The organism is Prescottella sp. GW823-FHT02E09, from assembly GCF_058797375.1.
This window is the reverse complement of record NZ_JBXAJP010000011.1, coordinates 55,320-169,443: the sequence shown is the minus strand read 5'-3', so window position 1 is coordinate 169,443 and position 114,124 is coordinate 55,320. Positions and strand designations below refer to the sequence as shown.

General features: G+C 67.6%; 104 protein-coding genes (2 of these 104 only partly in view). 36 read left to right on the top strand and 68 right to left on the bottom strand.

Annotation, left to right across the window (positions count from 1 at the left end; translation table 11 throughout):
- From AC1RIF_RS23775 to AC1RIF_RS23735, 9 genes are all read right to left on the bottom strand, one after another.
- A protein-coding gene (locus AC1RIF_RS23775) for an aldehyde dehydrogenase family protein (RefSeq protein WP_492603844.1) crosses the window boundary here: on the bottom strand, positions 1 to 815 show its 5' portion. Its footprint begins 598 nt before the window's first position; 815 of the gene's 1,413 nt are visible here — the first part of the coding sequence; the start codon lies at positions 813 to 815; the stop codon falls past the left edge of the window.
- Positions 816 to 839: 24 nt separating this feature from the next.
- Positions 840 to 1,967 (bottom strand): NDMA-dependent alcohol dehydrogenase, encoded by a 1,128-nt coding sequence (locus tag AC1RIF_RS23770; protein ID WP_492603843.1) that lies wholly within the window; start codon positions 1,965 to 1,967, stop codon positions 840 to 842.
- A gap of 31 nt (positions 1,968 to 1,998) precedes the next feature.
- Positions 1,999 to 3,762, bottom strand: a complete 1,764-nt coding sequence (locus tag AC1RIF_RS23765) for an alkyl/aryl-sulfatase (protein ID WP_492603842.1) — start codon at positions 3,760 to 3,762, stop codon at positions 1,999 to 2,001.
- A 175-nt stretch (positions 3,763 to 3,937) separates the two neighbouring features.
- Positions 3,938 to 5,281 (bottom strand): MFS transporter, encoded by a 1,344-nt coding sequence (locus tag AC1RIF_RS23760; protein WP_492603841.1) that lies wholly within the window; start codon positions 5,279 to 5,281, stop codon positions 3,938 to 3,940.
- Between the two features lie 190 nt (positions 5,282 to 5,471).
- Positions 5,472 to 6,230 (bottom strand): SDR family NAD(P)-dependent oxidoreductase, encoded by a 759-nt coding sequence (locus AC1RIF_RS23755; protein ID WP_492603840.1) that lies wholly within the window; start codon positions 6,228 to 6,230, stop codon positions 5,472 to 5,474.
- A 73-nt stretch (positions 6,231 to 6,303) separates the two neighbouring features.
- On the bottom strand, positions 6,304 to 7,530 hold the full coding sequence (locus tag AC1RIF_RS23750) for a DUF1214 domain-containing protein (RefSeq protein WP_492603839.1): 1,227 nt from the start codon (positions 7,528 to 7,530) through the stop codon (positions 6,304 to 6,306).
- A gap of 31 nt (positions 7,531 to 7,561) precedes the next feature.
- Positions 7,562 to 8,602, bottom strand: coding sequence for an NAD(P)-dependent alcohol dehydrogenase (locus AC1RIF_RS23745; protein WP_492603838.1), 1,041 nt, complete (start codon positions 8,600 to 8,602; stop codon positions 7,562 to 7,564).
- A gap of 74 nt (positions 8,603 to 8,676) precedes the next feature.
- Positions 8,677 to 10,317: a flavin-containing monooxygenase gene (locus AC1RIF_RS23740; RefSeq protein ID WP_492603837.1), complete on the bottom strand. Its 1,641-nt coding sequence runs from the start codon at positions 10,315 to 10,317 to the stop codon at positions 8,677 to 8,679.
- A 33-nt stretch (positions 10,318 to 10,350) separates the two neighbouring features.
- Complete coding sequence (locus AC1RIF_RS23735; protein ID WP_492603836.1) at positions 10,351 to 11,298, bottom strand: alpha/beta hydrolase; 948 nt, start codon at positions 11,296 to 11,298, stop codon at positions 10,351 to 10,353.
- Between the two features lie 1,084 nt (positions 11,299 to 12,382).
- On the opposite strand from AC1RIF_RS23735, the gene AC1RIF_RS23730 reads away from it, so the two are divergent.
- Complete coding sequence (locus AC1RIF_RS23730; protein ID WP_492603835.1) at positions 12,383 to 13,639, top strand: alkyl sulfatase dimerization domain-containing protein; 1,257 nt, start codon at positions 12,383 to 12,385, stop codon at positions 13,637 to 13,639.
- Positions 13,640 to 13,715: 76 nt separating this feature from the next.
- Here the strand turns inward: AC1RIF_RS23730 and AC1RIF_RS23725 are convergent, their stop codons facing one another.
- From AC1RIF_RS23725 to AC1RIF_RS23660, 14 genes are all read right to left on the bottom strand, one after another.
- Positions 13,716 to 14,117: a Zn-ribbon domain-containing OB-fold protein gene (locus tag AC1RIF_RS23725; RefSeq protein WP_492603834.1), complete on the bottom strand. Its 402-nt coding sequence runs from the start codon at positions 14,115 to 14,117 to the stop codon at positions 13,716 to 13,718.
- Between the two features lie 15 nt (positions 14,118 to 14,132).
- On the bottom strand, positions 14,133 to 15,329 hold the full coding sequence (locus AC1RIF_RS23720; RefSeq protein ID WP_492603860.1) for a thiolase family protein: 1,197 nt from the start codon (positions 15,327 to 15,329) through the stop codon (positions 14,133 to 14,135).
- A gap of 1 nt (position 15,330) precedes the next feature.
- A complete protein-coding gene (locus AC1RIF_RS23715) occupies positions 15,331 to 15,780 on the bottom strand; it encodes a MaoC/PaaZ C-terminal domain-containing protein (RefSeq protein ID WP_492603833.1) in 450 nt (149 codons plus the stop codon).
- Positions 15,781 to 15,794: 14 nt separating this feature from the next.
- Positions 15,795 to 16,334: an FAS1-like dehydratase domain-containing protein gene (locus AC1RIF_RS23710; protein WP_492603832.1), complete on the bottom strand. Its 540-nt coding sequence runs from the start codon at positions 16,332 to 16,334 to the stop codon at positions 15,795 to 15,797.
- Positions 16,315 to 17,589, bottom strand: a complete 1,275-nt coding sequence (locus tag AC1RIF_RS23705) for a CaiB/BaiF CoA transferase family protein (protein ID WP_492603831.1) — start codon at positions 17,587 to 17,589, stop codon at positions 16,315 to 16,317. The genes AC1RIF_RS23710 and AC1RIF_RS23705 overlap by 20 nt, the downstream gene beginning before the upstream one ends.
- Complete coding sequence (locus AC1RIF_RS23700; RefSeq protein ID WP_492603830.1) at positions 17,586 to 18,782, bottom strand: CaiB/BaiF CoA transferase family protein; 1,197 nt, start codon at positions 18,780 to 18,782, stop codon at positions 17,586 to 17,588. The genes AC1RIF_RS23705 and AC1RIF_RS23700 overlap by 4 nt, the downstream gene beginning before the upstream one ends.
- Positions 18,779 to 19,936, bottom strand: a complete 1,158-nt coding sequence (locus AC1RIF_RS23695; RefSeq protein ID WP_492603829.1) for an acyl-CoA dehydrogenase family protein — start codon at positions 19,934 to 19,936, stop codon at positions 18,779 to 18,781. Before AC1RIF_RS23695 ends, AC1RIF_RS23700 begins: the two co-directional genes overlap by 4 nt.
- The gene (locus AC1RIF_RS23690; RefSeq protein WP_492603828.1) at positions 19,933 to 21,171 is read right to left on the bottom strand and encodes an acyl-CoA dehydrogenase family protein; all 1,239 of its coding nucleotides are present in this window, start codon (positions 21,169 to 21,171) and stop codon (positions 19,933 to 19,935) included. Before AC1RIF_RS23690 ends, AC1RIF_RS23695 begins: the two co-directional genes overlap by 4 nt.
- A gap of 56 nt (positions 21,172 to 21,227) precedes the next feature.
- The gene (locus tag AC1RIF_RS23685; RefSeq protein ID WP_492603827.1) at positions 21,228 to 22,925 is read right to left on the bottom strand and encodes an AMP-binding protein; all 1,698 of its coding nucleotides are present in this window, start codon (positions 22,923 to 22,925) and stop codon (positions 21,228 to 21,230) included.
- A 135-nt stretch (positions 22,926 to 23,060) separates the two neighbouring features.
- Positions 23,061 to 23,513 carry a MaoC family dehydratase gene (locus AC1RIF_RS23680; RefSeq protein WP_492603826.1) on the bottom strand — a complete coding sequence of 151 codons (453 nt, stop codon included), beginning with the start codon at positions 23,511 to 23,513 and terminating at the stop codon, positions 23,061 to 23,063.
- A 29-nt stretch (positions 23,514 to 23,542) separates the two neighbouring features.
- Entirely contained in the window at positions 23,543 to 24,736 is a 1,194-nt protein-coding gene (locus AC1RIF_RS23675) for an acetyl-CoA acetyltransferase (protein WP_492603825.1), read from the bottom strand.
- Positions 24,733 to 26,163 (bottom strand): OB-fold domain-containing protein, encoded by a 1,431-nt coding sequence (locus AC1RIF_RS23670; RefSeq protein ID WP_492603824.1) that lies wholly within the window; start codon positions 26,161 to 26,163, stop codon positions 24,733 to 24,735. The genes AC1RIF_RS23675 and AC1RIF_RS23670 overlap by 4 nt, the downstream gene beginning before the upstream one ends.
- A complete protein-coding gene (locus AC1RIF_RS23665; protein WP_492603823.1) occupies positions 26,160 to 27,731 on the bottom strand; it encodes a long-chain-fatty-acid--CoA ligase in 1,572 nt (523 codons plus the stop codon). The genes AC1RIF_RS23670 and AC1RIF_RS23665 overlap by 4 nt, the downstream gene beginning before the upstream one ends.
- 6 nt (positions 27,732 to 27,737) lie before the next feature.
- Positions 27,738 to 28,622 carry an SDR family oxidoreductase gene (locus AC1RIF_RS23660; RefSeq protein ID WP_492603822.1) on the bottom strand — a complete coding sequence of 295 codons (885 nt, stop codon included), beginning with the start codon at positions 28,620 to 28,622 and terminating at the stop codon, positions 27,738 to 27,740.
- 339 nt (positions 28,623 to 28,961) lie between these two features.
- Here AC1RIF_RS23660 and AC1RIF_RS23655 point away from each other — a divergent pair, with 339 nt between their 5' ends.
- A complete protein-coding gene (locus AC1RIF_RS23655; protein ID WP_492603821.1) occupies positions 28,962 to 30,113 on the top strand; it encodes an acyl-CoA dehydrogenase family protein in 1,152 nt (383 codons plus the stop codon).
- A 104-nt stretch (positions 30,114 to 30,217) separates the two neighbouring features.
- Positions 30,218 to 31,144, top strand: a complete 927-nt coding sequence (locus AC1RIF_RS23650; protein ID WP_492603820.1) for a LysR family transcriptional regulator — start codon at positions 30,218 to 30,220, stop codon at positions 31,142 to 31,144.
- Positions 31,145 to 31,155: 11 nt separating this feature from the next.
- Here AC1RIF_RS23650 and AC1RIF_RS23645 read toward each other — a convergent pair whose 3' ends face one another.
- From AC1RIF_RS23645 to AC1RIF_RS23610, 8 genes are all read right to left on the bottom strand, one after another.
- Complete coding sequence (locus AC1RIF_RS23645) at positions 31,156 to 32,760, bottom strand: ABC transporter substrate-binding protein (RefSeq protein ID WP_492603819.1); 1,605 nt, start codon at positions 32,758 to 32,760, stop codon at positions 31,156 to 31,158.
- A gap of 81 nt (positions 32,761 to 32,841) precedes the next feature.
- Positions 32,842 to 33,825, bottom strand: a complete 984-nt coding sequence (locus tag AC1RIF_RS23640) for an ABC transporter ATP-binding protein (protein WP_492603818.1) — start codon at positions 33,823 to 33,825, stop codon at positions 32,842 to 32,844.
- A complete protein-coding gene (locus AC1RIF_RS23635) occupies positions 33,825 to 34,946 on the bottom strand; it encodes an ABC transporter ATP-binding protein (protein WP_492603817.1) in 1,122 nt (373 codons plus the stop codon). The genes AC1RIF_RS23640 and AC1RIF_RS23635 overlap by 1 nt, the downstream gene beginning before the upstream one ends.
- Before the next feature lie 49 nt (positions 34,947 to 34,995).
- Positions 34,996 to 36,126: an ABC transporter permease gene (locus tag AC1RIF_RS23630; protein WP_492603816.1), complete on the bottom strand. Its 1,131-nt coding sequence runs from the start codon at positions 36,124 to 36,126 to the stop codon at positions 34,996 to 34,998.
- Positions 36,119 to 37,072: an ABC transporter permease gene (locus tag AC1RIF_RS23625; RefSeq protein ID WP_492603815.1), complete on the bottom strand. Its 954-nt coding sequence runs from the start codon at positions 37,070 to 37,072 to the stop codon at positions 36,119 to 36,121. The genes AC1RIF_RS23630 and AC1RIF_RS23625 overlap by 8 nt, the downstream gene beginning before the upstream one ends.
- A gap of 129 nt (positions 37,073 to 37,201) precedes the next feature.
- Positions 37,202 to 39,157: an acetate--CoA ligase gene (acs, locus tag AC1RIF_RS23620; protein ID WP_492603814.1), complete on the bottom strand. Its 1,956-nt coding sequence runs from the start codon at positions 39,155 to 39,157 to the stop codon at positions 37,202 to 37,204.
- Positions 39,158 to 39,228: 71 nt separating this feature from the next.
- The gene (locus tag AC1RIF_RS23615; RefSeq protein WP_492603813.1) at positions 39,229 to 40,023 is read right to left on the bottom strand and encodes an enoyl-CoA hydratase/isomerase family protein; all 795 of its coding nucleotides are present in this window, start codon (positions 40,021 to 40,023) and stop codon (positions 39,229 to 39,231) included.
- A 54-nt stretch (positions 40,024 to 40,077) separates the two neighbouring features.
- Positions 40,078 to 41,457, bottom strand: coding sequence for an MFS transporter (locus tag AC1RIF_RS23610; RefSeq protein WP_492603812.1), 1,380 nt, complete (start codon positions 41,455 to 41,457; stop codon positions 40,078 to 40,080).
- A gap of 372 nt (positions 41,458 to 41,829) precedes the next feature.
- Here AC1RIF_RS23610 and AC1RIF_RS23605 point away from each other — a divergent pair, with 372 nt between their 5' ends.
- The 9 genes from AC1RIF_RS23605 (at position 41,830) to AC1RIF_RS23565 (ending at position 51,686) form a co-directional block, all read left to right on the top strand.
- Positions 41,830 to 42,996: an acyl-CoA dehydrogenase family protein gene (locus tag AC1RIF_RS23605; RefSeq protein ID WP_492603811.1), complete on the top strand. Its 1,167-nt coding sequence runs from the start codon at positions 41,830 to 41,832 to the stop codon at positions 42,994 to 42,996.
- 38 nt (positions 42,997 to 43,034) lie between these two features.
- Entirely contained in the window at positions 43,035 to 44,654 is a 1,620-nt protein-coding gene (locus AC1RIF_RS23600) for a carboxyl transferase domain-containing protein (RefSeq protein WP_492603810.1), read from the top strand.
- 14 nt (positions 44,655 to 44,668) lie between these two features.
- Entirely contained in the window at positions 44,669 to 46,705 is a 2,037-nt protein-coding gene (locus AC1RIF_RS23595) for an acetyl/propionyl/methylcrotonyl-CoA carboxylase subunit alpha (protein WP_492603859.1), read from the top strand.
- 41 nt (positions 46,706 to 46,746) lie between these two features.
- Complete coding sequence (locus tag AC1RIF_RS23590) at positions 46,747 to 47,652, top strand: hydroxymethylglutaryl-CoA lyase (protein WP_492603809.1); 906 nt, start codon at positions 46,747 to 46,749, stop codon at positions 47,650 to 47,652.
- A complete protein-coding gene (locus AC1RIF_RS23585) occupies positions 47,649 to 48,416 on the top strand; it encodes a CoA transferase subunit A (RefSeq protein WP_492603808.1) in 768 nt (255 codons plus the stop codon). The genes AC1RIF_RS23590 and AC1RIF_RS23585 overlap by 4 nt, the downstream gene beginning before the upstream one ends.
- Positions 48,416 to 49,072, top strand: coding sequence for a 3-oxoacid CoA-transferase subunit B (locus AC1RIF_RS23580; protein WP_492603807.1), 657 nt, complete (start codon positions 48,416 to 48,418; stop codon positions 49,070 to 49,072). Before AC1RIF_RS23585 ends, AC1RIF_RS23580 begins: the two co-directional genes overlap by 1 nt.
- Positions 49,069 to 49,842 (top strand): enoyl-CoA hydratase-related protein, encoded by a 774-nt coding sequence (locus AC1RIF_RS23575; protein WP_492603806.1) that lies wholly within the window; start codon positions 49,069 to 49,071, stop codon positions 49,840 to 49,842. The genes AC1RIF_RS23580 and AC1RIF_RS23575 overlap by 4 nt, the downstream gene beginning before the upstream one ends.
- Positions 49,843 to 49,926: 84 nt before the next feature.
- Positions 49,927 to 50,748 (top strand): TIGR03084 family metal-binding protein, encoded by an 822-nt coding sequence (locus tag AC1RIF_RS23570; RefSeq protein WP_492603805.1) that lies wholly within the window; start codon positions 49,927 to 49,929, stop codon positions 50,746 to 50,748.
- Complete coding sequence (locus AC1RIF_RS23565) at positions 50,745 to 51,686, top strand: acyl-CoA thioesterase (protein ID WP_492603804.1); 942 nt, start codon at positions 50,745 to 50,747, stop codon at positions 51,684 to 51,686. The genes AC1RIF_RS23570 and AC1RIF_RS23565 overlap by 4 nt, the downstream gene beginning before the upstream one ends.
- Before the next feature lie 54 nt (positions 51,687 to 51,740).
- Here AC1RIF_RS23565 and AC1RIF_RS23560 read toward each other — a convergent pair whose 3' ends face one another.
- On the bottom strand, positions 51,741 to 52,712 hold the full coding sequence (locus AC1RIF_RS23560; protein ID WP_492603803.1) for a 2-hydroxyacid dehydrogenase: 972 nt from the start codon (positions 52,710 to 52,712) through the stop codon (positions 51,741 to 51,743).
- 6 nt (positions 52,713 to 52,718) lie between these two features.
- Positions 52,719 to 53,480 (bottom strand): SDR family NAD(P)-dependent oxidoreductase, encoded by a 762-nt coding sequence (locus AC1RIF_RS23555; protein ID WP_492603802.1) that lies wholly within the window; start codon positions 53,478 to 53,480, stop codon positions 52,719 to 52,721.
- A 186-nt stretch (positions 53,481 to 53,666) separates the two neighbouring features.
- Between AC1RIF_RS23555 and AC1RIF_RS23550 the strand changes: the two genes are divergently transcribed.
- Positions 53,667 to 54,446, top strand: a complete 780-nt coding sequence (locus tag AC1RIF_RS23550) for an SDR family oxidoreductase (RefSeq protein WP_492603801.1) — start codon at positions 53,667 to 53,669, stop codon at positions 54,444 to 54,446.
- Between the two features lie 118 nt (positions 54,447 to 54,564).
- Here AC1RIF_RS23550 and AC1RIF_RS23545 read toward each other — a convergent pair whose 3' ends face one another.
- From AC1RIF_RS23545 to casI, 8 genes are all read right to left on the bottom strand, one after another.
- A complete protein-coding gene (locus tag AC1RIF_RS23545; RefSeq protein ID WP_492603800.1) occupies positions 54,565 to 55,380 on the bottom strand; it encodes a MaoC/PaaZ C-terminal domain-containing protein in 816 nt (271 codons plus the stop codon).
- Between the two features lie 25 nt (positions 55,381 to 55,405).
- Positions 55,406 to 56,584, bottom strand: a complete 1,179-nt coding sequence (locus AC1RIF_RS23540) for a lipid-transfer protein (protein WP_492603799.1) — start codon at positions 56,582 to 56,584, stop codon at positions 55,406 to 55,408.
- A complete protein-coding gene (locus AC1RIF_RS23535) occupies positions 56,584 to 57,027 on the bottom strand; it encodes a MaoC family dehydratase (RefSeq protein WP_492603798.1) in 444 nt (147 codons plus the stop codon). Before AC1RIF_RS23535 ends, AC1RIF_RS23540 begins: the two co-directional genes overlap by 1 nt.
- Complete coding sequence (locus AC1RIF_RS23530) at positions 57,024 to 58,136, bottom strand: acyl-CoA dehydrogenase family protein (protein ID WP_492603797.1); 1,113 nt, start codon at positions 58,134 to 58,136, stop codon at positions 57,024 to 57,026. The genes AC1RIF_RS23535 and AC1RIF_RS23530 overlap by 4 nt, the downstream gene beginning before the upstream one ends.
- Entirely contained in the window at positions 58,136 to 59,146 is a 1,011-nt protein-coding gene (locus AC1RIF_RS23525) for a bifunctional MaoC family dehydratase N-terminal/OB-fold nucleic acid binding domain-containing protein (RefSeq protein ID WP_492603796.1), read from the bottom strand. The genes AC1RIF_RS23530 and AC1RIF_RS23525 overlap by 1 nt, the downstream gene beginning before the upstream one ends.
- Complete coding sequence (locus AC1RIF_RS23520; protein ID WP_492603795.1) at positions 59,143 to 60,309, bottom strand: acyl-CoA dehydrogenase family protein; 1,167 nt, start codon at positions 60,307 to 60,309, stop codon at positions 59,143 to 59,145. Before AC1RIF_RS23520 ends, AC1RIF_RS23525 begins: the two co-directional genes overlap by 4 nt.
- Positions 60,310 to 60,542: 233 nt before the next feature.
- The gene (locus tag AC1RIF_RS23515) at positions 60,543 to 61,388 is read right to left on the bottom strand and encodes an SDR family oxidoreductase (protein ID WP_492603794.1); all 846 of its coding nucleotides are present in this window, start codon (positions 61,386 to 61,388) and stop codon (positions 60,543 to 60,545) included.
- Entirely contained in the window at positions 61,388 to 63,052 is a 1,665-nt protein-coding gene (casI, locus tag AC1RIF_RS23510; protein WP_492603793.1) for a steroid-22-oyl-CoA synthetase, read from the bottom strand. The genes AC1RIF_RS23515 and casI overlap by 1 nt, the downstream gene beginning before the upstream one ends.
- Before the next feature lie 317 nt (positions 63,053 to 63,369).
- Between casI and casG the strand changes: the two genes are divergently transcribed.
- From casG to AC1RIF_RS23480, 6 genes are all read left to right on the top strand, one after another.
- Entirely contained in the window at positions 63,370 to 65,034 is a 1,665-nt protein-coding gene (gene casG, locus AC1RIF_RS23505; protein ID WP_492603792.1) for a steroid-24-oyl-CoA synthetase, read from the top strand.
- Positions 65,034 to 65,516: a nuclear transport factor 2 family protein gene (locus tag AC1RIF_RS23500; RefSeq protein ID WP_492603791.1), complete on the top strand. Its 483-nt coding sequence runs from the start codon at positions 65,034 to 65,036 to the stop codon at positions 65,514 to 65,516. Before casG ends, AC1RIF_RS23500 begins: the two co-directional genes overlap by 1 nt.
- Before the next feature lie 39 nt (positions 65,517 to 65,555).
- Positions 65,556 to 65,924 (top strand): EthD domain-containing protein, encoded by a 369-nt coding sequence (locus AC1RIF_RS23495; protein ID WP_492603790.1) that lies wholly within the window; start codon positions 65,556 to 65,558, stop codon positions 65,922 to 65,924.
- A gap of 18 nt (positions 65,925 to 65,942) precedes the next feature.
- Complete coding sequence (locus AC1RIF_RS23490) at positions 65,943 to 66,866, top strand: TIGR03619 family F420-dependent LLM class oxidoreductase (RefSeq protein ID WP_492603789.1); 924 nt, start codon at positions 65,943 to 65,945, stop codon at positions 66,864 to 66,866.
- Positions 66,863 to 67,387 (top strand): nuclear transport factor 2 family protein, encoded by a 525-nt coding sequence (locus AC1RIF_RS23485; RefSeq protein ID WP_492603788.1) that lies wholly within the window; start codon positions 66,863 to 66,865, stop codon positions 67,385 to 67,387. The genes AC1RIF_RS23490 and AC1RIF_RS23485 overlap by 4 nt, the downstream gene beginning before the upstream one ends.
- Before the next feature lie 73 nt (positions 67,388 to 67,460).
- Positions 67,461 to 68,156: a helix-turn-helix domain-containing protein gene (locus AC1RIF_RS23480; protein WP_492603787.1), complete on the top strand. Its 696-nt coding sequence runs from the start codon at positions 67,461 to 67,463 to the stop codon at positions 68,154 to 68,156.
- On the opposite strand, the gene AC1RIF_RS23475 is transcribed toward AC1RIF_RS23480, so the two are convergent.
- Positions 68,093 to 68,482 carry a VOC family protein gene (locus AC1RIF_RS23475; RefSeq protein ID WP_492603786.1) on the bottom strand — a complete coding sequence of 130 codons (390 nt, stop codon included), beginning with the start codon at positions 68,480 to 68,482 and terminating at the stop codon, positions 68,093 to 68,095. The two genes, AC1RIF_RS23480 and AC1RIF_RS23475, sit on opposite strands and share 64 nt — an antisense overlap.
- Positions 68,483 to 68,542: 60 nt before the next feature.
- Positions 68,543 to 69,460: a mechanosensitive ion channel family protein gene (locus tag AC1RIF_RS23470; RefSeq protein WP_492603785.1), complete on the bottom strand. Its 918-nt coding sequence runs from the start codon at positions 69,458 to 69,460 to the stop codon at positions 68,543 to 68,545.
- Positions 69,461 to 69,624: 164 nt separating this feature from the next.
- Here AC1RIF_RS23470 and AC1RIF_RS23465 point away from each other — a divergent pair, with 164 nt between their 5' ends.
- Positions 69,625 to 69,951 carry a hypothetical protein gene (locus tag AC1RIF_RS23465; protein WP_492603784.1) on the top strand — a complete coding sequence of 109 codons (327 nt, stop codon included), beginning with the start codon at positions 69,625 to 69,627 and terminating at the stop codon, positions 69,949 to 69,951.
- Positions 69,952 to 69,975: 24 nt separating this feature from the next.
- On the opposite strand, the gene AC1RIF_RS23460 is transcribed toward AC1RIF_RS23465, so the two are convergent.
- From AC1RIF_RS23460 to AC1RIF_RS23430, 7 genes are all read right to left on the bottom strand, one after another.
- On the bottom strand, positions 69,976 to 70,764 hold the full coding sequence (locus AC1RIF_RS23460) for an SDR family NAD(P)-dependent oxidoreductase (protein ID WP_492603783.1): 789 nt from the start codon (positions 70,762 to 70,764) through the stop codon (positions 69,976 to 69,978).
- 111 nt (positions 70,765 to 70,875) lie between these two features.
- Complete coding sequence (locus AC1RIF_RS23455) at positions 70,876 to 71,526, bottom strand: PaaI family thioesterase (RefSeq protein WP_492603782.1); 651 nt, start codon at positions 71,524 to 71,526, stop codon at positions 70,876 to 70,878.
- Positions 71,523 to 72,395, bottom strand: coding sequence for a MaoC/PaaZ C-terminal domain-containing protein (locus AC1RIF_RS23450; RefSeq protein ID WP_492603781.1), 873 nt, complete (start codon positions 72,393 to 72,395; stop codon positions 71,523 to 71,525). Before AC1RIF_RS23450 ends, AC1RIF_RS23455 begins: the two co-directional genes overlap by 4 nt.
- A gap of 3 nt (positions 72,396 to 72,398) precedes the next feature.
- The gene (locus tag AC1RIF_RS23445; protein WP_492603780.1) at positions 72,399 to 73,604 is read right to left on the bottom strand and encodes a lipid-transfer protein; all 1,206 of its coding nucleotides are present in this window, start codon (positions 73,602 to 73,604) and stop codon (positions 72,399 to 72,401) included.
- Between the two features lie 11 nt (positions 73,605 to 73,615).
- Positions 73,616 to 75,802, bottom strand: a complete 2,187-nt coding sequence (locus tag AC1RIF_RS23440; RefSeq protein WP_492603779.1) for an acyl-CoA dehydrogenase family protein — start codon at positions 75,800 to 75,802, stop codon at positions 73,616 to 73,618.
- A 102-nt stretch (positions 75,803 to 75,904) separates the two neighbouring features.
- Positions 75,905 to 77,068, bottom strand: a complete 1,164-nt coding sequence (locus tag AC1RIF_RS23435) for a steroid 3-ketoacyl-CoA thiolase (RefSeq protein ID WP_492603778.1) — start codon at positions 77,066 to 77,068, stop codon at positions 75,905 to 75,907.
- A gap of 324 nt (positions 77,069 to 77,392) precedes the next feature.
- A complete protein-coding gene (locus AC1RIF_RS23430) occupies positions 77,393 to 78,022 on the bottom strand; it encodes a TetR/AcrR family transcriptional regulator (protein WP_492603777.1) in 630 nt (209 codons plus the stop codon).
- A gap of 171 nt (positions 78,023 to 78,193) precedes the next feature.
- Here AC1RIF_RS23430 and AC1RIF_RS23425 point away from each other — a divergent pair, with 171 nt between their 5' ends.
- Positions 78,194 to 79,729 carry an FAD-dependent oxidoreductase gene (locus AC1RIF_RS23425; protein WP_492603776.1) on the top strand — a complete coding sequence of 512 codons (1,536 nt, stop codon included), beginning with the start codon at positions 78,194 to 78,196 and terminating at the stop codon, positions 79,727 to 79,729.
- A gap of 30 nt (positions 79,730 to 79,759) precedes the next feature.
- Here the strand turns inward: AC1RIF_RS23425 and hsaA are convergent, their stop codons facing one another.
- Positions 79,760 to 80,926: a 3-hydroxy-9,10-secoandrosta-1,3,5(10)-triene-9,17-dione monooxygenase oxygenase subunit gene (gene hsaA / locus AC1RIF_RS23420; protein ID WP_492603775.1), complete on the bottom strand. Its 1,167-nt coding sequence runs from the start codon at positions 80,924 to 80,926 to the stop codon at positions 79,760 to 79,762.
- A 306-nt stretch (positions 80,927 to 81,232) separates the two neighbouring features.
- On the opposite strand from hsaA, the gene AC1RIF_RS23415 reads away from it, so the two are divergent.
- From AC1RIF_RS23415 to AC1RIF_RS23395, 5 genes are all read left to right on the top strand, one after another.
- Complete coding sequence (locus tag AC1RIF_RS23415) at positions 81,233 to 82,393, top strand: 3-ketosteroid-9-alpha-monooxygenase, oxygenase component (protein ID WP_492603774.1); 1,161 nt, start codon at positions 81,233 to 81,235, stop codon at positions 82,391 to 82,393.
- On the top strand, positions 82,374 to 82,637 hold the full coding sequence (locus AC1RIF_RS23410) for a hypothetical protein (RefSeq protein WP_492603773.1): 264 nt from the start codon (positions 82,374 to 82,376) through the stop codon (positions 82,635 to 82,637). Before AC1RIF_RS23415 ends, AC1RIF_RS23410 begins: the two co-directional genes overlap by 20 nt.
- A gap of 46 nt (positions 82,638 to 82,683) precedes the next feature.
- Entirely contained in the window at positions 82,684 to 83,475 is a 792-nt protein-coding gene (locus AC1RIF_RS23405; RefSeq protein WP_492603772.1) for an SDR family NAD(P)-dependent oxidoreductase, read from the top strand.
- 93 nt (positions 83,476 to 83,568) lie between these two features.
- Positions 83,569 to 84,462, top strand: a complete 894-nt coding sequence (locus tag AC1RIF_RS23400) for a nuclear transport factor 2 family protein (RefSeq protein WP_492603771.1) — start codon at positions 83,569 to 83,571, stop codon at positions 84,460 to 84,462.
- A 78-nt stretch (positions 84,463 to 84,540) separates the two neighbouring features.
- Positions 84,541 to 85,242, top strand: a complete 702-nt coding sequence (locus AC1RIF_RS23395; protein WP_492603770.1) for a hypothetical protein — start codon at positions 84,541 to 84,543, stop codon at positions 85,240 to 85,242.
- A gap of 5 nt (positions 85,243 to 85,247) precedes the next feature.
- Here the strand turns inward: AC1RIF_RS23395 and AC1RIF_RS23390 are convergent, their stop codons facing one another.
- Positions 85,248 to 86,075, bottom strand: coding sequence for a DUF72 domain-containing protein (locus tag AC1RIF_RS23390; protein WP_492603769.1), 828 nt, complete (start codon positions 86,073 to 86,075; stop codon positions 85,248 to 85,250).
- A gap of 122 nt (positions 86,076 to 86,197) precedes the next feature.
- Here AC1RIF_RS23390 and AC1RIF_RS23385 point away from each other — a divergent pair, with 122 nt between their 5' ends.
- The gene (locus AC1RIF_RS23385) at positions 86,198 to 87,406 is read left to right on the top strand and encodes an alpha/beta hydrolase (RefSeq protein ID WP_492603768.1); all 1,209 of its coding nucleotides are present in this window, start codon (positions 86,198 to 86,200) and stop codon (positions 87,404 to 87,406) included.
- Between the two features lie 75 nt (positions 87,407 to 87,481).
- On the opposite strand, the gene bphC is transcribed toward AC1RIF_RS23385, so the two are convergent.
- The 4 genes from bphC to AC1RIF_RS23365 all read right to left on the bottom strand — a co-directional run bounded on the left by bphC (position 87,482) and on the right by AC1RIF_RS23365 (position 92,615).
- Positions 87,482 to 88,387 (bottom strand): biphenyl-2,3-diol 1,2-dioxygenase, encoded by a 906-nt coding sequence (gene bphC / locus AC1RIF_RS23380; RefSeq protein ID WP_492603767.1) that lies wholly within the window; start codon positions 88,385 to 88,387, stop codon positions 87,482 to 87,484.
- Positions 88,388 to 88,423: 36 nt separating this feature from the next.
- On the bottom strand, positions 88,424 to 89,596 hold the full coding sequence (locus tag AC1RIF_RS23375; protein ID WP_492603766.1) for an acyl-CoA dehydrogenase family protein: 1,173 nt from the start codon (positions 89,594 to 89,596) through the stop codon (positions 88,424 to 88,426).
- A 441-nt stretch (positions 89,597 to 90,037) separates the two neighbouring features.
- On the bottom strand, positions 90,038 to 91,738 hold the full coding sequence (locus AC1RIF_RS23370; protein ID WP_492603765.1) for an FAD-binding protein: 1,701 nt from the start codon (positions 91,736 to 91,738) through the stop codon (positions 90,038 to 90,040).
- 10 nt (positions 91,739 to 91,748) lie between these two features.
- Positions 91,749 to 92,615, bottom strand: coding sequence for an alpha/beta fold hydrolase (locus AC1RIF_RS23365; protein WP_492603764.1), 867 nt, complete (start codon positions 92,613 to 92,615; stop codon positions 91,749 to 91,751).
- Positions 92,616 to 92,863: 248 nt separating this feature from the next.
- Here AC1RIF_RS23365 and AC1RIF_RS23360 point away from each other — a divergent pair, with 248 nt between their 5' ends.
- Positions 92,864 to 93,415 carry a flavin reductase family protein gene (locus AC1RIF_RS23360; protein WP_492603763.1) on the top strand — a complete coding sequence of 184 codons (552 nt, stop codon included), beginning with the start codon at positions 92,864 to 92,866 and terminating at the stop codon, positions 93,413 to 93,415.
- 98 nt (positions 93,416 to 93,513) lie between these two features.
- Here the strand turns inward: AC1RIF_RS23360 and AC1RIF_RS23355 are convergent, their stop codons facing one another.
- A complete protein-coding gene (locus AC1RIF_RS23355; RefSeq protein WP_492603762.1) occupies positions 93,514 to 94,407 on the bottom strand; it encodes an IclR family transcriptional regulator in 894 nt (297 codons plus the stop codon).
- Positions 94,408 to 94,691: 284 nt separating this feature from the next.
- Here AC1RIF_RS23355 and AC1RIF_RS23350 point away from each other — a divergent pair, with 284 nt between their 5' ends.
- Both AC1RIF_RS23350 and AC1RIF_RS23345 read left to right on the top strand, forming a co-directional pair.
- Positions 94,692 to 95,573: a TIGR03619 family F420-dependent LLM class oxidoreductase gene (locus AC1RIF_RS23350; RefSeq protein WP_492603761.1), complete on the top strand. Its 882-nt coding sequence runs from the start codon at positions 94,692 to 94,694 to the stop codon at positions 95,571 to 95,573.
- Positions 95,574 to 95,634: 61 nt separating this feature from the next.
- Positions 95,635 to 96,120: a nuclear transport factor 2 family protein gene (locus AC1RIF_RS23345; RefSeq protein WP_492603760.1), complete on the top strand. Its 486-nt coding sequence runs from the start codon at positions 95,635 to 95,637 to the stop codon at positions 96,118 to 96,120.
- A gap of 65 nt (positions 96,121 to 96,185) precedes the next feature.
- On the opposite strand, the gene AC1RIF_RS23340 is transcribed toward AC1RIF_RS23345, so the two are convergent.
- Positions 96,186 to 97,802 carry an acyl-CoA synthetase gene (locus AC1RIF_RS23340; protein ID WP_492603759.1) on the bottom strand — a complete coding sequence of 539 codons (1,617 nt, stop codon included), beginning with the start codon at positions 97,800 to 97,802 and terminating at the stop codon, positions 96,186 to 96,188.
- A 283-nt stretch (positions 97,803 to 98,085) separates the two neighbouring features.
- On the opposite strand from AC1RIF_RS23340, the gene AC1RIF_RS23335 reads away from it, so the two are divergent.
- From AC1RIF_RS23335 to AC1RIF_RS23320, 4 genes are all read left to right on the top strand, one after another.
- Positions 98,086 to 99,027 carry a 3-oxoacyl-ACP reductase gene (locus AC1RIF_RS23335; RefSeq protein WP_492603758.1) on the top strand — a complete coding sequence of 314 codons (942 nt, stop codon included), beginning with the start codon at positions 98,086 to 98,088 and terminating at the stop codon, positions 99,025 to 99,027.
- Positions 99,028 to 99,045: 18 nt separating this feature from the next.
- Positions 99,046 to 99,798, top strand: a complete 753-nt coding sequence (locus tag AC1RIF_RS23330; protein ID WP_492603757.1) for an SDR family NAD(P)-dependent oxidoreductase — start codon at positions 99,046 to 99,048, stop codon at positions 99,796 to 99,798.
- Between the two features lie 144 nt (positions 99,799 to 99,942).
- The gene (locus AC1RIF_RS23325; protein WP_492603756.1) at positions 99,943 to 101,598 is read left to right on the top strand and encodes a GMC family oxidoreductase N-terminal domain-containing protein; all 1,656 of its coding nucleotides are present in this window, start codon (positions 99,943 to 99,945) and stop codon (positions 101,596 to 101,598) included.
- Between the two features lie 200 nt (positions 101,599 to 101,798).
- Entirely contained in the window at positions 101,799 to 102,581 is a 783-nt protein-coding gene (locus tag AC1RIF_RS23320) for a VOC family protein (protein ID WP_492603755.1), read from the top strand.
- Between the two features lie 6 nt (positions 102,582 to 102,587).
- Here AC1RIF_RS23320 and AC1RIF_RS23315 read toward each other — a convergent pair whose 3' ends face one another.
- Positions 102,588 to 103,478 (bottom strand): amidohydrolase family protein, encoded by an 891-nt coding sequence (locus AC1RIF_RS23315; protein WP_492603754.1) that lies wholly within the window; start codon positions 103,476 to 103,478, stop codon positions 102,588 to 102,590.
- Between the two features lie 192 nt (positions 103,479 to 103,670).
- Here AC1RIF_RS23315 and AC1RIF_RS23310 point away from each other — a divergent pair, with 192 nt between their 5' ends.
- Positions 103,671 to 104,810: an NADH:flavin oxidoreductase gene (locus AC1RIF_RS23310; RefSeq protein WP_492603753.1), complete on the top strand. Its 1,140-nt coding sequence runs from the start codon at positions 103,671 to 103,673 to the stop codon at positions 104,808 to 104,810.
- 49 nt (positions 104,811 to 104,859) lie between these two features.
- Here AC1RIF_RS23310 and AC1RIF_RS23305 read toward each other — a convergent pair whose 3' ends face one another.
- From AC1RIF_RS23305 to AC1RIF_RS23280, 6 genes are all read right to left on the bottom strand, one after another.
- Positions 104,860 to 105,600 carry a CLIPPER-2 domain-containing protein gene (locus AC1RIF_RS23305; RefSeq protein ID WP_492603752.1) on the bottom strand — a complete coding sequence of 247 codons (741 nt, stop codon included), beginning with the start codon at positions 105,598 to 105,600 and terminating at the stop codon, positions 104,860 to 104,862.
- A gap of 172 nt (positions 105,601 to 105,772) precedes the next feature.
- On the bottom strand, positions 105,773 to 106,528 hold the full coding sequence (locus AC1RIF_RS23300) for an iron ABC transporter ATP-binding protein (RefSeq protein WP_492603751.1): 756 nt from the start codon (positions 106,526 to 106,528) through the stop codon (positions 105,773 to 105,775).
- A complete protein-coding gene (locus tag AC1RIF_RS23295; RefSeq protein ID WP_492603750.1) occupies positions 106,525 to 107,526 on the bottom strand; it encodes an iron chelate uptake ABC transporter family permease subunit in 1,002 nt (333 codons plus the stop codon). Before AC1RIF_RS23295 ends, AC1RIF_RS23300 begins: the two co-directional genes overlap by 4 nt.
- On the bottom strand, positions 107,523 to 108,554 hold the full coding sequence (locus AC1RIF_RS23290; RefSeq protein ID WP_492603749.1) for an ABC transporter permease: 1,032 nt from the start codon (positions 108,552 to 108,554) through the stop codon (positions 107,523 to 107,525). Before AC1RIF_RS23290 ends, AC1RIF_RS23295 begins: the two co-directional genes overlap by 4 nt.
- A 23-nt stretch (positions 108,555 to 108,577) precedes the next feature.
- A complete protein-coding gene (locus AC1RIF_RS23285; protein WP_492603748.1) occupies positions 108,578 to 109,525 on the bottom strand; it encodes a siderophore ABC transporter substrate-binding protein in 948 nt (315 codons plus the stop codon).
- A 143-nt stretch (positions 109,526 to 109,668) separates the two neighbouring features.
- Positions 109,669 to 110,214: a ribonuclease H family protein gene (locus AC1RIF_RS23280; RefSeq protein ID WP_492603747.1), complete on the bottom strand. Its 546-nt coding sequence runs from the start codon at positions 110,212 to 110,214 to the stop codon at positions 109,669 to 109,671.
- Between the two features lie 73 nt (positions 110,215 to 110,287).
- On the opposite strand from AC1RIF_RS23280, the gene AC1RIF_RS23275 reads away from it, so the two are divergent.
- Positions 110,288 to 111,220: a DNA-3-methyladenine glycosylase family protein gene (locus AC1RIF_RS23275; RefSeq protein ID WP_492603746.1), complete on the top strand. Its 933-nt coding sequence runs from the start codon at positions 110,288 to 110,290 to the stop codon at positions 111,218 to 111,220.
- A 3-nt stretch (positions 111,221 to 111,223) separates the two neighbouring features.
- Here AC1RIF_RS23275 and AC1RIF_RS23270 read toward each other — a convergent pair whose 3' ends face one another.
- The 3 genes in view from AC1RIF_RS23270 to AC1RIF_RS23260 are tightly spaced (each overlapping or abutting the next) and all read right to left on the bottom strand, a layout consistent with a single transcriptional unit that may run on beyond the window.
- Entirely contained in the window at positions 111,224 to 112,021 is a 798-nt protein-coding gene (locus AC1RIF_RS23270) for an SDR family NAD(P)-dependent oxidoreductase (RefSeq protein WP_492603745.1), read from the bottom strand.
- The gene (locus tag AC1RIF_RS23265; protein WP_492603744.1) at positions 112,014 to 113,060 is read right to left on the bottom strand and encodes a 2,3-butanediol dehydrogenase; all 1,047 of its coding nucleotides are present in this window, start codon (positions 113,058 to 113,060) and stop codon (positions 112,014 to 112,016) included. The genes AC1RIF_RS23270 and AC1RIF_RS23265 overlap by 8 nt, the downstream gene beginning before the upstream one ends.
- On the bottom strand, positions 113,057 to 114,124 hold the 3' portion of the coding sequence (locus tag AC1RIF_RS23260; RefSeq protein WP_492603743.1) for an LLM class flavin-dependent oxidoreductase. 99 nt of this gene lie beyond the right edge of the window; only the last 1,068 of its 1,167 coding nucleotides appear in the window; its start codon lies beyond the right edge, outside the window; its stop codon occupies positions 113,057 to 113,059. Before AC1RIF_RS23260 ends, AC1RIF_RS23265 begins: the two co-directional genes overlap by 4 nt.

Below are 114,124 nucleotides of genomic sequence, written 5' to 3'. Positions count from 1 at the left end.
ATCGAACCGAACACCGCGGCCGGCATGAGGGCAGCCAGGTCGGCGTCGGGCAACACCACGGTCGGGCTCTTACCGCCCAATTCCAGGGAGACCTTCTTGACGGTGTCCGCGGCCACCTTGGCGACCTCCTTACCGGCCCTGGTCGAGCCGGTGAACGAGACCGCATCGACATCCCGGTGTGCGGCGATGGCCTGTCCCACCACCGGACCCGTGCCGCTGACAAGATTGAACACCCCGGGCGGAAAGCCGGCCGCATCGATCACATCCGCCAACAGCCAAGCGTCGAGCGGCGCCACCTCGGAGGGCTTGACGACTACGGTGTTGCCGGCAGCAAGCGCGTACGCGACCTTGGCAGCGATCTGGTGCATCGGGTAGTTCCACGGCGTGATGGCCCCGACGACGCCGATGGGCTCGCGCACGATCACGGAGTTCCCCTCGGACCGCTCGAACTCGAATGCCTCGACGACCTCCGCGGCGTGCGCAAAACTGTTGATCGGCACGGCCGTCTGAACTGCGTCGGCGAACCACGTGGGTGCACCCATTTCTCGGGTGATCAGGGACCCGAGTTCCGCGCGCCGCGCCGTGAGCCCCGCCGCGACCGCTCGGAGCAGTCTCGCCCGTTCGGCGACCGGGGTGTGCCACCAAGATTCGAACGCGCCACGCGCAGCGGCGACGGCGGCATCGACGTCGGCCTCGACACCATCGGGCACGGAAGCGATCACCTCCTCCGTGGCAGGGTCGGTCACGTCGATCGTCCCGGAACCGCGTGACGGGATCCACGATCCGTCGATGTAGATCAGCTCGTAGTCGCGCACGTTGTCTCTCCTCGTTCTCGTCGTTCAGTGGTCGGCGTCGCCGAAGGTGATGACGCCGCGCAGGTTCCTGCCTTCGAGCATGTCGGTGTACGCCTGGTTGATTTCTTCCAATCGGTAAGTGCTGGTGACGAGTTCATCCAGCTTCAACGCGCCGCTGCGGTAGAGGTTGAGCAGTCGGGGGATCTGCTCCCGCGGACCGACCCCACCGAAGATGGCGCCCTGCACACGTTTCTGCTGCAGCGTCAGTTCGTACAGGTTCATCGAGACGTCGTTGTCCATGGCGTTACCGAGGCCGACGACCACCACCTGACCACCCTTGCCGGTGACGGAGAGAGCCGGTCGGATCATGTCACCGTCGACGTGTCCCGCCGTCACGATCGTCACATTGGCCAGACGACCCCAGGTCAGATCGCGGATCGGCTCGAGCGCCTCCTCGAGCGAGGCGAAGACGTGTGTGGCGCCGAACTCCACTGCCTTCTCGCGTTTGAATTCGACTGGATCGATCGCGATCACGAATCGAGCCCCGGCGTGTGCCGCCCCCTGAACCGAGTTGATGCCGATACCGCCGACGCCGACGACCACGACGGTGTCGCCGGGGCGGGTGTCGCCGATCGACGTGGCCGATCCCCAGCCGGTGGAGACCCCACACCCCAGCAGTGCGGCCTTGTCCAACGGAATATCCTTCTCGATCTTGATCACCGACGCCTGGCTGACCGTCACGTAGGGCGCGAACGTGCCGAGCAGGCACATCGGGACGACAGGCTCGCCGTCGAGAGTGACACGATGCGTGCCGTCGGCAATGGCTTTGCCCGCCAGCAGCCCTGCACCCTTGTCGCACAGGTTCTGCAGACCCTGCGAGCACGGAGGACAGGTGCCGCAGGCCGGGATGAACGCGAGCACCACGTGATCGCCCACCTCGACATCGCTGACGCCCGGACCGACCTTGGTCACCACGCCCGCGCCCTCGTGCCCACCCAGGAGAGGCCACAGGGCCACCGGCGTTCCGCCGGTACGGAGATGGTGGTCCGAGTGGCACAGCCCCGAGGCGGCCAACTTCACCTGAACCTCACCCGCAACCGGATCACCGAGTTCGATCTCCTCGATGGTCCAGTCCTCGTCGACGCCACGGAGAACGGCAGCCTTCACCTTCATCTGAACACTCCAATCGTTGGGAATCTATGAATCAAGGGGTGACTACGGCGAATCCGGTGTCGAACTGATCGCAGTTGTCGAGCAGCTCGGACAACGCCGCTACACCTCCAACATCGGCGTCCACCGCACCTGATTCGATCGCCGATCGAGCATCGAGGCTTCCCAATGCCAGTCGTGCCAACACAATGCGGTCGAGCGAGATCTCGGGCACAGCCTCCGTCGACACCTCGACGCTGGAGCTGAGCACCCCGTGCCGGACCCGCACCGCACGACGTGCTCCGCTCTCACGCACATTCACGACGAAGTGCAGATCGAGTTCCGCGGCCGCGGGGCCGTTGAGCCGGATCGCCAGATAGTCCAACAGCATGTCGACGGTCATGGCGGCAGCGACATCGGACGTGACCGTACTCGGGCGCCGCCGGAAGATGCCGTCACGCAATTCCTTTGCACCGGTGAGGTAGAAGTTCCGCCACGGCCCGGATTCCGACTGGTAGCCGAGCTGTTCGAGTGCATCGGCCTGCAACTCTCTCGCAGCCCGATTCTCCGGCTCGGCGAACACCACGTGATCGACCACCTGGGCAACCCATCGGTAGTCGCCGGCCTGGAACGAGTCTCGGGCCCTTGCCAAGATCTGGTCCGCACCGCCCATGAACTCTACGTACCGACGCGCCGCCTGCTCGGGCTCGTGCGGGTTCAAGTGGGCCGGATTCCCGTCGAACCAACCGAGGTACTTCTGGTAGACCGCCTTGACGTTGTGGCTGAGAGTGCCGTAGTACCCGCGGTTGGCCCAGAACGACGACAGGGCCTGCGGCAGTTCGATACGCTCGGCGATCTCGACAGCGGTGCAGCCGTGCGAGGCCATGCGCAGCGTCTCGTCGTGGATGTACCGGTACAGGTCACGCTGACGTTCGAGGAACTCACGGACGTTCCCCTGTCCCCAGACCGGCCAATGATGACTGATGAACATCACGTCGGTCTCTCCACCGAACTGCTCCAATGCCTCCCCGAGATAGCGACTCCAGGTCCGAGCATCTCGAATCTCCGCCCCCCGCAACGTGTACAGGTTGTGCATGGTGTGAGAGGCATTCTCGGCCATGCACAATGCCCGCATGTCCGGGAAGTGGAAGTTCATCTCCGCCGGCGCCTCTGCCTCCGGGGTGTACTGGAAGACGACGCGAACGCCATCGATCACCAGCTCGGTGCCGGTCTCCGAAATCAACTCGGTCGGCTCGATCAGCGTGACGGTACCGTTCGGCACCGCAGGACCGAGACCCACCCCGACCTGCCCCCGCGGGGCCGCCGGCAGCGCTGCCCCGTACATATAGGTGCTCCGGCGGTTCATCGCGGTGCCCGCGTACACGTTCTCACTGATGGCGTGCTCGAGGAAACCGACCGGAGCAATGACTCGAACCTGCCCCGACTGCACCTGTTCCTCGGTGACGACGCCCTTCACACCACCGAAGTGATCGCCGTGGCTGTGGGTGTAGATCACCGCGCGCACCGGCCTGTCACCGATATGGCGGCGTACCAGACTCATTCCGGCGGCGGCAGACTCAACGGTCATCAGTGGATCGATGACGAGATATCCGGTGTCGGACTCGACCACCGTCATGTTGGCCAGATCGAAGCCGCGAATCTGGTGGATGCGGTCGACAACCTTGAAGAGACCGTGCCGACGGGTGAGCCGACTCTGGCGCCACAGCGCCGGGTGCACGGTGTCAGGAGCATCCGCATCGAGGAACCCGAAACGTTCGAGGTCCCAGACCGTACGCCCGTCCGAACCAGTGATCACCATAGGATCGAGAGTGGCCACGAATCCGCGATCGGCGTCATCGAAGTCTCGGCGATCATCGAGGTCGATCTGCTCGCACACAGCGCGGTGCGCCGCAGCGGTCCTGAGCGACGCCGGCTTCGGCTTGGTGGAATCCACAGAGTCCAACCGCCTTCCTGTCTACATTGATACTCGGAATCTATTGGTTGACAACCTGATTGGAATCGTCGACCGGAGATGGCGTCGACTGCCGACCTGACCGGCCGGCCGACGACGAATCCCGATCCGGGTTGATCAACAGTGCGCTGGCAACCGCACCGACGATCATGACGATCCCCAGGACGACGAAACCCTGGCGGTAGCCGGCCTCGGTCGTGGCGGCGTCACTGACGATGGAGCCGAGGACGACAGGTGCAATGGCACCAGCCAGGCTGTAGACGGCCACGACGAAGCCGAGGACCGCACCCCGCTGTCGCGGTGGTACGACGTCGGATACCGCCGACATGACGACACCGGCGCCGGCCGTCGCGAACGAGGCGCCCACCACGATCAGGAGGAGGTTCGCGATACCGCGGTCGAGCAGAGCGAACCCGATCGTGCTCAGACCCGCGCACGCCAGCATGGTCGCCGGCAGCACACCGCGAGACAGCCGGTTGGGTACTCCGCGCTTGGTCATCAGCCGGGACGCTATCCCCGCGGCGACCACCAGAACAGCAGCGACCGCGTAGGGCAAGGCGACCAGCGTACCGATCGACTCCTTGTCGTACCCCAGTCCCGAACGGAAGTAGAGCGGGAGCCAGCTGACCTTGATGGAGGCAGCGCAGTAGGCGCTGAACATGAACAGCATGACGCCCAGGATCGTCCGGTTCCGCAGGAGGGCGCCCCACGGAATCTTCGCGGTGCCACCCACTGCATTCGCCGCCGGAGCGCCCTCGTCGCCTTCGCTACCCCAGAACAGCCACAACGGCACCCACAGCAAGCCGACCACCGCCATTGCCGCGAACGCCGCATGCCACGACTGGTTCACGATGACGAAGGTGAGCAGCGGCGCCGCGATCACCGGACCGATCCCCGCGCCGGCGGTGACCACGGAGGCGGGGATCGTGCGACGTTCCGCCGCGAACCACGTGTGCACAACCGCCATGGCCATCGCCATCGCCGGGCCTTCGACGAAGCCGAGGAACATCCTGGACGCGATCAGGACAGCGTAGCTCTCACTCCAGATCATCGGCATCAGGCTCAGGGCCCACAACACGGCGACACTCGACAGCAGATACTTCGCCTTCACCCGGCCGATCAGGAATCCGCCGACGATGGCGCCCACCGCGAAGCACCAGAAGAAACTGCTCTGAACGATACCGAACTGCCGCTCGTCGATCCCGAGGTCCCGCATCAGGTCCGCGCCCGCGAGCCCGACGATCACTTTGTCGGCGAAATTGATGATCAGAAACGCGGAGAGAAGCGCGACAACCGTCCAGGCCCGACCCGGCGAATATCGCCCTGTAGCAACAACACTCGACTCGTTTGACACGGTAACGCTCATCGAATCTCCTTGACTCGGGCCGCGACGATCCCACCGTTGTCGGGCACTGGATACCTGAAATCCTCACCTGCTCGAATACTTTCGATGCCGTATCGTCCCGCAGGTCTCGAAATACACTATTGACCAAGAGCTTTCACGAACAGCCCGCGCCGGAGACTCGCGATCACGAGCCGTCCGGCGCTCGGCCGGATCATCGTGCCGTGTAGCCGCCGTCGACGAGGTGGTAGCTGCCGTGCACGAAGGAAGCTCGATCGGAGAGGAGGAACGCCGTCATCTCGGCCACTTCTTCTGCAGTACCGAGCCTTCCGACCGGATGCAATGCGGAGTACTGCGCACGTACAGATTCCCTGATCATCGGAGTTTCGATGAAACCCGGGCCGATCGCGTTGATGCGCACGTTCTTCTCGGCGTAGTCGAGCGCGGCCGCCTTGGTGAGACCGACGACGCCATGCTTGGCCGCGACGTACGCAGGCGAGGAGGCGATGCCTACGCTCCCGAGCATCGAGGCGATGTTGACGACCGCACCCCCACCCGAGGCAGCGATCGCCGGCAACTCACCGCGCAGCGAGTAGAAGACGCCCCCGAGGTTGGTCTCGACTACGGTCCGCCAGGTCTCGATGCTCATCTCGTCGACGGGGGCGACAGTGCCGGAGATCCCCGCATTGTTGACCGCCAGGTGCAGCGCACCGAACGTCTCGACAGCGAACGTGACGGCGTCCTGGACGGATTCGGGGTCGGCGACATCGAGTCTGACACCGGCCGCCTGGGCACCTGACGCCCGCAGCTCCGACGCCACCCCGTGGGCGCCGTCGTCATTGATATCGGCGATGACGACGGACGCACCCCCGGCGGAGAGCCGCCGCGCAATGGCGAGCCCGATTCCCGATGCACCACCGGTGACCAACGCGACACGGCCGGCGAACTCCTCGCCGTAGACGACAGCTGACATATCTTCGTTCCTTACTCGTCGAAGTTCGGTACCCCGCGGCCGCACGGCTGGCAGGGGCTGAGGGGCCTGTCGGTCAGACCAAGGGAACGAGCGGGGGCGGGCAGTACTGCGCGTCCAGCATTCCCGTCCTGGGCCCGTAGAGGCGGTAGGTGAGGTTGTATCTCGCCCCACGAGGGGTCGGCAACCAGTTCTCCTGCGGATGCCCCTCCGGTGGATCCGGTGCGAAAACTAGAGTGAGCGAACCATCTTCGTTGTGCACGACCGGCGACCTGTTGCTCAGCACATGACGGTCGATCGCATTCGGGACCAGCAGATGCTCCTGCGCATCGACGACGGTGATGGACCAGAAGTAGTCGACGCTCGCACCCGGTAGCTGGTCCGCCGGGTAGGTGTGCGTGTAGGCGAGGCTGCCGTCGATGCCGACGGCAGAGATCCCGAGGTACTCGCCTTGGTTGTTGGCCCAGATCCCGGTCAGGTTCACTGCGGTACGCCTGCGATAGTTGCTGCCGTAGTTGCCGATGGCATCGTGGCGGGTCCACCCGTTCTCGACCCGGCCGGTCTTGTTCAGCCGCGGTAGCAGCCCCGGGCGTGCCCGGTTCGCCACGACGTCCTCGACACGATCCCGACCGGCCGGGCCCGACGCGACAAGTTCCGCGACATCGGCAAGCAGGGCCCGGACCTCCTCCATACCCGGGTTGCGGTCGTCATCGGCGGCCAGGATCTCCGCCGCGTAGTCGAACACCTCCGCACCGGGCAGCTCCTTGTTCGTGAAGTGCGGCACCTCGACGAGGGTCGGGGCGGCGGACCGGCCGAACGGCGTCAGCCGGAACCGATGCTGCAATCGCACCGCCTCGTCGCCGTCCTCCCCGATCTCGATCCGGGCCAGGACGCGGGTCACTCCGGTCGGCAGGTCCACACGGAGGGCGTCGGGCGGCAGCGGAGGCTCGGTGCCCGCGAGGCAGAGCGCGAACCGGCCGCTCGGGTGATCAGGATAGGTGCGCTCGTTGATGTTGAGGACGGTCTCGCCCCAGCCGTCGAGCATGTGCCAGGTGTAGTACCGTCCCTCGATCCTCGGGATCTCCAGCAGCACAGAGCTTTCCTCGTCGACGGCGATCCACGCCTCCGAGTAGACGATGTCCAGACACGGGTTGACCCAGGCCACGCCCCCGCGGCTGCGGTGGACCAGCCGGTTCCACTCGAAACCTTCCTTGCCGAAGTCGAGTTGCTGCTGACGCAGTACCAGCAACCGCCCCAGCACGTACGTGTAGGCCTCACAGATGTCGCGGTCCGACGGATCCATCCGGTTTTCCTCTCTTCCCTGGGTACGATCCTCAGTTGTTCGGCAGAACCACAGCGCGGCCGGTGATCTCGCCGGCATGCAGTCGTTCGTAGGCCAGTGGCGCCTCGTCCAGACCGAACGTCTCGGTGTGGACGGTCAGAGCCCCGGTTCGCGCGAGCGCGAGGACCTCCGCCAGCTCCGTACGGCTACCCCAGTACGGGGTGGTGACCGACATGCCGTACGGCACCCGGCCCATGACGGAAGTGACACCGCCACCACCGATCCCGACGAGGAGGATCTCGGACTCCACGGCGGCCATCCCGACTGCCGCCTCACAGGTGGCGGCGACACCGACGAAGTCGAACACCGCATCGGCTCCGCGGCCGCCCGTGAGCTCGCGGACGCGCTCGGCGGACTTCCCGTCCGAGAGCAGCGCATCGTGGGCGCCCAACTCCCGGGCGAGAGCCAGCTTGTCCTCGGTGACGTCGAGGGCGATCACCCGGGCACCAGTGAGGGCGCGCAGCAATTGGACGGCCAGGTGACCGAGGCCACCGGTCCCGATCACGACCGCCGTCGAACCCGGCACCAGCTTCGGCAGGGCCCGCTGGACGGCGTGATACGGGGTCAGCCCGGCATCGGTCAGCGGTACGGCGGCAACCGGGTCGAGGGTGCCGATGGGAACCAGGTGCCGCACGTCGTCGACCAGCATGTACTCGGCGATCGCCCCCGGCGAGCCCAGGCCCGGAGGGTGGATGCCACACCGGCGGGCATTCGGGCAGTAGTTCTCCCGACCGGCGGCACACGCCGGACACTGTCCGCACCCCCAGGGTCCGTAGACGGCGACGGCGTCGTCGATCCGTACGCCCGTCACGCCGGCACCCAGCGCCGCCACCGTCCCCACCCCCTCGTGTCCGAGGGTGAGCGGCAACGGGAACGGCAGGCGCTCGGCCGGCATCGCCATCAGACCCAGATCCGAGTGGCAGATCCCGGCGGCGGTCACCCGGAGTAGCACCTGTCCCGGACCGGGTTCGGGATCCGGGACCTCCACAACTTCCGGCTTCGAACCGACCTGGCGATACTGCAGAGCCCTCATGTGCCCCTCCCTCTGCCGGCCGTGTGCGACCGAACCTTGTTGGTGATAAAGATGGTTCGTTGTGGATCTCGGGGTCAGACGGCGGTGCCGACCCGGTCCCGTGCAACCTTCCGGAACGAGCGGTAGCCGTCAGCCGCGGCATTGACGGCCTCGGCCCGGTACGGCTCGAGACCGCCGGCGAAGATCATCAACACGCGAGGCTTGCCGGGCACGTTCGCGCCGAGGTACCAGGAGTCGGCGCGGGCGTACAGCGAGTTCTCACCGAATCGCGCAACCATGTCGAGCCATTCGTCCTCAGCCGCCGTCGTCGGCTCGATCTGCGCGATCGCATTGTCCTCGAGGTGACGGATGCAGTCCGTGATCCACTCCACGTCGTGCTCGATGGTCACGTACATGTTGGTCAGCACACCGGGGGATGTCGGTCCGGCCACCATGAACAGGTTCGGGAACCCCTCCGTCATGAGACCGAGCAGAGCACGCGGACCCGCCGCCCACTTCTCCCGCAACTCTCGGCCGCCACGACCGCGGACGTCGATCTGGGACACGGCCCCGGTGACGGCGTCGAAGCCGGTGGCGAAGACGATGGCGTCGAACTCGTGGTCGCCGTCGGTCGTACGGATACCGGTCTCCGTCATCTCGACGATCGGCGTCCGGCGCAGGTTCACCAGGTTCACGTTGTCCCGGTTGAAGGTCTCGTAGTAGCCGTCGCCGAGGCACGGGCGCTTGCCGCCGTACGGGTAGCCGCTCGGGCAGAGATCCTCCGCCACGATCGGGTCGGTGACGATCTCCCGGATCTTCTCCCGGACGAACTCCCCGGCGATCTCGTTCGCCTCGGTATCGGTCCGCAAGTCGTTGAAGGACTGCAGGACACCACCGAGCACACCGGAGTTCCACGCCGCTTCGAAGCGTTCCCGCCGCTGACCGGGCAGCACCTCGTGGGCGGACTCCGCCGCCTCGATCGGAAGGAAGCCCGCACGCGAACGCCTTTGGGCGGAGCGCCAAGCCGGGTAGCTCGCCTTCGCCTCGGCAACCTCGGCCTCCCGAAGTGGACGGTTCCACGCCGGCGTGACGAAGTTGGCAGTCCGTTGGAAGACGGTGAGCTTTAGCGCCTGCCGCGCGATGAGAGGGATCGCCTGGATCCCGGTCGAACCGGTACCGATCACGGCAACCCGCTTGCCGGAGAAGTCGACACCTTCACGCGGCCAGCGCGCCGTATGCCAGGTCTCCCCGGCGAAGTCGTCGATACCCGCAACCTCGGGCCGCTTGAACTTCGTCAGCGAGCCGGTCGCCATCACGACATAGGTGGCGGTGATCGTCTCGCCGGCGTCCGTCTCCACGGACCAGAGTTCAGCCTCCTCGTCGTAGTGCGCCGAGGTCACCCAGGTCTCGAACGTGTAGTGCTTGCGCAGGTCGAAACGGTCGGCGACGTGGTTGAGGTACCGGAGGATCTCGGGCTGAGTCGCCAGCTTCTCGGACCAGGTCCACTCCTGGTCGAGCTCGGGGGAGAAGGAGTACGAGTACGAGATGCTCGGGACGTCGCAGCGGGCACCTGGGTACCGGTTCCAGAACCACGTCCCGCCGACGTCGGCCCCTCCTTCGATTCCTCGCACGGACAGACCGAGTTCACGTACCCGGTAGGTCTGGTACATGCCCGCGATGCCGCCGCCGACGATGACGACGTCGACATGGTTCGTTCCCGGATTCGAGCTGTTCATGATGTCCTCACTGATGAGTTGTCGGATGGTGGATCAGTGCTGCAGAACGGCGTCGGTGCGCCAGTTCACGATCTGCTCGCTGATCCAGGAAGTGGCCTCGATGGCTCCGGGAAGTACTCCGTACATGGTGAAGAAGCCGTGCATCTGGCCGTCGAATCGGCGATGTGTCACCGGCACCCCCGCGGCCCGCAAAGCCGCTACGTACGCCTCGCCCTCGTCCCTGAGCACGTCGTGCTCGGCCGTGAGCGCAATCGTCGGCGGCTGGCCTGACAGATCATCGGCACGCAGCGGCGCAAGACCGGGCTGCCGACGGGCGTCCGTGTCGGGGGCATAGTGGTCCCAGAACCATTTCATCGTGTTCCGCTGAAGCGAGAGCTGGTTCGACGGATCCAGGTAGCTGGCCCGATCGAAGTCTGCATCGGTGACCGGGTAGATCAACACCTGGAGTGCTATGTCGGGGCCGCCTGCGGCGTGTGCACGCTGAGCGAGCACCGCCGTGAGGTTTCCGCCCGCACTGTCGCCGGCGACGATCAGCGGCACGCTGCGTCCGGCAAGCCTGTCGACACTCTCGTGTGCCCAGGTCAGGGCCGCCCAGCAATCCTCGGTGGCGGCAGGGTGCGGCGCCTCGGGTGCGAGCCGGTAATCGACCAACACCACAACGGACTTCGTCTGCACCGCCAGGAAACGCGCAGTGGCATCGAAGATGTCGAGGGTGCCGAGCACCCATCCCCCACCGTGCAGGTAGACGATCACCGACTCCACCTCACCGTGCGGCACGATCACACGGACGTCGAACTCGGTCCCGTCCGCGGACCGAACGCGTTCGTCCGTCGATGTCAGGACCGCGGGGCCCGGCTGGAACCTACTGTGCGAGAGCGCGAGCTGCGCCCTGGCCGCATCGGGCTCGAGCTCGTGGATGGGCGGCGCACCGAGCTCGATCATCTGACCGACAAGTGCTGCGGTTGCTGCGTCGAGTGCCATTCTTCTACACCTCGGGAGTCGGAAGTGGTGCACAGCCGTGCCGGCCTGCACAGGAGAGTGGAGCCTGCCTCCCCCAGGTCGCGCGAGACCCGGGGGAGCCAGGCATACCCCGTGTGAGCGGGGCGCGGAGGCCCGGCGAGGGTGCCGAGGTAGCTCCGCGGAGAGCAGGGAACTTCCACGCGGACGGCGGCGTTCCGCACGCCCGCTTCTTGCGAAAGATGTTGCAGTCGTTCAGGTCACGGAGACGCGGTGCGTGCGACATTCAGGATTCATGACGCCTCCCGACCGGATCGACCACCTTCCGTGATGCAGCCCACACTTTCACACAACACATTGTCGAGTCAACCGTTGAAATCGCAGCCCGCCTCCGAAGGCGTCGAGGCGTCCCGCTCCACATCGATGAGCACCAATCGCGTTGCACACGTAGGATTTCGATCCGGGCAACCGGCGCGGTCACAGCCCGGCCTTTACATCTGGATCGGCAAGGTCCAACATGGTTCCCGCGAGCCTGGACCGACTTACGGGACCGAGAGTCCCGCGCACATCCCGACCACACCCGACGCCCTCCGGTACTCGTCGGTGCGGTTCACGATCTCCGTCCGCCCCGTCCAGAGCGAGCACGGACCGACCCGACGATGCGGACGCACCCACCACCGTTCGGACAGAACCTGCATGTCGACACCGGCGCGCGTCGGGAACCACGGAAGGAGTTCAGCGATGACAGACATCGTGGAACAGCGCCGGATCACGGCCGACGTTTCGCCAACGAGGACACCTCGAGACTCCCGGACTCGGCCCTGACCAGCTACAATAGGCGCATCGTCGGCCCGCTCGACCACGGACAACGCGACCCGCGCACCGATGTTCCGCGCCTGCACGCGTGGCACAGGCCGGCATGCTCGACCTCGACTCCTCAGTGGCCCCGAAGACACTCCCCGGACGACGTCGATCAGGGGTTCGTAGACATGCCCGCCGACGAGAACATCCGCGGGGTCATCGTGCACGAGCACTGACCGCGCGCCACGCACGGCGGCGAAAGTGACCGCCCACTCCCCTCGTAACCACTACATCGATGGAGACCCCAATGACCCGGAACCCTATGGACCAGATGTACGACGACGCCGAGCGATCGCCCGAGGAAGCCGGATTCTTCTGGACCGGCGGTCCGGTCGAGGTTGCCGACCGGACCTGGCACACCTCGTTCGTCTCGGGTGTCACGGCGTTCGAGACCGATGCGGGCCTACTCCTCGTCGACTGCGGGACCTCCAGGCACGGCAGTGACCTCGCGGCGTCCCTGCGACAGGTGACCCCGGCGGCCGTACACACCGCGATCTACACGCACGGCCACCTCGACCACGCGTACGGCCTGCCGGCCTTCCTGCTTCCAGGCCAGGCCGAGCCCCGGGTGATCGGACACGCTGCCCTGCCCCTCCGCTCCGAGCGCTACCTGCGTACTCGGGGCTACAACGAGGCCATCAACGCACGCCAAGCCGTCGGCGACGTGGACAAGCCCCGTATCCAGTTCGGCCTCCCACCGATCCCGCCCAACGTCCTGTACGAGGATCAGCTCACGATCGAGGTGGGTGAGCTCACCTTCGAGCTGCATCACGCTCTCGGTGAGACGGACGACCACACCTGGATATGGAACCCCGAACGCGAGGTCCTGTGCACCGGCGACCTCATCATCTGGGCCGTCCCCAATGCCGGCAATCCGCAGAAGGTACAACGCTATCCGTGGGCCTGGGCGGCGGCGCTGCGCGAGATGGCCGCCAAGAACCCGCGCACGCTGTGCCCCGGCCACGGCTCCGCCATCGTCGACGACCCCGCAACCATTCAGCGGGTCCTCCTGGAAACCGCCGACTTCCTGGACACGATCGTGGAACAGACACTCGAGGCGCTCAACGACGGCGCCCCGCCGCATATCGACATCGTCGAACGCATTGCGGTGCCGACGTCCGACTCCCCCTGGCTACGAACCATCTACGACGAGGGCGAGTTCATCGTCCGCAACGTCATCCGCTTCTTCGGCGGGTGGTACTCGGGGCGGCCCAGTGAACTGAAGCCTGCCTCGCGTCACGAGTTGGCCTCGGTGGTCAGTGAACTGGCGGGCGGCGTCGACACACTGCTCTCACGCGCCGAAGCAGCAGTGGCAGAGGATGACCTGAAGATCGCCTGCCATCTCGCCGACTGGGCTGTCGAGACCGATCCCGCGGACCCCTCGGTCCAATCCCGCGCCGCAGCAATCTACGAGGCCCGGGCGGCCGCCGAGCACAGCCTGATGACGATCAACACCTTCCGGGCAGCCGCACGCTACGCCGAGCGAGGCCGGCCCTTCGTCTGAGCGAGCTCTGCGCCGCCGGGCGCAATGCGACCGTGGCCCCCTCGTCATCGACGAGGGGGCCACGGTCCTCCGGCCGTCAGGCCGGCCGATAGTGCAAGAGGGTGATGTCCGTGCCCTCGACGTCGACGAACTCCGGGCACACTGCCATCCCGATCCGTACCTCGGCGGGCGTCACCCCGACCAGTTCGGTCGCCAGCCGGGGGCCCTCACGAAACTCGACGACGGCGGGAATGCGCGGCTCCGGCCCGTCGAATGCCGGGCCTACCGGGACTCGGGCGACCGTGAAGCTGTACACCGTCGCTTCTCCGCTGATCTCCCGCCATTCCAGGTCGTCCGCCAGGGTCCGGGGTGCCACGACCCGCGGGTAGAAGACCCACTGGTCACCCGAAGGCGAGTACTGGATGCGGATCTTCCTCTCCCGTAGTCCATCCCAGAACGGCTTCGTCAGATGTGTCGGTTCGGGAATCGGCTTGTTCATGGTGGTCCTCCCTGGTCAGTCGCCGCGCAGAACCAGCGCGACCTGCTCGCTCATGATTCCGCCGTTACCGGTGACGAAGGCGCGGTTGCAGTCGGCAACCTGGTTCTGCCCCGAGCGCCCCTGAATCTGGCGGACCGCGTCGCACACGTGCGACATACCGCCGGCCCGGCCCGGTTGCCCGAAGGACAGCTGTCCGCCGTGGGTGTTGGTCGGGAAGTCCCCACGGAACGTCAGATCGTGAGAGTTCACGAACTCGGCACCCCGACCCTTCTCGCAGAAGCCCGCGTCCTCGAGCGTCATCAGCACGGTGATGGTGTAGCAGTCGTACAGCGAGACCATGTCCATCTCGCTCGGTCCGACGCCGGCCATGTCGAAGGCCCGTCGCGACGCCGCCGCGATCGCGGTATCGACCATGCTGTCGGCATAGACCGGGGACTTGAACGCCACCCGCTCCCCGAAACCGTCCAGCCATACCGGACGGTGCCGTCCCGTCCGTGCGACAGCCGGATTCGCCACCACCACCGCCGCGCCGCCCTGGCAGGACATGACGATGTCGAGCAGACGCAGAGGGTCCGCGATGACAGGACTGGCCAGCACGTCCTCGATGGTCAGCGGTTTGCCGTGGAAGACCGCCTGCGGGTTGGCGCACGCGTTGGTGCGCTGATCGACGGCGATCTTCGCCAACGCCGTCGGGTCACTGCCGAACTCCGCGTCGTATCGTTGCGCGATCATCGCGTAGGGGATGTTCTGGGCAAAGTTCCCGTAGGGGATCTCGAACTCGGCCTGCGGGGAACCGTACAGCGCGCTCGACGCTCCGAACGGCTCCATCACCAGAGGCGGCGTGATCGCCGACTTCGGTCCGACGCTGCCGGGAATCGTCACCAGTACGACGTCCGCGATCCCCAGTTCCACCGCAGCCGCTGCTCGCCAGACGGCTGCAGCAGCGGATGCACCACCGAGATCGACGAACTCGCCGAAGTTGACCGGGATACCGAGGTACTCGGACACCGTCGCCGGCGCGAACTTGAACGTCTCGTCCACTCCGGTCGTCACGATGCCGTCGACCAGGTCCGGCGAGATGCCGGCGTCCCGGAGCGCCGCCAGCGACAGCTCCGCCCACTGTTCGACGGTGAACCGGGCAGGACGGGTCGTTCGTCGCTCCGGCTTGAGTTCCGCCATGCCGATGATCGCGGCCTCACCACGAAGTCCCATGTCAGCGCTCACTTCCCGTGCTCCGGCGGGGCAACATCACGGTCGCGGTGCCGGGCATCAGCACCTTCCCGTCACCGTTCTCCTCACGGACCTCCAGTTCGACCAACCCCGCCCCCTCCTCGACGCGGAGATCGGTCACCGTTCCGGTGAAGACGAGTTCCTGGTCCGGGAACGCCATGGCCCGGTTCTGCAGTGCGATTCGGAGCAGACGTCCGTCCGGACCCGCCCAGTCGGTGAGGGTGCGGGTCATCAACGCGGCCTGCAACGGCCCGTGCACGAGGATGTCGGGATAGCCCTCCTGCTCGGTCGCCCAGTCCTTGTCGTAGTGGATACGGTGTGCGTTGTTCGTGGCCGCCCCGAACAGGAACATCTGGCTGCGGTCGACGCTGGTCCGGACAGCCGGCAGGGCGTCACCCAACTCGACGTCCTCGAAGTGGATCTGTTCCGTCATGGTTCCGCTCCCTCCTACCGGGCGATCATCGAGCTGACACAACGTCCGACGATCCGGCCGTGCTGGTTCCGATCCACCGTCTCCCAGCTGACCAGGACGAAAGGACCACTGCGCCCGGTCTTCTCCTCGATACCGGTAATGCCACGTGTGGAGGTGATGACGTCACCCGGATGCACGCAGCCGTAGTACCACCGCTCGTCACCGCCGCCCATCCGACGCGGAGGCAGCACCAGTTCCTCGGGCAATGGGCCGGCCGCCACCTGTCCGCGTCGGGTGCCGTCCGCGCGCAGCCCGTCCAGGCGGGTGATCTCATTGGTCACCATCGGCAGGTACTGCGGCGGCATGAGGACGTCGCAGTGGCCGTGACGTCGAGCGAAGTCGGCGTCGAAGTAGAGTGGGTTGAGATCCCCCACCGACGCCGCCCAACGCTGGAAGTCCTTCTGCTGCACCGCAGCGGTGACGACACTCGAGTACATGTACACGCCGGGTGTGTCGTTGTCGGGAGCGGAATGAGCCGGCGCGGAACACCGCTGGTCAGACAAGCTGGTCGACACCGATCAGTCCTCTCTCCACGAGGGCGTCGTAGTCCTCGGCGCTGTAGCCGAGGACCTTCTTGTAGACGTACTCGTTGTCTTCGCCGAAACCAGGCACCGGTCGACCCCAGACGATGTCGAAACCCTCGGCCTTCCAGGGATGTCCGGGATAGGGGTACGGGCCGACAGCGGGATGATCACGAGTCTGGAACCAGTCCCGTTCGTGCAGATGGGGATCGGCCAGTAGTCGCTGCTCGGTCAGCACCTCACCCGCGGGGATCCCGGCCGCCTGCAACCTGGCCACCAAGTCTTCGGCCTCGTGGTCGGCGGTGAACTCCGCCAGCCCGCCCAGCAACGCGTCGGCGTGCTGGGAGCGCCGTTCCGCCGTCCGACCGTCGGCCAACCAGTCGGCATCGCCCACGACAGACTCGAGTGCTGCCCAGTCGGCATCGTTGCGGATCGAGATCGCCACCCAGACATCGTCCTTCGCCGTGGGGAACACCTCCTGGAGAACCAGCCGATCGCGGTTCCCCATGGGCGCGGGGACCCGCTCGTTCATCTGATAGTCCAGGAGGTACTCGCCGACCTCCTGCATCACGTTCTCCGCCTGAGCGAACTCCACCAGCTGGCCGTGGCCGGTGCTCTCGCGCTGCCACAGCGCGGCCATCACAGCGAATGCCGCGCCGGCCGGAGATGCCTCGTCCATGTGGTAGTTCTCGCCCGCGATGGTCGGATCACCGTCGAGGTACCCGTCCATCGCCTGGATCCCCACCAGTGCATTGAAGTTCGGACCGTAGCCGCGATAGTCGCTCATCGGCCCGTCCAGGCCGAGTGCCGGCATCCGGACTACGATCAGACGTGGATTGACCGCACGTAGCGTGTCGTAGTCGATTCCGAGCTTCGCCAGCACACCCTTGGTGTTGTTCTCGATGAAGACGTCACTCACCTCGATGAGGCGGAGGAAGGCCGCGTACCCCTCCTCCTCGCCCAATGACATCGTCACACTCAGCTTGTTGCGCGCGTGCCAGTTGAAGATAGGGCTCCGGTCGTAGGGCCGGTCACCGGGATCCTTCTCGGGATAGCTGTCGGCCGCGTACTCCCGTCCGGCCACCCGCATGCTGCCGGAGTGCACCGACACACCACGGCTGCTGCGACGCGGGTCCTCGACGCGAATCACCTCGGCGCCCAGGTCTCCGAGTAGCGTCGTCGCGCCGGGACCGGACCACACCACAGTCATGTCGACGATACGAATACCGCCGAGAGGCGTGTTCGTCATGTCGTGCTCCTTGCCACTTGTGCCAGTTCCCGCAGTACTGCGCCGCTGTGCTCGCCCAGCAAGGGCGCCGCCTTCTCCAGAGCCCACCCGGAATCCATCCGCCACGGGGCGCCGGCGTACTCGAGCGTCCCGGCCACGGGGTGCGACGCGGATACGAAGTAGTCGCGCGCGCGGAAGTGCTCGCTGCGCAGGACCTCGCCGACGTCGAGAAAGGCTGTCAGCGGAATCCGCTCCGACTGACCGAGTTCCATGATCTCGAACTTGGAGCGTGCCGCGAACCATCCCTCGACATGCGCACGGAAGTCCGACATCTCCTCGTCCGTGAAACTGAACCGGCCGCGGAATCGGCCGCGGAAGGTCTCGTCACCGTCCGCGGTCATGTCCACCAGCCGATCCCAGAAGGCCTGGTTCGCCACGTACAGCATCACGTGGCCGTCCTTGCAGGCGAACGATCCGGTGAAGGTTGCGGCACCGCGGTGCGGGCTGCGGACTCCGCGAGGAGCGTTCATCCCCGAGTACGCGTAGGTGAGCAGATACGACGCCCGTCGATCGGCGCCGGTGAGCAGAACCTCCATACCCGCGAGATCGATCACCGACCCCGAACCGGTGCGCCGTGCGGCCAGCAGCCCGGCCATCGACGCCTCCGCCGCCATGCGGCCGATCGTGTAGTGCTCCAGGTTCCCCGGCTTGCGGTGGGGCGCACGGTCGGCCGCACCGGTCGCGTGCAGCGGGCCTCCGGCAGCCTGCAACACCAGGCCGGTGGCCTCACGATCGCGATACGGCCCGGTCTGACCGAAAGCCGAGATCCGGACGATCACCGCGCGCGGGTTGGCGGCGCGCAGGTCCTCGGGACCGATGCCGTGCCGCTCGAGGGTGCCGGGACGGAACGACTCCACGATCAGATCGGACTGCGCCGCAAGGGCCAACAGGCTCGCGCGGCCCTCGACGGTGGTGAAGTCGAGTTCGACCGAACGCTTGTTGGTGTTCAGATGCAGGAAGAGCGCGCTGGCTTCGCGATCGGGGACATCGCCCGGGAAGGGGCCGACGTGACGGGTCAGCGACCCCTCCCCCGGCTTCTCGACCTTGACGACGTCCGCACCGAAGTCCGCGAAGATCTTGGTGCAGAACTCGCCGGACACCCAACGGGTCAGGTCGAGCACCCGGAGCCCGCCGAACACCCTCGACCCCGTCATGATTCCGCCTCGTCCGAGACCAGACCGAGCACTCGCTCGAGTCGCTCGAGCTGTAGGTCGGCCGCGCCGCCGAGCAGCTCGAGGGACTTGGCGCGTTCGGACCACAGGTGCAGATCGGTCTCGCGCATGTAGCCCATCCCACCGAACAACTGGTGTGCCGTGAGCGTTGCGAGCTTGTACGCCTCGTTGGCGTGGTACTTCGCGATCGTCACCTCGCGCTCCGCCGGACGGCCCTCGGCCACCATCCACACCGCCTGGTGGGCAGCCAACCGAGCCGCGTCGATCGCGATCCGCACGTTCGCGACGTGGTGCTGCACCGCCTGGAAGGTGGCCAACGGCCGATCGAACTGCTCGCGCACGGTGACATAGTCGACGGTCTGGTCGAGCACGGACAACGCCCCACCGACCATCTCCATGCACTGCACAGCCGTCAACGCATCGACGACGGAACCCAGGATCCCGTCCGCCGAGACCGGGTCGCCCAGATCGGCCACGAGATCCTCGTCGGTGAGGTCGACGTGGTCGAACTGCACTCGGCACTGGATGTCGCGACTGAAGGTCAGATGCCGCTGGTCGCTCCAGCCGTCCTCACCCGGCGCCACGACGAAGACGAGATACCGCTCGGGCCCGTCGTCGGGGTGGGTCCGTGCGGAGACCAACACCGCGTCGACGACATCCGCATTGGGAACGTAGTCGACGGTACCGCTCAGCGACCAGCCGACGGTGCTCCGACTGGCAACTATCGACGGCCGCACGTCGCCGGCATCGGAGGGGTTGGACAGGGCGATGCTCGCCCGCACTGCTCCGGACGCCACGCCGGGAATCCACCGTCGTCGCTGAGCATCGTTCCCGAGACCCGCGAGAGCCACCCCGAAGGCCAGTGTGCTCTGCACGACGGTCGGGCACAGGACGCGACCGGCCTCCTGGAACAGCAGGCCCAGCTCGAAGAGACCCGCACCCTGACCGCCGAGGTCCTCGTCGAACGGGAGCCCCAGGAATCCGGTGTCGGCAAGTGCCGTCCAGAGACTGTCGGGATCCATAGCCGAGTCCTCGACCTGCAGACGCCGCACCAGACTCGGCGGGCACTCCTTCTCGAACAGCAGGCGCGCGGACTGCTGCAACTCGGACTGGATCTCGGTCATTGCGATCTTCATGCGCTCTTTCCCTTCTGAGCCTGCGCGACAGCGGATCCGGCGGCCCGGCGACCGTAGGCGGTGAGCCCGTGTCCCCGCTGCGCGATCACGTCGCGGAGCACCTCGTTGGTTCCACCGGCGAATCGGAAGCGCGCCGACGAGCGGTACAGCCACTCCATCGCGCCTCGCATCGGCGCATCTGGGTCGTGACGATCGAGTTGTCCTGCGGCACCGAGGATCTGCATCCCGTAGTCGGCGATCTTCTGCCGGAACTCGCTCGTGTAGATCTTCGCGGCTGTCACCGTGATCGTGGGAATCGCACCGTCTTCCATCTTCGATGCGGACTCGAGCGCGAAGAGCCGTGCCACCTCCACGCCGGCATCCAACTCGGCAAGCTTTCGACGCACGGAAGCCTTGTCCGCCGGGCGGCGGCCGTTCGCGTCCGGCGTGGTGCAGTAGCTGATCAGCCGGTCGACCTCCCGCCGGAGCTCTCCGTCGTAGGTGATGTAGCCGCGTTCGAGGTCCAGTGCGCCGGTGATGTACTGCCAGCCCTTGTTCACCTCACCGATGAGGTTGGTGCGCGGGACGCGCACGTCGGTGAAGAAGGCCTCGTTCGTCTGGGATCCGCGCCAGGTCAGGATCGGCCGGATCTCGATACCCGGGGTGTCGATCGGGACCATGATGACTGAGATACCACGATGCTTCGGCGCATCGGGATCCGTACGCACACAGAGCCACTCGTGTGTGGCGTGGTGAGCATGACTGTTCCAGATCTTCGATCCGTTGATGACCCATTCATCACCGTCGAGGACCGCACGGGTGCGCAGACTCGCCAGGTCGGTGCCGGCATTCGGCTCGGAATACCCCACTGCGGTCGTGATCTCACCCCGAGCGATCCCCGGGAGGAACTCGGCCTTGTTCTGCGGCGTGCCGTGCTTCATGATCATCGGCGCTACCGAGGACACCGTGAGGTCCGGTCCGGGGATGCCCGCGAAGTCCAGTTCGGTGAGCAGGATCTGCTGATCGATCGCGCCGCGCCCCAACCCCCCGTACTCGGTGGGCCACGTGACCCCGAACCAGCCCTTCTCGCTCAGCCGGTTCCAGAACGCCCGCATGTGGACGCCGGGCCCCTCGGGAGAATCGGGGCCGCCTGTCCGCCACAGCTCCTCGCGCAGGTCCTCGGAGATATTCTCCGCGAGGAACTCTCGCACCTCTTCCTGCCAACGCAACTGGGGTTCGCTCAGTTGGAAGTCCATTGTTCTCTTACCTCGTTCCCAGCTAGAAGATCTCGACCGTGGTCGAGAGACGCATGTCAGATTCGGGCACTGCGCGGTTCCACATCGGCGGTGAAGAGCTCACGCAGGCGGAACTTCTGGATCTTCCCGGACGCCGTTGTCGGGAAGGCGTCGACGAACCGTACGTGGGCCGGTATCCGGTAGTCCGCGATCTGCCCGCGCAGTCGTGTACGCAGGTCGTCGGCCCCCATCTCCACGCCCGGCACGAGCTGGACGTAGGCGACGACCTCTTCCCCGTAATAGTCGTGGGGCACACCGATCACACTGACGTCCGACACTCCAGGGACGTGTTCGCGGATGGCGTCCTCGACGCCGGCCGGAGCGATGTTCTGGCCGCCGCGGATGATCAGGTCCTTGACTCGACCGGTGACCTCCAGGTATCCGTCGGGGGTGACGACTCCCAGGTCGCCACTCACCAGCCAGCCGTTCTCGTCGATCGTCTGTCCGGTCGCGACGGGGTCGCCCTCGTAGCCCGCCATGACGCCCCAGCCTCGGAACCGGATCTCCCCCTGCTCTCCCACCGAGACTCGGCGAGACGTACCGGGCTCGACCACCTCTACCTCGGCGCCCGGCAACGGCCGACCGACCGTGACCAACGCGCGGACCAGAGGATCGCGCGGAGTGGTCTGCAGGACGGTGCCCGTCGTCTCCGTCATGCCGTAGATGTTGGAGATCACCACGCCGTAGGCATCCACCCAGTGTCGCGCGGTGAGTTCGGGCACGACGGCGCCGCCGGTGATGACCGCGCGCAGGGCGCCGAAGTCGAGACCGTCTGCCTCCGCCCGCTCGGCGACCGCGATCATCATCGTCGGTACCGCGTGGATCACGGTGGCCCGCTCGTCGGCGATCGCCGCGGCCATCGACGACGGGCTGAAGCGCGGGAGGGCCAGGTGCGTTCCCACCTTGGCCAAGCTGACCGCGACGGCGATGGTGCCGCCGACGTGGAAGAACGGCATGGCGTGCAGGTATCGGCAGCCGCCCTCCAACCCAGCGCCGTCGGCGGTGTACCGTCCGATGTTCGCGAAAGCGCTGCTACGCAGCCGAACACCCTTGGGGCGACCGGTCGTACCGGAAGTGAACTGGATCTGGACGACGTCGTCCGGCCGCACCTGTGCGCGGGCGCGTGCGTAGGTTTCCTCGTCGATCCGATCGGCGCCGGCTGTCCACCCGGCCCAGTCCACGTCGTGGCCGGTTTCCGGGTTCAGCGGGACACGACGACGCAGCTCGGGCAACTCCTCGGCGGCCGCGTTCAGGACGGCCCACAGATCGTTGCCGCGGTCACGGTTCATGCAGAAGCACACCTCCGCATGCGATCGACGGAGAATGTCACCGACCTCGTTCGGCGTGTAGGCCGGATTGACCGGTACGAGCGCGGCTCCGATGCGTGAACACGCCAGTTGGAGCGCGACGAACTCCGGACGGTTCGGGGCGAAGATGGATACGACGCTGCCACGCCCGATGCCGTCCGCGAGCAACGCACGCGCCACCCGATCGACCTGCGCGGACAGTTGCGCATAGGTCCACCTCCGGGCGGGACCGTCCTCCCCGAGGAAGACCAGCGCCTCGCGATCCGGCGATGCGGCGGTCGCCTGCTCGAGCAGTTGGTCCAGGCGCAGATCGAGCCTCACCTCGAGAGTGGACTCACGGCCCACCAGATGCGCTTCGCCTGTGCCGCGCTGCCCGGTCACGTCGTCCATCACGTTCCTCTCGCCCATCGTCCCGAACCTCCGGATTGCTCTCTGTCGTCCGCACTGCCGGCATCTCGCCGCTCCGGAACCATACTGACCGTACGTACGGTGGTTGCCATCGTCAATGCGTGACACCCAGAAATGTGTCGCATCGACCTCTCGTCAGAAGTAGTAGCGGGCCACGGATTCGGCCACACACACGGGCCGATCCGATCCGTCCCGTTCGACGACCACCGACCAGCACACCTGGACGCCGTCCGCCACGGAGGCCACGTCCCCGACCGAGACGACCGCGCGGACCCGGGACCCGACCGGGACCGGCGCCGGGAACCGCACCTTTCCGAGTCCGTAGTTGACGCCCATCCGAATCCCCTCCACGCGCACGGCCGATCGCATCAGCGCCGGCAACAGGGACAGAGTGAGGTATCCGTGTGCGATCGTGGTTCCGAACGGGCCGGCCACGGCCCGCTCGGGATCGACGTGGATCCACTGATGGTCCTCGGTCGCCTCCGCGAACAGGTCGATCCGGTCCTGCTCGACGGTCAGCCAGTCGCCGATCCCGACCTGCCGGCCGACTTCCGACGTCAGATCGTCTGCACTCGTGAATATCCGCATGTCTCAGCTCCTTTCGAAAGGATCGGCGATCAGCCGAGTTCGGGACCGACGATGGAGACGAAGGAGACACACTCACCCGGCATACCGCCGAGATTGTGGGTCATGCCGTAGCCGCGTCCCCCGACGGCGATCTGACGAGCCTCCGGAGCTTGCTCACGCAGCTGCAGCCAGCACTCGAACAGCATCCGCAGACCCGACGCCCCGATCGGGTGGCCGAAGCTCTTGAGCCCGCCGTCCGGGTTCACGGGCAGATCGCCGGTCAGATCGAAAGCACCTTCGAGTACGTCCTTCCAGCCCTGGCCGCGCGCGGAGAATCCCATGTCCTCCATGAGCACCAGCTCCGTCGGCGTGAAGCAGTCGTGCACCTCTGCCATTGCCAGTTCCGCGCGAGGGTCGGTCACCTCGGCCTGCCGGTAGGCGTCCTGGGCGGACCGCACACACTCCTCGAAGGTCGTGTAGTCGTAGTCCGGGTCCAGCGAACCCCGGCCCGGCCCGGCGACGAAGGACAGCGCCTTCACGAACAACGGCTTGTCCGTGTACTTGTAGGCATCCTCGGCGCGCACGATGATCGCCGCGGCAGCGCCGTCGCTCACTCCCGAGCAGTCGTAGATGCCCAGCTGACCCGCGATCTTGGGCGACGCCGCGATGGTTTCGAGCGAGACCTCCCGCTGGAAGGCCGCGCGCGGGTTCCGCGCACCGTTGTAGTGATTCTTCCATGCGATACGGTTCATCACCTCGCCGAGTTCCGTCTCGGTGACCCCGTACTTCTCGCAGTACGCGGGCGCCAGGAGACTGAACCGGGCCGGTGCGCCCATCATGCTGGCCGTGCCGTCGTGCGCGGGCGCGTTTCGGACCAGGCCCGAGTATCCGGAGTCCTTGAGCTTCTCGACACCGACCGCCGCCGCCACGTCATAAGCTCCCGAAGCCACTGCGTAGCAAGCATTCCGGAATGCCTCGGATCCGGTTGCGCAGAAGTTCTCGACGCGAGTCACCGGCCGATAGTCGGTCCGCAGGGCGGTGGCCAGTGTCATGCCGGAGACACCGGACCCCATGGTCCCCAGCCAGTAGGCGTCGACCGCCGACTTCTCGATACCGGCCGAGTCGAAGGCCTCGCTCGTGGCATCGACCAGCAGATCCGCCGTGGACTTGTCCCAGTGCTCCCCGAACGGGGTGCAGGCCATCCCGACGATCGCGACCTTGTCCTTGATTCCGTGCGAGCTCATACGTCGCTCTCCTGTCCGACGGAGAGGGCGGGTCGGCCCTTCCAGAAGTAGTTGTGAACCCCGTCGACCGTGTAGAGACGACGGAAGGTCATCTCGACACGGGTACCCACCCGCACCTCCGACGGATCCACGTCGGTCAGTTCCGAGGCGAATCGACCGCCACCGTCGAAGTCGACGATCGCGGCGATGATCGGCGGCGACATCGAATATCCCAGCCGGTCGACGGTGTACGTGGCGACGGTCGCCGTTGCGCCGCTGAGCACCTCGTCGGACATCCGATCCTGGAGTCCGCAGTCGAAGCAGACCCGCTGCGGCGGCAGATGCCGTCGGCCGCACTCGCAGCGTGATCCGGTGAACCCGAACTTCCAGGCCTCGCCGCGGTACGACGGCGGGCCGGCAGGTCGGTCGGGCAGCGGTCGGCGCGGCGGCTCCTGCGTCAGATACCCACGCCAGGTGAGGAATCGAGCGTACGGGAGGTCGGCGCGCGAACGCTCCTGCTGGACACTCAGAGGACGCGCGGACCGGGCCGCGGGCAGCCGGTCGGTGGCGCGGAACAGCAGCACGTCAGCTCCGTCCGCCAGAACCACTACGGCGATGACAGCGCCGGGTTCGGCGACATCCAACGCGGCCGCAAGGCCGACGCCGGACTGTGCGGTGCCGCTGTTGCCGATCTCCCCGTCGAGTGAGATCACCTGCTCGGAACGAATCTTGGCCGCCCGGATGAACGTCCGGACGGCGCGGGCGTTGAGGCCCGCGACAACGACATGGTCGAGCGACTCCACCGACAGGCTCGCCTCTTCGAGCGCCCGGGTGAACGCCTGCTTCGCGAGCGGGACATAGGTCGTCTCGCCGAAACGCTCCTCCCACACCTGCGATCGCCCGTCACCGGGAGCACGCCATCGGTCGAGGAACTCGTCGGAAATTGATGCACCGCCTACATGTTCGGCGATCAGTGGACCGACCGTATCCGGCCCGAGGACCAGCGCGGCCGCTGCGTCGCCGCCGTCACGCTCCTCGTCGGAGCCCGGGAGACCGGTCCGGATGTCCGACAGCAGCGCCAGTGAAGCTCCGTCGCCGCGAAGGCCCGCGTGTACTGCCCCTGTGCCGGAACGGACGGCGCCGACCATGTCGGCGGCCAGCAGGTCGTGCCCGAGGGACAGCGCGGCCGCGATTGCCGTGGCGTTCGTCTTGTCCTGGTACGCGGGAGCGGCGGTCGCGAAGAACACCGACTCGATCCGATTCGGCAGGCCGTACAGGGCGATCCGGCCCGCCTCGACCGCCATCGAGGTGGTGTCCTCGTCGTACGACGCGACGCTACGGGTGCCGCGTCCACGCGAGCCACCGAGCGCTGCAGCGATTTCCGATCGCTGCAGGCGCCAGTACGGCAGGTAGGCGCCGTACGCCAGGATGCCGCGAGTTGTGGTCATGAATGCTCCTCGGTGCTGTGCGCCACCACCCGAGTCGTGTAGGAATCCCGGAGGGCACGCTTGAGAATCTTGCCGACCGACGAGATCGGCAGGGTGTCAACGAAATCGACAGTCCGCGGCGCCTTGTATCGGGCGATGTGGGTGCACACGAACTCACGCAGTTCTTCGGCCGTCAGGCTGGCTCCCGGCTCGAGTACGACCACGGCATGTACCCGCTCGCCCCAGTCTTCGTCGGGCAGACCGATGACAGCGCAACCGGCCACCGCATCGTGGAGGTAGATCACCCGCTCCACCTCGGCGCTGTAGACGTTCTCGGCGCCGGAGACGATCATGTCCTTGAGCCGGTCCACGAGGTACAGGTAGCCGTGCTGGTCCAGGTAGCCGGCGTCTCCCGTGTGGAGCCATCCGCCGCGCAGTGTGTGTGCGGTCAACTCGGGCTGGTTCCAGTAGCCGAGCATGACGTTGTCACCGCGCACCACTACTTCACCGACCTCACCGACCGGCATGTCCCGATCGTCGGTGTCGAAGATCCGGACCTCGTTCTGCGGGCCCGGTCGACCCACTGAACGCAGGCGCCCCGGGTGCTCGGGATCGCGGTGGTCCTCCTCGCGCAGGACGGTGATGGCCGGCCCGGACTCCGTCATGCCGAGCGACCCCCGCACCTTCAGGCCGGGGAGGTTGACGAGCAGGCGCTCCAGCACGGACGGGGGCATCGGTGCGCCGCCGTAGTTGATGGAGCGCAGGCTGGAGATGTCCTTGCCGGTCGCCTCCACATGGTCGAGGAGACGCTGGATCATGGTGGGAACCAACGATGCCGCCGTCACCCGTTCCGACTCGAGCACGTCCGTGAGGCGTTCGACGTCGAAGTCACCCATCACGATGTGCGTCGACCCGAACATCACGCTGTTGGTCACACCGGAGTACCCGGCGATGTGGAACATCGGGGGCACGTGAAGATAGCGCTCGGGCAGGTTGGCGTATCCCGTGGACGCGGCGGTGCCGATAGCGGCCGAGAGCAACTGACGGCTGCCGATCATGACGCCCTTCGGCCGGCCCGTCGTGCCGCCGGTGTAGATCAGGGCGACGACGTCGGCCGGATCCATCCGAATGTCGGGAACGGGTCTGCCGTTCCACAGCAGTTCCTCGTACTCGACATCCGCCCCGTGGTCGGTCGACTCCGGACCGATCACGACGACCGTCTCCAGCGTGGCGCACCGAGCGCGGAGTTCGAGCGCCGCCGGCAGCCGCGGTGCGTCGACGACGAGCACGGACGCTCCCGAGTCGTCGATCTGGTACGCCATCTCCTCCGTGCTCCACCGGTTGTTGACCGGGGTCAGCACGGCACCCATCCACGGGCAGGCGAGTGTGAGTTCCACGTACTCGGCACAATTCGCGGCCAGGACCGCGACCCGGTCGCCCGCGCACGCTCCGCGAGCGAGCAGCCCACCGGCCAGTCGCGCCACCCGATCGGCCAGATCTGCGAAGGTCCAGGAACGGTCGCCGTCGATCAACGCGACGGTATCCGGGTTCTGCTGCAGCGACCGGTGAAGCCCTCTCGTGATCGCCATGTCAGATCACACCGTTGCCGCGAAGTAGGCAGCGCCCTGCGGCAGTCCGGCCATCGCCACGCCCAACTCGTCCGGCGTCCACCTGCCGTCCTTCTCGAAGGACTTCTCGTCCGACCACCCGGAGTGCCACGTCACCTTGCCGCCGAACACCGTGAAGACCTGGCCCGAGACCGCGCAGTCGGCTTGTCCGAGCCAGGCGACCACCGGAGAGACGTTCTCGGGCGCGAACCGGTCGAAGCCCTCGTCGACCACCAGCTTGTCCTTGAGGCCCGGTGTCGCCAGCGTCATCCGGGTGCGTGCCACCGGCGCGACCGCGTTGACGCGGACGCCGTAGCGTTCGAGCTCGCGCGCCGCAACCTGGGTCATCGTCGCGATGCCGGCCTTGGCCGCGGCGTAGTTCAGCTGCCCCGGGTTGCCCTTGAGCCCGGAGGTCGAGGACGTGTTGATGACCGCGGCACGGGGCATCTCACCGCTCTTGGCCTGCTTCCGCCAATAGTCGGCAGCGTGGCGCAGCGGGGCGAAGTGACCCTTGAGGTGCACGTCGATGACCGAGTCCCACTCGTCTTCGGACATGTTGACGAGCATTCGGTCCCGGATGATGCCGGCGTTGTTGACCAGGATGTCGAGTTCACCGAAGGTGTCGACCGCCAGTTCGACCATCTCGCGTGCCGATTCCCAGTCGCTGGCGCTGCCGTGATGGGCCACCGCGGATCCGCCACGGTCGTGGATGAGGTCGACAACCTCCTGGGCAGCAGACGTCGCCCCCGAGGGGTCGGCGAGGTCGTTGACGACAACCTTCGCCCCCAACTCTGCAAAGAGCAGCGCATGCGCGCGACCAATTCCTCGACCGGCGCCGGTAATTACGGCAACTCGGCCAGTGAGCACTGACATTCGGACCCCTTTTCGAGAAGCGGAGAATATTCGACGGGAACAACACGACCGGCCGGGGGGTGTAATTGCATTTCGCCCCCCAATTCCAATTCACATCGAACTGGAGTCCGATCGCGGCCACGACGCGCCATCAGTCCGGCGGGCCGTGCAACCACGCCGAATCCAGACGATGCGCTCCCGATCGAGGCTATTGCGCCGATGATCATAAGTAAACACCCAACCTCCCTTTGGGAACCATAGGTACTGCCTATTTCCTTGCTGCCATCCCGCCGGCTTGACGAACCATTATTCGGGACCCTAAATTTCTGCCAAATACCATTCGATGACCCGGAGGACATCTTGAAACGCACCCTGTACAACGATGACCACAATGAATTCAGGAAGATGTTTCGAGGCTTTCTGGAGACGCACGTCACCCCCTATCACCTCGAATGGGAGAAGGCGGGCTACGCCCCGAACACGCTCTACAAGCAGCTGGCCGAACTGGACATCACCGGCTTCGACATCCCGGAAGAGTACGGCGGTGTCGGTCCCGTCGACTACCGCTACCACGCGGTGATCAGCGAGGAGATCGCCCTGGCCGGTGTCCACCTCGGCAACTACACGGTCTCCTCCGGCGTCGTCCTGCCCTACCTGCTCGCACTTGCGAACGACGAGCAACGACGCCGGTGGCTGCCGGGGGTCGCCTCGGGCGACACACTGCTGGCGGTCGCCATGTCCGAGCCCGGCACCGGATCCGACCTGGCCGGCGTGAGCACCCGCGCCGTCCGCGACGGCGATCACTACGTCCTCAACGGCGCCAAGACCTTCATCACCGGCGGCTCCCAGGCCGGTCTGATCGTGGTGGTGGCGCGGACCTCTCCCGCACCCGAGGACGACCGGCGTGCCGGACTGACGTTGTTGGTCGTGGATACCTCCAGCGAGGGCTTCGCGGTCGGCCGTCGGCTCGAGAAGATCGGCAGTCACAGCAGCGACTCGTGCGAACTGTCCTTCACCGACGTTCGCGTTCCCGTGGAGAACGTCCTCGGCGAGGAGGGACGCGCCTTCAGCTACCTCGGCCAGAACCTGCCGCGTGAGCGCCTCTCGATCGCCGTCAACAACTACGCCTCGGCGGCGGCCGCGATCGAGTTCACCAAGGCGTATGTCAAGGAACGCAATGTGTTCGGACAGCCCGTCGCGAAGTTCCAGAACACCAAGTTCGTCCTCGCCGACTGCGCGACCGAGGTGACGGCAGCCGAGTCGATGGTGGACCGGGCGATGGTTCTCGAGAGCACCGGGGAGCTGACGGCCGCGGACGCGGCCGAGGTCAAACTCTTCTGCACCGAGGTTGCGGGTCGGGTAATCGACAAGTGCCTGCAGCTGCACGGCGGATACGGCTACATCCTCGAATACCCGATCGCACGGCTGTATGCGGACATCCGCGTGTCCCGCATCGTCGGTGGCACCTCGGAGGTCATGAAGACCATCATCGCCAAGTCGATCGGACTGTAGGGCTACCTGGGGGAGAGGGCCGGCTCCGGCGAACCCTCTCCCCCGGTCACGTTGGTACCGTTGATGCAACGGCACATCCGCAATGCACAGTTCGGGAGCACGGCATGGAACGACGGCACCTCGCATACTTCATCGCCGTCGTCGAGGCCGGCAGCATCACCGAGGCCGCGCGGCGGCTGCATCTGAGCCAGCCCTCGGTCTCCGAGGCGATCAAGGAACTCGAACGCGAGTTGCGCACACCATTGTTCCAACGCGGCCGGACGGTCACCCTGACCGCAGGCGGTCAGGCGGTGCTCGGTCCGGCCCGGCGCGCGATGCGCTCGTTCGAAGCAGTGAAAGACGCCGTCCGGCAAGTGAACCAGCTCACGCGCGGGGTGCTGGACATTGCCATTGCTCCACAGCTGGGGGTCGATCCCGCCGTCCCACTCGTCTCCCGGTTCCGGGCGCGATACCCCGGCGTGCTGGTACGCATGCACGACGCCGACGCCGACATCAAGGGATTCGAGGTCCTCCGCCGGGCCGAGGCCCAGCTGTTGATCCACGAGTACCCCGGCGAGTTCCCCAAGCACGTGGCGATCCCGTTGCCGCCGTCCGCCGTCGTCGTGGTGTTCCCCCCGACCGCGAAGGACCTTCCGGACGGCCCGATTCCACTGGAGGATCTGGTCCGGTTCACCTTCGTGCTGGGGCTGAATCAGAACTCGACCGTGCGGACCCGGTTCGTCTCGGAGCTGGCCGCACGCGGGCTGCCCAGCCTTCGCCTGGCAGTCGAGACGACGCACCGCGATGCGATCCTGCCCCTCGTCCGGGCCGGTGTGGGCGCCACGATGGTGCCCGCCTCGGCAGCCGCGGCGGCCGCCGAATCAGGATGTGTAGTAAGACCTCTCGACTTCGACTTTCCACGAACCTGTTCGATCTTCCATCGCCAGGGCACCCTCTCCCCCGCGGCGAGCGCCTTCGTCGAGATGATCCTCGAGGACCACCTCGAAGGCCCGACTGTCCCCGCCGGAACACCGCCCGGCGGGGACGACTGAGAACCGTTCCGCTACTTCGAGATCCACACCTCGTCGAGCAAGGCGAGACCACCCACCCCTGCCATCACACCGTGCACGTTCTCCGTCCACGGCACGAAGTGCGAGCCCGAGGCCCACACCAGGAAGGGAACGGTCTCGTTGATCTGTGCCTGCAGTTCCTGGAACGCCTCCCGCTTCGCCTCGTCCGTCGTCGCCGACTGGGCCTTCGCGAGCGTCGCGTCCACCTCCGCGCTGGCGAAGCCACCGACGTTCTCACTGCTGGTACTCGACAGTGCCGAGTACAACCGGCCGAGCGGGGCAGCATCCGGGAGCCCGTAGCCGCCGGCACTCACGTCGAAGTCATGGGTGACGAACAGCGTCTTCGCCAGGTCGGTCACGCTGGCGAGGAACTTGATGTCGACCGTGAACCCGACCCCCTGCAGCATCGACTGCGACGCCAACGCGATCTCGCTGGTACCGGGAATCTGCGGCACCACGAACGTGAGCTTGCCGTCGAAGCCGTCGGCCTTGGCCTCCTCGACCAGCTTCTTGGCGCCCTCCGGGTCGTAGCCGATTCCCTTCACGTCGCCGCTCCACTCGGACCACGGCTGGAACAGGTCCGATCCCGCGCTGTTGAATCCCTGCCTCGCACGCTGATTGATCACCTCGGGATCGATCGCCATCGCCATCGCCTTGCGCACCCGCACATCCGAAGCCGGCCGGCCCTCACGCACATTGATCTGACCGGCGTCGATGACGCTCACCGGCTCGAAGTATCCGGGGAACATGCCCTTCGCCACGTCGATCGTGTCCGAGTTGCGCAGGTATGTCATCTGGATCCCGCCGGCCCTGAGCGCGTCGATACGGGCTTGCTCGCCCTTGATGTCGACGAACTTGAGCTTGTCGATGTGGGGCTTACCACCCCAGTAGTCGGCGCGCGGACTCATCACGACCTCCACGCCGGGGCTGAACGCCTCGAGGGTATAGGCCCCGGCGCCGATCGGAGTGAATCGTTCACCCGCATAGGAACTCTCGGCCGCGATCATCCCGTGACCGGCGGCCAACGCGGCAGGGAACTCGTTCCAGGGCCGATTGAGCTGGTAGACAACAGTCAACGGGCCTGCGGCGGTGACGCTGTCGACCGTGTCGAGGAACAGGACGCTGCGGTCACCGCCCCCCTCGTTGAACCGCCGGGTGCCGTCGACCACGGCCTGCGCGTCGTAGGGAGTGCCGTCGCTGAAGGTGACGCCGGGACGAAGCTGCAACGTCCACGTCAGATGATCCTCACTCTCGGCCAACGACTCGGCGAGCTGCGGCACATAGGTGTCCGTCGCGGCGTCGTAGCGGACCAGGACGTCGTAGAGGGCAGCCATCTCGATACCGCCGAGCCAGGCCGCGGGCTTGCCTTTGACCGGGTCCAGAGTGCTGACCGGCGAGTAGGAGCCGTAGGTGAAGACCCCGCCGTTCACCGGCTCCCCGGCGGCGGGCTGATCACCGATGACACCCGCACCGGTGGTTCCCGCCGGGGCCGCCCCACCCGAACCGGCTGCGCCGCCGGCGCAGCCGGCCAACAGCAGGCCGGTCGCGACAACTGCGGCCACTCTCACCCCGACTCTCGAGGTAATGGTTGACGACATCGATTCCTCCTTGATGGTGTACGGGGGATCGGACAGCTTCCGCTGTCCGCCTTGACTTCTCACCGATCCGTCGGTGTACGACTACGCGTGGTGACAGGCCACGTGGTGTCCGGCACCGACCTCACGAAGCAGTGGCTCCTCCTGCTCGCACCGCTCGGTCGCGAGCGGGCAGCGAGTGCGAAACCGGCAGCCCGACGGCGGGTTCAGCGGGGACGGCAGGTCGCCCTCGACGGACGCGATGCCGTCGTCGTCGCGTGCACGGTCGGGATCCGGGATCGAGGCCAGAAGCAGCCGCGTATACGGGTGCACCGCGGTGTGCTGGACCTCGCCGGTGGGGACGACCTCACAGATCTTGCCGAGGTACATCACCATCATCCGGTCGCTGATGTTCTTGACCACCGCCATGTTGTGGGCGATGAAGATCATCGTGAACTCGAATTCGTTCTTCGTCTTCTCGAGCAGGTTGAGGATCTGCGCCTGCACGGAGACGTCGAGGCTGGAGACCGGTTCGTCACAGATCAGCAGCCGCGGTTCGAGCATCAGCGCCCGAGCGATACACACGCGCTGACACTGGCCGCCGGACAGCTCGCCGGACGTTCGTTCCCACACCATGTCCGGGTCCAGCCCGACGGCCGTGAGCATTTCGCGACCACGCTCGTCGAGCTTCTTCCGGTCGCGCTCACCCCAGATGCGCAGCCCCTCCGTGACCAGGTGGCGGACTTTGCGGCGCGGGTTCAGCGAGGAGATCGGGTCCTGCATGATCATCTGCATCTGCGAGCGGATCTTGCGTAACTCGGACTGGGACAGTCCGGCCAAGTCGACGTCACCGAGCATCACGTCACCGGCGGTGGGCCGGGGAAGTTGCATGACGGCTCGACCGGCGGTCGACTTGCCGCAGCCGGACTCACCGACGATGCCCAGTGTCTCACCCGGCAACAGATCGAAGCTGATGCCCGAGACCGCGTGCACGGTCTGCTTGCCAGCCGGAAATTCGACCACGAGGTTCTCGACGGTGAGGACGCGCTTCTCGCCCACGCGCAGATGCGCGGTGCCGCTGCCTGCCATTACACGGTCTCCAGCTTCGACTCGCGTCCGGCCGCGGTGCGTCCGGTCTTCCGGTTCACCGCCAGTGCCGCATCACCCTCGGCGGTACCGACGGGGAAGTGGCAGGCAGTCTCGTGCGGGTGCCGCGCCCCCGAGGTGTCCTCGGTGGCTACCAGTTCCGGCGCCGCGGTCAGGCACAGCGGCTGCGCGTATCGGCAGCGGGTGGCGAACGAGCAGCCCGCGACCGGCCTCGTCATGTCGGGCAGGCCGCCCTCGATGGACTCGAGGACGGTGTGGGGTTCGTCCTCGATGCGCGGGATCGCCGCCAGCAACGCCTCCGTGTAGGGGTGACGGGGCGACGCGAACAGCTCACGGGTGGGGGCGGTCTCGACGATGCGCCCGGCGTACATCACGGCAACGCGGTCGGTCTGCCCGGCGACGACACCGAGGTCGTGGCTGACGAGGATGCCGGCCATGCCTGTCTGCTTGCGGAGGGAGTCCAACAGCTCGAGGACCTGCTTCTGCACCGTCACGTCCAGTGCGGTGGTCGGCTCGTCGGCGATGGTCAGCAGAGGATCGCAGGCCAGGGCCATCGCTATGACCACCCGCTGGCGCATGCCACCGGAGAGCTCGTGCGGATACTGGTCCACACGCCGCGCCGGCTCGGGGATGCGCACCTTCCGCAGCATCTCGACCGCCCGTTCCCGCGCCTGCTTCTTGTCGTACCCCAGGTGGGCACGGATCGACTCGGTCAGGTGGGTGCCGATGTGCTTGAACGGGTTCAGCGCGGTCATCGGGTCCTGGAACACCATGGCGATGTCGTCGCCCCAGATCTGCTGCTGGTCCTTGCGGGTGAGCGCCTGCATGTCCCGTCCCATGAAACGGATCTCGCCGGTGACCGTGGCGGTCCCACCGGTGGATATCAGACCCATGATGGTTTGCCCCAGAACAGATTTACCCGATCCCGACTCGCCGACCAGGCCGAGGGTCTCGCCCGCATCGAGGGTCAGCGAGACACCGTCGACCGCACGGAGCTGCCCGCGCCGGGTACGGAACCGGGTGGTGACGTTCTCGACCGTCAGCAGCGGTGCACCGGCGTCGGGCCTCGTCACCTGCGCTGCAGTCCTGCCGTGATTTCTCATCGGATGCTCCCTGTGGCGGTGAGGGTCTGGGATGAATGCCGGCGCGCGGTCACAGCTCGACCTGACGCGCGCCACCTGTAGCCTTCTGCGCCTTCTCACCGACGATGTTGAACGAGAAGACGGTGAGGAACAGGAAGAGTCCGGGGACGAGGACGATGAACGGATGCTTCTCGAACACCCCGGCCTGGCCCTCGGCGATCATGTTGCCCCACGTGGGATTCGGTGGCTGGATGCCCAGCCCCAGGAAGCTCAGCGAGGCCTCCGCGACGATCAGCACGGAGATCATCACCATGCCGAGCGATGCCAGCGGCAGCGCGACGTTGGGCGCCAGTTCGCGGAGCATGACACGCCACCGGGTGGCGCCCATGGCTCTGGCCGCGAGTACGAATTCCCGTTGCGAGAACGACAGCGTGTTCGCCCGCGCGATTCGGATCATGCTCGGTATCGCCAGCACCGCCAGTGCCAACGAGATGTTGCGCAGATTCGGCTCGAGCACAGACGCCAGCGCGATCAACAGGATCAGTGCGGGCACCGCGAGCAGCGAGTTGGTGAGGATGCCGATGACGGCATCGACCTTGCCGCCGAAGTAGCCGGCGAGGATACCGATCGCACCGCCGACGATGATGCCGATCAGCACCGCCCCGATCGCCACCACCAAGGAGGAGCGCGCGCCGTAGACGGAGCGGGCCAGTAGGTCGAGGCCGAAGTTGTTGGTACCCAAGGGGTGCTCGGAGAACAGCGACGGCGGGGCGTAGCCCTTGGCGGACAGGGTCGCCGCCGTGTCCCGGTGCTCCTTCAGCGGCAGGACCGGCGCGATGACCGCGGCGACGACGATCGTCGTCAGCCAGACGCAGGACAGCACGAAGGTCAGGTCGAAGTCCGGGCCGATGCGGGCCAGGCCGATACGACGTCCGCCCATGTAGATGCCGACGAGGCCGACCAGGGCGACGACGATGCGCAGCGGCATCGCGACCGGTCCGGCACCGAGCGCCACCCCGAGGGCGATGACGCCGATCACCAGCAGTATGCCGCCGGTCCGGTAGAGGGCGGCGCGCTCGCTTCCGGTCACGGGCGGGATCTCTACGGGTAAGGGGTCCGCGGCAATGACCTCGACATCCTCGGCGATGCCGGGCAGAGCCACATCGTCCGTCCGGGGGTTGCGCATGGGGGTGTCAGACACGGGCACGTCGGCTCCTCGGGTCGAGGTATCCATAGGAGAGGTCGATGATGCCGTTGGCCACGACGTAGATGACCGCGATCACCAGCACGGCGCCCTGCACCATGGGCATGTCGCCCTGCTGGGCGGCGGTCACGATCATCGAGCCCATGCCGGGCAGCGAGAACAGCGTCTCGACGATGACGGTGGAGCCGATCATCGAACCGAGCACGACACCCAGCATGGTGATCAGCGAGAACGAGGACGGCCGCAGCGCGTCGCTCAGCAGCAGGCGCAGGTTCGAGGTGCCCTTCGCCTTGGACACCAGGATGAAGTTCTCCTGCAGCGTCGTGATCAGGTCGCTCCGCAGGATCCGCAGGAACATGGCCATCTCGAGGAGACTGATCGTCACCGCCGGCAGGATCGCGTGATACAGGTTCTCGCCCAACCCTTCCGAGACCCGCACCCACTGCGAGCGTGGGAACCAGCCCAGGTAGTTGACGAACAACATGATGAGCAGCAGGCCGGAAAGGAAGCTGGGAATGGACAGCACGCCGAAGGTGCAGGCACTGATGACCCGGTCGATGAGGCCGCCCCGGTGACGGGCCGACCACATGGCCAGCGGGATCGAAACGACCAGGGCTATGACCAGACCCATGACCGCGAGCTGGACGCTGACGGGCAGAGCCGCGCCGACCCGATCCATGACCTCACCCTGCGGAGGAAGCAACGACCTGCCCAAATCCCCCTGCAGTGCATTCGACAGCCAGTGCCAGTAGCGGGTGAGGAACGGGTCGTCCAGGCCCATCTCCTGCCTCGCCTGTGCGTACTCCTCGGGTGTCCGGCCGTCGCCCAGCATCGCCACCGACGGATCGCCGGGGATGAGCGAGACCAACCCGAAGGTACCGAGACTGACGACGAACAGCACGACGGCCAGTTCGACGATCTTGCTGAGAACGGCCTTTGTCATCTCTGCCGCCGCCTCCTGCCTGCATCCATCCGTGATCCTCGTTTCGAAGTGACGGCCCACTGGTGGGCGGCCGTGGTTGTGAGGTGACGATCCGGTTCCCGGATGTCGACGAGCAGCAGTGCCTGGGCTTCAGCCCCGCGAGATCGCCTCCAGCACCTTGGGATCGACCAAGGTGGAGGTGTCGCCGAGTTCACGTCCGTCTGCCAGGTCTCGGAGCAGGCGGCGCATGATCTTGCCCGAGCGTGTCTTCGGCAACTCCGCCACGACGCGGATCTCGCGCGGTCGCGCGATCGGACTCAGGCTGCGGGCAACCTGGGCCTTGAGCTCCGAGACGAGGTCCGTGCCGGATCCTTTCGCCCCGGCGGGGTCGAGACCCTCACGCAGGATCACGAAGGCCACGATCGACTGGCCGGTCACCTTGTCGTCCACCCCGACCACCGCAGCCTCGGCAACCGAGTCATGTTCGACCAGAGCAGATTCGACCTCCGACGTGGAGATCCTGTGCCCGGAGACGTTCATGACGTCGTCCATCCGACCGAGGATCCAGACGGCACCGTCCTCGTCGTACTTGGCACCGTCACCGGCGAAGTACCACCCCTGCTCCGCGAATCGGTCCCAGTAGGTCTTGCGGTACCGCTCCATGTCGCCCCAGACACCCCGCAGCATCGCGGGCCACGGCTGGTCCAGCACCAGCGATCCGGACTCCCCGTACGCGACCTCGACGCCGGCCTCGTCGACGACCCGTGCCGAGATACCCGGCAACGGAGCCATCGCCGAACCCGGCTTGGCAACCGTGACACCGGGCAGTGGGGCGATCATCATGGCGCCTGTCTCCGTCTGCCACCAGGTGTCCACGATCGGGCAGCGGCCACCACCGATCGCATCGTGGAACCACCGCCAGGCCTCCGGGTTGATCGGCTCACCGGCGGTGCCCAGTAGCCGCAGACTGGACAGATCGTGGGCATCGGGAATCTGCCTGCCCCACTTCATGAATGTGCGCACCAGCGTTGGCGCCGTGTAGTAGAGCGTGACACCGTACCGTTCGATCGTCTCGAAGTGTCGATGCTGGCTGGGTGTGTCCGGAGTGCCCTCGTAGAGCACCTGGGTGACACCGTTGGACAGAGGCCCGTAGACGACGTAGCTGTGCCCGGTGACCCAGCCGATGTCCGCCGTACACCAGTACACGTCCTGGCCCGGCTTGTGGTCGAAGACGACATGGTGGGTGTACGACGCCTGAGTCAGGTACCCGCCCGACGTGTGGACGATGCCCTTGGGCGCACCGGTCGTGCCCGAGGTGTAGAGCACGAACAGCGGATGCTCGGAATCGAAGGCCTGGCAGGTGTGCCGGGGATCCGCGGACGCGACCGCCTCGTGCCACCACAGGTCGCGACCCTCGTACCACTCGATATCGGACTCGGTGCGCCGCACCGTCAACACGGTGTGGACCGAGTCCACGGCACCGTCGGCGAGTGCCTCGTCGACGACCGACTTCAGGGGCACCGGTTCCCCGCGCCGCCACTGCCCGTCCGCGGTGACGACCACCTTCGCCTGCGCGTCGCGCAGCCGGGTCCGCACCGCTGCCGCCGAGAAGCCCGCGAACACGACGAGATGCGTGAGTCCCAGCCGGGCACAGGCGAGCATGGTGACGACGGTCTCCGGGATCATCGGCAGGTAGATCGCCACCCGGTCACCGGCCTCCAGACCCAGGGCGGTGAGGGCGTTCGCGGTCCGGCTCACCTCTTCGAGAAGATCCGCGTAGGTGAGGTCTCGGGTGTCCCCTGGTTCGCCGACCCAGTGGATCGCCACCCGGTCACCGTTGCCGGCCTCGACATGGCGGTCGACACAGTTCCAGGCGACGTTCAGGCGCCCGCCGACGAACCATCGTGCGACCGGCGCATCCGACCAGTCCAGCACCTCGTCCCATTCGGACTCCCAGTCGAGGCGCCGGGCCTGCTCCGCCCAGAATCCGAGCCGATCCGCCTCGGCTGCCGTGTACAGCTCCGGGCCGGCATTGGCCGCGGAAACGAATTCGGCTGGTGGGGAGAAAGTCTCCTGCAGGGCGGAACCATCGTGTGTTGCAGTCACGTGACATGTCCTTCGCTCCCCCGGTCGCGGCGATGCGACCGGGGACAGATGGTGGTGGGTACCGGGGCCGCTCAGCGTCCGGTGAACTTCGCGGGGCGCTTGGCCAGGAAGGACTCGACCGCCTCGGCGTGGTCCTCGCTCATGAACGTCAGCAGCTCGTACCCGGTCGACGCGTCGAAGGCGACGCCGAGCGACTGCTTCACCAGCTTGTTCACCGCCATCTTGGTGAACTGGACCGCCATCGGCGCGCCGGCCGCCACTCGTCGGGCGAAGGCCAGAGCCGTGTCCTCGAGCTGGTCGTCGGGCACGACGTGATTGACCAGACCGATGCGCTCGGCCTCGGTCGCGGTCAGGGTGTCACCCGTCATCAGGTACTCCTTGGCCCGCGCCGGACCCACCGCCATCGGCCACGCCACGGCGCCACCGTCTCCCGCGACGATTCCCGCCTTGACGTGCGGGTCGGCAATCTTCGCGGACTCCGCCACGAAGATCACGTCGCTGTACAGCGCAATGCTGGTGCCCAGGCCCATCGCGTATCCGTGAACCGCCGTGACGATCGGGAGCTCGACGTCGAGCATGTCCCAGATCAGCTGCTTGGCATCGCGATTGAGGTCCGCCAGTGCGCGCGGGTTACGCAGGGTCTTGAACCAGTCGTAGTCACCACCGGCCGAGAAGGCCCGCCCGCGCCCGCTCAGGAGGACGGCTCGGGCCTGCTTCTCCTGCTTGAGCATCCGGAACAGCTTGGTCAGATCGTCGTGCATGGTGCCGTCGATGGCATTCATCTCACTGCCCGGATGGTCGAGAACGACGCGCAGCACGTCCCCGTCCCGCGTGATGTCGATGCAGGTGAAATCGCTGGACTCCACGTGAACTCTCCTTCGTTGAACATTTTGACCGTACGAACGGTCAGTTCTACTCTGTCAAGGGCGGTCTGTCGACGAGGCAGTCCCCGCAACAGCCATCAGCTTCTGCTTGTCCCGCGCCGGGTCGATGATGAGGATTCCGATGATCGACGCCACCACCGCGAGGGCACCGAAGACCTGGAAGGACAGCGCGTACCCCGCACTCGGAGTGGCGGCCGCATCGACGATCTTTCCGGTCAAGTAGGGGCCGACCGCCCCGCCGACCGAACTCAGCGAAACGAACACGCCGAGCACTCCCGCCATCTGCTTGGTCGGGCCCAGACCGCCCACGACGACATTCATCAGCGCACTCACGGGAGTGCCCATCGCATATCCGAGCGAGACCACCGCAACGGCCACGGCAGGAACCGCGATGTAGGGCAGACCGATGAGGACGAGTCCACCGGCCAGGAATCCCACCAACGGCATGATCACTCTCGACCGCCGCAGCGGCACACCCTTGACGACAAGCCGATCGCTGTACCACGTCATCCCGATCACGAACACGACGCTGACGATGGCCGGGATCGAGAACATCGAGCCGGCCTGCATCCTGCTGTAACCGAGGCCCACCTCGAAGTAGGACGGAAGCCACGTCAACACGACCGAAACCAGCGCGAACATGACGATCACGACAAAGGAGCAGCCGATAAAGGTGCGCGAGAGGAAGATCTGCCGCCAGGGCACCCGAACCTCGGCACCGACGGAATCACTCGCATCAGCCACCTCGGCATCGTCGCGCGAACGCTTCCCGGCGTGCCGCGCAGCAAGATAGGGGCCCTCCGACCACACCGACAGCCACAGCACCGCCCACAGGGCGCCCACGACAGCCAGCACGATCATGGTCGAACGCCATCCGAACTCGATCGCGATGAAGGTCAGCGCCGGCGCGATCAGGATCTTCGCAATCGCCGAAGACGTCGACAGCAATGCGGCGGGGAACCCACGCCGCTCCGGCGGATGCCACGAGTACATGGCCGTGTGCAGCAAGGCCGAGTTCGGCCCCTCCGCCAACCCGAGAAGCAAGCGACTCCCCAGCAGCACTGCGAAGGTCGCCACCAAGACGAGCGGCAACATCGCGACCGACCAGAGCAGGACCAGTAGAACCATTGCCCACCGCAGCCCGACGTAGCGATGCAGCGCACCCGACAGCAGACCGCCGAGAGCCATCATCACGAAGAAGGCACTGCCCGCGAAGCCGATCTGGGCCGACGTCAGCCCCATCTCCTCCGCGAGCGGCTGCGCGAGGATGCCCAGGACGGCCTTGTCCGCGTAGTTGATGATGTACATCAGCACCAAGACGCTGGACAGTCCCCACACTTTCCGTTTAGTCGGGCCACGCGGGTCGTCCCGTGGGGTGACGTCCGCAGTGCGGACGGGTGAGTCGTTCAGGACCATCTGCTCTCCAAAAGGTGAATCGGCAGCCGCTGCGCCATTCCGGATCGACGGAAACCACAGGATCGATACCGTCTCGGTGGACAGCTGCACCGGTACTACATTGCACTGCAAAAACGCTGTTATAAAAGGTATTTCGGGGGGTGGACCCGAGACGCCTCGCTTGTGCGACAGCAACTCGGAGCGATACTTCCGCCACCACGTCAACGGAACGCTGGGCGGGGACGATCTCCACCACACGGACATCCTGTGTGATGCGCGCCATACTAACCGCCCGTACGGCCAGTGCGCAATGCGGCCCACGCCGGCGCGAGCGGACGAAAGCGGGCACTGTAAACCTTGCTGACCGTACGGATGGTCAGTTACAGTCGAGGCATGCTGCTGGATCTTGACGAGAACCGACGAGACTTCCGTGATTCCGTGCGCGCATGGGTCGACAAGAACTACCCCCCGGACGTCGCGCGAGACCTCGAGAAGCGCGACTACGAGTACCCACACGAACTATGGGAAGCCATGGCGGAAGCGGGATTTCATGCGATGGGTATCGACGAGCAGTACGGCGGACAAGGCGGCGACGCCGTCGACACCGCCGTGCTGGCACGCGAGCTGGCCCGCAGCCTGGCGGGCCTGACCTGGGTGTGGGGTGTGCCCTCGTTCGCCGGCGCCAAGGCAATCGGGTTTGCCGGCTCCGAGGAGCAGAAGCAGGAGTACCTGCCGAAGCTGGCCGCAGGCGAGGCCAAGTTCTCGATCGCCGTCACCGAGCCGAGCGGCGGTACCGACTTGGTCGGCGCGATGAAGACCCGCGCCACCAAGGTTGACGGAGGCTGGCTGATCTCCGGGCAGAAGATGTGGTCGACCGGAGCGAAGGAAGCAGACTACCTACTGCTGCTTGCGAAGTCGGGCGAGCAGGATGGACCGCGCAAGCGCCCGCTCACGACCCTGTTCCTGGTACCGACCAAGTCGGAGGGACTCGAATCCCGCTACATCCCGAAGATCGCCATGCGCGCGATGGGTTCCTGTGAGGTGTTTCTCGACGACGTGTTCGTCCCGGATGCGAACGTCCTCGGCGAACCGCACAAGGGGTTCAAGGCGCTGACAGGGTCGTTGAACAACGAGCGCGTCATGGCCGGAGCCGTGGCGCTGGGGATGATCGACGGAGTCCTCGAGGAGGCCCTCGTCCACGTCAAGAACCGGGTCGCGTTCGGCAAGGTGATCGGCGGGCACCAGATCATCCAGCACTACATCGCGGACATCGCGCTCAGTCAGAAGCAGGCAGAGCTCATGGTGTTCGACGCTGCATGGCGCGAGGTATCCGGCACCGACTACCTCCGCGAGGCCAACATGGTGAAGGTCGTCACCTCGGAATACGCGTCGGCCGCCGCAGACAAGGGCATGCAGATCCTGGGTGGGCTCGGGCTCGCTCAGGAGACTCACGCCCAGCGCTTCTGGCGAGATTCGCGCCAGTTCCGCATCGCTCCCATCTCCAACGAGATGGCGCGCAACACCCTCGCGGAGTCCTACGGGCTCCCCCGCTCGTTCTGAGTCGACACCCGACCTACCACCAAGGAGACCGCGACGCCATGGCATCACTGGCCCCACCGATCGGTACCCCCGTAGACCGCGCGAGCGACGCCGTCGCCGACACCGTCGGGTATCACGCCCAACTGGTCAAGGAGTTGCGCACCGAGCTCGAACGCACCTCCCGTGGCGGGTCGGAGTCGGCGCGCGCGCGACACACCGGGCGCGGCAAGCTGCTCCCGCGTGACCGAGTCGCGGCTCTTCTCGATCCGGGCTCCGCCTTCCTGGAGCTGTCACCGTTGGCCGCGAAGGGCATGTACGGCGACCAAGCTCCCGGAGCCGGCGTCATCACCGGGATCGGCCGGGTCGCCGGCCGGGAGTGCGTCATCGTCGCCAACGACCCGACGGTCAAGGGCGGCACCTACTACCCGATGACGGTGAAGAAGCACCTTCGCGCGCAGGAAGTGGCGCTCGAGAACGGGTTGCCCTGCCTGTATCTGGTGGACTCCGGCGGTGGGTTCCTCCCGCTCCAGGACGAGGTGTTCCCGGACCGCGAACACTTCGGCCGCATCTTCTACAACCAGGCACGGATGTCGGCCAGAGGTATCCCACAGATCGCGGCGGTGCTGGGTTCCTGCACTGCCGGCGGCGCATACGTGCCGGCGATGAGCGACGAGGTGGTGATCGTCAAGGAACAGGGCACCATCTTCCTCGGCGGCCCCCCGCTCGTGAAAGCCGCGACCGGTGAGGTCGTCTCCGCAGAGGATCTCGGTGGCGGCTGGCTCCACACTCACAAGTCCGGTGTCGCAGACCATCTCGCGGACAACGACGCGCACGCCCTGCAGATCGTCCGGTCGATCGTCTCGACCTTCGCCACCCCGGCGGAGCCGGTGTGGACCGTGGCCGAATCGGAGGAGCCGGCCTTCGACCCGGCGGAGCTGCACGCCATCGTTCCGGGCGACACCCGTACGCCCTACGACGTGCACGAGGTGATCGCCAGGATCGTCGACGGCAGCCGATTCCACGAATTCAAACAGAACTACGGCCAGACGCTGGTCACAGGTTTCGCCCGGATCCACGGGCACCCCGTCGGTATCGTGGCGAACAACGGCATCCTCTTCGCCGAGTCGGCGGTGAAGGGTGCCCACTTCATCGAACTCTGTGACCAGCGCGAGATCCCGATCCTGTTTCTGCAGAACATCTCCGGGTTCATGGTCGGTCGCGAGTACGAGGCCGGCGGTATCGCCAAGCATGGAGCCAAGCTCGTCACCGCCGTGGCCTGCGCGCGGGTTCCCAAGTTCACCGTCGTCATCGGCGGCTCCTACGGGGCCGGGAACTACGGCATGTGCGGTAGGGCCTACTCGCCTCGATTCCTGTGGATGTGGCCGAACGCCCGGATCTCGGTGATGGGCGGTGAGCAGGCCGCATCGGTCCTGTCCACCGTGCGCAAGGATCAGGCCGAGGCGACCGGGACCGAATGGACCGATGAGCAGGACCGAGCGCTCCGCCGACCGATCCTCGATCAGTTCGAGGAACAGGGCAGTCCCTACTACTCGACGGCGCGAATCTGGGATGACGGGGTGATCGATCCCGCCGACACCCGCACGGTACTGGGCCTGGCCCTGTCCGCGACCAGTCGCGCCCCACTCGAGCCCGTTCGCTACGGCGTCTTCCGGATGTGACGGGCACCGGAATCATGGCCATCACGAGCAACTCGGAGACTGCGTTGACAGAGAACACGTTCGACACGCTGCTGGTCGCCAACCGCGGTGAGATCGCGGTTCGGATCATGCGCACCGCAAGGAATCTCGGTCTGCGGACCGTAGCCGTGTACAGCGACGCGGATGCAGACGCCCGCCATGTGCACGAAGCCGACATCGCGGTGAACATCGGCCCGTCGGCGGCAGCACAGAGCTACCTTTCGATCGAGAAGATCCTCGACGCGGCACGGCGCACCGGCGCGACCGCGATCCATCCGGGTTACGGCTTCCTCGCCGAGAACGCGACCTTCGCCCGCGCGTGCGCCGAAGCCGGCATCACGTTCGTCGGACCACCTGCCGCTGCGGTGGACACGATGGGTGACAAGATCCGCGCGAAGCAGACCGTCGTCGCTGCCGGGGTTCCGGTCACCCCGGGACTCGCAGAACCGAACCTGACCGACGAACAACTGATTGCCTCGGCGGAGGATATCGGGTACCCGGTCCTGATCAAGCCGTCTGCGGGCGGTGGCGGCAAGGGCATGCATCGCGTCGACGACCCCGCCGACATCGCCCGAGCTGTCGCGGCGGCCCGGCGCGAGGCGAAGTCGTCCTTCGGCGACGACACCCTGTTCATCGAACGTTTCGTCACGAACCCTCGGCACATCGAGATCCAGGTGCTCGCTGACACTCACGGAAACGTGGTCCATCTCGGTGAACGCGAGTGCAGCCTGCAACGCCGCCACCAGAAGATCATCGAGGAGGCGCCCTCGGTCCTGCTGACCCCGCAGATCCGCGAGAGGATGGGGCAGGCAGCCGTCGAGGCGGCCCGCGCGGTCGGCTACACCGGGGCCGGCACGGTCGAGTTCATCGTCTCCGCCGACGACCCGGACGAGTTCTTCTTCATGGAGATGAACACCCGTCTGCAGGTGGAGCATCCGGTCACGGAAATGGTCACCGGTGTCGACCTGGTCGAGCAGCAACTTCGCGTGGCCGCGGGGCTCGCGCTCGATCTCCCCGACCTTCGCCACCACGGGCATTCGGTCGAAGCCCGTATCTACGCGGAAGATCCTGCGCGCGGCTTCCTGCCCACCGGCGGAGAAGTACTCGCGCTTCGCGAACCCTCCGGCGACCACGTGCGGGTCGATACCGGGCTGCGGGTCGGCGACGAGATCGGCAGCTCGTACGACCCCATGCTGGCGAAGGTGATCACCTGGGGACGCGACCGCGAGGAGGCCCTGCGCCGATTGGACCGCGCACTGGCCGACTTCACGGTGCTCGGTGTGGGAACGAACGTCCCCTTCCTGCGGGCGCTGCTCGCGGACAGTGACGTGCGCGCGGGCACGCTCGACACCGGTTTGGTGGAGCGCCGCGGCGAGCTTCTCACTCAGGTGCCGGACGACGACGGCGAAGCGGCCTTGCTCGCGGCGGGAGTGCTCGCCACCCGTACCGCGATGGCCGACGGAACCGACCCGTTCGCTCATCTCGGGCACTGGAGTGTCCAGCGAGATCACTGGAGCACCTGGACGTTCCGGTTCGATGCGCGCAATACTCAGGTGCGAGTGACGCCCGGCGCGTCCGGCGACTACCGCGTCGTCGTCGACGACGGAGCCGAGCGCTGCGTCAGGATCTCGCCCAGCGACGGTGGCACGCTGCTCCTGACGGTCGACGGTCTGACCCGCAGGCTCGACTACGTGGAAGATGCTGCGGTCCAATGGTTTGCCGCTGGCGGGCAGAGCTGGAAGATCGAGCGGATCCTGGTCGATCTGCCCCGCTCGGCCGCCGATACCGATGGCGGCTCCGGATCGCTGCGGTCCCCGATGCCCGGCACCGTGGTGTCCGTCGCCGTCGCGGTGGGCGACACCGTCGCCAAGGGTGACCCGGTTGTCATCGTCGAAGCGATGAAGATGGAGCACGCGCTCACGGCTCCGTTCGACGGAATCGTCGCCGAGCTGACGGCGTGCGCCGGGGACACCGTCGCCATCGACGCATTGCTCGCGATCGTCGAGGCCCGAGTCGAGGTGGCGGCAGAATGATGGACTACGGAAGGCACTCTGCTGCAGGGCTTCCCGATTCAGTGCAAATCTACGAGGTGGGGCCGCGAGACGGGCTCCAGAACGAGCCGCAGCGGGTTCCGACCGAGACGAAGACCGAGTTCATCACCCGGCTCGCGGCATCGGGTCTGCGGACGATCGAGGCGACCAGCTTCGTGCACCCGAAATGGGTGCCACAGCTTGCCGATGCCGGTGAGGTGATCGACTCACTGGCCGACCTGGACGGAGTCCGGCTGCCGGTCCTGGTGCCCAACGTGTCCGGGCTGCGGCGCGCACTCGACCACGGTGTCACCGACGTCGCGGTGTTCGTCTCCGCGACGGAGACCTTCTCCGAGAAGAACCTCAACTGCAGCGTCGACGAATCGCTGGAGAAGATGGCCGAGGTGATCTCGGGCGCGAAAACCGATTCCGGTGAGTCGATCTCGGTACGTGGATACGTTTCGATGTGCTTCGGCGACCCGTGGGAAGGCGAGACCGACGTCGATGCCGTCGTCCGCGTCGGGTCGCGGCTCCTCGCACTCGGCTGCTACGAACTGAGCCTCGGCGACACGATCGGGGTCGCCACCCCCGGGCACGTGCAGCGGTTGATCGACGCCTTCGACCGCGCCGGTCATTCGCCCGACACCCTGGCCGTCCATTTTCACGACACCTACGGACAGGCCCTCGCCAACACACTTGCCGCCATGCAGGCCGGAGTTACCACCGTCGACTCCTCTGCGGGTGGGCTCGGGGGTTGCCCGTACGCCAAAAGCGCCACGGGCAACCTCGCCACCGAAGACCTGGTGTGGCAGCTACACGGGCTCGGCATCGACACGGGCGTCGACCTCGGCGCCCTGGTCGACACCAGCAACTGGATGGCCGAGCAGCTCGGCCGCCCCAGCGCCTCGCGCGTCGTGCGCGCCCTGACCACTACCGGAGGACAGCGATGATCGAACTGACCGATGCGACCTCGGCCGTGGCCGACATTCCGGACGGCGCGACGATCGCGGTCGGCGGGTTCGGAGTCTGTGGGATTCCGAACGTCCTGCTGGGTCACCTGCACGAGGCCGGGGCGAAGGACCTGACCATCGTGTCGAACAACTGCGGTGTTCCCGGATGGGGGCTGGGCCCCTTGCTGGACGATCACCGGATTGCCGTGATGCGCAGTTCCTACGTCGGAGAGAACGACGAGTTCGCCCGCCAGTTCTTGGCAGGAGAGCTCACCGTCGAACTGATGCCGCAGGGCACCCTCGCCGAGCGCCTGCGCGCCGGCGGCATGGGAATTCCCGCATTCTTCACCCCCGCGGGCGTCGGCACTCAGGTCTCCGACGGCGGTATGCCGTGGCGCTACAACGCCGACGGCACTGTCCACACGGCTTCGCCGGCAAAGGAGATCCGCGCGTTCGGGGAGCGGAACTACGTCCTGGAGGAATCCATCACCACGGATTTCTCGCTGGTTCACGCGTACCGGGCCGACCGGTACGGCAACCTGGTGTTCAACAAGGCGGCTCGCAACTTCAATCCGTTGTGCGCCATGGCCGGTCGGGTCTGCATCGCCGAGGTCGAGGAACTTGTCGACGAGATCGAACCCGACGAGATCCACCTCCCCGGAGTCTTCGTGGACCGCCTCGTGGTGGTCGGGACCGACGCACCCAAGCACATCGAGAAGGTCACGACGGCGCCCGCCGCGGCGGCTGTGGAGGGAGTCAACTGATGGCGTGGACACGAAACGAGATGGCCGCCCGTGCGGCACGTGAGATCTCACCGCGCTCGTACGTGAACCTGGGTATCGGGCTGCCGACGTTGATACCCGACCACGTCGATCCGGCGGACGGGGTGTTCTTCCAATCCGAGAACGGCATCCTCGGGGTCGGTGCCTACCCCGAGCCCGACGCGGTCGACCCCGACCTCATCAACGCGGGCAAGGAGACCGTCACCACCCGGAACGGGGCGAGCTTCTTCGACTCGTCCTTCGCCTTCGGAATGATCCGGGGCGGACGCATCGATGTCGCGGTGCTGGGTGGCATGGAGGTCTCCGCGACCGGCGACCTCGCCAACTGGTGTGTGCCGGGGAAGATGATCAAGGGCATGGGCGGCGCCATGGACCTCGTCCACGGCGCACGGCGCGTGCTCGTACTGATGGAGCAGACCACCAGGGACGGATCGTCCCGACTGCGCGAGGCCTGCAGTCTGCCTCTGACCGGCGTCGGTGTCGTCGACCGGATCGTCACCGATCTCGGCATCTACGACGTCACCGCCGACGGCTTCGAACTAGTCGAACTCGCCCCCGGTGTCACCGTCGAGCAGGCCACTGCCGCGACCGCGGCTCCGCTGTCCGTTTCCTCCGCTCTCGCCGAGGAAGTCGCATGACCGAACAGCCTGTCCTGTTCACCGTCGACGGTGGCGTCGCCACCATCACGATGAACTCCGCACGCAACCGCAATGCCCTGACCTCGACGATGCGGACGGCACTACGCGAGGCCTTCGACGCCGCCGTCACGCACCCGGATGCCCGGACGATCCTGTTCACTCACACCGGTCCGGTGTTCTGTGCGGGAATGGACCTCGGCGAGGCAGCCGGTGATCCGCGACCGGGTCTCGAGGACTTCGCCGATCTGCTTGCGCGGGTGGAGAACTGCCCACTACCGGTGGTCGCACGCCTGGCCGGCCCGGCCCGGGCCGGGGGCCTCGGGTTCGTCGCCGCCGCGGACATCGCCGTCTGTGTCGACAGCGCCACCTTTGCGTTCAGCGAGGTCCGGCTCGGGGTGGTACCGGCGATGATCTCCCGTATCGTCCTCGATCGCACAACCGCCCGGGCCGGCCTCGAACTGATGTTGACCGGCCGAAGCTTCGATGCGGCGCACGCCCGGGCGATCGGCCTGATCAACGACGCAGTTCCCGCCGGGGAGCTCGACGCGGTGGTGCGCGGGTACCTCGACGCGCTCACGCTGGGTGAACCCGGAGCGCTCGCGGCTACGAAGGCGCTGGTCACCCGGGCACGGCGGGAGGGTGTCTCGGACGCCGAACTGGTCGAGCTGTCCCAGCACTTCTTCACGAGTCCGCAGGCGAAGGAAGGCATCAGCGCCTTCGCGCAGAAACGGCCACCGTCGTGGGTCTCCGCCATCGCCGCCGGCGGGTAGTGCGCCACCGACCATGACAGAAGGCGGCAGGCCCTCCCCGGGTCGGCCGCCTGCATGCTCCCGAACGAAAGGACAGGTCCGAAAATGCCTATCTCCATGGAAGCTCTCGCAGACGATCTGGCCGCAGAATCGGCAGTCGTCCGTCAGTTGATCGCCGACATCAGCGAGACCGATTGGCAGAGAGAAACTCCCGCTGTGGGCTGGACCGTCGTCGACCAGGTTTCACACCTGGCGCACTACGACGAAGCGTCCGTCCTGTCGGCGACCGATCCGGATTCCTTCGGCATTCTGCGTGAGGAGGTCATTGCCAGTGGAGACATCGATCCCGACCGAATTGCGCTCCGCTACCGCGACCTGCCGGGCGCGGCGTTGTTGCCGTGGTACGACCAGGCTCGCCAGGAGCTCATCTCGACGTTCCGGAAGGTGGATCCGTCCGTTCGAGTTCCATGGTTCGGCCCCTCGATGAGTGCCGCATCCCTCTTCACTGCCCGCTTCATGGAGACCTGGGCGCACGGACAGGACCTCGCGGATACCTTCGGTGTGGTGCTCGAACCCACCGACCGGCTGCGCCACGTCGCCCATATCGGTGTGGGTGCAAGGCCGTTCAGCTTCGGCGCGCACGAGCGCCCGCTTCCGTCCGAACCTGTTCGGGTGGAACTGACGGCACCGAGCGGCGCCGTCTGGACCTGGGGACCCGAGGACGCACCCGACCACGTCCGGGGAAGTGCCCTGGACTTCTGCCTCGCAGTGACCCAGCGTCGGCACATCGACGACCTCGCGCTCGAAACGGTGGGAGCCGGGGCTGCGGAGTGGATGTCGATTGCGCAGGCGTTCGCAGGCGAGCCGGGGAGCGGACGGGCACCGAGTAGGTCCGCTGCCGACTCCTCCCCTACGGTCGGACCGTGACCGATCTCGACACGACGACCGAACGACGACGACAGGAGTCCATGGTGATCGCGGAATCCGATGTGCAGAACCCGGCACCGCATCACGGCGAGCCCGACACTCCGGAATGGTTGTCACTGGATTCGCTGGGGGACAACCGCTTCCGTGGGTTCGCCCACAAAGGTGGGGCGCATCGCGCGTTCGGCGGCAGCGTCGCGGCCCAGGCTCTCGTCGCGGCCGGTCACACGGTATCGACCACCGTGCATTCGCTGCACGGCTACTTCCTTCGTCCCGTGGACCACCGTCGGGAGATCGAGTACGTCGTGGACACGCTTCGCGACGGGGCCACGTACTCCACGAGGCGGGTGGACGCACTCCAGGAGGGACGCCCGGTCTTCACCCTGACTGCGTCGTTCAAGTCCCCGACGGTCGGCTTCGAACGTCAGGAGTCGATGCCGGCCGCACCACCGCCCGAGGAACTGCCCGATCCGTACGACGCCTGGCAACGCGAGGACCCGGAGACGTTCGACGCCTGTCGATGGCGCAGGACGGCGTCCATGCGCTTCGTTCCCACAGATTCCGACCGCGCACCCGACGGCGTGAACGCGCAGAAGATCTGGTTCAAGGTGAGCGATCCGATCCCCGACAGCCCGCTGCTGCAGGCGGGTGCGCTGACCTACTGCTCCGATCTGGCTCTCGGCAGCATCGCGGGCCTCGACGTCGAGCGGCATCCCGCACTGCGTCGAAATCCACTGCGGGTTCAGATGGCTTCCCTCGACCATGCGATGTGGTTCCACCGTCCGTTCCGCGCCGACGAATGGCTGCTCTTCTGCGCCCACAGCCGGACCGCCAGTGACGGGCGCGCCCTGGCCGTGGGGGATTTCTGGTCTCGCGCCGGCGAACTCATCGCTACCGCGACGCAGGAAGTGCTGATGGTGCCGGTCCCGGAAGCGACGTGACGTCGACACACGGCGACTGATCGACGGCTGTCGGCGCTCGTCCGATCAGCTCGATCACGACCCGACGGTCCACAGCGGCGCCGCGCCGCGACACACCCGCGCCACGTTCTGCCCCACCATCTCGAACATCCGGCGCCGCGCCGTGGAACTGCCGCCGGCGATGTGCGGGCTGAGCAGCACACCGTCCAGTTCGCGCAGCGGGCTGTCCGTCTCGAGGGGTTCGTGCGCGAACACGTCGAGTGCCGCTCCCGTGACCGTGCCAGATCGGATCGCCGCGGCCAATGCGATCTCGTCCACCACGGGTCCGCGGGCAACGTTGACCACCAACGCTTCCGGTGGCAGCAGCGCCAGTTCGCGCGCGGAGATCAGTCCGCGGGTCTGCGGGGTGAGTGGGACCGCCACCACCAGCACGTCCGCATCCGCGAGCAGGTCGTCCAGCGACCGGTAAGACAGCGTCGACCCCGGGGCCGGCCGCCGCGAGTGATACGCGACCTCGCATCCGAATGCCTGGAACAAGGCGGCGCAGCGACGGTTGATGTCACCGAACCCGACGAGACCCACCCGGCGCTCGCCGAGATCGCGGCAATCCCGCTGCAGGATCGACGCCTGTGGCCAACCACCGGAACGCATCTCGGCGTCCGCCCACCCGAGGGACCGGCACAGGCTCGCCGTCGCGGCCACCGCCCACTCCGCGACCGACGCCGCGTTGCCGCCCGGGGTGTTGGCCACCGGGACGCCGGCGGCCGCCCACGCGTCGAGGTCGATCCGGCCGATCCCGACACCGGGCTGCTGGACGAGCCGCAGTCGCCCGCCCACCGCCGCCTCCGCAGCGCCCAGCGGCAGGCGTCCGGTCCAGTCCGCGACCACGACGTCGATCGTCGGGAGCAGTGCGCGCAGGCCGTCCGGCGTGCGGTCGTCGAGTCGCAGCACCGTCGCCGCGTCAGCGACCGCGACGCGCACGGCCGCGTGGATTCCCGGGTCCTCCGTGAGGACCAGGATCCGGTCGAGTGCCGTGCGCGCCGTCATGATCGGTCAGCCCCAGCGGGACTGTCCGCCGTCGAGCGGAATGGTGGCGCCCGTGAGGTAGCCGGCGTCGTCGCCGACGAGGAACACCACGGCGCGGCCGATGTCGCTCTCGGCGTCTCCGATGCGACGCAGCGGGATACCGGCCTTGAACGCCTCGGCCTCCTCGGGGAACCGCTCGATCCAGCCCTCGAGCGCCGGTGACATCGCGTGCGGCGCGATGGAGTTGACGCGGATGCCGTCGATGCCCCACTCGCAGGCTGCGGCGCGGGTCAGAGAACGCATGCCCTCCTTGATCGACCCGTAGGCACCGTAGTTGCTCGCGTCCCAGCGCACGGCCGCCGACGTCACGAGGTTGACGATCGATCCGCCGCCGCGCTTCTTCATCGACGGGTAGCACGCGCGCATCAGGCGCAGCGTCGCCAGCGGACCGGTCGCGAACGACCGCTCGAAGTCCTCGTCCTTGACCGACAGCAGTGGGCCGGGACCGCAGTCGTTGGCGTTGTTGACGAGGATGTCGACGCCACCGAAGAACCCGATGGTCTGCTCGACGGCGGCCTCGATGTCGGCCGCATCGCTCACGTCGCACCGGACAGGTAACGCCTTGCCGCCGTAGGCCTCGATCTGCTCGACCGTCGTGACCAGCTTGGACTCGGTGCGCCCCGCAACCGCGATCGACACACCCTCCTTGGCCAGCGCGTGCGCGATGCCCTGGCCGATGCCCTGCCCGGCGCCCGTGATGAGTGCGACCTTGCCGTCAAGCTTGCCCATGTGTACCTGCTCTCGGTATGTCGTGAGAAACGCGGAGACCTGGTGCTACAACCCTCCAGTCGGATATTCTTAACCAAGCATTTGCTTGTCCGCAGCGTTTTCGCGAAATTCGCGACGAAAGCATCTGGGCACCAAAGTTCCTCGTGGTGTGCGGGCGCTGCTTCACCACACAGAAAGGCAGTTCGCGTGAGCTTCCCCAACCCTGTCGACTTCACCGGCCGGTCCGTGGTCGTCACCGGCGGCACCAAGGGCATCGGCTACGTCATCGCCGAGCACTTCCTCGCCGCCGGCGCCGACGTGCTCGTGTGTGCCCGCAACGAGCCGGAGAGCCTGCCCTCGGTCGAGGGTCGCACCGCGGCATTCCGTGCGGTCGACGTGCGCGATCCCGCCGACGCGACCGCACTGATCGAAGACGCCGTGGCCCGTTTCGGACGCCTGGACGTGCTGGTCAACAACGCCGGCGGCTCCCCCGACGCCGACGCCGCCACCGTGTCGCCGCGCTTCGTCGAGAAGATCGTGGCACTGAACCTGCTGGCGCCGTACTACATGGCCCAGGCCGCGAATCTCGCAATGCGCGAACAGGAGACGGGCGGCGCGATCGTGAACATCGGCAGCGTCTCGGCGCATCAGCCGCAGCCCGGTACCGCGGCTTACACCGCAGCCAAGGCGGGCCTCCTCGGCCTGACCAAGGCGCTCGCGCTCGAATGGGCACCCAAGGTGCGCGTCAACCACATCACCACCGGCCTGATCCGCACCGAAGCCGCGGCTTCGGTGTACGGCGAGGACGGCGGCGCAGCCGTGACCCGCACCCTGCCGATGGAGCGCATGGCGGTGCCGTCGGACATCGCGAAGGCGTGCCTGTTCCTGGGCAGCGACCTGTCGTCGTACGTCAACGGCGCCGATCTGGCCGTCCACGGCGGCGGCGAGTACCCGGCCCGCTACATGGCGACCCGCGACAACTCCTGAGATGAAGACAGCTGCGGGAGCGTGACCGAAGTCGAACGCTCCCGCAGCTGAAGTCCTTTTGGCCGAATGTCACACGCGTTCAGTCTGACTGAACGCATGTGGCATTCGGTCGGTGCGGTTACTCGGTGAAGACCGCGTAGCCGCCGGAGATCGCGGCCTTGCCCTCGCGGACGAGTTCGAACGACAACCCGGACGCGTCGCCCCACGCCTGCAGCTCCGCGGTGTCACCGGGGAACATCGGCGCGGCGAAGCGGCCCTGCAGCTCGACCAGGTCGGCCGGGTGCACGCCGAGTTCCTTCGCGAGCGGCAGCGTCGACGCGGCGAGCGTGCACAGGCCGTGCATGATCGGGCGCGGCTGCCCGATGCCCGCGGCGGCCACCGGATCGATGTGGATGTGATGACGGTCGCCGGTGAGGCGGTACAGCGCGGCCACATTGAACGCGGTCTCGAGCTGCGCCGTCACGTTGGCCTCGCCCTCGGGTGCCGGCGGCTTGGACGGGCCGCGCTCGCCACCGAATCCGCCTGCGCCCGGGGCGAACAGGGACCAGGTCGCGACGAAGTACTCGCACTCGACCTTGACCTCGAACACCGCGGCGGCGCCCTTGTCCCAGACCTCGCCGACGCTGGCCTTCAGCGTGACCTCACCGCTGCGGGGCAGCGGCGCGAGCACCTTCAGCTCCTGCGAGCCGTGCAGCGCGGTCGTCATGTCGAAGGCACCGCGCTGTCCCAGCTCGTCGGGGGCCCACTGAGCCAGGGTCAGCGCGAACGTCGGCAGAACCCGCAGCCGGTCCTCCATCACGAGGTCCAGATCGGTGGCCTTCGCACCCACGGCGAGCGCGTACAGGATCGCGTCGCGCTCGTCGTAGCTCACCGTGCGGGTGCCGAGGTCGACCCCACGCCACGCGCCGGCCGGCTTCTGCTCCACTGCCGTCATTCTTCGGTCCTTCCAGGTAATTCGGTCAGGCGACGCCGAGAATCAGGCCGGACGTGGGAACCGCGGTTCCCGCCGTGACGAGCATGTTCTCGACGTTCTCGGGCTGGTTGGTGGACGTGCCCCGCAGCACCCGGACCGCCTCGGCGATGCCGTTGACGCCGTGCAGGTACGCCTCACCGACCTGGCCGCCGTGCGTGTTGCTCGGCAGCCGTCCACCGATCTCCAGATTGCCCTCGCGGATGAAGTCCTTGGCCTCGCCGGGTCGGCAGAAACCGAGTTCCTCGAGCTGCGGGAGCACCAGAGGGGTGAAGTGGTCGTAGAGGATCGCCGCATCGATGTCGTCCGGCGTCAGACCGGCCTGCGCGTACAGCTGGCGGCCGACCAGACCCATCTCCGGGATACCGGTGATGTCGGGACGGTAGTAGCTCGCCATCATGTGCTGGTCCTTGCCCGAACCCTGCGCGGCACCCTTGATGATCGCGGGCTTCTGACGCAGATCCTTGGCGCGCTCGGCAGAGACGATGACGAGGGCCTGGCCGCCGTCGGTCTCCTGGCAGCAGTCGAGCAGGTGCAGCGGTTCGGCGATCCACCGGGAGTTCTGGTGGTCCTCGAGCGTGATGGGCTTGCCGTAGAACCACGCCTTCGGGTTGTTCGCGGCATGCTTGCGCGCCACGACAGCAACCCGACCGAAATCCTCACTCGTGGCACCGTACTGGTACATGTACCGGCGAGCGAACATCGCGACCCACTGGGCGGGAGTCGCCAGTCCCTGCGGGGTCAACCATGCGTAGGCTGCGCGGTCGGCGGTGCTGTCCATCGGGCGGTCGTGCTGGCCCGCGCCGAAGCGCATCCCGGAGCGTTCGTTGAACGCTCGGTAGACCACCACGACGTCGGCGATGCCGGTCGCGACGGCCATCGCGGCCTGCTGCACCGACGCGCACGCCGCGCCGCCGCCGTAGCCGATCCGGGAGAAGAACTTCAGTTCCCCGAGCCCGCAGTTGCGGGCGACGAGGATCTCGCCGTTGGTCTCCATCGTGAAGGTCGTCAGACCGTCGACCTCGGACGGATCGATTCCCGCATCCGCGAGGGCCGCGGTGACGGCCTCACACGCGAGCTGCAACTCCGAGCGGCCGGACTTCTTCGAGAACTCGGTGGCACCGATACCGACGATCGCGGCGGCACCCGAGAGCGGGCTGACAGCCATCAGGCGTCCTTCCCTTCGCTGACCGGGAACGACACCGTGACGGTGCCGGACAGGTGGTTGCCCAGGCTGTTCGCACCGACGACCTTCACCTCGACCAGGCCGTTCTCCTTCGAGACCACCTCGCCGGTCATCGTCATGGTGTCGCCGGGGTAGTTGGGGGCACCGAGGCGGATCTTCACGCGGCGCACCGTCGCGAAGGGCCCGGCCCAGTCCGTCACGAAACGTCCCGCCAGGCCGTTGCTGGTGAGGATGTTCATGAACACGTCCTTGGAGCCGCGCTCACGCGCGAGCTCGGGATCGTGGTGCACGTCCTGGAAGTCGCGCGTCGCGATCGCGGTCGACACGATCAGCGTGCGGGTCAGCGGGATCGCCAGCTCCGGCAGCACCTCGCCGACCGAGATGTCGTCGTAGCTGCGGCCCGTGACCGTGACGGTGGCGGTCATGCGACCACCTCGACACCGGCGGCGAGCTGTGCACCCAGACGTGCGAGGTCCGAGGCGGAACCACCGAGGGTGGCGCCGATCTGCTTGCCCCACAGCAGATGCCGGTGCACGGGGTAGTCGGTGTCGACACCCATGCCGCCGTGGACGTGCGTGGTGCGGTGCACGACGCGCTGGCCACCGTCGGTGGCCCACCACTTGGCGACGAGCACCGACGTGCCCAGCTCCTGGTCCTCGGCGAGCAGCCACGCGGCCTGCCACAGCGTCACGCGCATGGCCTCGAGGTCGATGTAGCAGTCCGCCAGCTGGTGGTTGACGGCCTGGAACGTCGCGAGCGGACGTCCGAACTGGTGGCGGCCGTTGAGGTAGGTGACGGCCTGCCGCACGGCACCGGAGCCGACGCCGAGCTGGATCGCGGCCAGTGCGAGCTCGACACGATCGAGTAGCCACTGCGCGGTGGTGCCGTCGGCGGGACCGAGCAGCTCCGCCGGGGCGGCCTCGAGCGTTACGTTGCCGCAGATCTCCCAGTTGGTCGAATGGGTCTGCTCCACCGTGACACCGGCGGCCGTCAGGTCGACGACGAACAGCGCCGCACCGGACGGCGTGGTGGCCGAGACGATCGCGCGGTCCGCGACGTGGGTGATCGGGACGACGGCCTTGGCGCCGGTGAGCGTCCACTGGCCGCCGGCCTCGGTGGCGGTGGTCTGCGGGTCGCCCGCAGCGTACGGGCCGAACTCCTCGAGACCGATGGTCAGGAAGCTGGAGCCCTCGGCGACACCCGGGACCAGCGCGGTGCGCTGCTCGTCCGTGCCGAACGTGGCGACCGCGAGAGCCGCGAGGGTCGACTGCCAGATCGGCACGGGCGCGACGTGGCGGCCCTGCTGCTCGAGCAGCACGTACAGCTCGGACAGGCCCATACCGCCGCCGCCGAGATCCTCGGGCAGCGCGATACCGAGCAGACCCGTGTTCGCGAGTTCGCGCCACAGATCGCGGTCGATGCGCTCGTCGCTCAGTTCGACCTGCTTGGCGCGGTCGATGTCGGCCTTGCTGGTGAAGACCTCGTCGGCGAGGTTGCGAATTGCCTCTTGCTCTTCGCTGAAGTTGAAGTCCATCAGGAGTCCTCCCGTGCGGCCGGCCGGAACGCGGGCAGCGTCAGGTCCGGGTCGGCGTCGATCCAGTCCAGTTCCACCGGCATGCCGATCTCGACGTCGTCCGGCGCGATGCCGGTCATGTTCGCGATCAGTCGGGTTCCCTCTTCGAGTTCGATGGTCGCCACGATGAGCGGATACTCGAACCCCGGGATCTGCGGATGGTGGTTGACAACAAAGCTGTAGACGATGCCGCGGCCCGAGGCGTCGACGGTGTCCCAGTCCAGCGATTGGCAGACACCGCACATCGGTCCGGTGGGGTGACGCAACGTGCCGCAGGAGGCGCAACGCTGGATCACCAGGCGATGCTCCTTGGCGGCGTCGAACCAGAAGGCGTTGTCGACGTTGAGCGCCGGACGCGGCCGCAGGCCGGGGATCGCCCCCGAGGACTCCCCTGCCTTCTCTGCCTTCTCTGCCTTCTCTGCCTTCTCTGCCGGCTTCTCGGCGGCCTTCTCGCTGCCCTTCGGCTTGAAGCGCAGCGTGCGCCAGCGCTGGGTCGCGACGACGTCGTCGTCACCGTTGCAATAGGTCTTGAGGGTCGTGACGAAGTGCCCGACACCGAGGCCGGTCTTCTTCTCCTCGGAGATCGACTCGATCACCTCGGTGAGCGAAACCCGGTCGCCGGGACGCAGTTCCGTGAAGAACTCGAAGTCCGAGTCGGTCGCGACGACGGACGTGAAGCCCGCGTCGTCGAGCGTGGCGATCAGGTCGGTCCACACCTGCGACGGATCGTTGTTCGCCATCTTGTCGTTGAACGTGCGCATGGTCCACACCTGCGCCATGAGCGCGGGCGCGACCGCACCGTCCCGACCGGTCGCCCGGGCGGCCTCGTCGTCGAGGTAGACGGGGCTGGTATCGCCCATCGTCTCGACCCAGTGCCGGATCATCGGGGTGTTGACCTCGTCCGGACCCCACGTCGTGGGCGTCAGGACCTGCCCCTCGAATGCCTGGAGCTTGGTGAGGAATTCGCTCACTTGACCCTCTTTTCACGCACGAGGCCGAGGCCCATCGTGCCGACCATGTCGCGCAGCACCTCGTTGACGCCGCCGCCGAACGTGTTGACCATGCCCTGGCGGGAGATCTGCTCGATCTGACCGGCCAGCAGCGCGCCTGGCGACTCGGGGCGGATACGGCCCGCGGCGCCGAGGATGCCGAGCAGCGTGCGGTACACGTCGATGTGGGTCTCGGTGCCGTACGCCTTGGTTGCTCCGGCGTCCGCGCCGGACAGCGTGTCCGCCGCGACGGCCGCCGTCATCTTCCAGTTGAGCAGGCGCATCGCCTCGAGCTTGGCATGCGTGCGCGCGAACTCCTGCTGCACCCACGGGATCTCGATGGCGCCGTTCTCCTTGGCCCAGTCCAGAACCTGGTGCCACAGGCCGTACGTGCGGCCACCGATCGCGGCCAGGCCGATGCGCTCGTGGTTGAGCTGGGCGGCGATGAGCTGCCAGCCGCCGTTGACCTCACCGATGACGTCCTTGCGCGGCACGCGGATGCCGCTGTAATACGTCGAGGTGACCATGAGGCCGCCGACGGTGTTGATCGGCGACCACGAGAAGCCGGGGTCGTCGGTGGGCACGACGAGAATCGAGATGCCCTTGTGCTTGGGGGCCTCCGGATCGGTCCGGCACGCCAGCCACACGTAGTCGGCGGTGTTCGCACCGGAGGTGAAGATCTTGTTGCCGTCGACCACGAACTCCTCGCCGTCGAGGACGGCGCGGGTCTTGAGCGAGGCGAGGTCGGTTCCGGCCTCGGGCTCGGTGTAGCCGATCGCGAAGACGATGTCGCCCGCGAGGATGCCCGGCAGGAAGCGTTCCTTCTGCTCCTCGGTGCCGTACTTCATCAGCGTCGGGCCGACAGTGTTGACCGTGACGAAGGGGAAGGGCAGCCCGGCACGCTGCACCTCGTCGAAGAACACGAACTGCTCCTCGATGGAACGCCCCTGGCCGCCGTACTCCTCGGGCCAGCCGATGCCGAGCCAGCCGTCCTGGCCGAGCAGCTTGACGACCTCGCGGAAGTGCTCGCCGCCCACACCCTGCTCACCAGCCGTGCGACGCTTCTCCGCAGGCAGCAGGTTCGCGAAGTACTCGCGCAGCTCCTTGCGGAGCGCGAGCTGTTCGGGGGATTCCCTCAAATCCATCGTTTACTCTCCCTAACAAAGAACGACTCACAATTTGACGTCGGTGCCAAAGCAGACAGCCGCCACAGGTGGCGACTGTCTGCCTTCGTCGGTCCGGACGCTAGCCAGCACACCGGGCCGCCGGGGCGGACGTCTCGCCCAGCGGGAATCACTGGTGCGCGATTCCGATCAGACCAGTCCCCGCCGCTCACGGCAAGCCTCCGCGGCGCCGGGAGCCGTGTCGGATCTACTGCTCAGAGCGCGGCCGGATCGGTCGGATCGGCGGCGAGCTTGGGCGCCCAGACCACCCGACCGAGGAAGCGGTCCGCGTCCGGAGCGGTGGCGAGCCACACGGCCGCCGCGGCGGGCACGGTCGCCGGCACCGAGTCGAACCCGGCGTCCTCGATCTTGTCGGTGCCGCCGCGTGCCTTGCCGGACTCGGTCACGACGAACCCGGGGCTGAGGTTGAAGGCGCGGATGCCACGGACCCGGTACTCGGCGTTGACCGCGCCGGCGAGGCGACCGAACGCCGCCTTGGACGCGGCGTACGCCACGCCCCAACCGCCCTCGCCGGGCGCGGCCGGCGGATCGGTGGTCGCCGATCCGGACACGAGATTGACGATCACGCCGTCACCGCCCTCGACCATCGACGGCAGCACCCGTTGGATCAGCGTCAACTGGTGCAGGTAGTTGCCCCGCACCATGACCTCGGCATCGTCGAGACGAAGGTCGAGGATGCGCTCCATGTGACCGGCCGTCTGGGCGTACGCGTTGTTGACGAGGACGTCGACACGGCCCCACTCGCGCAGGACGTCGTCGGCGGCGCCGACGACCGAGTCCCGGTCGAGCAGATCCATCCGGATCGGCATCGCCCGCACACCGCACGACTCGATCTCCGCGGCCGTGGTCTCGAGGCTGCCCGGCACGGCGATCAGCGACTCGCCCTCCGCACGGGTGCGGGGCGTCACCGCACCCTCGCCTTCACGAACCGTGCGCGCGGTGATCGCGACGTCGAACCCCTTGCGCGCGAACGCGAGCGCGATCTCGCGTCCGATCCCGCGGCTCGCGCCCGTGACGAGGGCGACCTTGCGCGCCGTCATCAGACGCCCAGGAAACGCCGGCGACCGAAGGAGACGAACTCGGCCTCGAGCGCCGCCTTGTCGTCCTCGGTCATCTGCGTGTAGACGGGCTCACCACGGCCCACCCAGCGGTACACCGGTTCGTCGGTGCGCCACAGTTCGGCCTGCAGTTCACGCTTGAGCACCTTGTTGGACCCGGTGATCGGCAGGTTCGTGGACACACGCACGAACCGTGGGGTCGCCTTGGTTCCCAGATCATCCTGGGCAGCAAGGTATTCCGCGAACTTGACGGCGTCGAACGTCTCGAGGGAATCGACCTCGATCGCGGCCATCACCTGGTCGCCGGACCGCGAATCCGGGATCGCGTAGACCCCGGTCGCGATGACATCGGGGTGGCGGCGCAGGACACGTTCGATCATGAGAGCGGAGGTGTTCTCACCGTCGACGCGGATCCAGTCGCCCTTGCGGCCCGCGAAGTAGATGAAGCCGGCCTCGTCGACGTAGCCGAGATCGCCGGTCCAGTACCAGCCGTACTTGATCCGGTCGGCGTCGGCGGCGTCGTTCTTGTAGTAGCCCTCGAACGCGCGCGCACCCTCCTTGTTGATCATCTCGCCGATGGCCTCGTCCGGGTTCAGCACCCGGCCGTGCTCGTCGAGGATCGCGCGGACACACTCCTCGCGCGTCTCGGGGTTCACGATCGCGATGCCGGCGTGCGCGGGACGACCGAGGGCGGCCTCGGGGGCCTCCGGGTCGAGCTTGACCGAGCCGGCGCCCTCCGAGGAGCCGTAGCCCTCGAACAGTTCTGCACCGAAGCGGCGAACGAACTCGACCTTGTCCTCGGGCGACGCCTCGGTGCCGAAGCCGCGCTCGAGCTTGTTGTCCTTGTCGTCGGGCCGCTCGGGCGTCGCCATCAGGTAGGCCAACGCCTTGCCGACGTACGTGAAGAAGGTGGCACCGAAGAACTTCACGTCGGGCAGGAAGCCCGACGCCGAGAACTTGCGGGCCTCGGGCAGGCAGACGGTGGCGCCGTTCGCGAGCGCCGGAGCCCACAGCGCCATCAGCGCGTTGCCGTGGAAGAGCGGCATCGGGCAGTAGTCGACGTCGTCGCGGTGGTGACCGTACTTGGCGGTGTTCGCGTACGCGAGGCGCGACAGCCGGCCCTGGCTGCACTTGACGCCCTTCGACATGCCGGTGGTGCCGGAAGTGAACAGCAGCAGGAAGAGGCTGAACTCGTCGATGCCGTCGGCCATCGCCGGCTCGACGCGGTGGGCGTCGATCCGCTCCCGGTAGTCGGGGGCGTCGACGAGGACGAACCGGTCCTCGGCCAGACCGAGGTCGAGGCTCTTCAGCTTCTCCATGCCCGCGGCGTCGGTCACGATCATCTGGCAGTCGACGTAGCGGATCTCGGCCTCGAGTTCCGCCGAGCCGCGGGTGGGGTTGATGCCGACGACCGTGCCACCGGCGAGGGCAGCGCCACCGAGCCAGAACAGGAACTCCGGAACGTTCTCGAGCAGGATGCCGATGTGGAACGGCCCGTCGACACGGAGCGAGCGGGCGAGCTCACCGCACGCAGCGCTCTCGCGGACGACCTCGTCCCACGTCCAGTCCTGCTCGCGGGTACGGAGACCGAGGTGCTCGTCGCCGACGCGATCGAGCAGCATCTCGGCAATCGTGGTGCGTTCCAACTCATTCACTCCTGTCGCAGCGCCGGTAGGCGCGTTACTACTGACTGCGGGCTGGGTAGGCGGGTCAGCCGTCCGTGGACCGGCCGGGAACCGGACCTCCCGGTTCGATCCTCCACGTCCTTTCGCGAAAAGTAGCCCCGGGTTGTCGCGCAGATCACCGTCAGTCTCGCTGAGTGGTAACTCCCCCCGCCGAACCTTCCCGACGTGAGAAATTGCCGTGAGAAACCCGTCACACCCCATGTCCCGAGCCTGGCGCCTGGGCGTTCACACGAAGACAGTGACAGGAACGACACTGTGACACGGACGAAAGGTCACTCATGACTGCCCCCGCAGATCCGCAACTGCACCTGGACCAGGTCATGTCTCGCCTGATCGGTCCCGGCGGACCGTTCGAGATCGCCGAAGAAGAGGTACTCGGCACCCGGATGCCGGTCATGAAGAACCGCAGCAAGGCCGTGGGCGACCTGCTCGCCGACTCGCTCCGGTGGGGCGACCGTGACTACATCGTCACCGAGGACCGGCGAGTCTCGTACACCCAGCACGCCGCCGACGCGTATGCGCTGGCAGCGGCCCTGAGCGAACGCTACGGCGTCACGAAGGGCGACCGCGTCGCGATCCTCGCCGCCAACACCCCGGAGTGGGTGACCACCTTCTGGGCGACCCAGGCTCTCGGCGCCATCACGGTCGGCCTCAACGGCTGGTGGGTCCCGCGCGAGATCGAGTACGGCCTGCAGCACAGCACGCCGAAGGTCGTGGTCGTCGACGCCAAGCGTGGCGCCGCCCTCGCGGGGATCGACACGTCCGGTGTCACCATCCTGACGATGGAGGAGGACCTCCCGCGTCTGTTCGGCGAATTCGCCGACGCCGACCGCCCACAGGTCGAGGTCGACGAGGACGATCCGGCGGTCATCCTCTACACGTCCGGCACCAGTGGGCGTCCCAAGGGCGCGCTGCACTCGCATCGCAACCTGCTCGCGGTCGTCGACTACCACCGCTTCAGCGACTCGATCATGGCCGCGTTCACGGGCAAACCCAGCGACCCGGACGCGCCCAGCGACCTGCGCTACCTGCTCACCTCGCCGCTGTTCCACATCGCGAGCCTCCACAACCTCGTGGTCCCGCGCCTCGCGACCGGCAGTGCCGTCGTCATGAACCAGGGCTCGTTCGACGTCGACCGGATCCTCGGCCTCATCGAGCGGGAGCGGGTGACGAACTGGGGCGCCGTACCGACGATGGCATCCCGGCTCCTCGAGCACGGCAACCTGGGAAAGTACGACCTGTCGTCGCTGACCTCGTTCTCGCTCGCATCGGCGCCGTCGTCGATCGCGTTCAAAGACCGTCTGCGCGAGCAAGTTCCGTTCGCCCGCAACGCCCTCGTCGACAGCTACGGGCTGACCGAATGCAGCACCGCGATCGCGGTCGCGAGCTCGGCCGAACTCGAGGAGTACCCAGGCACGCTGGGTCGGCCGATCATCACGGTCAGCATGGAGATCCGCGACCCGTTCGGCGAGTGGCTCCCCGACGGCCTCGAGGGCGAAGTGTGCGTCCGGAGCCCCTTCGTGATGCTCGGCTACTGGAACGACCCCGACGCGACAGCTGCCTCGATCACCTCCGATCGCTGGCTGCGGACCGGCGACTACGGCGTCGTCGAGAACGGCCGACTGCGGCTCACCGGACGTCGCTCGGACCTGATCCTGCGCGGTGGCGAGAACGTGTACCCCACCGAGATCGAGCAGACGCTCGACGAGCACCCGGCCGTCCAGGAGTGCGCCGTCGTCGGCAGCCCCCATCCCGATCTGGGCCAAGAGGTCTCGGCCGTGGTCGTGGTCGCCGAGGGCCACACGGTCACCGAGGAGGAACTGCGCGAGTTCGCGTCCGAGCGCCTGTCGTACTTCAAGGTGCCGACGAAGTGGCGCATCACCACGGACCTGTTGCCACGCAACGCGACCGGCAAGATGATCCGTCGCGAGATCCACGTCTGATGACCGCCTGGACCGTCGAACGTCTCGGCGCCGTCGAGTCGATCCGCGACCTCGCTCACCTCTACACGCACCTCATCGACGAGGCGCGACTGGAGGAGGTCGCGGATCTCTTCGAGCACGCGGTGTACGGGCAGTGCGACGGCAACGGGACGCCGGTGGGGCCGGTGCGTGACTCCGACCCCGCCGGCGTGCTAGACGCGTGCCGCAGCTTCATCCGGATGCACGGCACCCCGCCGCGGCCGCGCACCAAGCACGCCGTCACCAACCTGCGGGTCACCGTGGCCGACGACGGCCGCACGGCCACGTCGCTGTCGTACTTCACGGTGCTGCAGGCGACGGAAGCGCTACCTCTGCAGCCGATCCTCGCCGGCCGCTACTTCGACGCGTTCGCCGTCCGCGACGGCGAGTGGGTCTTCACGCAGCGACTCACGTGCATCGACCTGGTCGGGGATCTCAGCGAGCACGCTCGGCGCACTCTGTGAGAATTCGCCCCTTCGGTCGATCTTGATGAGGAAGAATCCATGTTCAAAGCTGTAGCGCTGCTCGCCCGCAAGTCCGAACTGACCCGCGAGCAGTTCGTCGCGCACTACGAGACCGTCCACGTCCCACTGATCCTGCGGTCGTTCCCGCAGATCGAGGAGTACCGCCGCAACTTCGTCGACCTCACCGACAGCGTGCGGGCTCCGGGCGTGGCCGACCCGATCTTCGACGTCATCACCGAGATGTGGTTCGAGGACCGGGCAGGGTACGACGCCATGCTCGCCGCGCACGCCGATCCCGCGATCGGCGGCCCGGTGACGCAGGACGCGAACCTGTTCCTCGACATGTCCAAGACCCTTCAGATCGTGGTCGACGAGTACGTAACGACTAGCGGGCTGCCGAACGCGTAGCCGCAGAACAGGAGCACCATGCAGGTCGGTCTGAACATCCTCGGAGCCGAGAACCTCTATGCCGGACGGATCCGCCCGGTGCTCGACGTGGCCTCCGCCGCGGATCGCGCGGGAGTCGACATGATCTCCACCGGCGATCACATCGGCTTCAACGCGGCCGCGCACGCGGAACGCGTTCGTACGCACGGCTTCCCGTTCCCGATCGAACACGACTGGTACGAGCCGCTGTCGCTGCTGTCGTCGGTCGCCGCCGTCACCGAACGGGCGCTGCTCAACGTGTCGGTGCTGATCGCGACGGTGCGGCCGCCGGTGCTGCTGGCCAAGCAGATCGCCACCCTCGACCGGCTGTCCGAGGGCCGCGCCGCGATCGGGATGGGCGTCGGCTGGCAGGAGGCCGAGTACACGGCCACCAACATGCCGTTCGACGCCCGCTTCGGTCGCATGGAGGACACCGTCCGCGCGTGCCGTGAGCTGTGGACGCAGGCCCCGGCCACCTTCCAGGGCCGCGAATTCTCCTTCGAGGACTTCCACGCCCGGCCCCTGCCCGTGCAGGACCGGGTGCCGGTGATCTTCGGGTTCGGCCCGAGTCAGCGCAACTTCGACCGCATCGCCCGCGTCGCCGACGGCTGGACCGTCAATCCCGCCGACATGCAGACCTTCTCGGAAAGCGTCGCCCTGCTGCACAGCACCTTCGAGGCACACGGCCGCGACCCGCAGTCCGCCGTCGTCCAGGTGTCGGTCGGCCCGGAACGTCGCGACGACGGCAGCGTCGACCTCGACGCCACCGCCGACAAGGCCCTGTCCTGGCACGCCGCCGGTGCGACCTTCGCCGTGTTCCGACCTGCAACTTTCTGCGCAGCGGGAGAAGAGGTTCCGCAGCTGATCGAGTGGGCGGTAGGACTGAAGGCCAAGACCGGAACCGCTCAGGAGGCAGCACGATGACGACGGTGGACAGAGATACGGCAATCGCCGAACTGCTCGACAAGCAGGCCATCTACGAGGTGGTCATGCGCTACTGCCGCGGCATCGACCGCCTCGACTTCGACCTGGTGCGCGACACGTACCACCCGGGCGCGATCGACCACCACACCGGATTCGACGGAGGCGTCGACGATTTCATCACGTGGGTCGAGCCGAAGCTGCGCGCGATCGGTGGCACCATGCACCACATCGGCAACCACCTCGTGGAACTGCACGGCGACTACGCGATCAGCGAGGCCTACTCGACCGCGGCGCACTGGGGCGGCGGCGAGGGCATCGGCATGGTGAATTTCACCAGCGGCTGTCGCTACGTGGACCTGATGGAACGCCGCGACGGCAAGTGGGGCATCACCGAGCGCTGGGCGGTCCGCGAATGGACCCGCTCCGACGCCGGCCGCCTGACGCTGCCGGAGAGCGACGGACCGCGCGGCCGCCGCGACGGCTCCGATCCACTCGACGCCCTGCGAACCCGGCTGGGCTGAGCCTGTCGGCACCGCGTGCTGTACTGGGGCCGTGTACAGCGAGCACACATCGCGAACGGTCCCAGGGGCGGTCGTGTGGCACAGCGTCCGCACCACCGACGGCACGGTGCTGCCGGACGGCTGCATGGACCTGGTGTGGCGGGACGGCGACGTGCTGGTCGCGGGACCCGACACGCAACCGTTCGCGGTGACCGCGTCGCCGGTGCCCGGTGTCGGGCTGCGCTTTCCGCCCGGCGTGCTCCCCCACCTGCTCGGCGTGCCGGCCGCGCACCTGCGCGACCGTCGGGTCCCGCTGGCCGACGTGATCGGACGCGACCGCTCGACGAGGTTGCGTGGGCTCGACCCGGCCGAGGCGTCGAACGCGTTCGAGTCGTTCGGCCGGGCACGGCTGGTGGAGGTGGGGCCGCCGGACCCGGTGGTGACGACGACCGCACGCCTGCTCGCGTCCGGCAGATCCGTCGCCGACGTCGCGGACACGATCGGCCTGTCCGCCCGTGCGCTACACCGGCTCGGAACCCGCAGCTTCGGCTACGGACCCAAAACGCTCGCCGGGATCCTCCGGCTGCAGCGGGCTCGCGATCTCGCCGGGCACGGAATCCCGTCCGCCGACGTCGCCGCCCGGTGCGGCTACGTGGACCAGGCACACCTGATCCGGGAGTCCCGGCGGATCACCGGTCGTTCGTTCGGCGGGCTGACGGGCGCGGGTCAGCCCGGCAGCGACGCGAACAGGTCCACGCCGTTGCCGTCCGGGTCCTTCACCGTCGCGTAGCGCTGCCCCCAGGGGGCGTCGAAGGGTTCGACCTCGCCGTGTCCGACCTCCGCGAGTCGCGCCCACACCACGTCCACGTCCGTGGGGCCGTCGCATTCGAACGCGAGCGACACCCGGGAATCACCCGTGGGCGGTGTGAACGGTCCGCCGAACGACTCGACCACCTCGACGGTGTCCCACATCAGCCGGACGCCGCCGGCGACCGCTTCGACGTGCGGCTGCGATTCGGCGTCGGCGGGGATGTCGAGACCGAGCAGTCGGTAGAAGCGCAGCGACGCCGCGAGATCCGTGGTCACCAGTCCGATGGCGTTCAACTGAGGAGTCATGGTGGCCACGCTAGCCGCCCACGCACGTCGGTCGATTGGATCTTTCGGACAGCCGGACGCTCAGTTCGCAGCGGAAGCCCGCATCGAGGACAGCAGTGCCACCGGGGCCGCGATGTCGTGCTCGTCGAAGGCCGTGAGGATCGCCTGGGTGATGTGCCGCTGCACCGCCCACTGCAGCCCCGGCTTGACCCGCGCTGTCAGACGCAGCATCACCGCCTCCGCAGTCACGCCGTTGACGCCCAGCATCTGTGGCGGTTCCAGCACCGCGTCGGCGATCGCATCGTCCTCGACTGCCTCCGTCGCCGCGGTCAGGGCGATCTCGGTCGCCCGGGGCACGGCGGCGCTGTGCGCGATCGGGAGGTCGACGACCGCGACCGCGTGACCTTGGCTCATGTTGCCGACCCGCGCGATCTCACCGTTGCGGCAGTACCACAGTGTGCCGCTCAGATCGCGGATCGTGGTCACCCGCAGGCCCACCGTCTCGACGGTGCCCACGGCATCGCCGACGTCGATGATGTCGCCCACCCCGTACTGGTCCTCGAGCAGCATGAACATGCCGGTGAGGAAGTCCCGCACCAGGTTCTGCGCGCCGAAGCCGATCGCGACACCGACCACGCCTGCCGACGCGACGAGCGGGGCGACGTTGACGCTGAACACCGTGAGTATCTGCAGCACACACCACGTGAGCGTCACGATCGACACCCCGGATTTCAGCACCGACCCGATCGTGCGAGCGCGTTGCGCGCGCCGCTGAGCCGCCACGGTGTCCCGGGCGCCGACGGGAAGTCGCTCCTTGAGCGGTCTGAGCAGCCGCGGTTCCCGTCCGGGTCGGTCCCGCGTGGCCCGATCGATGAAGCGGTGCAGCACGAAACGCAGGACGAGGGCGACCACGATGTAGACCACGATCTCGATGGGCCGCTCGATCAACCACGTCTGCGCACTGTCGGACAGTTCGATTGCAGTGGGTTCGTACGTCATCCCCTCCGACCCTACGGACGCCGGCCGGTTCCGGCACGGCGCCGCAGCGCCGACCGCCCGGCATTCGCCCGGGGCGCGCGGAAAGGTGAATCCGTCCGTTCCGGCCACGACGGGTCCTCGTGTCGTGTTTGATACCTCCCGGACCCACGGAAGGGAGCTCGACCATGGTGGTCAACAACTCGACGACCCGCCGCTCGCGGCTGCGGCCGGTGCTGGGCGCCGCCGTGACGGCTGCGGCCGCAACAGCACTGGTGGCGTTCGCGCCGGGCACCGCCACGGCGGATCCCCTGCCGGCGACCGGTTCGCTCGGCAGCGTGAACATCGACATCCCCGGCGCGATCGCCTCGTTCTTCCAGCCGCTCGTCAACGGAAGCCTCGGCAACACCTCCGGCAGCCTGGGCAGCGTCGGTCAGTCCGGCAGCCTCGGCAGCACCTCGACCGGCAGCTTCGGCAGCTCCTTCGGCAGCGTGATCGACTCCCCGCTCAGCTGAGCGGGGTCGGCGCGGGTTCCCTCGTCAGTCCACCTGCGGCGCCCATTGGACGCCGTTGATGTGACCGCCGCCGTCGACGAACAGCGTGTTTCCGGTGACATAGCGTGAGTCGTCGCTCGCGAGGAACGTGGCGACCGGCCCGATGTCGTCGAGGGGATCGCCGATGCGGCCCATCGGGTTGGCAGACGCCATCGACGCGGCCATCTGCGGATTGGCCTCCGCCACCCGGCGATACGCCTCGCTCTGTGCGCCCGGGCAGATCACGTTGCAGCACACCTGCTTCGGCGCCCATTCCCGGGCAGCGGTGCGGGTGAGGCTGCGCAGCGCCTCCTTGGCGGCGTTGTAGTGCACCGAGTACATGTGTGCGTTCACGCCGTTGAGGCTGGCCAGGTTGATGACCCGGCCGGTGCCGTGCTTCTCGAGCTCGGGCAGGGCGCGCTGCATCGCCCAGAACGCGGCCATGACCGCCATGTCGAAGCCGCCACGCAACTGCTCGTCCGTCATGTTCTCGAACCTCGCGAAACCCGTACTGCGCCAAGCGTTGTTCACCAAGATGTCGAGACGGCCGAACTGCGCGACGGCGCCGTCGACCATCGCATGCACCTGGTCCTTGTCGGTGATGTCGGTGCGCTGGAACTCGGCCTTGACGCCCCACTCCTCGCGGAGCCACTGCGCAGCCGACTCACCCGCGGCCTCGTCGATCTCCGCGACCAGCACGTTCGCACCCTCGCGGGCGAACGCACCCGCGATGCCGCGGCCGATACCCATTCCCGCGCCGGTGACGATCGCGGTCCTACCTTCGAGCTTTCCCACAACGCGCTCCCCTCATGTAGAGAGCTGAAGGGTCCCTTCACACGCTCGCGGCGTACGAAGGGACCCTTCAGCTGATGGCAACTGCCTCGAACTACCTTGGTCTACCTTGGTCTACCTCGGACGTGGGACCGACGCGTCGATGAACAGTCCCTGTACCGACACGCAGACGTCGCCGGCGGCGTTCTTGATGTCGCCGACCGTGTGGATCTTGCGGCCCTCCACCGACTCCTGCCTGCCCGTGATGGTGAGTTCCTCGAACAGCGGTGTCGGGCGGTGGTAGCGCACGTTGAGCTGTGCGGTCATACCGGCCTGGCCGCCCCACGCGTTCGCGACACCTAGCACGTGATCGAGGAGCAGCGCCGAGACGCCGCCGTGCACGCACCCGGGCGGGCCCTGGTACGGCAGGTTCAGCGTCACGACGCCCTGCACCGAGCCGTCCTCGAGCCCCTCGAGCACGAGCGGCGGCGCGATCGCGTTCTCCGGGCCGGTGATCGGGTCGTGCCGGGTGACGCCCTCACCACTCCACATGTCGACCATCCGCTCGGCCACCTCGGGAGCGTGCTCCTCGAGGTGGTCGGCGATGCTGTTCAGCTCCTCCGCGACGCGGTCGAGGTTGGCGTTGCCCCGATCGGTGCGCAGCATCGCGTCGATCACGCGGCGGGCCGCGGCGGTCGCGCGGTCCACCGGCGCGTCCTGCGGCGCCGACGTCAGCACGGTGCCGTGCGGGTGGGTGTGGGTGGTGGGGTGGTCCCCGGTCTTCACGAACGAACCTCCATGGTCGCGTGGGTCAGCACCGGCTGGCCCTCGCGCTCCGGACACGTAGCGAGCAGCGTCAGCCTGCCCCCGTCCTGCCAGACGGAGGTCTCGATCGTCTCACCCGGGTAGATCGAGCCGGCGAACCGGACCGAGAAGTTCTGCACCCGAGCGGGATCGCCGCCGAGAAGACCGTCGACGACGGCCTTGCAGACGACGCCGTACGACGCGAGCCCGTGCAGAATGGGACGGTCGAAGCCGGCCATCTGCGCGAACGCCGGGTCGGCGTGCAGCGGGTTCATGTCGGCGCTGAGTCGGTACACGAGAGCCTGCTGCGTGCTGGTCGGCGAGACCAGCACCTTGTCGGCATCGCGCTCGGGCACCGCGTTGGTGACCTCGGGACCGGCGTCGCCGCCGAAGCCGCCCTCACCGCGAGCCCAGATCTGCATCCCCGTGGTCCACAACGGATTTCCGTCGAGATCCGTGGCGGACTGCTCGAGTACGACGACCGCGGCCTTGCCCTTGTCCCACACGTCGGCGACGCGCGAGGAGATGCGCGCCGAACCCGCGGTGGGGATGGGGGCGTGCAGCGTCAGCGACTGGCCGCCGTGCAGGATCTTGCGCAGGTCGATGTCGATGCCGGGCATGTTCATCCCGGCCGGCTTCAGGGTGCCGGCCGAGATGCCCTGGCCCGCGACCATCGCGAACGTCGGCAGGACCCGCAGGCCCTTCTCGTACACCCAGCCCAGCTCGGCGGGATCGAGCGAGTTCACACCCGCACCGAGGCCCAGGTGGTACAGCAGGACGTCGCGTTCGGTCCAATTGGCCTCGCGCACCGTCGGTTCGGCCGACAGCGCGGCCTTGACGTCGATCGGCATGTGTTACGACTCCTTCGAGATGGTCCCGGCCCGGTACAGCGTGACGACGCACGCGCCACCGAGACCGAGATTGTGCTGCAGACCCACGCGGGCGCCGTCGACCTGGCGGGCGTCGGCCTTACCACGCAGTTGCCAGGTCAGCTCGGCGCACTGCGCCAGGCCGGTCGCACCCAGCGGGTGGCCCTTCGAGATGAGGCCGCCGGACGGGTTGACCACCCACCGACCGCCGTACGTGGTGGCGCCGGACTCCACCAGCTTGCCGCCCTCGCCCGGCTCGCACAGGCCGAGGCCCTCGTACGTGATGATCTCGTTGATCGCGAAGCAGTCGTGCAGCTCGATGACGTCGATGTCGTCGATCGTGAGACCGGACTCGGCGAACACCTGCTCCGCGGCGGCCCGCGTCATCGGAGCACCGACGACGTCGATCATCGACTGGTCGGCGAACGCCTCCGCGGTGTCCGTGGTGAGAGCCTGCGCGACGATCTCGATCGCCTGGTCCTCGAGGCCGTGCTCACGCACGAAGCGCTCGCTGACGACGATCGCGGCACCCGCACCGTCGGAGGTGGGTGAACACTGCGACCGGGTGAGCGGCGCGTGGATCATCTTGTCGTCCAACACCTGCTGCAGCGTGTACTCGTCACGGAACTGCGCGTACGGGTTGTTCACCGAGTGCTTGTGGTTCTTGACCGCGACGGACGCGATCTGCTCGGCGGTGGTGCCGTAGCGCTCCATGTGCTCGAGCGCGGCATTGCCGAACAGCTGCGCCGTCATGGGACCACGGCCCCACTCGTGCTTGGCCGTCATCACCTTCAGGTGGTCGTCGAGCGTCGTGACCTTCGGCATCTCACCGGTACCGGAGAGCGCAGTCTTGGTCATCTTCTCGAAGCCCACCGCGAGGGCGACGTCGACGATGCCGCCCTGCACCCACTCGCGCGCCATCATCAGCGCCGACGAACCGGTGGCGCAGTTGTTGTTGACATTGACGATCGGGATGCCGGTCAGGCCCGTTTCGTACAGTGCGCGCTGGCCGGCGGCCGACGGCTGGAAGACGTACCCGACCGCGGCCCGCTGCACCTGGTCGTACGAGATCCCGGCGTCGGCGAGCGCTGCACCGACGGCCTCGGAGACCATGTCCGGGTACTCCCAGTCACGCGACTCGATCTTCTCGAACTTGGTCATGCCCACGCCGACGACGAAGGTGCGATTCATGCTCGTGCAACTCACTTTCCGGGCTCGGGGTCACGCGGGAGCCCGAGGATCCGCTCGCCGATGATGTTCAGCTGAACATTGGTGGTACCACCTGCGATCGACATGCACTGCGAATTGAGGAACATCTGTGTTGCGGAGCGGCGATGCTGGTCGCCGAGCAGCGAGCGCGGGCCGGCCCAGTCCATCGCGACCTCCCACACCTGCTGGATGTGTTCGACGCCGAGAAGCTTGGCGATCGAGGACTCCGCGCCGGGCTGCGCGCCGGTGAGCGAGCGCAGCGTCGTCCGCAGCCCCATCAGGCCACCGGACTGCGCGTCGCACAGCACCTTGCCGAGCACCGTGAGCTGCTCGTCGTCGAGACCACCGGGGATCTCACCCGCCAGATCGAGCAGCGCCTCGCCTCCCGACCCGAGGGACGAGTCGTGCGACAGCGAGACGCGCTCGTTGGCGAGGGTGGTGCGAGCCAGCTTCCAACCGTCGCCGGGCTCGCCGACCAGGCACTCGTCGGGCACGAACACGTCGTCGAGGAACACCTCGTTGAACAGCGCCTCGCCGGTGATCTCGCGGAGCGGACGGATGTCGAGGCCGCTGTTCTTGATGTCGATCAGGAAGTAGGACAGGCCCTTGTGCTTGGCGACGTCACCGTCGGTGCGCGCCAGGCAGATTCCCCAGTCCGCTTCGCGGGCCATGGACGTCCAGACCTTCTGGCCGTTGAGCTTCCAGCCGCCGTCGACCTTGGTGGCCTTCGTCGACAGACCCGCCAGGTCGGAGCCGGCACCGGGCTCGGAGAACAGCTGACACCACACGATGTCGCCGCGCAGCGACTGCGGGACGAACCGCTCGATCTGCTCGGCGTTGCCGTGCGCGATCAGCGTCGGGATCACCCAGTTGCCGATGATCATGTCGTGCGGCGTGAGCTCCGTGCGGCGCAGCTCTTCGGCAATGACCAACTGGGTCACGGCGTCGGCGCTCTTGCCCCACGGCGCGGGCAGGTGCGGCGAGGTGTAGCCACGCTCGGCCAGGTACGCCTTCTGGTCGGCGCCCTCCAGGTCGCGGGCCGGGTTCAGCTCGGACCGGACGTCGGCGCGGATCTGCTCCGCCTCCGGCGGCAGGTCGATGCTCAGCACTCGGCGGGCACCCTCGAGCGTGAGGTTCGCGACGCGCCGCTTCCAGGAAGCGTTGGAGCCCAGAAGGATCCGCAGCGACTGCGCGCGACGCATGTACAGGTGCGCGTCGTGCTCCCACGTGAAGCCGATGCCGCCGAGGACCTGGATGCAGTCCTTCGTGACCTGGAACGCGGACTCGACGGCGACCGACGCGGCCACCGCGACGGACAGCGACGCCTCGGCCGGTGCGACGTCCTCGCCCAGTGCGCGGGCGGCGTCCCACGCGGTGACACGAGCCTGCTCGGTGAGGCTGAACATGCGGGCAGCCTTGTGCTTGACGCCCTGGAACTGGCCGATGACGCGGCCGAACTGCTGACGCACGCGGGCGTAGTCGGCGGCCGTCGTGGTGGCCCAGTCGGCGAGACCCGCGGCCTCGGCGGAGAACAGGGCCGCCGCGATGTCGAGGACGCTCTGCGAATCCAGTTCCAGCACATCACCGTCGGCCAGCTCGAGACCGTCGGCGACGACCTCGGCGTTACGGCGCACGACGTCGTGGCTCGGCAGCTCGGTGACATCGAGGCGATCGCGTGCCACCACCACGAACGCGAGCGTGCCGGCGTCGTCCGCGGCGAGCAGGAACAGGTCGCCCACCTGGCCACCGAGGATGTAGCTGGAGGTGCCCGACAGCGTGACCGTGCCACCGTCACGAACGATCTTCAGCCCGCCAGGCTGCAGCGACACCGCACCGAACACCGAACCGTCCGCCAGGCCCTCGAGCTCGGCGGTGCGGCCGGCCTCGTTCAGCACGGCCGAGACCACCGCGGTCGGCAGGAACGGGCCGGGCACCATCGAACGTCCGAGTTCTTCGGTGACGATGGCGAGTTCGACGAGCCCGTAGCCGGCGCCGCCGACCTCCTCGGGCAGGTGCAGGCCCAGCATGCCGAGCTCGGCGAGCGATCCCCAGTACGCGGGACGGGTCTCGGCCTTGGCCTCCACGGCCTCGCGGATCACGGCCGGCGTCGCGTGGCGCGCGGCCCAGCCACGCACAGAATCGCGGAGTTCACGGTCTTCGTCACTCAATCCAATGGTCATCGAATAATCCTCGGAAGTAGATGAAATACGACAGGCGCTTCGCGCCCGTGCGCCTTTCTGGTGGTTCCAGCTACCAAAAAGGCGCACGGGCGGCGGAGCCGCCTAGATGCGCTCGATGATCGTGGCGGTCGACAACGCGCCGCCCGCGCACATCGTGACCAGGGCGGTGGAGCGGTCCGAACGCTCGAGCTCGTGCAGCGCCGTGGTGATCAGGCGCGAGCCGGTGGATCCGACGGGGTGGCCGAGTGCGATCGCGCCGCCGTTGACGTTGACCTTGGTCATGTCGGCCTCGAGAACCTGTGCCCACGACAGCACGACGGCCGCGAAGGCCTCGTTGATCTCGACGATGTCGATGTCGTTCAACGACATTCCCGCCTTCGCGAGCACGTGGCGCGTGGAGTCGATCGGGCCGTCGAGGTGGTAGTACGGATCCGAGCCGACCATCCCGGAGGAGACGATCCGTGCACGCGGACGCAGTCCCAGTGCCTTCGCCTTCTCCTCACTCATCAGCATCACGGCGGCCGCACCGTCACTGATCTGCGACGACGAACCGGCGGTGTGGACGCCACCGTCCATGACCGGCCCGAGCGCGGCGAGGCCCTCGGCGGTGGTCTCGCGCAGGCCGCCGTCGCGGGTGACGGTCGCGATCTCGCCGGTCGGCTCGCCCTCCTTGGTCACGACGGGAGCCTCGACGGGCACGATCTCGCGATCGAAGCGCCCCTCGGCCCACGCCTGCGCGGCGCGGCGCTGCGACTCGAGCCCGAATGCGTCGGTGTCACCGCGCTTGATGCCGCGGTTCGCGGCGATCCGCTCGGCGGAGGTGAACTGGTCGCCAAGATCCACCGTCCAGTCGTCCGGGTAGGGGATGCCGGTGCCCGGCGCGAGCGCCTGGCCGAGGAAGACGCGACTCATCGACTCCACACCGCAGGCGATGCCGGCGTCGATCTGGCCGGACGCGATGAGGCCCGCCACCATGTGGACGGCCTGCTGCGACGATCCGCACGCGCAGTCGATCGTCGTCGCGGCCGTCGTGTAGGGCAGGCCCGCGTGCAGCCAGGCGTTGCGGGCCACGTTGTTGGACTGCTCGCCGGCCTGCGTGACGACACCGCCGACGATCTGGCCGATCTCCTCGGGAGCGACCCCGGTCCGGTCCAGCACCGCGCGCTGCGCGGCACCGAGCAGCGTCGCGGGATGCAGGCCGGCCAGCGCGCCGCGGCGGCGGCCGATCGGAGTACGGGCGGCCTCGACGATGACGACGTTGGTCATGGACAACTCCTCGACAGATATGTGCAGTAGCGACGGGCCGCCGAACCCTCGATCAGGAACTGCAACTCGTTCATTTTTGGAATGTATTCTACTTTCGCGCCGAGGGCAATGGATCCGAGCGAACGGATTTCATGGACGGCGAGACACGCAGCCGCCGCCACATACGGTGCAAACAGTGAACCATTTCTGCGCGCGAGGGGTTGTCGCCGTGGGGGCTCGCGGCATGCTCGAACCCCGCCCGATCGACCAGGGCCGGTCGGGCGGTGAATTAGAATTCATTTCAATTCAGCCCTGTCGAGCGGGCTGCGGCAGGGCTGGGGCTGGTCAGCCGCCCGCGGCCACCTTCGCGTTGGACAGGTCGGCCAGCAGCAGTCGGCACGCGATTCGCAGGTCGGCTTCTGCGTCCGGGACCGACACGCGCCCGTTGAGGCACGACTGGATGATCCCGAACCACGCCGACACCAGCACCCGGACGAGGACCGAGTCGCTCTCCGTCACCTGCTCGAGCCCGGCGGCGTCGAACAGCGCGTCGCGGAACAGCCGGTCCACCCGGGCGACGTCGGGGATCGCGGTCACCTTGGCGGTGCTCGTGGACTGGATCATCGCGTTCGCGAGCAACGGACGGCGCAGTAACGCGCGGGTGGCGCGCAGCAGGGTCTCGAAGATCTCGTCCTGCGGGGTGGCGGCGGGCTGCGTCCGGCGCGCGAAGCCCTCGCTCATCTGATCGATCTGGTCGACCATCACCGCGACGAACAGGTGCGTCTTCGACGGGAAGTAGCGGTACAGGGTGCCGATGGCGACGCCGGCGAGCTTGGCGACCTCGTGCATCTGGACGCGCTCGAGCTCCTTCTCGGTGCCCAGCTGCGCCGCCGCGTCGAGCATGCGCGCGAACCGTGCCCGCTGCTCGGCAGAACTCGGTTCGGCTGCGTCCCGCGCCTCGGCGACTCTCGGCACAGTCGACCCCTTACTTGCTCGTCCGTGCATCGCGGGCGCGACGCACACTGGAATGCTCCCACCCGGTCTCGGAACAGTCGATGCTTCCGCTGAGTGGGAGTCCCGCTGTCCCCAGGTGGGCACCTGCGATTGCGTTCAACATCGAACCCGAAATCGATGGAGGATACAACCATGCAGGAATGGACAACCGAGTGCGACGTGGTCGTGATCGGCTCCGGTGGCGGCGCTCTGACCGGCGCATACACCGCTGCATCACAGGGGCTGAGCACGATCGTCCTGGAGAAGACCGGACTCTTCGGCGGCACCTCCTCGTACTCCGGAGCCTCCATCTGGCTGCCCGGAACGCAGGTCCAGGAGCGCGCCGGCCTGCAGGACTCGACCGAGAACGCCCGCACCTACCTGCGGAACCTGCTCGGCGACACCGAGAGTGTGCGGCAGGACGCGTACGTCGACACCGCACCCGCGGTCGTGGCAGCGCTCGAGAAGGACCCGAACATCGAGTTCGAGTACCGCGCCTTCCCGGACTACTACAAGGCCGAGGGCCGGATGGACGCGGGCCGCTCCATCAATCCCCTCGACCTGGACCCCGCCGACATCGGTGACCTCGCCGACAAGATCCGCCCCGAACTGGACCAGGACCGTACCGGCCAGGGCCACGCGCCCGGCAAGCTCATCGGCGGTCGCGCGCTGATCGGTCGCCTGCTCGCCGCCGTGCAGGGCACCGGCAATGCCGAGCTGCGCACCGACACCGCCCTCACCGAACTGGTGGTCGAGGACGGCCGCGTCGTCGGCGTCGTCGCCGAGACCAACGGCGAGCAGATCCGTATCAAGGCCGACCGTGGCGTGCTGATGGCGGCCGGCGGCATCGAGGGCAGCGCCGAGATGCGCGCGCAGGCCGGCACCCCCGGCAAGGCGGACTGGAGCATGGGTCCGTTCGGCGCCAACACCGGCACCGCGATCGCGGCCGGTGTCGCGGTCGGCGGCGCCACCGCGCTGCTGGACCAGGCCTGGTTCTGCCCCGGCGTCGCACAGCCCGACGGCTCGGCCGCGTTCATGGTCGGCGTCCGCGGCGGACTCGTCGTCGACGCGCAGGGCGAGCGCTACCTCAACGAGTCGCTGCCGTACGACCAGTTCGGGCGCGCGATGGCCGCGCGGGACGCGTCGGTGTCGGCGGTCCCGTCGTACATGATCTTCGACTCCCGCGAGGGTGGCGGCCTGCCCGCGATCAGCATCCCGAACACCCCGCCCGCCACGCATCTCGAGGCCGGCACGTGGGTCCAGGCCGACACCATCGAGGGCCTCGCCGAGAAGACGGGCCTGCCCGCCGACGCGCTGCGCGGCACCGTCGAGCAGTTCAACGACTACGCAAAGCACGGCGTGGACGAACAGTTCCACCGCGGCGAGGACCCGTACGACGCGTTCTTCTGCCCGCCCAACGGTGGCCCCAACAACGCCCTGACGGCGATCGAGAACGGCCCGTTCTACGCCGCGCAGATCGTGCTGAGCGATCTCGGCACCAAGGGCGGCCTGGTCACCGACGCCGACGCCCGTGTCCTCACCGCCGACGGCACCCCCGTCGAGGGCCTGTACGCGGCCGGCAACACCAGCGCCTCGGTCAGTGGCGCGTTCTACCCGGGTCCGGGCGTGCCGCTCGGCACCGCGATGGTGTTCTCGTACCGTGCCGTCCAGAACATGCTGGGCAACTGAACAATTCGGCCCTGAGGTGACCCGGTCCCGCTAGACCAGGTTGTCCTCGACCGGCAACCCGAACGCGCCCCTGCCATACATGGCGAGGGCGCGTTCGGCGTCGTTGGCCACGTGCACACTGCCGGCGTGGGCGTCGCGCCACGCGCGTTCGATCGGATTGCCGCGGGTCAGCGAGTTGCCACCGGCCGTCTTGAACAACAGGTCGATCGCCTCGAGCGCCCGCTCGGTGCCGCGGACCTGATCGCGGCGGACACGCAGCCGCATGCTCATCGGCAGCGGCTCCCCCGCCTCCGCGAGCTCGAGCAACTCACGGATGTTGCGGTCCATCTGCAGGATCGCCGCGTCGATCTCCGACGAGGCCCGCGCGACGGCGACCTGGGCGAACTGGTCCTCGGCGAACCGGCCGCCACCGAGGCTCAGCCGGACCCGGTCGCGCATCGCCGACAGGTACGTCTCGTAGCAGCCCGCGACGGTGCCGATCACCGGCGCGGCGACCGTACTGGTGAAGATCGCCGCGAACGGCAGCTTGAACAGCGGCGCGGCGTTGACCTTGTGCCCGGGAGCACGCAGCTGTGCCGCCTCGTAGTTGCGCAGCGTCCGATGCTCGGGCACGAACGCCTTCTCCACCGTGATCTCGTTGCTCGCGGTTCCGCGCAGACCGACGACGTCCCACACGTCCTTGATCCGGTAGTCGGTCCGCGGCACCACGACGGTCATGAAGTCGACCGGCCGCCCCTCGGCACCGACGACCAACGCGCCCAGGAGCGCCCACGACGCGTGGTCGCAGCCGGACGAGAACCGCCAACTCCCCGACAGCTCGAAGCCGCCCTCCACCGGGATCAGCTCTCCGACCGGCGCATACGCGGACGACACGAGGGTGGTGCTGTCCTGGCCCCACACCTCGTCCTGGACGCGGACGTCGAACAGTCCCAGATGCCACGGGTGCACCCCCAGCACCGATGTCACCCACCCGGTGGACCCGCACACGCCGGAGATGGCCCGCACCACTTCGTAGAACTCGACCGGGCTGCACTCGGTTCCGCCGTAGCGTGCCGGCTGCAGCATCCGGAAGACGCCGGCGGCCGTCAGGTCGCGGATCGACTGGTCGGACACGCGGCGCGATTCGTCGACAGTCTGTGCGCGCTCGGCGATGGCGGGCAGCAACTCGCGAACCGACCGCAGAACCTCGTGGGTCATGGGGTGCTCCTCGACGACCCCGGGCGGGATCGTATGTCGGGACAGGGGGTACCCGCATGGTAGGGCGAGATTCCTCACGTCCGTTTCGCGGGGAGTCTCGATTGCGGGTTCCCGGCGGCCTCGAGGCCTCCGCTCCCGGACGGTCCCGGCCAGTGGGACTCCCGGATGCCGGGTGATCCGTCTCACCTAGCGTGACCCTCAATGCCACAGGTGCATCGTCCGCCAGGAACCGATGCCCCCGCGGCCAGCGCTCGACTTTCGAACGCGTCTGAACTCGAATTGCATTTCCCTGAAAGGACGGACGAAGTGACCCTCAATCAGTCCGAAGAAGCCGAAGTCCGCGAGATCGTCGCGGGTGCCGCCCCTACGAGCTTCGCCCGTGGCTGGCACTGCCTGGGCCTGTCCGAGTCGTTCAAGGACGGAAAGCCGCACTCGGTCCATGCATTCGGCACCAAGCTGGTCGTGTTCGCCGACAGCAAGGGCGAGCTGAACATCCTCGACGCGTACTGCCGTCACATGGGTGGCGACCTCAGCCAGGGCGAGATCAAGGGCGACTCCGTCGCGTGCCCGTTCCACGACTGGCGCTGGAACGGCAAGGGCCGTTGCACCGACATCCCCTACGCCCGCCGTGTCCCCCCGGTCGCCAAGACCCGCGCGTGGCACACCCTCGACCAGGACGGCATGCTGTTCGTCTGGCACGACCCCGAGGGCAAGGCTCCGACCGACGAGGACATGTACATCCCGCGGATCGAGGGCGCGCTGAGCGACGAGTGGTCCGACTGGGTCTGGTACACCACCGAGGTCGACACCAACTGCCGCGAGATCGTCGACAACATCGTCGACATGGCGCACTTCTTCTACGTGCACTACTCGTTCCCCACGTTCTTCAAGAACGTCTTCGAGGGACAGGTCGCGAGCCAGTTCATGCGTGGCCAGGCCCGTGAGGACATGCGCCCGCACGCGAGCGGTCAGCCGAAGATGCTGGGCAGCCGCTCCGACGCGTCGTACTTCGGTCCGTCGTTCATGATCGACGACCTGACCTACCAGTACGAGGGCTACGACGTCGACTCCGTGCTCATCAACTGCCACTACCCGGTCAGCCCGGACAAGTTCGTGCTGATGTACGGCATCATCGTCAAGAAGTCGGACCGCTTCCAGGGCGCAGCCGCCGATGAGATGGCCAAGGGCTTCGGCACGTTCATCGCCAAGGGCTTCGAGCAGGACATCGAGATCTGGAAGAACAAGACCCGCATCGAGAACCCGCTCCTCTGCGAGGAGGACGGCCCGGTCTACCAGCTGCGCCGCTGGTACGACCAGTTCTACGTCGATCGCGCGGACGTGCAGCCCGAGATGGTCGAGCGTTTCGAGCACGAGATGGACACCACCAAGGCCGTCGCGGCGTGGCGCAAGGAAGTCGAGGCGAACATCGAGGAGAAGGCCCGCGAGAATGCAGCCGCTGGAGTGTGACCGCTGCGGGGCCTGCGTACAGGTCCAGAAGCACAGCTGGGAGCACACCGCGGTGCAGTGGAACGAGGCCGCCCAGACGGCGTGCCAGGAGATCCACGACTGGGTGGGCCGGGAGGGCCGCCCGGGTGCACCGGTCATGCGATGCGAGGCGCTGAGCGCGGCGATCCAGGTCGCCGCGCTCGACGGCCGGCTCGCGATCACCGACGAGTCTCCCGTGCCCACCCCGCAGATCGCCGACCACTGACGCGGCCGTCTCTCGACGTCATCTTTCTCGACGAAAAGGATCTTCCATGATCGACAAGAACCAGTACGGTCCGTGGGCCGTCATCGCCGGCGGCTCCGAGGGTGTCGGCGCCGGTTTCGCCGACGAGCTGGCGCAGGCCGGCCTGAACCTCGTGCTCATCGCCCGCAAGCCGGGCCCGCTCGAGGAGACCGCGGAGAAGGTCCGCTCGCACGGTGTCGAGGTTCGTACCCTCGCGCTGGATCTGCTCGCCGACGACGCGATGGACCAGATCCGCAAGGTCACCGACGACGTCGAGGTGGGCCTGCTGATCTTCAACGCCGGCGCCAACAGCTACGGCCACGAGTTCGTCACGGGCGATCTCGACGGGTTCAACCGGGTGATCAACCTCAACATCACCAAGCAGCTCGAACTGTCGCACCACTTCGGCGCGAAGATGAAGGACCGCGAGCGCGGCGGCATCATGCTGCTCGGCTCGCTCGCCGGCTACATGGGCTCCGAGCACCAGAGCATCTACGCGTCCGCGAAGGCGTTCAGCCGCGTGTTCGCCGAGAGCCTGTGGCTCGAACTGGCACCGTTCAACGTCCATGTGGTGGAGTTCATCCTGGGCGTCACCCGCACGCCCGCGATGATCCGCGCCGGACTGAACTTCGATATCCCCGGCATGATCGTCCAGGAGCCCGAGGACGCGGCCCGCGAGGGGCTCGAGCATCTGGCCGACGGCCCCGTGTGGGTCGCCGGCGGCAACTACGAGGCCGCGCAGAAGCGCAGCGGCTTCCCCCGCGACAAGATGGTCAGGGGCGCGGCCGAGGCGATGCGCAAGCTGCTCAACCGCAAGTAGAAGTTCGTCTCGACCAGCTGTGGCTGCGACCGGAAGGTCGCAGCCACAGCTGTATTCGCACCTGCTGGTTCACCTGGTTCGGAAGGAACGTCGATGGATCTGGAGATTCTGCTGGCCGAGCGAGAGATCGCCCGCGCCGTCACCCGCTTCGCCCGCGCGATGGACGACCGCGACTGGCCTGTCCTGCACGAGATCATGCTTCCCGACGCCACCGCCGAGCTCGGCACCGGGACGCTGCAGGGGCCCGGCGAGGTGGAGGCGTCGATCCGCTCCTTCCTGGACGACTGCGGTCCCACCCAGCACCTGCTGGGCAACATGCTCGTCGACGTGGACCTCGAGGCCGGCACCGCCACCAGCCGGACCTACGTCAGCGACATGCACCTCGGGGTCGGCGACCGGCGGGGCCTGAGCTTCTCCACCCTCGGTGACTATCACGACGAGTGGCGTCTGACCGAGGGCTCGTGGCGAATGAGCCACCGCACCAAGCACATGCGGGGAACCCTGGGCGACATCGGTGTCCTCGGCGCCGGGCCCGGCCACTGGGACGGCGGGCGATCGCCCGTGGACCCGCGTACCGCGGCCGCGGACATCGAGGCGATCAAGCAGCTCAAGGCCGGCTACTTCCGGCTCATGGACACCAAGGACTGGGCCGGCCTGGCCGCGGTCTTCACACCCGACGCCGAAATCGACATGACCGAAACCGGCGGTGGGATCACGCATTCCGTCGACGAGTACATGCCGTTCCTGCGAGCGAGCATCGAGAACGTCGCGACCGTCCACCACGGCCACACCCCCGAGATCACCCTCACCTCCCCCACCACCGCAACCGGGACGTGGGCGATGGAGGACAAGCTGTGGTGGCCCGACGGCGCCCCGGTGCGCAGCCTCCACGGCTACGGGCACTACGTCGAGGAGTACCGGAAGACGGAGGCGGGCTGGAAGATCGGTGCGATGCGCCTGACCCGGCTGCGTACCGACACGGCGTAGAGCCAGTCGTCAGACCGAATTGTCCGATACCGTTTCGGCGGGTGGGTGGGAGGCCTGCCACAACGGGGAGGAACGCGCATGTCGAGGAATTGGGCCGCCGCACTGGGGATCGTCGGACTGTTGGGCACTGCGGCGTGCGGAACCACGGAGGCGGTTCCGTCGGCAGACCCGACCGTCGCCCGAGCGGACCTGTTACCGGACGCGTCGGAGCTTCCCCCGAGAGCCGTGGTCGAGCGACTGGTCGGCGAGGAGCAGATGGTCCTCAGCCTGAAACTCGACGCGCCGAGCACGGGCGACGGGCTCGACACGACCCGGACGTTCGACCCGCCGGAGTGCGAGGACCAGGACGGATACTCGGACGGGGCCCGCATCGGCCTGATCGAGGGCGGCTCCGCGGCCGGCGCCCTCCTCGGGGACGAACGCGGCTACATCATGCTGGTCAGCGAGACGGACATGGACGTGTCCCGGGTGGCGGACGCGCACACCGGGTCGTGTTCGACCTACACCGTCACCGCGACCGGCAGGGACTTCACCTCGCGCCGCACGGTCCACACCGAGCGACTCGACCTGCCGCCGGCGCTCGCGTCGGAGGACGCCGTCGTCCTGTCCGAGGTCACCGACCCCGACAACCCGAACTGGACCGACGACGAAATACTCCTGGGATACGCGGCCGTCGACGGATACACGGTGATGGTCCTCGGATACCAGGGCAAGGACTTTCGCGCCGAGTTCGGCGACGTCTTCACGCGGGTCGTCGAGAAGGTTCGCCGACTGTCCTGACGCTACTACCGGGCCGGTTCCCGGAGCCGATCCAGCAACGCCATCGCGTCGAACGGCGCGTAGCCCTTCATGTCGTTGTCGAAGTAGACGAACGCGTCCCGGCCGTCCCGCTGCCACCCGCGTACCTTGTCGGCCCACCCGTCGAGGGCCTCGTCGGTGTAGCCGCTCGCGTACAACTCGGCGTCACCGTGCAACCGGGTGTACGCGAAGTCGGCGGTCGGCTCGTCGATCCGCGGGTACCTCCCGGCCGTGTCGGCGAGAACCAGGGCGACGCCGTGAGCGCGGGCGATCGAGACCACCTCGGGCACGGCGAAACTCGCGTGCCGCACCTCGAGCGCGTGCCGGACGGGACGGTCGGCGTCGGTGACCGCGAGGACCCGGTCGTCGGAAAGCTTGTCGTCGCGGCGCTCGGCGAGGTCGCACGCCGCGGTCGTGGTCCGCGGCAGCAGCGCGAGAAACGCGTCGAGCCGGTCGGCGTCGAACTGCATGTTCGGAGGCAGCTGCCACAGGATGGGGCCGAGCTTGTCGCGCAGGGCCAGGATCCCCGCCGCGAAGAAGTTGGCGAGCGGTATCTCGACGTCCAGCAGCCGGCGCACATGCGTGACGTAGCGGCCACCCTTGACCGCGAACACGAAGCCGTCCGGCGTCTCGTCCCGCCACTTCGCGAAGCTGGACGGCTTCTGCAACGCGTAGAACGATCCGTTGATCTCGATCGACGTCAGGTGCCCGGAGGCGTACGCCAACTCCTCGCGATGCACGAGTCCCTCGGGATAGAAGCCGCCGCGCCACCCCGGGTACACCCACCCGGAGATCCCCACACGGACGTCCGCCATGCCGCCGGAGTGTAGACCGGTCGGACGACACCCGCCGCCCGGTTCTGCGGAACACGGGGACACATGTCGGCACGGCGGAGTACCTTCAGTTGCTCGATCCATTACTTTTGGGGGTTTTCTCGATGTTCGGTTCCGATCCGACGTGCGCACCGACGCGCAGGCTTCGACGCGGGGTGCTCGGCCTGTCGTTCGCTGCACTGGTGGCGCTGCCGCTGGCCGGCGAGGCGGCGGCGGCGCCGGGAAGCACCGGCGGCGCCGACGATTCCGGCAGTTTGGGCAGTCTCGGTAGCGCCGGTAGCTCGGGGAGCATCGACGTCACCGGGAGCCTCGGCAGCACCACCGGCAGCGGGGCGGACGGGGGCAGCGTCAGCGCCGGATCGGTGATCCCCGGCCCGCTCCAGAACGAGCGCCCGCCGCTGCCACCGCTGCGTGACGACATCACCGTCGCCGCCATCGTGGGCGAGGAGCAGAAGACTGCGCAGATGGTCCGCTTCACGGTGGCCTCGCCCGCGCTGCGCCGCGAGGTCGGTGTGGAAGTGCTTCTCCCGAAGGACAATTCGGTGCCACGACCGTCGATCTACGCGCTCGAGGGCGTCGACGCGGGTGAGGACACCAGCGGGTGGGCCACCATCGGCGGGGCCCCGGCGTTCTTCGCGGACAAGAACGTCAACGTCGTGATGATCAACGGCGGCGTGTCCGGCCTGTACACCGACTGGGACCGAGCCGATGCGGGTGTCGGCCTGCACAAGTGGGAAACGTTCATCACGCAGGAACTGCCGCCGCTGCTGGATGCGCGACTGCACACCAACGGCGACAAGTCGCTGCTCGGCATCTCCATGGGCTCGCAGGGCGCGATGATGCTCGCGCACCGCAATCCCGGGATGTACCGCGGCATCGCGGTGTTCAGCGGGTGTTACTCGACGACGGACGACCTGGGCCGGATCAGCGTGCAGGCGACGGTGTCGTCGCGCGGCGGCGACCCGGGCAACCTGTGGGGCGAGGTCGGCGGCCCGGGCTGGGTCGCCCACGACACGGTGCGCAACGCCGAGGCACTGCGCGGCATGGACATCTACGTCTCCGTCGCGTCGGGCGTCCCGGGCAAGTACGAGGATCCGGCCGCGTCGGACTTCCTCGACCGGGTCTTCATCGGTGGCCCGATGGAACTCATGGCGAACGCCTGCACCCGCCGTCTCGATGTCGCGCTCGACGAGCTGGAGATTCCCGCCACCTTCGACTACGAGGCGATCGGCATTCACGGGTGGAACTACTGGCGGGACCGGTTGCCCAAGGCCTGGCCGACGCTGGCGCGCTCGCTCGACCTGCCCGCCTGACACCGGACCGTCGAACGACGAAAGGGCCCCGCACGGACGAATCCGTGTGGGGCCCTTCCCGTCTCTTCCGGACGATCACGCCTTGGGGATGAACGCCTTCAGCGGCTCCGAGGCCGACCAGTCGTGGCCCCAGTAGCTGTCCGCCGTGATCTCCTCGGCGGTGTAGAAGGTCTCGTCGACCAGCATGCCCTCGGTACCGAACTCGAGGTCCCAGCCGCCGGGCGCACGCACGTAGAACGACACCATCTTGTCGTTCGTGTGCCGCCCCAGCGTCGAGGAGATCGTGAAGCCGAGCTTGGAGACGCGATCCAGCGCCTGGCCCACGGCGTCGAGCGTCGTGGCCTCGGTCATGAGGTGGACCATGCCGGGCTCGTCGGTCGGCGGCGCCGGGCACAGCGCGAGGCTGTGGTGACGCTCGTTGACGCCGAGGAAGCGGACACGCGAGATGCCGTCCGCGAGCCGGATGGCGCCGCGCGGCAGGAAGCCGAGTACCTCGGTGTAGAACGCGTACGACTCAGCGAACTTCGCGGTCGGCAGCACGACGTGACCGAGGCCCTGCGTGCCGGTGACCCACTGGCCGCCGTGCGGCGTCACGACCGGGCTGTGGTCGAGAACCGGCCCGAAGAACACCTCGACGCGGGTGCCGGCCGGGTCGTCGAACGCGATGACCTTCTCGGCGTCGCGGTAGGTCGACTCCTCGTGAGAGAGAACCTCGACCTCGATGCCGGCCTTCTCCACAGCTTCCTGGACGCGCTGCAGAGCGAACTCGTCACGCACCTCCCAGCCGACCGCGAGAGCCTTGTCGGACTCGCCCGGCAGGACGGCCAGGCGCGAGCGGCGCTCGTCGACCCGCAGGTAGAGGCCGTCCGCCTCGGGCCCGGAGCCCACCGCCATGCCGAGACCGTCGACGAGCAGTTCGCGCCAACGGGCGATGTCCTGAGTCTGGATCCTGAGGTAACCGAGACCCCGAATTTCCGTCATATCAATCCGTCCCTAAGGAATACAGGTGGTTTCGAACTAGATCATCGAGCGGTGGACGCCCTGCGGCTCACCGCCGAGCTGCGTCAGTGCCGAGGCGTGGTTGATCGAGCCGGGCACGTGGATCGCGTGGGTCAGACCGACGTGCGCGTCACGCCAGAATCGCTGCAGCGGCAGCGTCACCTTCATCGCACCGCCGCCGGCGCGAGCGAAGATCTCGTCCAGGGCACTCACGGCACGCCACGCGGCGTTGGTCTGGGTGCGGCGACCGACGGCGCGCTCCTCGAAGGTGACCTCCTGGCCCTTCTCGGTCTTGTCCCAGAAGCGGTCGACGGTCTCGAGGATCGCGACGCGCGAAGCGTTGATCTCGTCGGCGGCCTGGCCGATGGCGTAGAGGACGTACGGGTCCTCCTTGATCGGGACACCGGTCACCGCGACGCGCTCCTTCTGCGCGGCGATGTACAGGGCGAGACCGCCCTCGCACATGCCGATCAGCGACGAGGAGATGCCGAGCGGGAAGATGCACGAGAACGGGAACTTGTACAGGGTCTCGTCGCGGCCGGCGTGCTTGGCGCCGTTGCCGCTGAGGACGATCTCGGAGTCGATCGTGCGGTACTCGGGGATGAAGGCGTCCTTGACGGTGAAATCCTTCGAACCGGTGCCACGCAGGCCGACGACGTTCCAGCTCTCGTGGTCGACGGTGTAGTCGGCCTTCGGAACCAGCACGTGCAGGATCTTGCCGGTCGGGACACCCTTCTGGTCACCGACGAGGGCACCGATCATGACCCACTCGCAGTGGTCGTTGCCGGTGGAGAACGACCAGCGGCCGTTCAGGATGTAGCCGCCGTCGACGGGCACCGCGACACCCATGGGGGCGTAGGGCGACGCGATCCAGGTGTCGACGTCCTCGCCCCAGACCTCGTGCTGCGCCTTGGGATCGAAGAAGGCCATCTCCCACGGGTGCACGCCGACGATGCCGGAGACCCAGCCGGTGGAGCCGTCGACGGCGCCGAGGGCCATCGCCGTCTCGGCGAACTCGCGCGGGTGCGCCTCCAGGCCGCCGAACTCCTTCGGCTGCAGCATCCGGATGACGCCGGCGTCGCGAACACGCTTGGCGTTGCCGTCCGAGAGGCGCATGAGCTTCTCGCCCTCGATGCCGCCTTCACGGATCTCGTCCGCGAACTGCATGATGTTGTCCAAAACCTGACCCATAGCTATCAGCTCTCTCTCTGCGATCCCACGGCGACGCGGGTCAATTCTTAGCGGCAGACCGATTGCGGTCTAGAGCAATTGGTCTACCCGTCCTCCGGCAAGCACGGGCGACCGGCCTCGACAAAATCTCGGTTCGGGGCGCCGTGGCGCTTGGCATGCGCGGCGGCATGCGCGAGGAAGCTGGGACGGGCACCGGCGACGAAGGAGTCGACCGAAGTGTCCGGTGTGCCGCACCGATGCGTCGGACGGTGCCTGCGAACATGGCGCCCTCCTGGTGCGGATCGGGACCAACGCCTGCGATTGCGCTGATCGTGTGGTTGGAACGGTCCCAGGAATCGATCCGGGAGATCAAAACACCTCCCGCTCAGCGGGACTGGAATTCGGCCACGTCAGAGCCTGTTTCCCAGTCCCGCTGAATGAGCGTTTCGGGGGACTTTCGGACTACTTCGCGCCGGGACCGTCGACCCGCTGGACGCCGTGGTCGGCGACGTGGTTCGCGGCGACGTAGCCGAACACCATCGAGGGCCCGATCGTCGCGCCGGCACCGGCGTACTCGTTGCCCATGACGGATGCGGACGTGTTGCCGGTCGCGTACAGGCCGTCGATGATCGAGCCGTCCTCGCGCAGCACGCGAGCCTCGGCGTCGGTGACCAGACCGCCCTTGGTGCCCAGGTCGCCGGCCTCGATGCGGATCGCGTAGAAGGGCCCCTTGACGATCTCGTCCATCGCCGGGTTCTTCATCGTCGGATCGCCGTAGTACTGGTCGTACGCGCTGTCGCCGCGACCGAACTCCTCGTCCTTACCGGTGCGGGCGTAGCCGTTGAACCGGTCGACGGTCTCGAGCAGGTTCTGCGGCGGGATACCGACCTTCTCGGCCAGCTCGCTCAGCGAGTTCGCCTTGTGCACGATGCCCTTGTCGTAGAAGCCCTGCGGGAACGGAGCACCCGGAAGGACCTGCGCGAACGGGTACCGCGAACGAGCCTTGCTGTCCATGATGAAGTACGCCGGGACGTGTCCACCGTCGAGCTGGTCGTGCACGAAGTTCACGTACGGCGACGACTCGTTGGTGAAGCGCTTGCCGTCCTGGTTGACGATGACGGCCGGCGGGATGGACCGCTCGGACACCAGCGGGATCACCGCACCCATCGGGTGCATGACCGACGGCATCCACCACGCGTCGTCCATGAGGTCGACGGCCGCACCCAGCTTCTGGCCCGCGAGGATGCCGTCACCGACGTTCTCGCGCGCACCGGCGCTGATGTTCTCCACACCGTTCTCGGGCAGGTACTGCGCGCGCATCTCGTTGTTGTGGTCGAATCCGCCGCTGGCGAGCAGGACACCCTTGCGGGCGCCGATACGCACGAGCTTGCCCTCGCGCTCCGCGGTGATGCCGACGACGGCACCCTTCGAATCGACGATGAGTTCCTTCATCGACGTCTGCAGCCACAGCGGGACGCCGGCGTCCTTGAGCGCCATGCGCATGCGGGCGACGAGCGCGCGGCCACCGGTCGCCATGTGGCGGCGGCGGATGACGTTCGACGACACACGCCATGCGGCGACGAGCGATGCCCGACGTCCGCGCCACGTGCGCTTGACCATCGCCAGGTCGCGGTAGTCCTTCGACGTGATCCACAGACCCAGCGGGCCCTTGAGGCTGTTGGGACGCTGGTACTTCTCGTCCTCGCCGAGCTTGCGGGTGTCGAACGGCGTGCACTCGGTGGTGCGGCCGAGGGGGCGTCCGCCCTCCTCCTCGGGGTGGTAGTCCGAGTAGCCCTTGACCCAGTAGAACTCGATGTGCGGGCTGCGCTCGAGCAGTTCCATCATCGGCGGACCGTTGTCGACGTAGGCGTCGAGACGCTCGGCCGACACCTTGCCGTCGGTGACGACGTCGAGGTAGCGACGGACCGACTCGCGGGAGTCGCCGGCGCCCTTGCGGATCAGCGCGGGCGCGTTGGGGACCCAGATGCCGCCACCGGAGATCGCGGTGGAGCCGCCGTAGGTCTTGCCCTTGTCGATGATCAGGGCCGACATGCCGCGGTCCGCCGCAGTGATGCCGGCGGCCATGCCACCGCCGCCGCTACCGACGATCAGGAAATCGACGACCGTGTCGAACTTCTCGGTACCGACCTTCTTGTCTGCCATGGGGTTTCGCCTACTTTTCGTCGCGCCGCAGGAAAGCCAGGACCGTGGAGACCCACGCGTCGCGCGCCTCGATCATGGTCCAGTGGCCGCAGTTGGGGAACACGTGGAATTCCGCGTTCGGGATGTCGCGCATCGGCAGCAGGCCCATGTCGACCGGGCTCACGCGGTCGTCACGACCCCAGGTGAGCAGCGTCGGGGCCTTGATCTTGCCGAACTGCGCCCAGTACGGGGTGCCGTCGGCCTGCGCGTTCGCGGCAGCCATCGCCGCGAACGCCTTGGAGCTGTACATCCGGCGGGCGATCTCGAGGGTCTTGGGCTCGGTGGCGAGCTCCCAGCGCTCCTCGATGAGCTGCTCGGTCACGATCGCGGGGTCGTAGACCATGGACTGCAGCCAGCGGATGAGGCCCTCGCGGGTCGGGTTGTCCGTGAACTCCATGAGCAGCTTGATGCCCTCGCCGGGGTTGGACGAGAGGACGTTCTTGCCCATGCCGCCGATCGAGACCAGCTTGTTGACGCGCTCGGGCTGGGCGATCGCGATACGGGTGGCGACGACGCCGCCCATCGAGTTGCCGATCATGTCGACGGCGCCGAGTCCGAGCCCGTCGAGGAAGGTCGGCACGGCGTTGATCGCCTCGACCATCGGGTGGCCGTCACACGGGTCGGACACACCGAACCCGGGGAACTCGAGCACGTAGCAGTGGAAGTGCTCTGCGAAGTCCGCGAGGACACCTCGGTAGTTGCGCCAACCGGTGACACCCGGACCCGAGCCGTGCAGCAGCAGCAGCGGCGGGCCGTCGCCGGCCTCGTGGTAGCGGAGCACACCCTGGTCGGTGTTCAACTCCCTCAGAGTTGCCTCGTAGCTCAAGTCAGCAGTCATCGTCGCCTCTGTCCCTCACGTGTCATCCGGGTCACAGCCCATTCGGGTGGCAGGCTGCCAGCCCGCGGCGAAGTGGGCCATATCGCATCCCGATGAGCGAGACCATCGCCCGCATGAATGCGCCCGTCAGGGGTGGTTCCGCTGATTGAGACAGCAGTTCAGGACCGCGAACGTGCCGCCATACGCTCGCAATCATCAACTTCGGCGCGCTCGGCGCCGATCGATCACACCGAATCGGAGGTGGCCCCATGCCCACAGAGGTGATTGCACACGAGAGCTCGGTGGGAGCGCCGACTCCGGCCGACATGCGACGGGTCATGGGCCAGTTCGCGACCGGCGTGACGATCGTGACCGGTCTCGACGACGACGGGCCGGTCGGGTTCGCCTGCCAGTCGTTCGCGTCCGTGTCGCTGGAGCCGCCGCTGATCCTGATCTGCGCGGACCACCGGGGCCGGGCGTGGCCGCGGATCCGCGAGACCGGCCGCTTCTGCGTCAACGTCCTGCACGAGGAGCAGTCCGATCTGTGCTCCCGCTTCGGTTCGAGCCGGGGCCGCAAGTACGAGGACCTCGACTGGGAGGTGTCGCGGTGGAACACGCCGTCGCTGCCGGGCGTCCTGATGCGGGTCCACGCCGAGGTCGAGAACGTGCACGTCGCCGGCGACCACGACGTCATCATCGCCCGCGTCCTCGAACTGGACACCGTGTGCGAGGAGCGCCCGATGGTGTTCTTCCGCGGCCAGTTCGGCATCGAGGGCCCCGCCCCGATCGCGGTGCCCGATCCCGCGCGGGCAGCGAGCTAGTACCGAACGACGAACGGGAACCGAGGGCTCGGATCGTGATCCGATGCGAGCCGTCGGTTCCCGTTCGCCTGTCGCAGGTTCCCGGTTCCTGGATCCCGCTAGATCCACTGTCCGCTCTGGATGGACAGCAGGCGGTCCATCGCGTCGGCGGACCAGGTGTTCGCGGGTGTCTCCGGTGTGCGGCGGCCACGACGGGGCGTGCCGAGTTCGGGGTAGAGCGTGCGCGACACCTCGCGGGCCGCGTCGACCACGAGCGGTGCGACGCGCTCGAGTTGCGCGGTGCGCGCATCGCCGCACAGCGAGATGCCGGCGACGGGGCCGTCGTGACCGCGGATCGCGACCCCGACGCATGCCACGCCGCGAACGGATTCGCCGCGCTCGAAGGCGAGACCGCGCCGCTGCCGGATGCGGTTGAGTTCCTGGTGCAGCGTCGGGATGTCGGTGATCGTGCGGTCGGTGCAGCGACTCAGACGTGCCTCGTACAGGCTGTCGACCCGCTCGGGGTCGAGCCACGCCAGCATCGACTTGCCCCCGGCAGTCGAGTAGGCGGGTCCGCGTCCACCGACGCGAGACGGCAGCGATGCCGCGAAACGCCCGCCGACCTTGTCGAGGTAGACACTCTCGCTCCCGTCGAGAACCGCGAGATGCACGACCATCCCGGTCTGCATGTGCAGTTCGTGGAGCAACGGCGCTGCCGCCGCGCGGATCTCGCTGTGGCCGCCGTCGCCGCCACCGAGTCCGAGTGCGCGCCGGCCCAGGCAGTAGCCGAACGACGCGTGTTCCACCCAATTCAGCCGAACGAGCTGATCGAGGATGCGGTGCACCGTCGAGCGCGGCAGCTGCGTCCGGCACGCCACTTCCTCGAGGGTCAAGCGCGATGAGCGACCGTCGAACGCGTCGAGGATCAGCGTCATCCGTTCGACCATGGACGGCGGAAGATCGCGCCGCGGCGCGGGAGCATCGACCGACTCCTGTGAATCGACGACAGTCATCGACACCTCCAAACAACATCCGCGCCCCTGATCAGCGGGGCGAACCGGTGCAAAACTGAAATCAATTCTGCCAGGCTAGCAGGTTCATCCCGCTGGGCGGGACCGATATCGGTCAATTGTTTGCCCGAAATGGGACATCGACATCATGCCTCGGGCCGTTCGGGCTCGCGCGTGGACCTGTCGGACGCCGACGAACTCCCGGTCAACGGAAACGCTGCGGCGCCCGTCACCGCACTCGGGTAGAACGAAGCGACAATGGCCGATCCAGCAACGGAGCTGTAGGGATGCACATCGGAATCGTCTCCCCCGTCGTGGTGCTGCTCCCCGGCGCCCACTCGGAGTGGGAGCGCAGCGGCGGAATCTCCGACCTCGCCCGGGTGGCCGAGTCCGCGGATCGTCTCGGCTTCCACCACCTGACGTGCAGTGAGCACGTCGCGGTGCCGGTCGCGGTGGCCGAGGCCCGCGGCGGCACGTACTGGGACCCGCTCGCGACGTTCGGCTACCTCGCCGCCCGCACCACCCGGATCCGCCTCGCGACGCAGGTCCTCGTGCTCGGCTACCACCACCCGCTCGAGATCGCCAAGCGCTACGGCACCCTCGACGTGGTGAGCGGCGGACGACTGGTCCTCGGACTCGGCGTGGGGACGCTGAAGGAGGAGTTCGACCTGTTGGGCGCAGCGTTCGAGGACCGCGGTGCCCGCGCCGACGACGCACTCGCCGCGCTGCGCGCCGCGCTGTCCCGCAGCGTGCCCGAGTACCGCGGCACCTACTACGAATTCGACGACCTCGTCGTCGACCCCCACGCCGTCCAGGACCGGGTGCCGCTCTGGATCGGCGGGCGCACGATGCGGTCGCTGCGCCGGGCCACCGAGCACGGCGACGGCTGGGTCCCGTTCGGGCTGGGTGTCGACGAACTCGCGACCATGCTCGGCAAGGTCGACGTCCCGGAGAACTTCGACGTCGTCCTGAGCGCCGGCGCACCCCTCGACCCGCTGGGAGCGCCCGAGCGCACCGTCCGCGCTCTGGAACGTCGACGCGACGCGGGCGCCACGATCGCCAGCGCGTCCATCGCCTCGACGGGCAGCGCGCATTACTGCGAACAACTCGAGGCGCTGCGCGAACTCGGTGACGGCCTCGGCCTCGAGTTCGATCCCGCGCACAGCTGACCCCGCTTCGAGGGACAGCCGTTCCACCCGATTGCCGGACAACACATCTGAAGGAGATCCGATGACCGATACCGCCGCGCTCGTCCAGTCCCTCGTCGAGCGGGTTCAGCTGCTCGAGGACAAACTCGCGATCCAGGAGCTCATCACCGCGTACGGTCCCGCCGTCGACGCCGGTGAGGCCGAGAAGGTCGGCGCGTTGTGGGCCGAGGACGCCGTGTACGACGTCGACGTGCGTCTCATGAACGGCCGCGAGGAGATCATGGAGATGGTCCGCACGCGCCCGCACCAGGACTACATCAAGGGCGGCTGCGGCCACCTGCTCGACCCGGTCAACATCGTGGTCCAGGGCGACACGGCGATCGCGACGTGCCATTCGCAGCTGCTGCGCCGCAACGAGAACGAGGACTCCTTCCGCGTGTGGCGCGTGACCGCCAACCGCTTCGAGCTCGCGAAGATCGACGGAGAGTGGAAGATCCAGCGTCGCACCTCGCGTGTGCTCGACGGCCGCCCCGAGGCAGTCGAGCTGCTCGCCCGCGCCGGCAGCTGACCTCCCGGACGACGAAACGGCCCGCTCCCACGAAGGGAGCGGGCCGTTGGCGTCGGATCGGATTGTCAGTCGGCGGCTTCGAGAGTCGCCTTCGCCCACCGGTAGTCGGCCTTGCCCGCGGGCGACCGGACGACCTCGGAGACCACGACGACGGTGCGCGGCACCTTGTAGCCGGCAATCTGGGTCCGGCAGTGCGCGATCACCTCGTCCTCGTCGAGATCGTCGACACCGTCGCGCGCCGAGATGACCGCCGACACCCGCTGCCCGTACGTGGGATCCGGGATGCCGGCGACGAGCGCGTCGAGCACGTCCGGATGGCTCTTGAGCGCCTCCTCGACCTCCTCGGCGTACACCTTCTCGCCGCCGGTGTTGATGCACGACGATCCACGGCCGAGGACCACGATGGTTCCGTCCGCCTCGACGCGGGCGAGGTCACCGAGCACGGACAGCCGCACACCGTCGACGACCGGGAACGTCGCGGCCGTCTTCTCCGGGTCGCCGAAGTAGCCGAGCGGCACGTGTCCGGCGCGGGCGAGGTAGCCGACGTTGTCCGAACCGGGTTCGATCGTGGAGAAGTCGGTGTCGACCACGCGAGCCTTCGGTGACGGCGGCATCCGCAGCAGGCCGTCGTCGTCCTTCTTGAGTTCGCCGTCGTTGCCGGACTCCGACGAGCCGAACGCGTCCCGCAGGTAGACGTTCGGCAGCAACTTGTTGAGCTTGCCGCGGACGCTGGCGGACCACAGCGCGCCACCGGAACCGATGATCCACAGCGAGCTCAGGTCGAATCGTTCACCGTGCTCCTCGATCGCGTCGGCGAGAGGACGGGCGATGGCGTCGCCGACGACCATCACGGTGTTGATCTTGTGCTGGTCGACCAGTTCGAGCGCCTCGACCGGCACGTACTTGGTCATGAGGACCTGCTTGGAGCCCATGAACATGCAGGTGAACAGCGAGTACGACGCGGCGCCGTGCATGAGAGGTGCGGTGATCAGGTAGGTCATCGCGAACTGGTTCGCGGCCGCGGCAGCGCCGAGCTCGGCGGGCGAGAGGATGGGATCGCCGCCCATGATGGCGCCGCCGGCCAGTGCGGCGTGATAAAAGTCCTCGTGCCGCCACATGACGCCCTTGGGCATGCCGGTGGTGCCGCCGGTGTAGATGACGTAGAGATCGTCGTTGCTGCGCTCCGGGAAATCCCGCTCGGGCGACTGCTCGGCAATCGCCTTGTGGAAATCGACCACCGAGACGTCGGCTGCCGCAGCGGCTTCCGACAGCGCGGTCCCGGAGGGCTCGCCGATGAGCATGATGTGTCGAAGCTCGGCGCACTTGGGCAGGACATCGGCGATGACGTCGGCGAACTCGCCGTCCGCGATGACGGCCTTCAGGTGGGCGTCGTTGTAGAGGTAGGTCAGCTCGGCGTCGACGTAGCGGAAGTTGACGTTGATCGGGACGGCGCGGATCTTGAGGCAGCCGAACAGCGATTCGACGAACTCGATGCTGTTGCGGGCATGCAGGCCGACATGATCGCCGGGCCGCACGCCCTGGGCAGCGAGGTGGTGGGCGATGCGGTTCGCGCCGGCGTCGAACTCGGCGAAGGTCCGCGACTCGTCGCCGCACACGAGCGCGACCTTCTCGGGGACGGCGTCGATGACGGCTTCGGTGAGATCCGCAAGGTTGAGTGACATGGCTGGCCCTTCATGGAGATTCGCACTACGAGCAAGAGTGCGTTCTACCACATAACCCCACCCCGTGTGCGTGACATCACAACACACCGAGTAGAACATATTCCGATATCCCGATCAATAGCCCCGCGAAGAGTCCGGGGCCCACCTCGGCAGATGCCGGATCCCCCGCTGATCTGCGGAAGCAGGGGTCGCGGGTGCGCGATCGAAATGCGGCAGACCCTTGTGCAAAAACTAGAATGAATACTAGTTTGGGACCCATCGCATAGAAGGTAAGGAGCCTGACATGGTGGAATCCCTCAGCTTGGCCGGTCGCACGGCCATCGTCACGGGAGCGGGAGCGGGACTCGGTCGCGCCGAGGCTCTCGCACTCGCCGAGGCCGGAGCAGCGGTGATCGTGAACGACATGGGCTCGGCAGCCCACGACGTCGTGGACGAGATCAAGGCCGCGGGCGGGCAGGGCCTCGCGATTACCGGCGACGTGTCCGACTGGACGCTCGGCGCACGCATGATCGAGGAGGCCGTCGCGAACTTCGGTTCGATGGACATCCTCGTCAACAACGCCGGCATCCTGCGCGACAAGATGATCTTCAACCTGTCCGAGTCCGACTGGGACGACGTGATCCGCGTGCACCTCAAGGGCCACGCCGCGACGTCGCACGCCGCTGCGGTGCACTGGCGCCAGGCGAGCAAGGACGCCGGCGGCCCGATCTACGGTCGCGTCGTCAACACCTCGTCCGAGGCGTTCCTGTTCGGCTCCGCAGGACAGCCCAACTACTCGGCCGCCAAGGCCGGCATCACCGCGCTGACGTTGTCCACCGCGGCGGGCCTGTCCCGCTACGGCGTGCGCGCCAACGCGATCTGCCCGCGCGCCCGGACGGCGATGACGGCCGAGGCCTTCGGCACCGAGAACAACACCGGCGCACAGGGTCTGGATCCTCTGGCGCCCGAGCGCGTCGCCACCCTGGTCCGCTACCTCGCCTCCCCCGCGTCGGACGAGATCAACGGCCAGGTGTTCGTGGTCTACGGCAAGATGGTTGCACTCATGGCCGCACCGCAGGTCGAGAACCGTTTCGACGCGGCCGGTTCCGAGTTCTCGGTCGAGGAACTCGCCGGACAGCTCACGCCGTACTTCTCGGGCCGCGGCCCGTACGAGACCTACGCCGCCTACAGCGTCGCGGGTCTCGAGAAGATCGCGCTGGCCACCGACACGCCCGCCGGCGTCTGATCCGGGACGGGGTTCGCCATGAGGCTGCAGGACAAGGTCGCGATCGTCACCGGTGGCGCGGGCGGTATCGGCCGCGCGATCACCCGCGTCTTCTCCCGCGAGGGCGCGAAGGTGCTGTTCGTCGACATCAGCGATGACAACGGCTTCGCGCTCGAGAAGGAGATCACGGACGCCGGGGGCGAGGCGAAATTCCTCAACGTCGACATCTCGCAGCCGGATTCGGCGGCGGCGATCCGCGACGCGGCGGTCGCCGCGTTCGGTCGCATCGACGTGCTGGTGAACAACGCGCACGCGTCGCGGCAGGCGCCGCTGCTGGAGCAGACCCAGGAGATGTTCGACATCTCGTTCGGCACGGGCTTCTATCCGACGGTCCACCTGATGCAGGCCTGCCACTCGGAGCTGAAGAAGACGCAGGGCTCGATCATCAACTTCGGGTCCAGTTCCGGTCTCGAGGGTATGCCGACGCAGACGTCGTACGCGGCCGCGAAGGAGGCCATCCGCGGCGTCAGCCGGGTAGCCGCCAACGAATGGGCCGCGGACCAGATCCGCGTCAACGTGCTCTGCCCGTTCGCGGCGACCGAGGGAGTCGTGGCCTGGCAGAAGGCATTTCCCGAGCGCGCGGCCGCGTCGGTCGCAAAGGTCCCACTGCAGCGGATCGGCGATCCCGAGACCGACATCGCGCCCGTCGCGCTGTTCCTCGCGAGCGACGACTCCAAGTACATGACGGGCCAGACCCTCATGGCGGACGGCGGCAGCCTGAAGCTGCGCTGACCCCGTCCTCGACGACGGGGCTCGGAATGTCGCGGCTGTACCAATTTTCCGGTACCGCCTCGTAGCCCCCTCTGTCGGCGGTATAACCCTGGCAGCTTGCTGTGTGATGCAAGCCACCCAACAAACCGCCGACAGAGGAGTTCCATGACCGATAGCCGGGCGAACAGAGCCGCTGCAACTCGGGGGGTTGCTGATGTCTCACGCCGCCGATTCCTTGCCGGGACGGGCCTGACCGCGGGGGCGTTGCTGCTCTCGTCGATGTCGACGTCCGCCGCCGCCTCCCCCCGCCGAGCCATCGCCGACGGCGACCGGATCCCGGCACTCGTCATCGGCAGTGGTTACGGCGGCGCGGTCGCCGCGCTGCGGCTGACGCAGGCCGGCATCCCCACCCAGATCGTCGAGATGGGCCGAGCCTGGGACACTCCCGGTGCCGACGGCAAGATCTTCTGCGGCATGCTCAATGCCGACAAGCGCTCGATGTGGCTGTCCAACACCACGGATCAGCCGGTCAGCAACTTCATGGGCTTCGGCATCAACAAGAGCATCGACCGCTACGTCGGCGTGCTCGACTCCGAGCGGTTCTCCGGCATCAAGGTGTATCAGGGCCGCGGCGTCGGCGGCGGTTCGCTCGTCAACGGCGGCATGGCCGTCACCCCGAAGCGCACCTACTTCGAGGAGATCCTGCCCTCGGTGAACTCCACCGAGATGTACAACACTTTCTTCCCGCGCGCCAACGCCGCGCTGGGCGTCAACAACATCGACCAGGCCTGGTTCGAGTCGACGCCGTGGTACAAGTTCGCGCGCACCGGCCGTAAGACCGCTCAACGATCCGGATTCGCAACAACTTTCGTCCCCAACGTGTACGACTTCGAGTACATGAAGAAGGAGGCCGCGGGCCAGGTCACCAAGTCGGGACTCGGCGGCGAGGTCATCTACGGCAACAACGCCGGCAAGAAGTCTCTCGACAAGACCTACCTCGCGCAGGCCGCGGCCACCGGCAAGCTGACGATCACGACGCTGCACCAGGTCACCAAGGTCGCCCCGGCCTCCGGCGGCGGCTACAGCGTCACGATGGACCAGATCGACGAACAGGGCAACATCGTCGCGACCAAGGTCGTCACCGCCGACCGCGTGTTCTTCGCCGCGGGCAGTGTCGGCACCAGCAAGCTGCTGGTCTCGATGAAGGCGCAGGGGCACCTGCCGAACCTGTCGTCGCAGGTCGGCGAGGGCTGGGGCAACAACGGCAACGTCATGGTCGGCCGCGCCAACCACATGTGGGACGCCACCGGCTCCCAGCAGGCGACCATCCCGACGATGGGCATCGACAACTGGTCGGACCCGACCGCGCCGATCTTCGCCGAGATCGCGCCCCTGCCCGCGGGCCTCGAGACGTACGTGAGCCTGTACCTGGCGATCACGAAGAACCCCGAACGCGCTCGCTTCCAGTTCAATTCGAGCACAGGCAAGGTCGACCTCTCCTGGGCGGTGTCGCAGAACCAGAAGAGCATCGACATGGCCAAGAAGGTCTTCGACAAGATCAACAAGAAGGAAGGCACGATCTACCGAACGGACCTGTTCGGCGTGTACAAGACGTGGGGCGACGACTTCACGTACCACCCGCTGGGCGGCTGCCTGCTGAACAAGGCCACCGACAACTACGGACGCCTGCCCGAGTACCCCGGCCTGTACGTGGTCGACGGCTCACTCGTACCCGGCAACGTCGGCGTCAACCCGTTCGTCACGATCACCGCACTGGCCGAGCGGAACATGGAGAAGATCATCTCGACCGATCTCGTCTAGAAGCCCTGCTCGCGTCCCCTCCCATGCCTCACGGGGACGCGAGCAGGCCCCTTCTGCGATAGCCTTTGACCATGCTCGACCGCGTGTCGCAGCGATCCCGGACGGATCCGTCCGTCCCCTCCCCACATCTCCTCGGCGGCAGCGGCCCGAGTCGGCCGTGACCGGTCGACGGTGAACGAGATGAACGAGAGGACATCGCGATGTCGACACGTTCGAGTTATGTCGAGGGCACCCCCTCCTGGGTCGATCTGCAGACCTCCGATCAGTCCGCGGCGAAGGACTTCTACGCGGCGCTGTTCGGCTGGTCGTACGACGACCGTCCGATACTGGACGACGCCGTCTACTCCATCGCCACGCTGCGCGGCGAACGGGTCGCGGCGATCGCCCCGCTCCCGCCGGGGTCGCCGCCCTCCGACACCCCCTCCCAGTGGAACACCTTCCTCGCGGTGGACGACGCCGACGCGTCGGCCGCGAAGGTGGAACCCGCCGGCGGTCGGCTCGTGCTCCCGGCCTTCGACGTCGGGCAGGCGGGACGGATGGCGTTCGTCGCCGACCCCACCGGCGCCGAAGTGGGGCTGTGGCAGGCCCGCGACCATCTCGGCGCGACCCTCGTCAACGAGACGGGCACCCTGATCTGGAACGAGCTGATCACGGACCAGCCGTCCACCGCCCTCGACTTCTACGCCGCCGTCGTGGGGCTGGGCAGCACGACGATGCCGATGCCCGACGGCGACTACACGATCCTGCAGGTGCACGACGACGGGGTCGGCGGGTGCGTGCCGCCGCCGCGCCCCGACGTCCCCAACCACTGGCACGTCTACTTCTGCACCGACGACACCGACGCCACCGTCGCGAAGGCCGCCGCGGAAGGCGGCGCGCTGATGGCCGAACCGTTCGACATGAAGACCGTCGGACGGATGGCGGTGCTCACGGACCCGCAGGGCGCGGTGTTCAGCGTGATGCAGCCCGAACCGGCGTCCTGAACCCCGTCAGGCGATCCCGAACAGACGCGCGGCGTTGTGGTGGACCACCGCGCGCACCCAGTCGTCACCCAGTTCGAAGCGTTCCAGCGCGTCCAGCGCATCGCGGTACGAGTACGGGATGTTGGGGTAGTCGCTGCCGAAGAGGATGCGTTCCCCCAGGTCCCGCAGCCGTGGCACGTCTCGGCGCGGGAACGGGATCTGCGCCTCGGTGAAATCGGTGAAGGCCATCGTCGTGTCGAGGTGGACACTCGGATAGCGGTCGGCCAGGTCGAGGAACTCCGCGTACTCCGGCATCCCCATGTGCGCGATCACCAGCGCCAGCCGGGGGTGCCGGGCAAGCAGCGTCGCGATGCGGTCCGGTCCGGTGAACCGCCCCGGCGCGGGCCCCGACCCGCAGTGGATGACGATCGGGGTACCGCTGTCCTCGAGGAGTCCCCACACGGGATCGAGCAGCGGATCGTTGGGGTCGTAGTCACCGACCTGGATGTGCGACTTGAACACCCGGGTCCCGGCGTCGAGCGCCGTGGCGACGTACTCGGGCGCCGATTCCTCCGGGTAGAAGGTGGCGGTGTGCAGACAGTCGGGTGTGCGGGCCGCGAAGTCCGCGGACCACTGGTTGAGCCAGGCCGCCATGTCCGGCTTGTGCGGGTACAGCATCGAGGTGAAGTGGCTGACGCCGAACGCACGAAGGTGCTCGACGCGGGTGTCCTCCTCCATCCGGTACCGGATGGGCCACTCCCGGCCGGTGAGCGGGCCGGCCGAGTCGAAGTAGGCCCACACCTTGTCCATGACCCGCTTCGGCATGAAGTGGGTGTGGACGTCGATCAGCGACGGCAACCCCAGTCGCTCCCGGAACGCGACCACGTCCGCGGTGTCGGACTCCCAGTCCTGTTCCACGCGATCAGCGGATTCACACACGCACTGCCCCTCTCGCCGCCTGCCGTCCGGGGTGACGCCGGACACTCCTGACGACCCTAGCCCCGACCGTTTGCGCTGAGTGAGACCCGGGTTTGACGCGGGCCGAAACGGCCTGAAAATCTACCTAACACTTGCTTGGTTTCCGAACGATCTCGAGAAGGCATTGACAACATGACCAGTTCATCTCCCCTGTTCCAGCCGCTGAAGGTTCGGTCGCTCGAGCTCGCGAACCGCATCGTGATGTCGCCGATGACGCGGTCCTACTCGATCGACGGGGTTCCGGGCGACGACGTCGCGGGCTACTACCGCCGCCGCGCCGAGGGCGGCACCGGGCTGATCGTCACCGAGGGCGTCGCGATCGACCACGCCACCTCGGTCGACAACTCGCGGGTCCCCCGCCTGTTCGGCGACGACGCCCTCGCGGGCTGGCGCAAGGTCGTCGACGGCGTCCACGAGGCCGGCGGCAAGATCATCCCGCAGCTGTGGCACGTGGGACCGCTGTGGGGCGCGATGAGCACGGTCGACCCGGACCTCGAGCCGATGCGCCCGTCCGGCGAGTGGGGCCCACTCGGCACCACGTCGTACCCGGATTCCTACGTCGAGTGGGCGCAGCAGCCCACCGAGGCGATGACCGAGCAGGACATCCAGGACGTCATCTCCGCGTTCGCCCGCGCCGCCCGCAACGCGATCGATGTCGGCTTCGACGGCATCGCCCTGCACGGCGGTCACGGCTACCTGCTGGACTCGTTCCTGTGGTCCGGCACCAACAAGCGTGACGACGAGTGGGGCGGCGACCTCGAGCGCCGCACCCGCTTCCCCGCCGCCGTCGTCGAGGCGATCCGCGCCGAGATCGGCGGGGACTACCCGATCTTCTACCGCTTCTCGCAGCACAAGCAGCAGAACTACACCGCGCGTATCGCCGAGACGCCCGACGAGCTGAAGGTGATCCTCGGCGCGCTGGCCGCGGCCGGCGTCGACGTGTTCGACGCCAGCATCCGCCGCTTCGACTTCCCCGCGTTCGAGGGCAGCGACCTGTCACTGGCCGGCTGGGCCAAGGAAGTCACCGGCGCGATCACGATGGCCGTCGGCAGCGTCGGCATCGGAAAGTCGCTGCGCGACAGCCGTATCGAGGGATCGGCGCCGGTCGTCGACAACATTCCCGAGCTCGAGAAGCGCATCGGCGGCGGCGAGTTCGACCTCATCGCGATCGGTCGACTGCACCTCGCCGACCCGGCCCTGGCCACGCGCCTGCGCGCCGGCGACCCGCTGCCCGAGTTCGTCCGTGACGTGCACGAGGCCTCGCTCACGTAGCACCCCGCGACGCCGTCCACAGGGACGTCGCCGGGTCTCGCGCTTCCCGTCAGGGCGCTTCGGGACCCGGCGCGTTCGGGCACGGCGGCGGGTTCAGGAACGGCAGGCTCGGGAGCGGCACGTTCAGGAAAGGCACATTCGGAGGCGGCTCGTTCGAACACCGAGTGCCCGCGCCCGGCTGGTACGGAGTGCTGAGCGCCCACGCGCCCAGCGCCCCCAGTGCGCCCAACGACCCCAACGACCCCACCCCCAGGGACCCCAGCGCCCCCACGGCCAGCGGCCCCAGACCCGACGATCCCAGTACCGGCGGCAGGAACCCGCTGCCGGCGAAGGCGTCGCCGCAGTCCGTGAGGACCCTTGCCGACGACTGCGCCGACGCGAGATCCTCCTGCGGATCGCCGCCGGTCGCCTTGGCCGTGTTGTCGATGAAGCAGGCACCCGCGTCGTCGTCGGTCACTTCGTACGTGGCGGTGCAGGTCACCGACTGCCCCGGCTGGAGCATGTCCGGCACGCATTCGGCATCGGGCGCCCCACCGGACCCAGTGAAGACGAGTTCTTCCACGGCGACGTCGGAGACCACGGTTCCCCCGGTGTTGGTCACCAGGAACCTGTAGGTGACCGTGTCGCCCGACTGGAGGCCGACCGCCGGAGAGGCGGACTTCGCGAGCGAGAGGCTGCCTGCAGCAGGCTGAGCGAAGCCGGTCGGCCCGAAGGCCACCGTCGTCAGTGCCACCAGGCCGGTGAGCACTGCGACGATCAGAAATCGGAAAGCTGCACCGAAATTACGCACGCTGGAAACTCCTTTTCGCCACATTCAGGACAAATCGGGTTCGAACTCAGGTGCCACGCATGACAAGCGTTTCGGAACATACTGGATAACCGCGATGAATACGCGTGAATCGAACCGGTAGGCGGGAACCCGGACCAGGAGACGCGGCGCCCGAAACCCGCGCACAGTCGAGCTAGAAGTACACCGCGATCCGCTGACCGCCGATGTTGTGAACCTCGATGTCCATGTCGTAGACCTCGCGCAGCACGTCGGACCGCAGGATCTCGTCGACCGCGCCGTCGGCGACCACCCGGCCGCCGCGCATCGCGACGATCCGATCCGAGTGGCACGACGCGAAATTGATGTCGTGGATCACCAGGATCACCGTCTTGCCCATCTCGTGGGCCATCCGCCGCAGCAGCCGCATCATGTGCTGCGAGTGCTTCATGTCGAGGTTGTTGAGCGGCTCGTCGAGCAGCACGTAGTCGGTGTCCTGCGCCAGCACCATCGCGACGAACGCCCGCTGCCGCTGCCCGCCCGACAGCTGGTCGAGGTACCGGTGCGCATACTCCGCCAGCCCGGCGTACTCGATCGCCCGATCCACTGCCTCGTGGTCCGCGGCCTTCAGCCGGCCCTGCGAGTGCGGGAAGCGGCCGAACTCCACGAGTTCGCGCACCGACAGTCGGACGGAGGTGTTGTTGTCCTGCCGCAGCACCGACAGCCGCTTGGCGAGCACGTCGTTGGCGGTGCGGCGCAGGTCCAGACCGTCGATGCTGACGCTGCCGGCGTCGGCGTCGAGCAGGCGGCTGACGATCGACAGCAGCGTCGACTTGCCCGCGCCGTTCGCCCCGATGATCGACGTGAGTCCACCGGCCGGGATGTCGAGGTCGACGGAGTCCAGGACGGTGTCGTCGCCGTAGGACTTGGCGAGGTCGCGGATCGTGATCACAGTCGGGCTCCCCGGACGAGTAGGGCGATGAAGTAGATGCCGCCGACGAAGTTCACGACGACGATCAGGGCCGAGTTGTAGTCGAGCAAGCGGGCCAGCACGAACTGGCCGCCGACGAGCGCGATGATCGCGATCAGAGTCGCGGCCGGGACGGTCCAGCGGTGCCGGAACGTGCCCATGAGCTCACGCGCCAGGTTCGCCACCAGCAGCCCCAGGAACGTGATGGGCCCGACCAGGGCGGTGGCGACCGACACCAGCACCGCCACGAGGACGAGGCTGCGGTTGACCACCTTCCGGTGATCGACCCCGAGACAGATCGCCTGGTCTCGGCCGAGCGCGACCACATCGAGCTGGCGGAACAGCTTGGCCCCGTACAGGGTCGCGCCGATCACCGCGATCGCGGAGACGGCGAGCAGTTCCACCTCGACGTTGTTGAAGCTCGCGAACAGCGCGTCCTGCAGGGTGATGAAGTCGTTGGGGTCGATCATCCGTGACGCGAGGCTCGACAGGCCCGCGAACAGCGATCCCAGCACGATGCCGACGAGCACCAGGACGTACAGGTCACGCGAGCGTTTGCCGAACAGCCAGCGGAAGAGCAGCAGCGCGAACCCGATCATCACCAGGACCTCGACCCCGAACTTCAGCCGCGCGTCGATCAGTGCGAGTGCGCTGGCGCCGAAGAAGAAGACGACGAGGGTCTGGATCAAGACGAACAGGTTGTCGAAGCCCATCACGCTCGGGGTGAGGATCCGGTTGTTGGTGATGGTCTGGAAGAGCACCGCCGAGTAGGCCGACGCGTAGCCGACCAGAACCATCGAGAGCACCTGGCGCCCACGGATCTTCATGGCGTAGTCCCACGATCCGGTGAGGAACAGGAACATGTACGCGCAGATCGCGAGGACGGCGAGGGCCGCGAGCACGACGAGGACGCGGATCTGCCGACCCGTCGACGGCGCACCCGCCCCTACGGACCGGACGGTGGGGACGGTGGTGGTCATCGCGACCTCCGGGCCCGGAGGATCAGCACGATGAAGACGACGGCGCCGACGACGCTCGCGACCGTGCCGACCGGAATCTCGTAGGGGTAGCGGATCACTCGACCGACCACGTCGCAGACGAGGACGAACAGTGCGCCCGCGATCGCGGTGACCGGCAGGACCCGGCGCAGGTTGTCGCCGAACACCATCGTCACGAGGTTCGGCACGATCAGCCCGAGGAACGGGATCGCGCCCACCACGACGGTCACGACCGCGGTGGTGACCGCGACGATCACCATGCCGACGTTCACGACCGCGTTGTACGACAGGCCGAGGTTCTTCGCGAACGCCTCCCCCATGCCGGCGACGGTGAACCGGTCGGCGTACAGGTACGCGACGACGATGACGGCGAGGACCAGCCAGATCACCTCGTAGCGACCACGCAGGATGCCCGAGAAGTCGCCCGTCGTCCACGTGTTGAGCGCCTGCGTCATCTCGAGCCGGTAGGCGAAGAACGTGGTCACCGCCATGACCACGCCACCGAACATCAGGCCGACGAGCGGGATGACGATCATGTCGGTGAACACGACGCGCTTGAGCAACTGCATGAACAGGAACGTGCCGACGAGCGCGAAGGCGATCGCGATCAGCATCTTGCCGAGCACGGACTGACCGCCGATCACGACGGTGGAGACCAGCACACCGAGCAGCGCCCACTCGACGGTGCCCGCGGTGGTGGGTTCGACGAACCGGTTGCGGGTCAGGTTCTGCATGATCAGTCCGACGACGCTCATCGCGGCGCCGGCGAGCAGGATCGCGATCAGCCGGGGGACGCGGGAGACGAGGAAGACCTCGACCTTCTCGCCGTCGCCGCGGAACAGGTCGAGAGGGCTGATGTCGGCCACACCGACGAACAGCGACCCGAACGCGAGGACCAGCAGCAGGGTGAGTCCCGCCACGATGTGCCAACGCCGAAGGGTCGGGTGCGACGAGACGCGCTGGGCGTCTCGCCGCACCCGACCCGGGCGTGACGTCACTTTCGAAGTCACGGGCGGAATCTCAGGATGCCCGCTCAGGCGCCGACGACGTCGCCGACGACCTTGATCTGATCCTCGACCGCACTGATGCCGCTCGGTGCCATGTACCAGGTGTAGAGGTCGAGGTAGACGATCTTGTCGTTCTTCGCGGCGTTGGTGCCGGCCACGAGCGGATTGTTCAGCACCGGACCGGCGTTCGGGCCGGTGGTGTCACCCAGGGGAGCCTCGCGGTCCTGCACGAAGATGACGTCGGGGTTCGCCTTCGCGATGTACTCGAACGAGACCGCGTCGCCGTGCGCGACCTCGGTCGCGAAGTTCTCGTTGACCGGCTTGATGCCCAGGTCGTGGATGACGCCGTAGCGGGAGCCGGGTCCGTACGCGGTGACCTCGGCGGCCTCGACACGGGTGATCAGGCCGCGCAGGTTCGCGTCGGCGGCCTTCGCGGCGACGGCGTCGTACTGCTCCTGCACCGTGGCCCAGCGCGCCTCGAACGCGTCCTGCTCGCCGTAGATGGTGGCGAGGTTGCGGTTCTGCTTCTCGGTGCTCGCCAGGAAGTCCTTCGCGTCGACACTGAGGTCGACGGTGGGCGCGATGTCGCTGAGTGCGTCGTACGCGTTGGCGGTGCGGGCCGCGACGATGATGAGGTCGGGCTCGAGCGCGTTGACCGCCTCGAAGTCGGGCTCCTTGAGCGAGCCGACCTTCGCGGTGCCGTCCCCCTGGTAGCGCGTCAGGCTCTCGGGCCACTGGGTGAGCGTCGGGACGCCGACGGCGTCGGGGAGCTCCAGATCGACCATCGACTGCAGCACGCTCTGGTCGAAGACGACGACCTTCTCCGGCTTCAGTGGAACCGTGGTCTCGCCCTGCGCGTGGGTGATGACGACGGTCTCGCCCGCGGCGTCCGTGGAACTGTCGGACGAGCAGGCACTGAGTCCGAGGGTGGCGGCGGCGAGGATCGCCACGGCCGCGGTGAGCCGGATACGCATGGTTCTCCTGAGGGATGTTCAGTCACCCGACCGATGCCGGGCGGGCGAGCGAGCGCCCTACCAGGAGCGATTAGCCAACCATAACCTAAATTAACATACCTTTACCTAAGATCAACACAGGCCTTACCGAAATGCGAGCGTGGTCAGAACAGCGTGAGCATCGGCTCCGGCTCACGCACCGGAGCCGGGGCAACAGCCGGGGCCGGCGCGGTCGGCTGCGTCGGCGCGAGCCCCCGCCACGGCCGCGCCCGCTCGGGATCGGACGCGACGGCTCGGGCGGCCTCACCGGCCAGCTTGTCGGCCAGCTCGTTGAAGTGGTTGCCGACGTGCCCGCGGACCCAGCGGAACCGCACCGGCCCGGTCCGTTCGGCGATCGCCCGGTCGATGTCCTGCACCAGTTCGAGATTCTTGACCGGCCCGCCGGACGCCGTCTTCCATCCCTTGCGCTTCCAGCCGGGCAGCCACTCGGACGCACACTTGATGGCGTACTGGGAATCGGACTCGATGAGCAGCGGATCGGGACCGGGATGCGCCACGATGGCCTCGACCAGTGCCCACAACTCCGCGATCTGGTTGGTGCCGGAGACCGCGCCACCCGACCGGCTGGGACCCTCGTGATCGACCCATGCCCACCCGATGGCGCCACCGGGATTCTTCAGGCACGAACCGTCGGTACTCACGATGATCATGGCTTCGGACAATACGTGTTCCCCCCGACACGCCCGGGTTCGGTCTCGGCGTGGCGGCGATAGGCTGCCGGGGATGACCGGTACCGCCTCCGAAGTGCAGTTCGAGGTGTCGACGCGACGTCCCGTGGATCTCGCGTCGACGCTCGCGCCGCTGAGTCGTGGGCGTTTCGATCCGTGCCACCACCGCGAGCCCGACGGGACCGTGTGGCGCACGTCGCTGCTGCCGTCGGGCGCGGTCAGCTACCGCCTGCGTCAGCGCGGCCCGAGTGTCGTCACCGTCCGGGCGTGGGGACCCGGGGCGGGCGAGTTCGAGACGTACCTGCCCGGCCTCGTCGGCGAGGACGACGCCGACGGGTCCGCCGACTTCACGCCCACCCATCCGAAACTGGTCGACGCCCACCGTCGGTTCCCGAACCTGCGGATCGTGCGGACCGCGCGCGTCATGGAAGCCCTGGTGCCGGCGATCCTCGAGCAGCGCGTGCACACCGTCGCCGCGCACACGTCGTGGCGGCACCTGGTCCGGAAGTTCGGCAGCCCGGCGCCCGGGCCGGCCCCGGACGGCATGCGGGTGCCACCGAGCGCGGACGCGTGGCGGCGGATCCCGTCGTGGGAGTTCCACCGCGCGGGCGTCGATCCGCGGCGCGCGCAGACCGTCGTCGCCTGCGCACGCGTCGCGGACCGCCTCGAGGAGACCGTCGGGATGGATCACGAGGCGGCGTACCGCCGGTTGCGGGCCGTCCCCGGTGTCGGGCTGTGGACCGCCGCCGAGGTGGCGCAGCGCGCTCTCGGCGACGCCGATGCGCTGTCCGTCGGCGACTTCCACCTGTCCGCGATCGTCGGGTGGACGCTCCTGGGCCGGCCCCTCGACGACGACGCCATGGTCGAGTACCTCGCCGACCTGCGCCCGCACCGCTACCGCGCGATCCGCCTACTCGAGATCAGTGGTCAGGCCCGCAAGCCCAAGTTCGGGCCGCGGACGCCGCTCGTCGACCACCGGTGGCACTAGGCTCTAGCCCCCGAGTTTGGTGAAGTCGGGGTAGTTGGAGATCTCCCAGCCGCCGTCGACCATGAGGCTGGTCCCGGTGATGTAGCTGGCGTCGTCGCTGGCCAGGTACAAGCACGGCGCGGCGATCTCGTCGGGGCTCGCGGGCCGGCCCATCGGGATGCGTTCGACGAACATGTCCAGCAGCGGCTCGTAGCCCATCACGGCGGCCACCAGCGGGGTGTCGACCAGACCGGGCAGCACCGTGTTCACGCGGATCCCGTGCCGGGCGAGCTCGACGGCCGCGTTCTTCCCGAACATCTCGACACCCGCCTTGCCCGTCGCGTACGGACTGCCCCCGATGACCGGCACGCGCCCGTTGAGCGACGCGACGTTGACGATGGCGCCGCCCCGCCCGTTCGCCACCATGTGCCGCGCCTCGTGTTTGGTGCACAGGAACACGCCCTTCTGCACCAGGTCGACGGTGAAGTCCCAGTCGGCTTCCTCGAGGTCGAGAATCTGCCCGCCCTTCTGCGCCCCGGCGACGTTGAAGGCCATGTCGAGCCCGCCGAAGCGCTCCGTCGCGACCGCGACCGCGGCGGCGACGGCGTCCTCGCTCGTGACGTCGGCGACCGCACCGACGAACGCCTCGCCGAGGCCCTTCTCCATCACATCGAGTGCATCGGTGGAGATGTCGATGCCGACCACCGACGACCCCTCGGCGATCAGACGCGTCGCGACGGATGCACCGATGCCCGACGCCGCCCCGGTCACCACCGCGACCCTGCCGTCGAACCTGTTGCCCACGGATCCGCCCTCAGCCATGTCCCACCTCCACGAGTACCTTCATGCGCCGGCCGGCGGACGCCGCCTGCACACCTTCCACCACCACGTCCGCGAGCGGGACGCATTCGACCCATTCGTCGAGCGGGTACGCCCCGGCCGCCATCCGGTCGATGACGGCGCGGAACTCGTTGCGCGAGTAAGCCAGCGACGCCATCAGCCGCGCCTCGGTGAACATCAGCGCGTACGTCGCGAGCGGCACCTGCTCCTTGTAGGTCGCGAGCAGGACCACCGCGCCGCGGGCCCGCACCGCCCCGAGCGCGGTCTGCACCGCCGCCGCCACGCCGGCACATTCGAACACCGCGTCCGCGCCGACGCCGTCGGTTCGCTCGGCGACGGCGACCGCGGGATCCTGTGCGGCGGGATCGATCACGTCGAATCCCAGCGTCCGGGCGACGGCCCGACGCGTCGGAGACACCTCGCTGAGCAGGATCCGGTCGACGCCCCCGGCCCGCAGATTGAGGGCGGTCGCGATGCCGATCGGACCCGCCCCGAGCACCAGCGCGAACGCCCCCGGCTGCACCTCGGCCAGCTCGACGGCGTGCAACGTCACGGCCAGCGGCTCGACCACCGCGGCCTGCCTGAGGTTCACCCCGTCCGGGATCTTGTGCACGTTGCCCGCCGGAACGACCGTGCGCTCCGACAGCCCGCCGCCGTCGGCGTTGAGTCCGTGGAACGCGATGACCTGACACAGGTGCTCGTGTCCGGCGGCGCACCGCACACACGTGCCGCACGAGTAGTTCGGCTGGACCACCACACGGTCGCCGACGGACACGTCGTCGACGCCGGCACCGACCTCGCGCACCACGCCGGAGAACTCGTGACCGAGGATCTGCGGCCCGCACGCGCCGGTGAGCGGGTGCGGGTGCTCGGACACGCCGAAGGAGTGGATCATCCCGAGGTCCGATCCGCAGATTCCGTTGTACGCCACGTCGATCAGGACGTGGCCGTCGCGCAGGTGCGGCTCGGGTACGTCCTCGACCCGCAGGTCGTCGACGCCGTGCAGGACGGCGGCCCTCATCCCTTGGCCGCCAGTTCGCCCTCGTACTTGCGCGTCATGTGCGCGATCGCGTCGTGCTGCGCCTGGTTGTGGCCCTCACGGACCTTCCCGGCGCGGGCAGCCGCGTCCAGCAGCGGCTGCGCCTGACCCTGGAAGTGCGGCGCCACCTGCTGCGCGATCAGCTCGAACGAGCGCCGGGTCGCGGCCGGGTCGGCCCAGTCGGTGCCCATGATGAGCATCGAGCCGAAGCCGCCGGACTGGTCGACGAGTTTCTGGATCAGTTCGCGCGCCTGCGCGGGGGTGCCGATGATGCCCATTCCTGAGTGGTTCATGTACTTGATCATGTCCTCCATCGCGGCTCCACCGGAGCCGAAATGCGGGAACGCCGCGACCTTGCCGAAGTAGTCGATCCACTCGCCCAGACCGAACCGCACGTCCTGCTGGGCCTGTTCCTCGGTCTCGGCAATGTGCATGGGGCACACCAGCCGCCACTGGTTGCGGTCCACGGTGGTCCCGAACTCGGTGGCCCGCTCCTCCATGATCCCGAAGTGGTGGCCGAGGGCGTCGAAGCCTTCGGGGGTGAGCGTCGCGCCGATCGACAGCAGGCCCAGGCCGTGCTTGCCGGCCAGCCGCGGTCCGGTCGGCGAGGCCACGCCGGCGACGACGATGTCGAACATCGGATGCGAGTAGGGCCGCATCTGCAGCTGGGCGTCGACGAGGTTGTGTGTCTTGGTCTTCGCCGTGACCCGCTCGCCGCCCAGCAGGCGCATGACGATGTCGAGGTTGTCGTCGAGCAGTTCTCGGCACTCGGTGGGGTTCAGCCCGATCATCGCCGAGTCGGTGGGCAGCGAGCCCGGCCCGACGCCCAGCATCACGCGGCCGCGGGTGAGGTGGTCGAGCAGCACCATTCGATCCGCCGCCCACAACGGGTTGTGATAGCTCAGCGACGTGACGCCCGTGCCGAGTTTGATGTGCTTGGTCCGTTCGGCCGCTGCGGCGATGAAGATCTCGGGGCTGCCGATGATCTCGCTGCCGGCCGAGTGGTGTTCACCGATCCACACCTCGTCGAAGTCGAGGCGGTCGAG

Excerpts from the sequence above, each read along its gene's own strand:
- AC1RIF_RS23485 (WP_492603788.1), top strand. The coding sequence starts at position 66,863 with ATGACGACGGTGGACAGAGATACGGCAATCGCCGAACTGCTCGACAAG.
- AC1RIF_RS23440 (WP_492603779.1), bottom strand. The coding sequence starts at position 75,802 with ATGACCATTGGATTGAGTGACGAAGACCGTGAACTCCGCGATTCTGTG.
- AC1RIF_RS23325 (WP_492603756.1), top strand. The coding sequence starts at position 99,943 with ATGACCGATAGCCGGGCGAACAGAGCCGCTGCAACTCGGGGGGTTGCT.
- AC1RIF_RS23585 (WP_492603808.1), top strand. The coding sequence starts at position 47,649 with ATGATCGAACTGACCGATGCGACCTCGGCCGTGGCCGACATTCCGGAC.
- AC1RIF_RS23490 (WP_492603789.1), top strand. The coding sequence starts at position 65,943 with ATGCAGGTCGGTCTGAACATCCTCGGAGCCGAGAACCTCTATGCCGGA.
- AC1RIF_RS23700 (WP_492603830.1), bottom strand. The coding sequence starts at position 18,782 with ATGACGGGGTCGAGGGTGTTCGGCGGGCTCCGGGTGCTCGACCTGACC.
- AC1RIF_RS23675 (WP_492603825.1), bottom strand. The coding sequence starts at position 24,736 with ATGAGCTCGCACGGAATCAAGGACAAGGTCGCGATCGTCGGGATGGCC.
- AC1RIF_RS23670 (WP_492603824.1), bottom strand. The coding sequence starts at position 26,163 with ATGACCACAACTCGCGGCATCCTGGCGTACGGCGCCTACCTGCCGTAC.
- AC1RIF_RS23645 (WP_492603819.1), bottom strand. The coding sequence starts at position 32,760 with ATGTCGTCAACCATTACCTCGAGAGTCGGGGTGAGAGTGGCCGCAGTT.
- AC1RIF_RS23740 (WP_492603837.1), bottom strand. The coding sequence starts at position 10,317 with ATGAACAGCTCGAATCCGGGAACGAACCATGTCGACGTCGTCATCGTC.
- AC1RIF_RS23545 (WP_492603800.1), bottom strand. The coding sequence starts at position 55,380 with ATGACGGCAGTGGAGCAGAAGCCGGCCGGCGCGTGGCGTGGGGTCGAC.
- AC1RIF_RS23345 (WP_492603760.1), top strand. The coding sequence starts at position 95,635 with ATGACCGATACCGCCGCGCTCGTCCAGTCCCTCGTCGAGCGGGTTCAG.
- AC1RIF_RS23770 (WP_492603843.1), bottom strand. The coding sequence starts at position 1,967 with ATGAAGGTGAAGGCTGCCGTTCTCCGTGGCGTCGACGAGGACTGGACC.
- AC1RIF_RS23295 (WP_492603750.1), bottom strand. The coding sequence starts at position 107,526 with ATGACCACCACCGTCCCCACCGTCCGGTCCGTAGGGGCGGGTGCGCCG.
- AC1RIF_RS23735 (WP_492603836.1), bottom strand. The coding sequence starts at position 11,298 with ATGGCACTCGACGCAGCAACCGCAGCACTTGTCGGTCAGATGATCGAG.
- AC1RIF_RS23760 (WP_492603841.1), bottom strand. The coding sequence starts at position 5,281 with ATGAGCGTTACCGTGTCAAACGAGTCGAGTGTTGTTGCTACAGGGCGA.
- AC1RIF_RS23350 (WP_492603761.1), top strand. The coding sequence starts at position 94,692 with ATGCACATCGGAATCGTCTCCCCCGTCGTGGTGCTGCTCCCCGGCGCC.
- AC1RIF_RS23580 (WP_492603807.1), top strand. The coding sequence starts at position 48,416 with ATGGCGTGGACACGAAACGAGATGGCCGCCCGTGCGGCACGTGAGATC.
- AC1RIF_RS23635 (WP_492603817.1), bottom strand. The coding sequence starts at position 34,946 with ATGAGAAATCACGGCAGGACTGCAGCGCAGGTGACGAGGCCCGACGCC.
- AC1RIF_RS23330 (WP_492603757.1), top strand. The coding sequence starts at position 99,046 with ATGAGGCTGCAGGACAAGGTCGCGATCGTCACCGGTGGCGCGGGCGGT.
- AC1RIF_RS23425 (WP_492603776.1), top strand. The coding sequence starts at position 78,194 with ATGCAGGAATGGACAACCGAGTGCGACGTGGTCGTGATCGGCTCCGGT.
- AC1RIF_RS23470 (WP_492603785.1), bottom strand. The coding sequence starts at position 69,460 with ATGACGTACGAACCCACTGCAATCGAACTGTCCGACAGTGCGCAGACG.
- AC1RIF_RS23680 (WP_492603826.1), bottom strand. The coding sequence starts at position 23,513 with ATGCGGATATTCACGAGTGCAGACGATCTGACGTCGGAAGTCGGCCGG.
- AC1RIF_RS23685 (WP_492603827.1), bottom strand. The coding sequence starts at position 22,925 with ATGGGCGAGAGGAACGTGATGGACGACGTGACCGGGCAGCGCGGCACA.
- AC1RIF_RS23270 (WP_492603745.1), bottom strand. The coding sequence starts at position 112,021 with ATGGCTGAGGGCGGATCCGTGGGCAACAGGTTCGACGGCAGGGTCGCG.
- AC1RIF_RS23750 (WP_492603839.1), bottom strand. The coding sequence starts at position 7,530 with ATGGATCCGTCGGACCGCGACATCTGTGAGGCCTACACGTACGTGCTG.
- casG (WP_492603792.1), top strand. The coding sequence starts at position 63,370 with ATGACTGCCCCCGCAGATCCGCAACTGCACCTGGACCAGGTCATGTCT.
- AC1RIF_RS23660 (WP_492603822.1), bottom strand. The coding sequence starts at position 28,622 with ATGTCAGTGCTCACTGGCCGAGTTGCCGTAATTACCGGCGCCGGTCGA.
- AC1RIF_RS23405 (WP_492603772.1), top strand. The coding sequence starts at position 82,684 with ATGATCGACAAGAACCAGTACGGTCCGTGGGCCGTCATCGCCGGCGGC.
- AC1RIF_RS23755 (WP_492603840.1), bottom strand. The coding sequence starts at position 6,230 with ATGTCAGCTGTCGTCTACGGCGAGGAGTTCGCCGGCCGTGTCGCGTTG.
- AC1RIF_RS23555 (WP_492603802.1), bottom strand. The coding sequence starts at position 53,480 with ATGGGCAAGCTTGACGGCAAGGTCGCACTCATCACGGGCGCCGGGCAG.
- AC1RIF_RS23450 (WP_492603781.1), bottom strand. The coding sequence starts at position 72,395 with ATGCCGATCGACGTCAAGGCCGCGCTGTCGGCCGAACCGACGGTGCGC.
- AC1RIF_RS23715 (WP_492603833.1), bottom strand. The coding sequence starts at position 15,780 with ATGACGGAACAGATCCACTTCGAGGACGTCGAGTTGGGTGACGCCCTG.
- AC1RIF_RS23535 (WP_492603798.1), bottom strand. The coding sequence starts at position 57,027 with ATGACCGCCACCGTCACGGTCACGGGCCGCAGCTACGACGACATCTCG.
- AC1RIF_RS23280 (WP_492603747.1), bottom strand. The coding sequence starts at position 110,214 with ATGATCATCGTGAGTACCGACGGTTCGTGCCTGAAGAATCCCGGTGGC.
- AC1RIF_RS23520 (WP_492603795.1), bottom strand. The coding sequence starts at position 60,309 with ATGGATTTGAGGGAATCCCCCGAACAGCTCGCGCTCCGCAAGGAGCTG.
- AC1RIF_RS23320 (WP_492603755.1), top strand. The coding sequence starts at position 101,799 with ATGTCGACACGTTCGAGTTATGTCGAGGGCACCCCCTCCTGGGTCGAT.
- AC1RIF_RS23465 (WP_492603784.1), top strand. The coding sequence starts at position 69,625 with ATGGTGGTCAACAACTCGACGACCCGCCGCTCGCGGCTGCGGCCGGTG.
- AC1RIF_RS23690 (WP_492603828.1), bottom strand. The coding sequence starts at position 21,171 with ATGGACTTCCAACTGAGCGAACCCCAGTTGCGTTGGCAGGAAGAGGTG.
- AC1RIF_RS23390 (WP_492603769.1), bottom strand. The coding sequence starts at position 86,075 with ATGGCGGACGTCCGTGTGGGGATCTCCGGGTGGGTGTACCCGGGGTGG.
- AC1RIF_RS23745 (WP_492603838.1), bottom strand. The coding sequence starts at position 8,602 with ATGAGGGCTCTGCAGTATCGCCAGGTCGGTTCGAAGCCGGAAGTTGTG.
- AC1RIF_RS23595 (WP_492603859.1), top strand. The coding sequence starts at position 44,669 with ATGGCCATCACGAGCAACTCGGAGACTGCGTTGACAGAGAACACGTTC.
- AC1RIF_RS23360 (WP_492603763.1), top strand. The coding sequence starts at position 92,864 with ATGCCCACAGAGGTGATTGCACACGAGAGCTCGGTGGGAGCGCCGACT.
- AC1RIF_RS23560 (WP_492603803.1), bottom strand. The coding sequence starts at position 52,712 with ATGACGGCGCGCACGGCACTCGACCGGATCCTGGTCCTCACGGAGGAC.
- AC1RIF_RS23720 (WP_492603860.1), bottom strand. The coding sequence starts at position 15,329 with ATGGGACTTCGTGGTGAGGCCGCGATCATCGGCATGGCGGAACTCAAG.
- AC1RIF_RS23540 (WP_492603799.1), bottom strand. The coding sequence starts at position 56,584 with ATGGCTGTCAGCCCGCTCTCGGGTGCCGCCGCGATCGTCGGTATCGGT.
- AC1RIF_RS23725 (WP_492603834.1), bottom strand. The coding sequence starts at position 14,117 with ATGAACAAGCCGATTCCCGAACCGACACATCTGACGAAGCCGTTCTGG.
- AC1RIF_RS23400 (WP_492603771.1), top strand. The coding sequence starts at position 83,569 with ATGGATCTGGAGATTCTGCTGGCCGAGCGAGAGATCGCCCGCGCCGTC.
- AC1RIF_RS23335 (WP_492603758.1), top strand. The coding sequence starts at position 98,086 with ATGGTGGAATCCCTCAGCTTGGCCGGTCGCACGGCCATCGTCACGGGA.
- AC1RIF_RS23500 (WP_492603791.1), top strand. The coding sequence starts at position 65,034 with ATGACCGCCTGGACCGTCGAACGTCTCGGCGCCGTCGAGTCGATCCGC.
- AC1RIF_RS23530 (WP_492603797.1), bottom strand. The coding sequence starts at position 58,136 with ATGGACTTCAACTTCAGCGAAGAGCAAGAGGCAATTCGCAACCTCGCC.
- AC1RIF_RS23310 (WP_492603753.1), top strand. The coding sequence starts at position 103,671 with ATGACCAGTTCATCTCCCCTGTTCCAGCCGCTGAAGGTTCGGTCGCTC.
- AC1RIF_RS23570 (WP_492603805.1), top strand. The coding sequence starts at position 49,927 with ATGCCTATCTCCATGGAAGCTCTCGCAGACGATCTGGCCGCAGAATCG.
- AC1RIF_RS23515 (WP_492603794.1), bottom strand. The coding sequence starts at position 61,388 with ATGACGGCGCGCAAGGTCGCCCTCGTCACGGGCGCGAGCCGCGGGATC.
- bphC (WP_492603767.1), bottom strand. The coding sequence starts at position 88,387 with ATGACGGAAATTCGGGGTCTCGGTTACCTCAGGATCCAGACTCAGGAC.
- AC1RIF_RS23285 (WP_492603748.1), bottom strand. The coding sequence starts at position 109,525 with ATGCGTATCCGGCTCACCGCGGCCGTGGCGATCCTCGCCGCCGCCACC.
- AC1RIF_RS23340 (WP_492603759.1), bottom strand. The coding sequence starts at position 97,802 with ATGTCACTCAACCTTGCGGATCTCACCGAAGCCGTCATCGACGCCGTC.
- AC1RIF_RS23395 (WP_492603770.1), top strand. The coding sequence starts at position 84,541 with ATGTCGAGGAATTGGGCCGCCGCACTGGGGATCGTCGGACTGTTGGGC.
- AC1RIF_RS23610 (WP_492603812.1), bottom strand. The coding sequence starts at position 41,457 with ATGGTCCTGAACGACTCACCCGTCCGCACTGCGGACGTCACCCCACGG.
- AC1RIF_RS23575 (WP_492603806.1), top strand. The coding sequence starts at position 49,069 with ATGACCGAACAGCCTGTCCTGTTCACCGTCGACGGTGGCGTCGCCACC.
- AC1RIF_RS23365 (WP_492603764.1), bottom strand. The coding sequence starts at position 92,615 with ATGACTGCTGACTTGAGCTACGAGGCAACTCTGAGGGAGTTGAACACC.
- AC1RIF_RS23370 (WP_492603765.1), bottom strand. The coding sequence starts at position 91,738 with ATGGCAGACAAGAAGGTCGGTACCGAGAAGTTCGACACGGTCGTCGAT.
- AC1RIF_RS23410 (WP_492603773.1), top strand. The coding sequence starts at position 82,374 with ATGCAGCCGCTGGAGTGTGACCGCTGCGGGGCCTGCGTACAGGTCCAG.
- AC1RIF_RS23385 (WP_492603768.1), top strand. The coding sequence starts at position 86,198 with ATGTTCGGTTCCGATCCGACGTGCGCACCGACGCGCAGGCTTCGACGC.
- AC1RIF_RS23445 (WP_492603780.1), bottom strand. The coding sequence starts at position 73,604 with ATGAATCGCACCTTCGTCGTCGGCGTGGGCATGACCAAGTTCGAGAAG.
- AC1RIF_RS23435 (WP_492603778.1), bottom strand. The coding sequence starts at position 77,068 with ATGACCAACGTCGTCATCGTCGAGGCCGCCCGTACTCCGATCGGCCGC.
- AC1RIF_RS23495 (WP_492603790.1), top strand. The coding sequence starts at position 65,556 with ATGTTCAAAGCTGTAGCGCTGCTCGCCCGCAAGTCCGAACTGACCCGC.
- AC1RIF_RS23765 (WP_492603842.1), bottom strand. The coding sequence starts at position 3,762 with ATGGTGATCACTGGTTCGGACGGGCGTACGGTCTGGGACCTCGAACGT.
- AC1RIF_RS23600 (WP_492603810.1), top strand. The coding sequence starts at position 43,035 with ATGGCATCACTGGCCCCACCGATCGGTACCCCCGTAGACCGCGCGAGC.
- AC1RIF_RS23475 (WP_492603786.1), bottom strand. The coding sequence starts at position 68,482 with ATGACTCCTCAGTTGAACGCCATCGGACTGGTGACCACGGATCTCGCG.
- AC1RIF_RS23650 (WP_492603820.1), top strand. The coding sequence starts at position 30,218 with ATGGAACGACGGCACCTCGCATACTTCATCGCCGTCGTCGAGGCCGGC.
- AC1RIF_RS23730 (WP_492603835.1), top strand. The coding sequence starts at position 12,383 with ATGACCCGGAACCCTATGGACCAGATGTACGACGACGCCGAGCGATCG.
- hsaA (WP_492603775.1), bottom strand. The coding sequence starts at position 80,926 with ATGACCCACGAGGTTCTGCGGTCGGTTCGCGAGTTGCTGCCCGCCATC.
- AC1RIF_RS23265 (WP_492603744.1), bottom strand. The coding sequence starts at position 113,060 with ATGAGGGCCGCCGTCCTGCACGGCGTCGACGACCTGCGGGTCGAGGAC.
- AC1RIF_RS23375 (WP_492603766.1), bottom strand. The coding sequence starts at position 89,596 with ATGGGTCAGGTTTTGGACAACATCATGCAGTTCGCGGACGAGATCCGT.
- AC1RIF_RS23705 (WP_492603831.1), bottom strand. The coding sequence starts at position 17,589 with ATGACGAACACGCCTCTCGGCGGTATTCGTATCGTCGACATGACTGTG.
- AC1RIF_RS23640 (WP_492603818.1), bottom strand. The coding sequence starts at position 33,825 with ATGGCAGGCAGCGGCACCGCGCATCTGCGCGTGGGCGAGAAGCGCGTC.
- AC1RIF_RS23275 (WP_492603746.1), top strand. The coding sequence starts at position 110,288 with ATGACCGGTACCGCCTCCGAAGTGCAGTTCGAGGTGTCGACGCGACGT.
- AC1RIF_RS23625 (WP_492603815.1), bottom strand. The coding sequence starts at position 37,072 with ATGACAAAGGCCGTTCTCAGCAAGATCGTCGAACTGGCCGTCGTGCTG.
- AC1RIF_RS23665 (WP_492603823.1), bottom strand. The coding sequence starts at position 27,731 with ATGGCGATCACGAGAGGGCTTCACCGGTCGCTGCAGCAGAACCCGGAT.
- AC1RIF_RS23695 (WP_492603829.1), bottom strand. The coding sequence starts at position 19,936 with ATGAAGATCGCAATGACCGAGATCCAGTCCGAGTTGCAGCAGTCCGCG.
- AC1RIF_RS23355 (WP_492603762.1), bottom strand. The coding sequence starts at position 94,407 with ATGACTGTCGTCGATTCACAGGAGTCGGTCGATGCTCCCGCGCCGCGG.
- AC1RIF_RS23605 (WP_492603811.1), top strand. The coding sequence starts at position 41,830 with ATGCTGCTGGATCTTGACGAGAACCGACGAGACTTCCGTGATTCCGTG.